The organism is Sorangium aterium, from assembly GCF_028368935.1.
Taxonomy (GTDB): Bacteria; Myxococcota_A; Polyangia; order Polyangiales; family Polyangiaceae; genus Sorangium; species Sorangium atrum.
Genome location: NZ_JAQNDK010000001.1, coordinates 2,821,218 through 2,936,560 on the forward strand (window position 1 = coordinate 2,821,218; position 115,343 = coordinate 2,936,560).

The 115,343-nt window shown below is 71.4% G+C and carries 85 protein-coding genes (2 of these 85 cut by a window edge); 51 read left to right on the plus strand and 34 right to left on the minus strand.

Going from position 1 to position 115,343, the window contains the following annotated elements; translation table 11 throughout:
* On the minus strand, positions 1 to 63 hold the 5' end (the start) of the coding sequence (locus POL72_RS10295; protein WP_272094891.1) for a serine/threonine-protein kinase. 1,320 nt of this gene lie to the left of the window's left edge; 63 of the gene's 1,383 nt are visible here — the first part of the coding sequence; the start codon lies at positions 61 to 63; its stop codon lies beyond the left edge, outside the window.
* 293 nt (positions 64 to 356) lie between these two features.
* On the opposite strand from POL72_RS10295, the gene recA reads away from it, so the two are divergent.
* From recA to POL72_RS10315, 4 genes are all read left to right on the plus strand, one after another.
* Entirely contained in the window at positions 357 to 1,535 is a 1,179-nt protein-coding gene (gene recA / locus POL72_RS10300) for a recombinase RecA (protein ID WP_272094893.1), read from the plus strand.
* A 20-nt stretch (positions 1,536 to 1,555) separates the two neighbouring features.
* Complete coding sequence (locus POL72_RS10305) at positions 1,556 to 2,065, plus strand: SixA phosphatase family protein (RefSeq protein ID WP_272094894.1); 510 nt, start codon at positions 1,556 to 1,558, stop codon at positions 2,063 to 2,065.
* A gap of 296 nt (positions 2,066 to 2,361) precedes the next feature.
* Positions 2,362 to 3,222 carry a hypothetical protein gene (locus POL72_RS10310; RefSeq protein WP_272094895.1) on the plus strand — a complete coding sequence of 287 codons (861 nt, stop codon included), beginning with the start codon at positions 2,362 to 2,364 and terminating at the stop codon, positions 3,220 to 3,222.
* A gap of 176 nt (positions 3,223 to 3,398) precedes the next feature.
* Positions 3,399 to 4,367 (plus strand): HDIG domain-containing metalloprotein, encoded by a 969-nt coding sequence (locus POL72_RS10315; RefSeq protein ID WP_272094896.1) that lies wholly within the window; start codon positions 3,399 to 3,401, stop codon positions 4,365 to 4,367.
* Between the two features lie 63 nt (positions 4,368 to 4,430).
* On the opposite strand, the gene POL72_RS10320 is transcribed toward POL72_RS10315, so the two are convergent.
* A complete protein-coding gene (locus tag POL72_RS10320; RefSeq protein WP_272094897.1) occupies positions 4,431 to 5,165 on the minus strand; it encodes a hypothetical protein in 735 nt (244 codons plus the stop codon).
* A gap of 140 nt (positions 5,166 to 5,305) precedes the next feature.
* On the opposite strand from POL72_RS10320, the gene POL72_RS10325 reads away from it, so the two are divergent.
* The 5 genes from POL72_RS10325 to POL72_RS10345 all read left to right on the plus strand — a co-directional run bounded on the left by POL72_RS10325 (position 5,306) and on the right by POL72_RS10345 (position 9,721).
* Positions 5,306 to 6,727 (plus strand): hypothetical protein, encoded by a 1,422-nt coding sequence (locus POL72_RS10325; RefSeq protein WP_272094899.1) that lies wholly within the window; start codon positions 5,306 to 5,308, stop codon positions 6,725 to 6,727.
* 101 nt (positions 6,728 to 6,828) lie between these two features.
* Positions 6,829 to 8,037, plus strand: coding sequence for a serine/threonine-protein kinase (locus POL72_RS10330; RefSeq protein ID WP_272094900.1), 1,209 nt, complete (start codon positions 6,829 to 6,831; stop codon positions 8,035 to 8,037).
* 115 nt (positions 8,038 to 8,152) lie between these two features.
* Complete coding sequence (locus POL72_RS10335) at positions 8,153 to 8,620, plus strand: peroxiredoxin (RefSeq protein WP_272094901.1); 468 nt, start codon at positions 8,153 to 8,155, stop codon at positions 8,618 to 8,620.
* A gap of 275 nt (positions 8,621 to 8,895) precedes the next feature.
* A complete protein-coding gene (locus tag POL72_RS10340) occupies positions 8,896 to 9,276 on the plus strand; it encodes a hypothetical protein (protein WP_272094902.1) in 381 nt (126 codons plus the stop codon).
* Between the two features lie 73 nt (positions 9,277 to 9,349).
* Positions 9,350 to 9,721, plus strand: a complete 372-nt coding sequence (locus tag POL72_RS10345; protein ID WP_272094903.1) for a hypothetical protein — start codon at positions 9,350 to 9,352, stop codon at positions 9,719 to 9,721.
* Positions 9,722 to 9,921: 200 nt separating this feature from the next.
* On the opposite strand, the gene POL72_RS10350 is transcribed toward POL72_RS10345, so the two are convergent.
* A complete protein-coding gene (locus tag POL72_RS10350; protein WP_272094905.1) occupies positions 9,922 to 10,509 on the minus strand; it encodes an RpnC/YadD family protein in 588 nt (195 codons plus the stop codon).
* A gap of 74 nt (positions 10,510 to 10,583) precedes the next feature.
* Here POL72_RS10350 and POL72_RS10355 point away from each other — a divergent pair, with 74 nt between their 5' ends.
* Both POL72_RS10355 and POL72_RS10360 read left to right on the plus strand, forming a co-directional pair.
* Positions 10,584 to 11,399, plus strand: coding sequence for a metallophosphoesterase family protein (locus POL72_RS10355; RefSeq protein ID WP_272094906.1), 816 nt, complete (start codon positions 10,584 to 10,586; stop codon positions 11,397 to 11,399).
* Between the two features lie 135 nt (positions 11,400 to 11,534).
* Positions 11,535 to 12,356 carry an alpha/beta hydrolase gene (locus POL72_RS10360; protein ID WP_272094907.1) on the plus strand — a complete coding sequence of 274 codons (822 nt, stop codon included), beginning with the start codon at positions 11,535 to 11,537 and terminating at the stop codon, positions 12,354 to 12,356.
* 28 nt (positions 12,357 to 12,384) lie between these two features.
* Here POL72_RS10360 and POL72_RS10365 read toward each other — a convergent pair whose 3' ends face one another.
* Both POL72_RS10365 and POL72_RS10370 read right to left on the minus strand, forming a co-directional pair.
* A complete protein-coding gene (locus POL72_RS10365) occupies positions 12,385 to 13,134 on the minus strand; it encodes a metallophosphoesterase family protein (RefSeq protein ID WP_272094908.1) in 750 nt (249 codons plus the stop codon).
* A complete protein-coding gene (locus tag POL72_RS10370) occupies positions 13,131 to 14,162 on the minus strand; it encodes a nucleotidyltransferase family protein (RefSeq protein WP_272094910.1) in 1,032 nt (343 codons plus the stop codon). Before POL72_RS10370 ends, POL72_RS10365 begins: the two co-directional genes overlap by 4 nt.
* A 263-nt stretch (positions 14,163 to 14,425) precedes the next feature.
* On the opposite strand from POL72_RS10370, the gene POL72_RS10375 reads away from it, so the two are divergent.
* From POL72_RS10375 to POL72_RS10385, 3 genes are all read left to right on the plus strand, one after another.
* Positions 14,426 to 15,832, plus strand: a complete 1,407-nt coding sequence (locus tag POL72_RS10375) for an NAD-dependent succinate-semialdehyde dehydrogenase (protein ID WP_272094911.1) — start codon at positions 14,426 to 14,428, stop codon at positions 15,830 to 15,832.
* Between the two features lie 131 nt (positions 15,833 to 15,963).
* On the plus strand, positions 15,964 to 16,746 hold the full coding sequence (locus tag POL72_RS10380; RefSeq protein WP_272094912.1) for a dienelactone hydrolase family protein: 783 nt from the start codon (positions 15,964 to 15,966) through the stop codon (positions 16,744 to 16,746).
* A 131-nt stretch (positions 16,747 to 16,877) separates the two neighbouring features.
* Positions 16,878 to 17,231, plus strand: coding sequence for a DUF1801 domain-containing protein (locus tag POL72_RS10385; RefSeq protein WP_272094913.1), 354 nt, complete (start codon positions 16,878 to 16,880; stop codon positions 17,229 to 17,231).
* A 46-nt stretch (positions 17,232 to 17,277) separates the two neighbouring features.
* Here POL72_RS10385 and POL72_RS10390 read toward each other — a convergent pair whose 3' ends face one another.
* On the minus strand, positions 17,278 to 19,743 hold the full coding sequence (locus POL72_RS10390; RefSeq protein WP_272094914.1) for a substrate-binding domain-containing protein: 2,466 nt from the start codon (positions 19,741 to 19,743) through the stop codon (positions 17,278 to 17,280).
* Between the two features lie 137 nt (positions 19,744 to 19,880).
* Here POL72_RS10390 and POL72_RS10395 point away from each other — a divergent pair, with 137 nt between their 5' ends.
* From POL72_RS10395 to POL72_RS10410, 4 genes are read left to right on the plus strand one after another with little or no spacing between them, the layout of a single operon-like run.
* Positions 19,881 to 20,858, plus strand: a complete 978-nt coding sequence (locus POL72_RS10395) for a fumarylacetoacetate hydrolase family protein (RefSeq protein ID WP_272094915.1) — start codon at positions 19,881 to 19,883, stop codon at positions 20,856 to 20,858.
* Complete coding sequence (maiA, locus tag POL72_RS10400; protein WP_272094916.1) at positions 20,855 to 21,520, plus strand: maleylacetoacetate isomerase; 666 nt, start codon at positions 20,855 to 20,857, stop codon at positions 21,518 to 21,520. The genes POL72_RS10395 and maiA overlap by 4 nt, the downstream gene beginning before the upstream one ends.
* A gap of 36 nt (positions 21,521 to 21,556) precedes the next feature.
* Positions 21,557 to 22,705, plus strand: a complete 1,149-nt coding sequence (locus POL72_RS10405) for a 4-hydroxyphenylpyruvate dioxygenase family protein (protein WP_272094917.1) — start codon at positions 21,557 to 21,559, stop codon at positions 22,703 to 22,705.
* Positions 22,705 to 23,865 (plus strand): homogentisate 1,2-dioxygenase, encoded by a 1,161-nt coding sequence (locus POL72_RS10410; protein WP_272094918.1) that lies wholly within the window; start codon positions 22,705 to 22,707, stop codon positions 23,863 to 23,865. Before POL72_RS10405 ends, POL72_RS10410 begins: the two co-directional genes overlap by 1 nt.
* Positions 23,866 to 23,890: 25 nt before the next feature.
* On the opposite strand, the gene POL72_RS10415 is transcribed toward POL72_RS10410, so the two are convergent.
* The 6 genes from POL72_RS10415 to POL72_RS10440 form a co-directional block, all read right to left on the minus strand.
* Positions 23,891 to 24,472: a hypothetical protein gene (locus POL72_RS10415; RefSeq protein ID WP_272094919.1), complete on the minus strand. Its 582-nt coding sequence runs from the start codon at positions 24,470 to 24,472 to the stop codon at positions 23,891 to 23,893.
* A 25-nt stretch (positions 24,473 to 24,497) separates the two neighbouring features.
* Positions 24,498 to 25,601, minus strand: a complete 1,104-nt coding sequence (locus tag POL72_RS10420; protein WP_272094920.1) for a deoxyhypusine synthase family protein — start codon at positions 25,599 to 25,601, stop codon at positions 24,498 to 24,500.
* A 69-nt stretch (positions 25,602 to 25,670) separates the two neighbouring features.
* A complete protein-coding gene (locus POL72_RS10425; protein ID WP_272094921.1) occupies positions 25,671 to 28,865 on the minus strand; it encodes a hypothetical protein in 3,195 nt (1,064 codons plus the stop codon).
* Positions 28,866 to 28,913: 48 nt separating this feature from the next.
* Positions 28,914 to 29,993 (minus strand): DUF72 domain-containing protein, encoded by a 1,080-nt coding sequence (locus POL72_RS10430; RefSeq protein WP_272094922.1) that lies wholly within the window; start codon positions 29,991 to 29,993, stop codon positions 28,914 to 28,916.
* A 68-nt stretch (positions 29,994 to 30,061) separates the two neighbouring features.
* On the minus strand, positions 30,062 to 30,742 hold the full coding sequence (locus POL72_RS10435; RefSeq protein ID WP_272094923.1) for an RNA polymerase sigma factor: 681 nt from the start codon (positions 30,740 to 30,742) through the stop codon (positions 30,062 to 30,064).
* Between the two features lie 460 nt (positions 30,743 to 31,202).
* A complete protein-coding gene (locus POL72_RS10440) occupies positions 31,203 to 32,654 on the minus strand; it encodes an RNA polymerase sigma factor (RefSeq protein WP_272094924.1) in 1,452 nt (483 codons plus the stop codon).
* Positions 32,655 to 33,095: 441 nt separating this feature from the next.
* Between POL72_RS10440 and POL72_RS10445 the strand changes: the two genes are divergently transcribed.
* Positions 33,096 to 34,358 (plus strand): hypothetical protein, encoded by a 1,263-nt coding sequence (locus POL72_RS10445; RefSeq protein ID WP_272094926.1) that lies wholly within the window; start codon positions 33,096 to 33,098, stop codon positions 34,356 to 34,358.
* A 115-nt stretch (positions 34,359 to 34,473) separates the two neighbouring features.
* Here POL72_RS10445 and POL72_RS10450 read toward each other — a convergent pair whose 3' ends face one another.
* Complete coding sequence (locus POL72_RS10450) at positions 34,474 to 35,505, minus strand: hypothetical protein (RefSeq protein WP_272094927.1); 1,032 nt, start codon at positions 35,503 to 35,505, stop codon at positions 34,474 to 34,476.
* Between the two features lie 656 nt (positions 35,506 to 36,161).
* On the opposite strand from POL72_RS10450, the gene POL72_RS10455 reads away from it, so the two are divergent.
* Both POL72_RS10455 and POL72_RS10460 read left to right on the plus strand, forming a co-directional pair.
* Positions 36,162 to 36,980 (plus strand): hypothetical protein, encoded by an 819-nt coding sequence (locus tag POL72_RS10455; protein WP_272094928.1) that lies wholly within the window; start codon positions 36,162 to 36,164, stop codon positions 36,978 to 36,980.
* Positions 36,981 to 37,625: 645 nt separating this feature from the next.
* Positions 37,626 to 37,982, plus strand: coding sequence for a hypothetical protein (locus tag POL72_RS10460; protein ID WP_272094929.1), 357 nt, complete (start codon positions 37,626 to 37,628; stop codon positions 37,980 to 37,982).
* Positions 37,983 to 38,064: 82 nt separating this feature from the next.
* Here the strand turns inward: POL72_RS10460 and POL72_RS10465 are convergent, their stop codons facing one another.
* Both POL72_RS10465 and POL72_RS10470 read right to left on the minus strand, forming a co-directional pair.
* Positions 38,065 to 38,250: a hypothetical protein gene (locus POL72_RS10465; RefSeq protein ID WP_272094930.1), complete on the minus strand. Its 186-nt coding sequence runs from the start codon at positions 38,248 to 38,250 to the stop codon at positions 38,065 to 38,067.
* Between the two features lie 106 nt (positions 38,251 to 38,356).
* Positions 38,357 to 38,779 (minus strand): RNA recognition motif domain-containing protein, encoded by a 423-nt coding sequence (locus POL72_RS10470; protein WP_272094931.1) that lies wholly within the window; start codon positions 38,777 to 38,779, stop codon positions 38,357 to 38,359.
* A gap of 397 nt (positions 38,780 to 39,176) precedes the next feature.
* On the opposite strand from POL72_RS10470, the gene POL72_RS10475 reads away from it, so the two are divergent.
* Positions 39,177 to 39,461, plus strand: coding sequence for a cupin domain-containing protein (locus POL72_RS10475; RefSeq protein ID WP_272094932.1), 285 nt, complete (start codon positions 39,177 to 39,179; stop codon positions 39,459 to 39,461).
* On the opposite strand, the gene POL72_RS10480 is transcribed toward POL72_RS10475, so the two are convergent.
* Positions 39,443 to 40,366 (minus strand): undecaprenyl-diphosphate phosphatase, encoded by a 924-nt coding sequence (locus POL72_RS10480; protein ID WP_272094933.1) that lies wholly within the window; start codon positions 40,364 to 40,366, stop codon positions 39,443 to 39,445. The genes POL72_RS10475 and POL72_RS10480 overlap by 19 nt on opposite strands.
* A gap of 1,189 nt (positions 40,367 to 41,555) precedes the next feature.
* Between POL72_RS10480 and POL72_RS10485 the strand changes: the two genes are divergently transcribed.
* Complete coding sequence (locus POL72_RS10485; protein ID WP_272095929.1) at positions 41,556 to 42,098, plus strand: response regulator; 543 nt, start codon at positions 41,556 to 41,558, stop codon at positions 42,096 to 42,098.
* Between the two features lie 87 nt (positions 42,099 to 42,185).
* Here the strand turns inward: POL72_RS10485 and POL72_RS10490 are convergent, their stop codons facing one another.
* Positions 42,186 to 42,680, minus strand: coding sequence for a VOC family protein (locus tag POL72_RS10490; protein ID WP_272094934.1), 495 nt, complete (start codon positions 42,678 to 42,680; stop codon positions 42,186 to 42,188).
* A 99-nt stretch (positions 42,681 to 42,779) separates the two neighbouring features.
* The gene (locus POL72_RS10495) at positions 42,780 to 43,631 is read right to left on the minus strand and encodes a helix-turn-helix domain-containing protein (RefSeq protein ID WP_272094935.1); all 852 of its coding nucleotides are present in this window, start codon (positions 43,629 to 43,631) and stop codon (positions 42,780 to 42,782) included.
* Positions 43,632 to 43,750: 119 nt separating this feature from the next.
* On the opposite strand from POL72_RS10495, the gene POL72_RS10500 reads away from it, so the two are divergent.
* Positions 43,751 to 46,171: an NACHT domain-containing protein gene (locus POL72_RS10500; protein WP_272094936.1), complete on the plus strand. Its 2,421-nt coding sequence runs from the start codon at positions 43,751 to 43,753 to the stop codon at positions 46,169 to 46,171.
* Here POL72_RS10500 and POL72_RS10505 read toward each other — a convergent pair.
* From POL72_RS10505 to POL72_RS10530, 6 genes are all read right to left on the minus strand, one after another.
* The gene (locus POL72_RS10505; RefSeq protein ID WP_272094938.1) at positions 46,092 to 46,829 is read right to left on the minus strand and encodes an HNH endonuclease family protein; all 738 of its coding nucleotides are present in this window, start codon (positions 46,827 to 46,829) and stop codon (positions 46,092 to 46,094) included. The genes POL72_RS10500 and POL72_RS10505 overlap by 80 nt on opposite strands.
* 10 nt (positions 46,830 to 46,839) lie before the next feature.
* Entirely contained in the window at positions 46,840 to 48,255 is a 1,416-nt protein-coding gene (locus POL72_RS10510; protein ID WP_272094939.1) for an AAA family ATPase, read from the minus strand.
* Between the two features lie 133 nt (positions 48,256 to 48,388).
* Entirely contained in the window at positions 48,389 to 49,510 is a 1,122-nt protein-coding gene (locus POL72_RS10515; protein WP_272094940.1) for an ADP-ribosylglycohydrolase family protein, read from the minus strand.
* A gap of 196 nt (positions 49,511 to 49,706) precedes the next feature.
* Positions 49,707 to 51,374 (minus strand): MYXO-CTERM sorting domain-containing protein, encoded by a 1,668-nt coding sequence (locus POL72_RS10520; protein WP_272094942.1) that lies wholly within the window; start codon positions 51,372 to 51,374, stop codon positions 49,707 to 49,709.
* 433 nt (positions 51,375 to 51,807) lie between these two features.
* Positions 51,808 to 52,509: a hypothetical protein gene (locus tag POL72_RS10525; protein WP_272094943.1), complete on the minus strand. Its 702-nt coding sequence runs from the start codon at positions 52,507 to 52,509 to the stop codon at positions 51,808 to 51,810.
* Positions 52,510 to 52,893: 384 nt separating this feature from the next.
* Positions 52,894 to 54,375, minus strand: a complete 1,482-nt coding sequence (locus POL72_RS10530; protein WP_272094944.1) for an amidase — start codon at positions 54,373 to 54,375, stop codon at positions 52,894 to 52,896.
* A 1,493-nt stretch (positions 54,376 to 55,868) separates the two neighbouring features.
* On the opposite strand from POL72_RS10530, the gene POL72_RS10535 reads away from it, so the two are divergent.
* Positions 55,869 to 59,819, plus strand: coding sequence for a serine/threonine-protein kinase (locus POL72_RS10535; protein ID WP_272094945.1), 3,951 nt, complete (start codon positions 55,869 to 55,871; stop codon positions 59,817 to 59,819).
* Here the strand turns inward: POL72_RS10535 and POL72_RS10540 are convergent.
* Positions 59,766 to 60,896, minus strand: a complete 1,131-nt coding sequence (locus tag POL72_RS10540) for a sterol desaturase family protein (protein ID WP_272094946.1) — start codon at positions 60,894 to 60,896, stop codon at positions 59,766 to 59,768. The genes POL72_RS10535 and POL72_RS10540 overlap by 54 nt on opposite strands.
* Before the next feature lie 364 nt (positions 60,897 to 61,260).
* Here POL72_RS10540 and POL72_RS10545 point away from each other — a divergent pair, with 364 nt between their 5' ends.
* From POL72_RS10545 to POL72_RS10585, 9 genes are all read left to right on the plus strand, one after another.
* On the plus strand, positions 61,261 to 62,925 hold the full coding sequence (locus POL72_RS10545; protein ID WP_272094947.1) for a glycoside hydrolase 5 family protein: 1,665 nt from the start codon (positions 61,261 to 61,263) through the stop codon (positions 62,923 to 62,925).
* A 77-nt stretch (positions 62,926 to 63,002) separates the two neighbouring features.
* Positions 63,003 to 64,094: a D-xylose ABC transporter substrate-binding protein gene (gene xylF / locus POL72_RS10550; RefSeq protein ID WP_272094948.1), complete on the plus strand. Its 1,092-nt coding sequence runs from the start codon at positions 63,003 to 63,005 to the stop codon at positions 64,092 to 64,094.
* A 374-nt stretch (positions 64,095 to 64,468) separates the two neighbouring features.
* Entirely contained in the window at positions 64,469 to 66,436 is a 1,968-nt protein-coding gene (locus POL72_RS10555; RefSeq protein WP_276596415.1) for a multicopper oxidase family protein, read from the plus strand.
* Positions 66,437 to 66,698: 262 nt separating this feature from the next.
* Positions 66,699 to 68,690, plus strand: a complete 1,992-nt coding sequence (locus POL72_RS10560; RefSeq protein ID WP_272094949.1) for a multicopper oxidase family protein — start codon at positions 66,699 to 66,701, stop codon at positions 68,688 to 68,690.
* A gap of 245 nt (positions 68,691 to 68,935) precedes the next feature.
* Positions 68,936 to 70,051, plus strand: a complete 1,116-nt coding sequence (locus tag POL72_RS10565) for a phosphotransferase (RefSeq protein WP_272094950.1) — start codon at positions 68,936 to 68,938, stop codon at positions 70,049 to 70,051.
* Positions 70,048 to 70,578 carry an adenylyl-sulfate kinase gene (locus tag POL72_RS10570; protein ID WP_272094951.1) on the plus strand — a complete coding sequence of 177 codons (531 nt, stop codon included), beginning with the start codon at positions 70,048 to 70,050 and terminating at the stop codon, positions 70,576 to 70,578. The genes POL72_RS10565 and POL72_RS10570 overlap by 4 nt, the downstream gene beginning before the upstream one ends.
* On the plus strand, positions 70,575 to 72,194 hold the full coding sequence (locus tag POL72_RS10575) for a protoglobin domain-containing protein (RefSeq protein WP_272094953.1): 1,620 nt from the start codon (positions 70,575 to 70,577) through the stop codon (positions 72,192 to 72,194). Before POL72_RS10570 ends, POL72_RS10575 begins: the two co-directional genes overlap by 4 nt.
* 74 nt (positions 72,195 to 72,268) lie before the next feature.
* Positions 72,269 to 72,700, plus strand: coding sequence for a response regulator (locus POL72_RS10580; RefSeq protein WP_272094955.1), 432 nt, complete (start codon positions 72,269 to 72,271; stop codon positions 72,698 to 72,700).
* A 204-nt stretch (positions 72,701 to 72,904) separates the two neighbouring features.
* A complete protein-coding gene (locus POL72_RS10585) occupies positions 72,905 to 74,299 on the plus strand; it encodes a sigma-54-dependent transcriptional regulator (protein WP_272094956.1) in 1,395 nt (464 codons plus the stop codon).
* A gap of 160 nt (positions 74,300 to 74,459) precedes the next feature.
* On the opposite strand, the gene POL72_RS10590 is transcribed toward POL72_RS10585, so the two are convergent.
* From POL72_RS10590 to POL72_RS10600, 3 genes are all read right to left on the minus strand, one after another.
* The gene (locus POL72_RS10590; RefSeq protein ID WP_272094958.1) at positions 74,460 to 75,578 is read right to left on the minus strand and encodes a branched-chain amino acid aminotransferase; all 1,119 of its coding nucleotides are present in this window, start codon (positions 75,576 to 75,578) and stop codon (positions 74,460 to 74,462) included.
* A 165-nt stretch (positions 75,579 to 75,743) separates the two neighbouring features.
* Positions 75,744 to 76,397 carry an MBL fold metallo-hydrolase gene (locus POL72_RS10595; RefSeq protein ID WP_272094960.1) on the minus strand — a complete coding sequence of 218 codons (654 nt, stop codon included), beginning with the start codon at positions 76,395 to 76,397 and terminating at the stop codon, positions 75,744 to 75,746.
* 168 nt (positions 76,398 to 76,565) lie between these two features.
* Positions 76,566 to 77,855, minus strand: coding sequence for an NHL repeat-containing protein (locus POL72_RS10600; RefSeq protein WP_272094961.1), 1,290 nt, complete (start codon positions 77,853 to 77,855; stop codon positions 76,566 to 76,568).
* An 828-nt stretch (positions 77,856 to 78,683) separates the two neighbouring features.
* On the opposite strand from POL72_RS10600, the gene POL72_RS10605 reads away from it, so the two are divergent.
* Positions 78,684 to 79,772: a serine/threonine-protein kinase gene (locus POL72_RS10605; protein WP_272094962.1), complete on the plus strand. Its 1,089-nt coding sequence runs from the start codon at positions 78,684 to 78,686 to the stop codon at positions 79,770 to 79,772.
* Positions 79,773 to 79,851: 79 nt separating this feature from the next.
* Here the strand turns inward: POL72_RS10605 and POL72_RS10610 are convergent, their stop codons facing one another.
* Positions 79,852 to 81,729, minus strand: coding sequence for an amidohydrolase family protein (locus tag POL72_RS10610; RefSeq protein ID WP_272094963.1), 1,878 nt, complete (start codon positions 81,727 to 81,729; stop codon positions 79,852 to 79,854).
* A 1,084-nt stretch (positions 81,730 to 82,813) separates the two neighbouring features.
* Here POL72_RS10610 and POL72_RS10615 point away from each other — a divergent pair.
* The 5 genes from POL72_RS10615 (at position 82,814) to POL72_RS10635 (ending at position 89,678) form a co-directional block, all read left to right on the plus strand.
* Positions 82,814 to 84,961, plus strand: a complete 2,148-nt coding sequence (locus POL72_RS10615; protein WP_272094964.1) for a TOMM precursor leader peptide-binding protein — start codon at positions 82,814 to 82,816, stop codon at positions 84,959 to 84,961.
* Between the two features lie 11 nt (positions 84,962 to 84,972).
* Positions 84,973 to 85,746 carry a SagB/ThcOx family dehydrogenase gene (locus POL72_RS10620; protein WP_272094965.1) on the plus strand — a complete coding sequence of 258 codons (774 nt, stop codon included), beginning with the start codon at positions 84,973 to 84,975 and terminating at the stop codon, positions 85,744 to 85,746.
* 31 nt (positions 85,747 to 85,777) lie between these two features.
* Positions 85,778 to 86,815 carry a TOMM precursor leader peptide-binding protein gene (locus tag POL72_RS10625; RefSeq protein ID WP_272094966.1) on the plus strand — a complete coding sequence of 346 codons (1,038 nt, stop codon included), beginning with the start codon at positions 85,778 to 85,780 and terminating at the stop codon, positions 86,813 to 86,815.
* 192 nt (positions 86,816 to 87,007) lie between these two features.
* Positions 87,008 to 88,660 carry a protein kinase domain-containing protein gene (locus POL72_RS10630; RefSeq protein WP_272094968.1) on the plus strand — a complete coding sequence of 551 codons (1,653 nt, stop codon included), beginning with the start codon at positions 87,008 to 87,010 and terminating at the stop codon, positions 88,658 to 88,660.
* Positions 88,638 to 89,678, plus strand: a complete 1,041-nt coding sequence (locus POL72_RS10635) for a tetratricopeptide repeat protein (protein WP_272094970.1) — start codon at positions 88,638 to 88,640, stop codon at positions 89,676 to 89,678. The genes POL72_RS10630 and POL72_RS10635 overlap by 23 nt, the downstream gene beginning before the upstream one ends.
* A gap of 123 nt (positions 89,679 to 89,801) precedes the next feature.
* Here POL72_RS10635 and POL72_RS10640 read toward each other — a convergent pair whose 3' ends face one another.
* Positions 89,802 to 91,268 (minus strand): OmpA family protein, encoded by a 1,467-nt coding sequence (locus tag POL72_RS10640; protein WP_272094971.1) that lies wholly within the window; start codon positions 91,266 to 91,268, stop codon positions 89,802 to 89,804.
* Positions 91,269 to 91,288: 20 nt separating this feature from the next.
* Positions 91,289 to 92,557 carry an MYXO-CTERM sorting domain-containing protein gene (locus tag POL72_RS10645; RefSeq protein WP_272094972.1) on the minus strand — a complete coding sequence of 423 codons (1,269 nt, stop codon included), beginning with the start codon at positions 92,555 to 92,557 and terminating at the stop codon, positions 91,289 to 91,291.
* 509 nt (positions 92,558 to 93,066) lie between these two features.
* On the opposite strand from POL72_RS10645, the gene POL72_RS10650 reads away from it, so the two are divergent.
* The 3 genes from POL72_RS10650 to POL72_RS10660 all read left to right on the plus strand — a co-directional run bounded on the left by POL72_RS10650 (position 93,067) and on the right by POL72_RS10660 (position 96,653).
* Entirely contained in the window at positions 93,067 to 95,460 is a 2,394-nt protein-coding gene (locus POL72_RS10650) for a M1 family metallopeptidase (protein ID WP_272094973.1), read from the plus strand.
* 207 nt (positions 95,461 to 95,667) lie between these two features.
* Positions 95,668 to 96,282, plus strand: coding sequence for a hypothetical protein (locus POL72_RS10655; protein ID WP_272094975.1), 615 nt, complete (start codon positions 95,668 to 95,670; stop codon positions 96,280 to 96,282).
* Positions 96,283 to 96,527: 245 nt separating this feature from the next.
* Positions 96,528 to 96,653, plus strand: a complete 126-nt coding sequence (locus POL72_RS10660) for a hypothetical protein (RefSeq protein ID WP_272094977.1) — start codon at positions 96,528 to 96,530, stop codon at positions 96,651 to 96,653.
* Between the two features lie 39 nt (positions 96,654 to 96,692).
* Here the strand turns inward: POL72_RS10660 and POL72_RS10665 are convergent, their stop codons facing one another.
* Positions 96,693 to 97,355 (minus strand): hypothetical protein, encoded by a 663-nt coding sequence (locus tag POL72_RS10665; RefSeq protein WP_272094979.1) that lies wholly within the window; start codon positions 97,353 to 97,355, stop codon positions 96,693 to 96,695.
* A 129-nt stretch (positions 97,356 to 97,484) separates the two neighbouring features.
* Between POL72_RS10665 and POL72_RS10670 the strand changes: the two genes are divergently transcribed.
* The 3 genes from POL72_RS10670 to POL72_RS10680 all read left to right on the plus strand — a co-directional run bounded on the left by POL72_RS10670 (position 97,485) and on the right by POL72_RS10680 (position 100,789).
* Positions 97,485 to 98,645 carry a hypothetical protein gene (locus POL72_RS10670; RefSeq protein ID WP_272094980.1) on the plus strand — a complete coding sequence of 387 codons (1,161 nt, stop codon included), beginning with the start codon at positions 97,485 to 97,487 and terminating at the stop codon, positions 98,643 to 98,645.
* A gap of 136 nt (positions 98,646 to 98,781) precedes the next feature.
* Positions 98,782 to 99,924, plus strand: coding sequence for a hexokinase family protein (locus POL72_RS10675; RefSeq protein ID WP_272094981.1), 1,143 nt, complete (start codon positions 98,782 to 98,784; stop codon positions 99,922 to 99,924).
* Positions 99,925 to 100,321: 397 nt separating this feature from the next.
* Entirely contained in the window at positions 100,322 to 100,789 is a 468-nt protein-coding gene (locus POL72_RS10680; RefSeq protein WP_272094982.1) for a hypothetical protein, read from the plus strand.
* Positions 100,790 to 101,928: 1,139 nt separating this feature from the next.
* Here the strand turns inward: POL72_RS10680 and POL72_RS10685 are convergent.
* Together POL72_RS10685 and POL72_RS10690 are read right to left on the minus strand one after the other, a co-directional pair.
* On the minus strand, positions 101,929 to 102,915 hold the full coding sequence (locus tag POL72_RS10685) for a right-handed parallel beta-helix repeat-containing protein (RefSeq protein WP_272094983.1): 987 nt from the start codon (positions 102,913 to 102,915) through the stop codon (positions 101,929 to 101,931).
* Between the two features lie 127 nt (positions 102,916 to 103,042).
* Complete coding sequence (locus tag POL72_RS10690; RefSeq protein ID WP_272094985.1) at positions 103,043 to 108,124, minus strand: AAA family ATPase; 5,082 nt, start codon at positions 108,122 to 108,124, stop codon at positions 103,043 to 103,045.
* A 407-nt stretch (positions 108,125 to 108,531) separates the two neighbouring features.
* On the opposite strand from POL72_RS10690, the gene POL72_RS10695 reads away from it, so the two are divergent.
* The 5 genes from POL72_RS10695 to POL72_RS10715 form a co-directional block, all read left to right on the plus strand.
* Entirely contained in the window at positions 108,532 to 110,595 is a 2,064-nt protein-coding gene (locus POL72_RS10695) for a hydantoinase/oxoprolinase family protein (protein WP_272094986.1), read from the plus strand.
* A gap of 35 nt (positions 110,596 to 110,630) precedes the next feature.
* Positions 110,631 to 112,352: a hydantoinase B/oxoprolinase family protein gene (locus POL72_RS10700; RefSeq protein WP_272094987.1), complete on the plus strand. Its 1,722-nt coding sequence runs from the start codon at positions 110,631 to 110,633 to the stop codon at positions 112,350 to 112,352.
* A 30-nt stretch (positions 112,353 to 112,382) separates the two neighbouring features.
* Complete coding sequence (locus tag POL72_RS10705) at positions 112,383 to 113,924, plus strand: hydantoinase/oxoprolinase N-terminal domain-containing protein (protein ID WP_272094988.1); 1,542 nt, start codon at positions 112,383 to 112,385, stop codon at positions 113,922 to 113,924.
* A gap of 10 nt (positions 113,925 to 113,934) precedes the next feature.
* Positions 113,935 to 115,032 (plus strand): S-methyl thiohydantoin desulfurase family protein, encoded by a 1,098-nt coding sequence (locus tag POL72_RS10710; RefSeq protein ID WP_272094989.1) that lies wholly within the window; start codon positions 113,935 to 113,937, stop codon positions 115,030 to 115,032.
* 89 nt (positions 115,033 to 115,121) lie between these two features.
* A protein-coding gene (locus POL72_RS10715) for a purine-cytosine permease family protein (RefSeq protein WP_272094991.1) crosses the window boundary here: on the plus strand, positions 115,122 to 115,343 show its start. Its footprint extends 1,164 nt past the window's final position; the window shows 222 of its 1,386 coding nt (coding positions 1–222); the start codon lies at positions 115,122 to 115,124; its stop codon lies off the right edge, out of view.

Sequence of the window (115,343 nt, forward strand, 5' to 3'; positions counted from 1 at the left end):
CCGGCCCAGGGAAAACCCCGGGAAATAGCGCCCCCCGCCCCCCACGCGGAAGATGTGGCCCACGGTTGAAGAGCCCGCCAGTGCTCCCTGTGTGCGACGATCACGATTGTTGCCCTGGTTGTGAGACTCGACCTCAACCAGGAACTACTTCCGACCGCGACATCACCGCGCTCCGGAGCGCCTGCCGGGCCGACGCGTCGCGCGGACATTTTCGGTCCTATCCGGGATGCGGGGGTCTTGATTCCTGAACAGCCGGACAGTAAAGCTGCCGGAAACTGTTGCCCCGCGCGGCGTGGGTCCACCTCCGCGGTCCCCCCGTCGTCGCCCCCCTCCCATCGCTCCCTCCCGAGGTACGCATGAGTGACGAGAAGAACACCAAGCAGAAGTCTGCCGCCCTCGAGCTCGCGATCGCCAGCGTCGAGAAGGAGTACGGCAAGGGGGCGATCATGCGCCTCAAGGACGGGCAGACGCTGCACGACGAGGTCGCGGCCGTGCCGAGCGGCTCGCTCGGCCTGGACATCGCCCTCGGCATCGGCGGCTACCCGCGCGGCCGCATCGTCGAGATCTACGGGCCGGAGTCGAGCGGCAAGACGACCCTCACCCTCCACGCCATCGCGGCCATCCAGCGGGCGGGCGGGACGGCGGCGTTCATCGACGCCGAGCACGCCCTCGACGTGAACTACGCCAAGAAGCTCGGCGTGAAGACCGACGAGCTGCTCATCTCCCAGCCCGACTACGGCGAGCAGGCGCTCGAGATCGCCGACATGCTGGTCCGCTCGAACGCCGTCGACATCATCGTCGTCGACTCCGTCGCCGCGCTCGTCCCCAAGGCCGAGATCGAGGGCGACATGGGCGACAGCCACGTCGGCCTCCAGGCCCGGCTGATGAGCCAGGCGCTCCGCAAGCTGACCGGCACGGTCTCGCGCTCGCAGTGCCTGCTGATGTTCATCAACCAGATCCGGATGAAGATCGGCGTCATGTTCGGCAGCCCCGAGACGACGAGCGGCGGCAACGCCCTCAAGTTCTACGCCTCGGTCCGGCTCGACATCCGCCGCATCGGCGCCATCAAGGAGGCCGCCGCGGGCGGCAAGGAGCCGGCGGTCGTCGGCAACCGGACCCGCGTCAAGGTCGTGAAGAACAAGATGGCTCCCCCGTTCCGCGAGGTGGAGTTCGACATCCTGTACGGCCAGGGCATCAGCCACAGCGGCGACGTCATCGACCTCGCGACCGAGGCGAGCATCATCGAGAAGAGCGGCTCCTGGTTCTCGTTCCAGGGCGAGCGCATCGGTCAGGGCCGGGAGAACGCCCGCACCTACCTCGAGCAGCACCCGGCGATCCTCGACAAGATCGAGTCGATGGTCCTCGCGAAGCAGGGCATCTCGCGCGTCGGCGGGGCCGCCCCGACGAACGGCGCCGCGAGCCCCGGCCCGAAGGGCGGAGCGGCAGCGGCCGAGGCCCCCGCGCAGGCAAAGGGTCGCGGCGAGGCAGCCTCGTCCGGCCAGGACGCCCGCCGTCCCCCGGGCAAGACGAACTGACGCCGGCCGCCACCGACGCCATGCACCTCTACGTGATGCGGCACGGCCCGGCGGAGGAGCGGGCGACCAGCGGGCGCGACGCGGACCGGAGGCTCACCCCCGAGGGCCGCGAGCGCGTGGCGCGGGTCTCGCGCGAGCTCCACCGCCTCCGGGGAGGCGCCCCGCTGCCGCTGGTGCTCGCGAGCCCCCTCGCGCGCGCGAGGGAGACCGCCGAGATCGCGGCGCCGATCTGCGGCGCGCCGGAGGTCGAGCTCCGGGACGAGCTCGCGCTCGACGCCGGGCTCCCGACATCGCTGGTCGCCGCGCTCGCCCGAGGCGGCGCCGATGCGCTGCTCGTCGGGCACCAGCCGAACGTGGAGCACCTCGTCCGTACGCTCCTCGACACGCCCGGCCGGGGCGCGACAGCGCTGCTCCCCGCCGGCTTCTGTACTGCCCTGGTCGTCGCCCTCGAGCCGGAGCCTTCCCAGCGCGCGCAGGGCCGCTGGCGCATGGCGCAGATCCTCGATCCCCGGGCGCTCACCTCGCGATGAGGGAGGCGCTGCGCACGCGCCGTCTCATGGCGGGAGAGAGAGCAGGAGCAGAAGACGCGCGTCCGAGGCGGAAGGCGGACCGACTGGAGCATGCGCTCGTGGCCTTCACTACAAACACATGAATTTGCAGAGGAAATCCAGATCACCGGCGAGCGGCGGCCGGGGCGCCCTCCCTCTCCCTCCGGAGGGGCCGGCCACCCGCTTACATAGTCACAAATCCGAATGATTTCGATGTTCTCGGCCGCTCGCTTGACAAGGATCCCACCCGAGAATACGCCCAAATAAGGAGGATTGAGATGGCGGGACAGATGGCCTTCCCCTTCGCTCAACCCCCTCCAGGCCGTCTGTCGCGCAGCGGTGGGAAGGGCGCGGCGCGTACTTCCCTGCTGCCACGTGTCTCCCGGGCGGTCGTCCGGGTGCCGGACCCACGCCATCATCCGATCGACATCGATCTGCCGCCGGGGCAGCCGCACATCTACGTGCACGAGGGGGCGCGCCAGGCGCTCATCCGGCGGCTGGAGCTGGCCCAGAAGCGGCCGGTCCTCCTCTCGGTGACCGACAACTACCGGCAGATGATCTCCTCCTCCCTGCGGGAGGGCATCCTGCAGGCGCGCGTCCACCACATGTTCCTGGATGCGCCGGCGCTCGTTCAGGAGGCGCTCGTCCGGTACGTCGTGACGCAGGACCGGGCCGCCTCGCTCGTGGTCGGCCAGTACATCGACGAGAACGGCCATCGCATCCGGGCGAGCCGGCCGGTGAGCACGCCGCTCTCGACGCAGGGGCGGACGCACGACCTGCTGCTCCTGTTCCAGAAGCTGAACCACGGCTACTTCGGCGGCGGGGTCGACGCGCTGATCACCTGGGGCAAGCGGACCAAGGCGCGGAAGCCGCGGCGCACCATCAAGCTCGGGAGCTACTCGGCGGTCGAGCGGCTGATCCGCATCCACCCGGTGCTCGACCGGCCCTGGGTCCCCCGCTACTTCATCTGTTACGTCATCTACCACGAGATGATCCACCACGTGATGCCGGCGAGCCACGGCAACGGGCGCCGGATGCTCCATCCGCCCCATTTCCTCGCCCGCGAGCGGCTCTTCCGCGACTACGAGCGCGCCCTCGCGTGGGAGAAGGACCACGTGGGGCGGCTCCTCCGCACCTGACGCATCCATCGCCTGCGGACGCACGGCATCCGGCGGCGCCGAGCGACGAGCGCGACGAACGCGAGGAACCATTGCGCGAAGGTGCGGCTGGCTCTAAACCGGCGAACCCCCGTGCGGGCCGCGCCAGCTGGCGCCCCGTGGGCGACCCCGTAACCTCGAAAGTGTGGAAGGCCAGCGTGCAGGAGATTCTCACCCAGGAAGCGAGCCCGAAGCGGGCGATGGAGGCCCTCGAGTGGGCCGTCCAGCGAGCAGAAAAGGCGGAGGCCGAGCAGCCCGAGGCGGCCGAGCCACGCGCCTCGTCCAGGGTGATCTCCGGGCGGCCCGCCGACTTCAAGGCCGCGACCGCCGCCTACCTGCCCGATGTCCGCAAGATGCTCGACCGGGTCATGATGAGCGACGACGCCGAGGCCGGGCTCGACGCCCTGCTCGAGTCGGGCGCCCTCGCCGCGATGCTGCCCGAGGTCGAGGCGATGGTGGGCTTCGGCGACGGGGAATGGCGCCACAAGGACGTGTGGAAGCACACGAAGCAGGTGGTGCGTCAGGCCGTCCCGAGGCTCGAGGTCCGCTGGGCGGCCCTGCTCCACGACATCGGCAAGACGAGGACGCGCTCCATCTCGCCGACGGGCGAGGTCCACTTCTTCGGTCACGCCGAGGTCGGCGCGCGCATGTTCGACAAGATCGATCGGCGGCTGCCGCTCTTCACGAAGGAAGAGGCGCTGAAGAACAGCATCCGCTTCCTGATCCTGCACCACCTCCGGGCGAGCCAGTACGACGCGTCGTGGACCGACAGCGCGGTGCGCCGGTTCGCCAAGGAGATGGGCGGCTGCCTGAAGGACGTGCTCGACCTGTCGCGGGCGGACATCACCACGAAGCGGCCCGAGAAGAAGCGGAAGGGGCTGAAGCAGATCAGCGAGCTCGCCGAGCGGGTGCTCCAGGTCCAGACGGAGGACGCGGTGGTGCCGCCGTTGCCGAGCGGGATCGGCGACGCCATCATGCGCGCGTTCGGGCTGCCGCCGTCGCGGCGGATCGGCGAGATCAAGCGCGCGCTGGAGGAGGCGGTCGAGGCGGGCGAGGTGGCGTCGCACCAGGAGGCGGACGTCTACATCGCGTTCCTCCGGGAGCACGCGGGGCGGTTCGGGATCTGAGGGCGTAACGCAGAGCAGGGGCGCGTGGGGGGGGGCCGACTGCCCGGCCCCCCGGGGGAGCGCTCAGCGCAATGGGGCTTCGCAGGTGAGGCAGCGCTGGGGGACGCCTTCCTTGTGGTAGTGCTCGCCGCAACGGCCGCAGAGACGGGCGTCGGCCTCGAAGGCGATCAGCTTGTCGGTCGCCTTGCAGCGAAGGCCGGCGACCTGCGGCGGCTCCAGCGAGCGCACCTCGCCGGCGGCATCGTCGGGCGGAGGCAGCGCGCCTTCCTTGATGTCGGCCGCGCGGGCGGGGATACGCACCCTCGCCTCGGCCAGCACGCGCGCGGCCGCCGGGAGGTGCGATCGCAGCGGGATGGCGATCGCCGTGCCGCTGCCCTGGACCGTGAGCGCAGTCTCCGTGAGCAACAGGCCCGTGACATCGTGCCAGCCGATGCGCTCGATCTCACCAGGTCCGCTCTCGATCCCCACCCCGGCATCACCGACACGAAGCGACTTCATCGACCACTGACCGAAGAGCCCCACCGCCGCCCCGAGGAGCAAGGCGCCGAGGAGCAGGTACGTGGCCGCCGGGTGCGCGCCCGCGTCCTCGCCCCGGAACCACTGGCCATAGACACCCGCCCCGGCCAGCAGCGCCGCGACGGACATGCCGAGCATCGTGAGGCCGAGCTCGAGCGATGCCTTCGGCTCGAAACGTCGCTCGCTCCGCGGATCGGTCCGCTGTCGCAACACGACCTCACCGCCCTGCCCCGTGGTCCCTGAACCCTTGCGCCTGCGCTTCCCCGGTCTGTCGGCTGCCATCGGCGGCTTCCTATCGGAGGAGACGCCCGGACGCAAAGGGGCTCAGCCCAGACCACCGCTCCGCACGAGCAGCCAGACGGGAGCCGCACCCCGCCCGCGCCGCAAGGACGGAGAGGTATGCTGGGAGCGCGATGCCCTCGATGCCCAACGCAGCGACGTACGTCCTGCCAGCGCTGGGCATCGGGCTCGCAGCCCTCGCGATCCTGGGGCCAGGCTCGCCACGCATGGCCACCGGCGTGCGGGTGTGGGGGACGCCCGTCGCCGGAAGCGAGGCGCTGGCGCTCCGCATCGAAGGGGTGCGCCGCCTCCACGGCGCCGACGATCCGGCGGCAATCCCGCAGATCGAGGTGAGCGCCACCTCCGCAGGGGAGCCGCTCGAGCGATGGACCGGCTCGCTCGACAAGGACGGCACCGGCGAGGCGCTGCTGCGCGCGCCGGCAGGGCTGCAGGAGCCGGTGACTGCGCGGATCGCGCTGGGCAGCGTCACGCTCCTGGAGCGGCAGCTCCCGCTGTTGCCTCCGCTCCCAGCGGCGGAGACGACCGCCCTGCCAGGCGCGGCGAACGCGACCGCGCTGCCAGGCGCGGCGCACGGGGAGCTCCGCCTGCAGGTCACGGTGGCGCGGGGAGCCCTGGCAGCGCCGTTTCCGGAGCGGGTGCGGGTCGCGATCGAGGCGCAGGACGGAACGCCCGCGGCAGGGGCGCGCCTCGAGGTGAGCACCGTCGGGGCGGAGCTCGTGGAGCACGGCAGCGGTCCGGCGCAGATCAAGGCCGATGCGCGCGGCGCCGCGGAGCTCACGCTCAAGCCGCTGGCGCACACGGTCGAGCTCACGCTCCGCGCGACCCACCCGGGGAGCACACCGCCGGGGACACGGAGCGCGAGTGGCACGTGGGAAGGGAAGCTGCCCGTGATCCCGGGAGCCGTCTGGCTCGATCCGGGCGGACTCGATGGCGAACGGCCCGAGCTCCGGTTGATCTCCCCGGCGCCGAGGCCGCGCGCCTACGTCTCGATCGGAGGTGCGCGCGGCCGTGCGCTCGGGGCGATCGTCCCCCTCGCGGCCGATGGGGCGGGCTTCTTCTCGGGGAGGGTGACGCTCCCGGACAGCCTCGCGCCCGGGGAGGCGGACTGGGCGGTGGTCGCGAGCGACCCCTACGAGCAGGGCGCGGGCACGGTGGCCTGGCCGATCGCGTCAGCGGCGGCGTCCGCCTCGCCGCGGCGCGTGGAGCTGCTCGCGGACGGGATGCCGGCGGCCGAGGCGCGCGAGCGGGCGCGCGCCTCGCATGCGCGGCGCGCTGGCCTCCTGGTCCTCGCCGCGTCCGCTGTGGTCCAGGTGCTCCTGCTCGCGCTGCGATCCCGGACCGCGCGGCGCCGCCTGGAGGCGCACGTCGCCGACGCCTCGGGCGACGAGGGCAAGGACGGAACGCATGGCGCGCCGCTGTCGAGGGAAGATCGCGACCGGCTGCTCGCCGCCGTGCGGGCGGAGCCGCTGCTGTCGGTGCTCGCCCTCGCCGCGCTCGTCGGGCTCTCCTTCGCGGCGGTCGCGGCGCTCGCCACCTTCCGATGACCCGCGGGGGCGCGCCGCCTCGTGGATTTGATCCGCGGCGGGCCCCGAGCCGCTAGACTGGACGGCCAGGCGGCACGGGGCGGGAGGACGACAGACAGGGCATGTCCGAGCAGCAGCGGTACCGGGTCATCAAGCGCCTCGCCTCCGGAGGCATGGCGGAGGTCTTCGTCGCCGAGAGCGCGGGGATCGAAGGGTTCAAGAAGCAGGTCGCGATCAAGCGCGTCCTGCCGCAGCTCAGCAAGAAGGAGCAGTTCATCGCGATGTTCCTCGACGAGGCGCGCCTCTCGGCGCACCTCTCGCACTCGAACGTCGTGTCGGTGTTCGACATCGGCGTCGGCGACGGCACCTACTTCATCGTCATGGAGTACGTGGACGGCGCCGACCTGAGAGCGCTCCTCGATCACCAGAAGAAGGTGGGCCGGCCGATGACCGTCGAGGTCGCCGCCTTCATGGCCGCGAAGATGTGCCAGGGCCTCGCCTACGCGCACGATCTTGCGACCGCGGACGGAAAGCCGCTCCAGATCGTGCACCGGGACATCACCCCGGCCAACGTGCTCATCACCCGCTACGGCGAGGTGAAGATCGTGGACTTCGGGCTCGCGAAGGCGTCGAGCCAGCTCGCCGAGAGCGACGCGGGCATCATCAAGGGGAAGTTCGGCTACCTCGCGCCCGAGACGGTGCTCGAGCAGGGCGTCGACCAGCGCGTCGACATCTTCGCGCTCGGGATCATCCTCTGGGAGATGCTCGCCGGGCGCCGGCTGTTCCTCGGCGACTCCGACTACATCACGGTGCGGCTCGTGCGCGACGCGGTGATCCCGTCGCTCCAGCAGATCAACAGCGATGTGCCGCGCGAGCTGGAGCAGATCATCCGCCGCGCGCTCGCCCGCGACCCGGCGGCCCGCTACCTGTCGGCGCGCGAGCTCGGCCGCGACCTGACCCGCTTCCTCTACCGCTACGGCCGCCCGGTGAGCGAGGACGACGTCGCCTCGCTCGTGGAGCGCGCCAAGGGCGGGCCGGCGCGGGCGGTCGACGGGACGCAGAAGATCGCCGAGCTCATCGACATGATGCTCCTCGAGTTCAAATCGCTCACGAAGGAGCCGACCGCCGGCGGCAGCGGCCTGAGCCTGCTGCCCACCCTGGAGGGCGCCCCGATCCTGATGCACGGGGAGGAGCACCCGAGCTCGCCGCCCCCGCGCAGCGAGGGGCCGCTCGGGGGGCTCGCCGACGAGCTGGAAGGCCCCGACTCGCTCCACCAGGACGAGTCCTCTTCCTCGGTGACGGCCTGGTTCCGAGGGCTCATCCCGCGCTAGATCCCGCACCGGGAGGCCAGCGACGTGACGTCCGCGCCGCTGCGCCGTCCCCTCCCATGACCCGTCACCGGCCAGGGGGAGCCTTCCTCCGGCCCACAGCAAAGGCAAAGAGAAGATGAGCCTCGAGATTGGAAAGCCGTTTCCGCGCTTCGCGCTGCCGAACCAGGACGGCAAGACCGTGAAGCTCGAGGATTTCGCGGGCCAATGGCTCGTGCTCTACGTCTATCCGAAGGACGACACGCCGGGTTGCACGATCCAGGGCAAGTCGTTCACGGCCTCCAAGGCAGATTTCGACGAGGCCAACATCGCCGTGGTCGGCGTCAGCGCGGACGACGTCGCGTCGCACAAGAGCTTCTGCGACAAGTTCTCGTTCACCATCGACCTGCTCGCCGACACGGGCCACGAGCTGCTCAAGGCCGCGGGCGTCGGGCAGAGCGAGTGGAAAGGCACCCTGTACTGGGACCGGACGACATTCGTCATCGATCCGTCGGGCGTGCTGCGAAGGACCTACCTGAAGGTGAAGCCGGACGGGCACGAGCAGGCCCTCCTCAACGACATCGCGGAGCTCAAGGCCCAGGCCTGAAAGCCGCGACCGCCTGCGGCGGGCAGAGCGCAGGGAAGAGGACACTCCACCTGCGCAAAAACTTGCTCACGCTGGATTTGCTGGCATGTCGCCCCTACCCTGTCGCCCTTGTGGCACCACGCCTTCCTTTTGCTCCCGGTCGAATCGTATCGCTCACGGCCTTCACGGCGATCACCGCGGTGGCGCTCGCGACCGCTGCCGCGGTGGGCGCCTGTAAAGGCTCGGGGGGCGGCGGATCCGTCGGATCGAGTACGGGCGATGCCAGCGGCTGTCCGATGGGGCCGAGACAGGCGCTGTTCACCATCACCGTGCGCGCGAGAGGCGCCACCGTCCCGCCGGACACCACCGTTCACATCGCGTGGAGCGCCGCGGACGAGCCGATCTTCGTCCTGAGCGATCCGACCACCTGGAAGACGCTCGACGAGGCCAACCTTGTGTGCGCCGTCGATCGCGCTCAGCCTCCTCCCGAAGCGCTGGAGGCGCTCGTCTGCGAGCTGTGGACGGCCGGGGTGACGTGGGTGAAGATCTCGGGGACAGGCTACGACGACTTCGAGCAGACGCTCGCGCCCGTCATGAACGACGAGTGCGAGACCTTCCTGCCTCAGAACGTCGATATCGAGCTCGTCCCGGCGGTCGACGCGGGCACGGGCGAGTAACCGGTAGCCGGAGGGCGCACCAGGGCGAGGTGATCGCTGCCAAGCCCGGGCGCCCTCTCCTGTCGAAGGCAGCATGCGCCCCCAGCTCCTCTTTCCCCTGCTCGTTCCAGCCTTCCTCTCCGCCTGCAGCTCAGCTCCCGAGGCGAAGGCCCCGGCCCCCGGCGGGCAGACGTTCCCCGAGGCGGTCGCGATGATGTGCGATGTCGACAGGAGAGCCGGGCTCGACCCGGAGGCCGATCCGATCAGCGTCGGGCAGATGCGGTCGGCGTGGATCGCAGAGCACGTGGAGAGCCCCGATGGAATCGAGCTCCGCACGATGCTCAGCGTGAAAGGGGCCGCGGAGCAGGGCGTGATGCTGCGCGAGGAGGCCAAGAAGGCAGGGATCGCGCGCTGCGCGCTCGCGGACTCGCTGGAGGCGGACGGGACAGGGGGGCTATCGCCATGACGCCGTGAATGCACAGGATCGGCAGCGACGCACAGCCATCGGCGACCGGGCGCAGCTGGCCGGAACGTGCGACGGGGGATGAGAGAGGTGGAGGGAGATGGCCGAAGCGGAAAAGAGGAGCCGAAGAGAGAGGACGAGAGGGCGGCCCCTTTGAAGCCAGGTTGACGTGGGTGACGAAGCTCTGGATTTGTACCTCTCCGTCAGGAGAGCACTTCCGTGGCATCCTTCGCCCCGAGAACGTTGTCGATCCAGCGGTCGAGGGTCGTGATGTCCGTGCATGCCTGGATGCGCGCGCTATCGCACTCGGCGAGCACGATCCCTGCGCGCGCGAGCAGCCGGAGCAGCGTCCCCCTCTTGGCCTTGAGCTCGCCCTCACGCAAGCCCTCGAGCTTGCCGCGATCGATGAGCTTCTGCGCGAACGGGGGGAAAGCTGCCTCGCCTTTGATCTGCCGTTCCATGACCAACGCCTCCAGCGCCCGCCGCATGGGCTCACGCAACCCGTTCCAGATGACTTGAAAATAGACCGCCGCGTGCTCCTGGTCGAGCCGACCGAGGGCGGCGAGCGCGGCCTGGACCACGGTGAGCCCGTTCGGCCCGTTGCCGTGCACCACGGCCGAGAGCACCGCGAGCTCGAGCTCTTTCTCAGCTTGGTCAGGGTCGGTGATCTCGGGGACGACCGCTGGACCGAGCACCAGCGGCTCGATGTGGCCCAGCCCCAGACCGAGGTCGATGTTCTCCGCCGCCCAGGTGGCCACGCCCTCGCCGCCGCCGACAAGGAGCACCCTCACTTCGCCGCGTGGCGCGCTTCCTGCTCTCGCGCCACCTCGCAGGCGCCCTCTCCCCTTCCCCCTATCCTGACCTCATGGCCGCGCCGACCGCGCTCCGCCTCGCCTGGGCGACCGACGTCCACCTCAACTTCCTCTCCCGCGAAGAACTCGCCGCCTTCTGCTCCACCCTCGCCGCAACCGCCTCCGATGCGGTCCTCTTCACCGGCGACATCGCCGAAGCCGAGAGCCTCCGCCCCCTCCTCGAGACCGTCGCCGAGGCCATCGAGCGCCCGCTCTACTTCGTCCTCGGCAACCACGATTTCTACCGCGGGAGCATCGCCGCCGTACGCGCGATGGCCGCCGAGCTCTCGGCCACCTCCCCCTGGCTCAGGTGGCTCCCGTCGATCCCCCACGTCGAGCTCGGCCCGGACACCGCCCTCGTCGGCCACGACGGCTGGGCCGACGCCCGCTTCGGCGACTACGAGAGATCGCCCGTCATGCTCAACGATTACGTGCTCATCCAGGAGCTCGCCTCCCTCGACCGGCGCGGCCGGAGAGAGGCCTTGCACCGCCTCGGCGACGAGGCCGCGGAATACCTGCGCCGCGTCTTGCCACAGGCCCTCGAGCGGTACCGGCGCGTCATCGTCGCCACGCACGTCCCCCCGTTCAAGGAGGCCTGCTGGCACGAAGGCCAGATCTCCAACGACGATTGGCTCCCCCATTTCACCTGCAAGGCCACAGGCGAGGCGATCCGCGAGGCCGCCGTGCGGCACCCGGACCGGCGGGTCGAGGTGCTCTGCGGCCACACCCACGGCGCCGGCGTGGCGGAGATCCTCCCGAACCTCGTCGTGCAGACCGGCGGCGCCGAGTACGGCGAGCCCGCGGTGCAAGGCGTCATCGGGACCGCGTAGGCCACCATCGCGCCGCGCGCCCCGGCTCGCCGCCGCCCACCGCCCTCGCGGGCGTCCATCCCACGGACCTTCCGGCCCCGACACGATGTATCCTGCGCGCCACGACCTCCGCCGACCTCGGCAGAACGGTGAGCCATGCCGACGAACGACCCCGACAGCCAGCTCGACGAGCTCCTTCGCGCGCTCGACGCAAACCCTCGCGCCACCGACGTCTTCTATCCCAGGCAAGTGAACACGAGCCCCCCCGCCGGCGCGACGGACTACGACATCCCCGTGGCCCCCGGGGTGACGCTCGGCGCGCGCTGGCACCTGTCCGATCCGGGCAATCCGACCGTGCTCGCGTTCCACGGCAATGGTGAGACCGTCCCCGACTACGACGACATCGCCGAGGGCTGGCACGACATCGGGCTCAACCTCTTCATGGTCGATTACCGCGGCTATGGCTGGAGCCGCGGACAGCCGACGATGCGCTCGCTCCATGAAGATCCCTTGAAGGTCTCCGACTTCTTCCAGCGCGAGCTCGCCGAGAAGAGCCGCGCTTCAGGCCTCGACCGGCCGCCGGTGCCGGTGCTCTTCGGCCGCTCGCTCGGCAGCTCCCCGGCGTCGCGCATCGCCGCGCACCGCGGCGACGCGTACCGCGCGCTCCTCCTCGAGAGCGGGTTCAGCGACGTTCGGCACCTGCTCGCCCTCTTCGAGATCGACCTCGGCGATCTGCGCGACGAGGCGCACCGCAGCTTCTCGAACCCGGAGCTCCTGAGGAACGTCGAGATCCCGGTCCTCGTCCTGCACGGCGCGCGCGACACGCTGCTCCCGCCGGACCACGCCCGCGAGAACCATGCCGCCGTCCGCCACGAGAGGAAGGCCCTGCACCTCATCGACGGCGCCGGGCACAACGATATCCTCCTCTTCGCGTCCGCCTATTTCGGAGCGATACGGGCCTTCCTGCAGAAGCACTGAGCGAAGGCGCCGAGCGGCGCTCGCCCGCTCACACCTCGAACAGCAGAAACGACTTCCCCGTCAGCTTCCTGAGCAGCGGCATCGCCACATTGTAAACCGGAGTCCCGTTCGACATGCGCCCCTCGAGCGCCCCGTGGTGCGCGTGGCCGTGGAAGACCACGTCGGCGCCGTACAGATCGATCGGCGCGGCCAGGCGGCTCGTCCCAAGGAAGGGCCTTATCTCCACGTTCTCGCCGACGGTCGTCTCGAGGATCGGCGTGTAATGCATGATCACGATCTTCTTCTCGCTGTCGAGCTGGGACAGCGCCGCCTCGAGCTTCAGCGCCTCGGTCACGGCCTCCTGCACGAAAGCCTTGAGCGGGCCCTCGCCGAACGCCTGGAGCGTCGCGCTCCCGAAGCCGCCCATGAAGCCCTTCACGCCGGCAACCCCGATGTCGTCGCGCAAGATCAGGTGATCCCCGTCGAGCACCTCGACGCCCGCGTCGCCCAGGAGCTTCGCGATCTCGGCGCCCGCCCCCCGGTCGAGATCGTGGTTGCCGAACACGGCGGCGCACGGCACGGAGAGCCCGGCGAGCGCGTCCGCCAGCACCTTCGCCTCCTCGGGATGGCCGCGATCGGTGAGATCGCCGCACAGCACGAGCAGCTCCGCCTCGGCGTTCACCGCCTTCACGATCTCGCGCATCCTGGCGCCGTGCTCCGGCCGGCAGTGCAGATCCGAGGACGCCGCGACGCGGCGCTTGCGCGGCTCCCCGTTCCCTCCGGCGACGGCGGCGCTCATGATCCCGGCTTGCGGACCCGCGCCGCCTCGACCTCCACACCCGGCTCCTCCGCGTCGCCCGGAGCCCCGTCGCGGCCCGGCCTCTCCTTGCCAAGATTGCCGAGATTGCCGAGATTGCCGAGGCGAGGCCGCCCCGCCGCAGACCGCCGGCGCTTCCGGCCCAGCGCCCCCCGCGCCGCCTCGGGCGCGGCCCCAGGGGGCCCCGCCACGAGCCCGAGCTTCTCGTAATCGTGCGCGTACTGCCGCCTGCTGATCAGGTTCCCCCGGCAGACCCGGAGCGGCGCGTCGCCGGCCCGCATCTGCTCCAGCGTGCGCCGGCAGAGCTCGTCGATGAGCCACCCGGGCACCCGGCTCCGCGCGCCCGGATAGACGAAGCGGTACAGCGTCAGGTGCGCGAACAGGACCTCCCAGTAGGGGCCGAACCGGGCGAGGAGCCTCTCCCAGTCCATCTCGTCTCCGCACGCGTAGATGAGGTGGTTCACGTCGGCGCCGTCGTACCGCTCCCGCTCGTCCACGAACGCCTTCGTGAAGATGATCTCCTCCACCGGCGCGATCAGGCAAGAGTGCCCCAGGATCGTGGCCGGACGCGCGTGCTCGAACCAGCCGCCATCCACCACGGCCAGGCCGTTGCTCGACGAGAAGATGAGATCGATGAAGCGATCGCCCGCGTAGGCCTTCCCGATCCACAGCGGATCGATGAGCTCCGTCGCGAAGCCGGCCCGCTCCAGCGCCCTGAACGCCGCCGGCACCTCGCGCTCGTCCAGCATCACGTCGAGATCCTTCGTGTCCCGGAAAATGCCCGTGTACGCGAAGAAGGCATACGCCCCCGCCACCATGAACGGCACGCCGGCGCAGAGGAGGGCTTCCATCGCCCTCACCCTCACCTCCAGCTCGCCCGCGCGGGAGAGCTGGCCGGCGGGGTCGTCGAAGGCCGGAGGAGCGAGCGCCGCGCGCTCGCCTGCGCGTGTCGCCCGGGCTGAAAGCGCGTGCTCCGCGTCGCCTGCGACAGGGGATCCGCTGCGGACCATCCCCCTCTGCGTAATGAACAGGACGTGCGATGGCGACCCCCCTCCCCCCTCACGCGCCCGGAACATGCGTGGAGACGTGGACACGTGGACGCGTGGTCCACGCCGGAACGACGCGAACGAGGGAAGAGAAGCGGGCTCGTCCTCGCTGACCATTGCACGACGAGGCGGGTCTGGCTCAAGCTCGCCTGCCGGGGCCGCTCGGCGCGCCCCGAGCTGGCAGGCGACGAGCCGCGGCCCCCGACGCTCGAAGAGGAGGCACATCCGTGAACACCGCCATCGCGACGATCAATCCAGCGACCGGAGAGACGATCGAGACGTTCGAACCCCTCTCGTCAGCGGCGCTGGAGCAGAAGGTGGCGCGCGCGCACGCCGCGTTCCGCAGCTTCCGGCAGACCCCGATCGCCGAGCGGGCCCAGAAGCTGCGCCGGGCAGCCGACATCCTCGACGGCGAGAAGGAGCAGCTCGGGCAGCTCATGACGCTCGAGATGGGGAAGACCATCGGCTCCGCCATCGCCGAGGCCCAGAAGTGCGCGACCGCGTGCCGCTACTACGCCGACAACGCCGAGCGCCTGCTCGCCCCCGAAGAGGTCGCCACCGACGCGGGCAGGAGCTACGTGGCCTTCCATCCGCTCGGCGTGGTGCTCGCGATCATGCCGTGGAACTTCCCGTTCTGGCAGGTCTTCCGCTTCGCCGCGCCGGCGCTCGTCGCAGGCAACGTCGGCCTCCTCAAGCACGCCTCGAACGTCCCCCGCTGCGCGCTCGCCATCGAGGACATCCTCCGCCGGGCCGGCTTTCCGGAGGGGGTCTTCCAGGCGCTGCTCGCGGGGACCGACGTCGTGCCGCGCCTCCTCGCCGACCCGCGCGTCGCGGCCGCGACGCTCACCGGCAGCGAGAACGCGGGGCGCAGCGTCGGCGCCCACGCCGGAAAGCACCTCAAGAAGGTGGTGCTCGAGCTCGGCGGCAGCGATCCGTTCATCGTCCTGCCGAGCGCCGACCTCAACGCCGCCGTGGGGACCGCGATCCGCGCGCGCATCATCAACAACGGCCAGTCCTGCATCGCGGCGAAGCGCTTCATCGTGCACGAGTCGATCGCGCCCGAGTTCGAGCAGCGCTTCGTCGCGACCATGCGGCGCCTGCGGGTCGGCGACCCGATGGATCCGTCGGTCGACGTCGGGCCGCTCGCCACCCCGCAGATCGCCGCGGAGCTCGAGGAGCAGGTGCGGGCGTCGGTGGCCGCGGGCGCGCTCCTCCTCACCGGAGGCAAGCGGCTGAAGGGGCCGGGCAACTACTTCCCGCCGACCGTGCTCACCGACGTCCAGCGCCCCTCCCCCGCCGCCGACGACGAGCTCTTCGGCCCGGTCGCGGCGGTCTTCCGCGTCACCGACCTCGACGAGGCCATCCACATGGCGAACTCCACCCGGTTCGGCCTCGGGGCGAGCGTCTGGACCCGCGACGCCGACGAGCGCGAGCGCCTCATCAACGAGCTCGACGCCGGCCAGGTGTTCGTCAACGGGATGGTCGTGTCCGATCCCCGGCTGCCGTTCGGCGGCGTCAAGATGTCCGGCTACGGCCGCGAGCTCTCCTCGTACGGCCTGCGCGAGTTCGTGAACGTCAAGACCGTCTGGATCGCCAAGGACGAGCGGCCGAGGGGCCTGCCTGCGTCCGAGTGATCCGAGGAACGGAGCGGCCGAAGGACGGCGAGCTCGAGCGATCGAGCGGCCGAGCGATCGCCGGGTGAGCCGCTCGGCCGCCGTCCGGCCGCCGCTTCCCCGGCGTCCTGCGAAGGGCGATGATGGTGGCCATGTCGCTCCCCGGCTTCGCGGAAACGCAGTTCTCGCACGGCGGCGTGGCGCGGGTGGTCTACCGCCGCGGCGCGGGCCCGGGTGTCGTCGTCATGCACGAGATCCCGGGCATCACCCCGTCGGTCGCGGCGTTCGCCGAGCGCGTGGCGGACGCCGGCTTCACCGTCTTCGTGCCGCACCTCTTCGGGACGCCCGGCAAGCCGGACACGCCCCCCTACATCGTCGAGCAGGTGGCCCGCGCCTGCATCAGCCGCGAGTTCCACGTGCTCGCGTCCAGGCAGGCGAGCCCGATCACCGACTGGCTGCGCGCGCTCTGCCGCGACGTCCACGCGGAGCTCGGGGGCAAGGGCGTCGGCGCGATCGGCATGTGCCTGACCGGCAACTTCGCGCTGGCGCTGATGGTCGACCCTGCCATCGCGGCGCCCGTGCTGAGCCAGCCGTCGCTGCCCTTCCCGCTCTCGCGCGAGCGCCGGGCCGGGCTCCACCTCTCCGACGACGCCCTCCGCACCGTCAAGGAGCGCGTCGCCGCCGGCACCCCGGTGCTCGGGCTCCGCTTCACCCACGATCCGATGTGCCCGAAGGAGCGGTTCGACCGGCTCCGGGCCGAGCTCGGCGACGGCTTCGAGGGGATCGAGATCGACTCGTCCGCAGGCAACCCCCACGGGATCCGGCGCACCGCCCATTCGGTCCTGACCCGCGATCTGGTCGACCGCGAGGGCCACCCGACGCGCGAGGCGCTCACGCGCGTCCTCGCCTTCTTCCGCGAGCGACTCCACCCCTGACCGCCCGGCGCGAACGCGCGAACGCGAGAACGCGAGAGCGCCCAAGCCGGAACGTCACGGGACGATGCACGGCCGGTTGCGTCTCCGTGAACGTCGACTTACCGTCATTGATTGTGTCGGACGATCCGGCCGTGGCCGCACTGCTGAGCGAGTATCCTCCTTCAGCGCAACAGCTGACCTTGCGCGTGCGCAAGCTGCTCCTCCGCATCATTCCCGACGTCCACGAGCACGTCTATCCAAGCTGGCGGCTCATCAGCTTCCGAATGGGCAGCGGCGACCAACACAAGATCTGCTGGCTCGCCCCGCAGCGCTTCGGCGTGACCCTCGGCTTCGAGCGCGGGGCCGAGCTGCCGGATCCGAACGGCCTGCTCACCGGCGAGGCCAAGCAGGCCAGGAACGTCCATGTCCGCTCCGCCAAGGACGTGGACGTCCCCGCGATCGCCGCGCTGGTCGCGGCCGCCGTCGCGCTCCACCGGGACCGGTGACGATCGCGCGGAGCCCCGGCGCGAGGGCCTCGGGCTCCGCGGCGGCTCAGCGGCGCCCCTGGACGACCCGCCCGCCCGTCTTGCCGAGCGCGTACGAGAACCCGAGCTCCAGCGTGGAGCGGGTGACGATCGCCCCGAGATCGAGCCCCTGCTCCACCATGAGCCGCGCCGTCTCGGGCGCGATCCCGACGAGCACAACCTCGGCCCCGAGCAGCCCGGCGGCGCGCGCCGCCTGAGCGAGGTGGTTCGCCGCGCTCGCGTCGACCACCGCCATGCCGGTGACGTCGATGATCACGACGCGCGCCTGGTGCTCGGAGATCTCCTTCAGCATCGCCTCGATGAAGCGGCCGGAGCGGTGCGTGTCCAGCGCGCCCACGATCGGCATGACGAGGACGCCGCGCGCGATCGGCACCACCGGGCTCGACATCGCGGCGATCGTCTCGAGGAGCGCCTCCTGGCGGCTGCTCAGCGACTCGAGCGCCCTCGTCCGCTCCTTGATCCGCGACAAGAGCCGCGCGTTCTCGATGGCGACGGCGGCCACCGCGGCCACGCGCTCGATGAGCGCCAGGTCGGTCGCCGAGCACGCGTCGGGCTGCGGGCTGGCCAGGACGAGGACCCCGAGGACCGCCTCGCGGGAGAGCAGCGGCACGCCGACCAGCGTGCGCGCGCCGCTCCGGCGCGCCTCGGCGACGTCGCGGAAGCGCTGGTGCTCGCTCGACGCGGTGTCGATGACGAGCGAGCTGCACGAGCGCATCACCCGGCCCACCAGCGAGTCGTCCGTGACGGGCGCGCGCTCGTCGTCGACGAGGCTCTCGCGCTGGGCCATGCCGATCACCAGGAACTCGAGCGCGCGCTCGCGCCCCCCCGCGCCCAGCCTGCGGTTCGCGATCCTGCGGGCGGAGCTCAAGGCGAGGTGATCCGAGAGGGCGCTCGAGAAGGGCGTGCGCTCGAGGGTCACGAGGTCGACCCCCGTGTCGATGCAGCGCGACGCCGGCAGATCCGCGAGGGCCTCCGGGACGCCGCGCGTGGCCATCTCGTAGAGCGCCTGCACGCCGCGGTACCCCATGTCGTACTCGCGCTGCACGATCGCCGCGTGGATCACGCCGTCCTGGAGCATCGCGACCGTCGAGGTGACGAGATCGAAGGCGACCACCTTGAGATCGCCGGCTCGCCCGAGCCGCATCGAGGCAAGCCCCAGGCTGGGGCCGTTCTCGCTGCACACCCCCAGGGCGCCGGCGAGGCCGGGGTTCGACCGCACCACGTCGACGGCGAGCGCGATCGCGCTCTCCACATTGAACAGGTTCTCCGAGAGCGACGCCACGCGGACCGACGAGCCGGCGATCGCCTCGCGGAGCCCCTCGATGCGCCCCTGGGCGTTCGGCACGGCGAAGGACTCCGCCTGGACGGTGATCTCGCCTCCCTGCGGCATGAGCCGCAGCATCGCCTCGCCCGCGATCCTCCCGGCGGCCCGGTTGTCGGTCCCGACGTAGAGCAACGACCGGCTGCCTGGGGCGGCCGGCGTGTCGATCGTGATGACCGGGATACCCGCCGCCATCGCGCGGTCGATGGCCGGCTCGAGCGCCACGGGGTCGATGGGCGCGATCGCGATCCCGTCCACCCGCCGGCGGATCCCTTCCTCGAGGAGCGCCTCCTGAGCCGCGGCGGCGGCGGACATGACGCTCCTGAACTCGACCCCGACCCGGAGATCGCGCCCCGCCGCCAGCGCGCCGTCCCGCAGGTTGTTCCAGTACGCCGTCAACGGCCGGCGGGGAGCCTTGTAGACGCGGATCATCGGCTGGCCTCGCGCGCCGCCCGCGTCGTGGGATCCGCGCCATCCATCGGCGACGCGCCCCTCGCCCCCGGCATCCTCCAGGATGACGAGGTCGATCGCGCTCCAGCGCGGGCCGGTCTGCACGCTCCGGATCCCGTCCGCGAGCGTCTCGATGAGCTGGAGGAGATCGACCGACTCGGCGACGGAGCTCAGCACCTCCTCGAGCAGGCGCAGCTCCTGGGCGCTCTGCGCCTTCTCCTTGAAGAGGCCGCGCCGCTCGAGCACGACGCCCACGCTCACCGCGATCGACTCCACGAGCGCGCGCCACGGGCCCGAGAGCGGCGCCGCGTCCGGCTGCTCCAGGGCGAGGTAAGCGCCAGGCGCGCCGAACATGGGCACCGGTACGACGTGGACGTGGACGCCGTCGAGCGGCCAGCCAGGCGCTTCCGCGAGCTCGGGAAGGTGCGCCCGGTACCACGCGGCCGCGGGGACGAGGCACGGGCCGTGCGCCGCCTCGGGCGCCGCGGCGGGGCCGAACGGAGCCGATTCGCTGAGCACCCCGCCGTCGGACGGCATGTTCCCCTGGCCCGCCAGGAGGCCGTCGAGCCCGACGATCGCTCTGTAGGAGAGTCGTCGGCCTGTGCGAATCAGCAGGCTCCCGCGCCGCGCGCCGGGGAGGCCCTCCATGGCTCGTCGCACGAGGTCGTGGAGGGTCGAGAAAACGTCCAGTCCGGTGGTCATGCAGATCCGTTCAGCCGCTCGCTCGCTCGCTGCCAAGGGCGCACGCGAGCACATGCTGGTAGCAGGCGTGAGCGGGCTCGTGCTTGTCAAGCAGAGACGATGAGACCACCGTAGGACCACGAGGAGCTCGCACCCGCATGAAGCTCGCCTCTCTCCGCGGCCCCGGCCGTGACGGCACGCTCGTCGTCGTCCGCCGCGACGGCCTCGCCTACGCGCCCGCCGGCGCGGCCTTCCCCACGCTCCAGGCCGCGCTGGACGACTGGGAGCGCGCCGAGCCCGCGCTCCGCCGCATCGCGGCCGACGTCGAGCTCGGCGAGGCGGCCGTGGCGCCGCTGGTCACGGAAGAGCTCGCTGCGCCGCTTCCGCGCGCCTACGAGTGGATCGACGGCTCGGCGTACATCCACCACATCGTGCTCGTGCGCAAGGCGCGCGGCGCCGAGCCCCCCGAGACGCTGACGACCGATCCGCTTGTGTACCAGGGCGGCTCCGGCGTCCTCCTCGGCCCGACCGACGACATCGTCCTGCGCGACGAGGCGTGGGGCCTGGATTTCGAGGCCGAGGTCTGCGTCGTCCTCGGCGACACGCCGCAGGGCACGCGCCGCGAAGAGGCCCACCGGCACGTCCGCCTGTTCCTGCTGGCCAACGACGTGACGCTGCGCAACCTCGTGCCCGCCGAGCTCGCGAAGGGGTTCGGGTTCTTCTGCTCCAAGCCCGCCACCGCGTTCTCGCCGTTCGCGATCACGCCCGACGAGCTCGGGGACGCGCTCCGCGACGGGCGCGTCCACCTGCGGCTCCGCTCGATTTACAACGGCGCGCTCATCGGCGATCCCGAGGCCGGCCCGGAGATGCACTTCTCGTTCTTCGATCTGATCGCGCACGTCACCAGGACCCGCAGCCTCACGGCGGGGACCCTCCTCGGCAGCGGCACCGTCTCCAACGAGGACCCGGCGCGCGGCGTGTCTTGCCTCGCCGAGCGGCGCATGCTCGAGATCCTCTCGGACGGGGCGGCCAGGACGCCGTTCATGAAGCCAGGAGACACGATCATGATCGAGATGCTGAATCACGCGGGAGAGAGCCTGTTCGGGCGCATCGCGCAGCGGGTGGTGGCCGGATGAGCGCCGCAGTCCAGGGGCTCACGCTCTACGGTTACTGGCGCAGCTCGTGCAGCTGGCGCGTGCGCATCGCCCTGGCCCACAAGGGCATCGAGCACGCGTACCGGCCGGTGAGCCTCGTCCGGGACGGCGGCGAGCAGCTCCGCGACGACTACCGGGCCAAGAACCCGATGGCGCAGGTGCCCCTGCTCGAGTTCGAGCAGGGCGGCGCCGTCCGGCGTGTGTCCCAGTCGGTGGCCATCATCGAGCTGCTCGAGGACCTCTTCCCCGCGCCGCCGCTCCTGCCCGCGGATCCGTACCTGCGCGCCAGGGCGCGGCAGCTCGTGGAGATGATCAACTCCGGCACGCAGCCGATGCAGAACACCGCCACGCTGAAGTACGTGAGGGACGAGCTCGGCGGCGACGAGAAGGCCTTCGGGCGGCGCTTCATCGCCGCGGGCCTCGCCGCGTTCCAGGCGGCGGCGGGCGAGCTCTCCGGGCGGTTCTGCGTCGGCGACCACGTCACGGTTGCGGACGTGTTCCTCGTGCCCCAGCTCTACAACGCGCGGCGCTACGAGGTCGACCTCGCGCCGCTCTCGACCCTCACGCGGATCGAGGCCGCGTGCATGGAGCTGCCTGTGTTCCAGGCGGCCCACGCCGACCGCCAGGTCGACGCGGTCGCCTAGCTCGCCCTGCGTTACCCCTCGCGACGGAGGACCCGGATGGCCAAGGTGGAGTCGATCGGCATCAAGCGGGTGGAGGCGCTGCACTACTACGTGCACGACCTCGAGCGGAGCCGTAGGTTCTACACGGAGCGGCTCGACTTCGCGGAGATCGCCGCGAGCTCGCCGGAGCTCACGGCGGCGGCGGCGCAGCGCTCGGTCGTCTTCCAGGCCGGCGAGTGCGTCGTCGTCTGCTCGCAGCCCGCCGGCGAGGGCGGGCGGGCGTGGCGCTACCTGCGCAAGCACCCGGACGGCGTGGGCACGGTCATCTTCGAGGTGGAGGACATCGACCGCGCCTTCCGGCTGCTCGACGGCCGCGGGGGCACGCCGATCGACGAGATCCATCGGGTGACCGAGGCCGGCGGCACCTTCGCCTCGTTCTCGATCACGACCCCGTTCGGCGACACCACCTTCCGCTTCGTGGAGCGGCGCGGCTACCCCGCGCTGTTCCCCGGCTGCGCGGCCTACGACGCGCCGCGCGGCGGCGCGAACCGCTTCGGGATCACCCGGTTCGATCACATCACCTCGAACTTCCAGACGATGGCGCCCGCGCTGCTCTGGATGGAGCACGTGCTCGGGCTCGAGCCCTTCTGGCAGATCGCGTTCCACACGAACGACGTCGCGAAGGACGCGGACCACGGCTCGGGCCTGCGCTCGGCCGTGATGTGGGACCCGGCCTCGGGCGTGAAGTTCGCGAACAACGAGCCCTACCGGCCGCACTTCAAGAGCTCGCAGATCAACGTCTTCAACGAGGAGCACCGCGGCGACGGCGTGCAGCACGTGGCGCTCGCCGTGGAGGACATCCTCACCGCCGTGCGCGCGATGCGCGGCCGGGGCGTGGAGTTCATGCCGACCCCGGCCGCCTATTACGACATGCTGCCCGAGCGCCTGCAGCGGCTCGGCATCGGGCAGATCGACGAGGACGTGGCGGAGCTGCGCGATCTCGAGGTGCTCGTCGACGGCGACGGCGCGCGGTCCTACCTCCTCCAGATCTTTCTGAAGGAGTCGTCGGGCACGCACCGCGATCCCGAGGCCGGGCCGTTCTTCTTCGAGCTCATCCAGCGCAAGGGGGACCGCGGCTTCGGCGCCGGCAATTTCCGGGCGCTGTTCGAGAGCATCGAGCGGCAGCAGAAGGCGGGGCACGGCTGATGCTCGATCGCGTCGTCGCCGGGATCGTCCCGCCGAAGCACCACATCGCTCTCCGGAGCGAGGCGGGGGATCTCCGCTACGAGGAGTGCCTGACGCGGGCGGGCTTCGACGGCCCCTACACGATCGCCTACCACGAGCGCCGGCCGCACGAGCACCGGGTCGCGGAGGCCGCGCACGGCTTCACGCTGCCGGTCGCCGCGGCGGCGCGCCCGCTCGCCAAGCGGCACTACCGGTCGCAGGATCTGCCGCGGCGGGGCGGGCCCGCTGTCGATTGCCGCGTGCCGCTGCTCTTCAACGACGACGTGGTGATCGGGCTCGTCCAGCCGGACGCGGCCGATCCTGTGTACTTCGCGAACGCCGACGCCGACGAGCTGTTCTTCATCTTCCACGGGGGCGGCGTCCTGCGCACGATGCTCGGCGATCTGCGCTTCGAGCAGGACGACTACGTCGTCATCCCGAAGGGGCTCTTCTACCGCTTCCTCCCGGACGCCGCGCCCCAGCGCTGGCTCTCGATCGAGGCCGAGGACATCCACCTCCCGCGCAAGTGGCGCAACGAGGTCGGCCAGCTGCGGATGGACGCGCCGTACTCGCACCGCGATTTCCGGCGGCCCACGTTCGTCGGCCCTCTCGACGAGGGCATCCGCGCGCTCGTCGTGAAGCGCGGCGGCGCCTTCCACGGCTTCACCCTCGAGCGCTCGCCGCTCGACGTCGTCGGCTGGGACGGGACGGTGTACCCGTTCGCGTTCCCGATCCTGCGCTTCCAGGCGCGCGTCGGGCTCGTGCACCTGCCTCCGGACTGGCACGGGACGTTCGCCGCGCGGGGCGCCCTGATCTGCAGCTTCGTGCCGCGCCCGACCGACTTCCACCCGGAGGCGATCCCGTGCCCGTACCCGCACGCGTCGGTCGATTGCGACGAGTTCCTGTTCTACTGCCGCGGCAACTTCACCTCACGCCGCGGCGTCGGCCCCGGCAGCATCTCGCACCACCCCGCCGGCGTCCCGCACGGGCCGCACCCCGGCGCGTACGAGGCGAGCCTCGGGGCCCGCGAGACGAGCGAGCTCGCGGTCATGCTCGACACGATCCGCCCGCTCTCGGCCACCGCGGCCGCGCTCGCGGTGGAGGACCCGGGCTACCAGGACAGCTTCATCGCGGGCCCATAGCGGGGTCGAACGAGGGGGGCTTCCCTCAGGGCCCTCCGGGCTGGGGCTCAGAGCCCGCGGGCTGGGGCTTGTTGAAGCAGGCGCTCGTGCACTCGTTGAAGCGCTGCGACTCCTCGAAATCGATCCCGTTCAGCCCATTGCAGGACATGCCGATGATGCAGCGGGCGTTGCACACGATCGACCCGATGCAGTCGTCGGGGTTGGTCGAGAACGGGAATCCCAGCCCGCACGCCACGAAGACGTCGTTGGCGTCCTCGCAGACGGTGCGGAAGATCGAGATGCCGCAGCCACGGAGGCTGTCTCGCTGGCCGTCGCAGGCGTCGAACAGGTAATTCTCGTCCTTGCATTCGAGCTCCTCCTCGACGCAGGTCACGTACTCGTCGAAGGAGGCGGTGCAGCTCGCCTCCACCGCGGCCGCCCGCGCGGTCTCCGCCTTGTCGACGCACTCGAGGTACCTCGCCTCGCTGCAGCCGGAGCAGTCGCAGATGCGGTCGCAGGCGCGCTCCTCGGGCGAGGGGCAGCCAGCGGACACGAGCGCGCCGGCGGCGGCGGCCAGGGAGAGGAGCAGCCGGTGGGTGAGCGGCGGACGGCGCTTGGGGGCGAGCACGGTGACCTCCTCCCCCTACTTTATTTTATTTCGGCATCTTGCCGAGCCGCTCGAGCAGCGCGCGCACGAGGAGCGGCCACGCGACCGTGGCGTCCGCGTACACCTCGGCGAAGCGCCCGCCCTCCTGCGGCGGGGTGAACTTCCCCCAGCTCACGCCCTCGGAGTACGTGCAGCCGGACAGGCCGCCCCAGTGGACGGGCTCGGGGCAGATGCGGACGCCGTACTGGAACCGCGGGTGATCGACCTCGATGTCCAGGCGATCGCCGACGATGTCGTAGAACGGCGCGACCTGCTGGGCCCAGTTGCGCGGCACGCCGCCGCCGATGGTGAAGATGCCGAGGCGCTTCTTCTTGCGGACGAGGCGGGCGTAGCTCAGCAGATCGAGGAACGGGTTGTACGGCGGCGGCACGGCCTCGCGCCACACGTCGAACCCCGGCTTGTCGCCGTGCTGCGCCTTCACCTTGCGCAGCATCCACGTCGCCACGTCGAGGCCCATCTCGCTGTCGGTGAAGGCCGGCACGTAGACGGGCACGTCGCGGAGGTACGCGCTCCGGAGCACGCCCGGCGAGTCGCCCATGTCCGCCAGCGCCTTGCCGAGCTGGCGGCAGATGATCTCGCTCGACCAGGGAGAGCCGGGGTCCAGCTTGTCGAGCTCCTTCCGGACGAAGACCTCGATCGCGTTGAGGTTCTTCTCCATCTCGAGCGTGTCGTAGACGCGGTTGTACCCCTTCTCGAAGTACGTCTCGTCGGAGATGCCCGGGTTCGCCTTGTAGTGGGTCAGGCCGACCGCCTCGCTCAGCCCGTGCGCCATGAGCGCTCCCGTGCTGATGATGCAGTCGATCATGCCGGCCTCGATCATCCGGACGATGACGACGCCCATCTTGGCGACCGTCATCGCGCCGGAGAACGTCGCCACGACGAGGCAGTCCTCGTCGCGCACCATCGCCTCGAGCACGTCGCACGCCTCGCCGAGCGCACGGCCGCTGAACGCGGTCCTGCTCATCGCGCGGAGCAGATCGTCGAAAGAGTCAATCTTCAGCGGGTCGAGCGCGGCGAGCGGGACGAGCTGGTCTTCGACGCCGTCGCCGAGCTGGCGGTGCGAGGGACGAGGATGCTTCGGAGAGGACATAGGGCGCGAACATATACCCGCGCGGGGGGTGGGCCGTCGAGCGCGAAGCTCGCCGCGAGAGCGGCAAACTCAGGGCCGGACGGCCAGCGAGCACGCGAGGCGGCGCGCGGGTCTGCCCGCTGGTTTGCCCGCTGCTTTACCCTCCGTTGCCTCCGTTGCCGCGGGCTTCCCGGCGCCTTGGCCGATCCCACGATCGCCGCCTTCGGCGCGGCGGGCCGCGAGATCGGCGCGAACGAACGCGAGCGGGCTCGCGCCGGGCTGGCCGTCGGTCCGCCGCTCCAGATCCATCAGCGCGGCGATCTTCGCCACGCAAACGTCACGACCTGACACACGGACGTCATAGACAGCCGTGCTCGCGGGCGCGCGGTGGCCATCGACCGTCGCGAACGCGCTCGCGCGATCGAGCAGGAAGCGCGCGCCGGGCGGGCGCGCGGCGCACGCCGGCATGCGGGTGAGCTCTGTGCGGACATTCGGGACGATCGCCCAGCCGTCGAGCGGCAGGAGCGGCGGGGCCTTCGCGGTCGCTCCTTGCCCCGTCGTCGCCGCAGGCGGGATCGGCACCGTCCGGCCGAGCGTCAGGCCGTGGAAGCTGAGCAAGAGCGGCACGCCGGCGCTCGTCGGCTCCCCCAGCGCGGGCTCGCCGAGGTTCGCGAGCGAGGCGATCGGCCGCGGGGCCTCGCCGGACGACCACACGACGAGCGACGCGCCGCGGAGCCACGCGACGGGCCCATCCGGCGCCTCGCTGAAGGCGACCTCCGCCTCGGGCATCAGCTCTTGCGGCACCTCGGCGACCTCGGCGCCGCGGCCCGGCCTCACCTGGATCAGCACGTCGCGCCCCGAGGCGCGCACCCCGAACAGGATCCGGCCGCCGGACGCCGCGAACCGGGCGAGGATCGCGTCCCGGCCGACGCCCTCGGGCGCCGGGCCCGTCCACGAGCGGACCCTGGCCTGGAGCTCGGTCGGGTCGAGCCAGCGCAGCGTCCAGGTCGCCCGCGGCGCAGCGGAGGCGCCGCGCGGCTGGAGACCGGCGCCGGCGCCCTTGGCAGCAGCGCCGGCGGGCGAGCGCACCTCGAGCGCGGCGACGGTGGAGAGCTGGCCCCAGCGCCTGGCGCTCACGGACGAGACGCGCCGCTGGTCGTCCGGTCCGGGCTTCGCGTCGCGGGCGAGCAGCGCGAGCGCCTCCTGGGCGCTGCGCGGCGGCGGCACGCCCGCCGGCGAGGGCGGCGGCCCCGGCTGTGTCGTGCAGGCGAGCGCGCGCTCCGGCAGCGCCGGGGCCGGCGGCGGGCGGACCGGCAGGAGCGGCGCGGCCCCGAGCGCAGCACCGCCGGACGGCGCTCCCTGCGCGGGCAGCGGCGGCCCCCAGCCCACGCGGAGGTGGGTCGCGATCCTCAGGCCGACCTCGTTCACGGCCAGCATCCCGGGCTCGGCGAGCAGATCGCCGCTCTGGGCGATCTCCTCGGCGGCCTGGGGTGGGACCTCGATGGGCGACCACGTGCGGCCGGCGTCATCCGAAGCGAGCACCTTCCCTTCCCCGACGGCGATCCCGCGGCCGGCGTGGACCACGGCGTGCGCGGCGCCGGCGAGGCGAGCCCGCGAGGCCTGGCCGCCGGGGGAGAGGACGACGGCGGTGAGGTCTCCGGCCTCGTCGGCCACAACGAACGACAGCGCGCCGTCCTGCCCCTCCTCGATGGGGCTGACCACGTTGACGTCGTCGCCCCCGCCGCGCAGCCAGCCGAGCGGGAGCAGCGGAGCCTCCCTGCCGCCGGCGTCGATCACCGCGACCTGGGCGCCGGGCGCGGCGCCCTCGCGGCCGTCGCCGCCGCGCGGCGCGGGCTCGTCGCGGGGCGCGACGTCGCTGTCCCAGAGCCCGCGCAGGATCGCGATCCGCCCGTCGGCGAGCGCGCCGGCGCCGCGCCAGCGGACGTCCGTGCCCGGGCGGACCGTGCTCCACCGGCCGCTCGGCTGCCGCACGCACACGCTGCCCTCGTCGTCCGCGTCGCACGGCGCGAGCAGCAGGGCGCCGCCGCTCGGGGACACGCGGAGCTCGGCCTCGCCGCTCCGCACGAGGACGGGCGGTTCGCTGCCGAGCGGGCGGCCGGGCTTGACCTGGAGCACGCCGAACGGATCGTGGCGGCCGTCCGGCCCGCCCTCGCCGAGCGCGCAGGCCACCCACGCCGCTCGCCCCGCCCGGCCGACGCCGCAGGCGTTCAGCCAGTCTCCGCGGCCGAAGGGGGCGACCTCCTGGAGCGCGCCGGTGGCGAGATCCAAGCGGGCGAGGACGCCGTGGCTCGCCGTGATCGCGGTGGACGACCACGCCGCGCCGCTCGAGATCGCCGCCTCGAGCGGGTGACGCCCCGTCGCGCGGATCCAGCGGAGCAGCGGCGCGCCTGGGCCGGGCTCCGGCGCGTCGTCCGCGGGGGCGGGCCCGAGCCGCGCCTCGGCGACCAGGATCCGCGCCTCGCGCTGCCCGGACGACGAGGCCCTGCCCTGCGTCACGGCGATCAGCTCGCCGTCGCGCAGACGGACGTCGGCGAGGCGGAGCAGGGCGGCGGGGTCGGCGTCCTCCCCGTCGCCGCCCGGCGACGGCGCCACGGGGCGCCACGACGCGCCGCCGTCCGCCGTGACCGCGAGCCCTGCCGCCTCGAAGAGCCCGGCGCCGTGCCGCGCGTCGCGGAACGCGAGGGCGCGCAGCGGCAGGGCGGGCAAGCCCGGCAGCGTGCGCGGCTGTCCGGTCTCGATGTCGAGGAAGATCGGAACGTCGGAGATGGCGTCCCAGACGGCGACGACGGCGGGACCGCCGCCGATGCGCTGGAGGTCCGTCTCGGAGCGGGCGAGGACCGCCGGCGCGCCGAGCGGGTCATCGAACCGGTAGACACCGCGGACTCCGCGCCCGACGAGCCGCGGGCCGGTTCCGGACGGAACCAGCACGAGCTCGATCAGGGGCTCGGGGCACGCCGCGGTCTCCTGCCGTGCCACGCCGTCGGCCCCGACGAGGACGCGCTGGCCGCCGACCAGCGCGATCGTGCCGCCGGCGACCCGGGGCCCTATCGCGGTCGCGCCGCTCGCGTCGACCCAGCGGGCGGGCACGGGCGCAGGAGGCGGGGGGAGCGCCGCCGCGGGCGCGCCGCGCTCTTGCGGCGCGGGTCGGGGCGGCGCGCCGCCGCAGCGGGCGAGCGCGAGCGCAGCGAGGAGCGCGGCCGCGCGCCGCGACCGGCGCGGTGGCGCTGCGAGGCGGGGAGCGCCCGCCGCTCTGGACTGCATCATCGCGGCTGAGACTACCGTGATTCGCAGGCCGCCGCGGCGCCGAGAGGCTCAGTGGACGGCCGAGCTCACCGGGACCGGGGCGGCCTCGTCCGCCAGCGCGGCCGACCTGCGGGCGAGGAGAGCCATGAGCCCTCTGGCGCCGACCACGGCATGGTCGGACACGCAGTTGTTGAAGATCGCGTGGACCTGCTCCGCCTCCTGGGAGATCCGCGCGACGGTCTCCGCCCACGGAGCGAGCTCCACGGGATCGTAAACGTACCTGAACTTCTCGTTCACGCCGACGGGCGCATCCCAGGTCTCCTCGCGCCGGCCGTGGAAGCGCACAACGGCGAGGCGAGGATCGGCGACGAGGGCCGTGGGAGGCATGCTGTTCTGCTTGCCCTGCGGCTCATCGACGATGACGTAGAATGCGCCGAGGTCCCGGAGGAGATCCACGACGCGCTCGATGCGGCCGGGCATACCCCAGGATCCGTGCCTGAGCTCGACGGCGAACGGGAGCCCTTCCATGCGCCTCCGGCACTCCTCGATGACACGCACGTTGCCGCGCGTCGCCGTGAACCACGGAGGGAACTGGAAGAGCACGTACCCGAGCTTGCCCGCCTGGCGCAGCGGATCGACCGCCATCCGGAAGCGCTCCCAGAGCGCGTCTCGGGTCTCGGCCGGCAGGTCTGCCGGGTAGAGGCGCCGCCGGTCGAAGAGCGAGGCCGGCAGCGCGCCCTGGACGTCCGGGGGGAGGCGGGCGGGCTCCACGGGGTGCTGGGTGAGCGGCGCGAACGCCTTCACGTTGAACACGAAATCAGGCGGAGTCCGCTCGATCCACTGCGCCACCATCCCCGGACGCGGGAGGGCGTAATAGCTCGAGTTGACCTCGACCACGGGGAACTGGGACGCGTAGAACTTCAGCCGTTCTGCCGGGCTCGACACGCCCTTCGGGTAGAATCTATGGCTCTTCACCAGGGTCGGGTCCGTCCACCCGGCGGTCCCGGCGAGGGCGTTGCCGATGCGGGCGGGCACAGGCGCGCACGCCGCGAGGGCCGCGGCGCGCGCGAGACGCTGCTCCTCCTGGTCCTGGTGTGGAGTCTCCTCTGAAGGCGACCGCGGCGGATCGCGCAGGGCTTCTTCGTGCATATCGGGAGCAACCTAAGATCTCTTTGCGGCGATGGAAGCGCTCGCCCGAGAGATACGGCGACAGTGGCTCATTGCCTCTCACGAAGGTCCGCTCTCCCGTCGTGCGCATATGCTCCTGCTCGCGTCGTGCGCATACGCTCCAGCTCGTTCGCCGCGCTCCTCGACGAATCCCCGGATTGGCAGACCGGCCGCGCGATCCGCTCGGCGAGCGCCTTTCGGGCGACCTGAAGCCTGCCGGCGGCCGTGGCCGGGTTCAGCCCGTGCGCCCTGGCGTAGGACGTCAAGGGATGGGGACCTGCCGCGGCGAGGAGAAGATCGCGATGGTGCGCAGGCAGCTCGACGAGCCTGCGGAGCGCTGCGCGGGCAAGCAGCCTGCCGTCCAGATCGACGCTGCCTTCGTCGACAAGCGCGCGCGGATCGTCGACCGGGACCTCGCGGCGGACGTGGGCGCGCCCCAGGTGATGGCCTGCCTGCCGCCACGTGATGCCATGGAGCCAGCCCCGGAGCGCGCGGCGCGGCGCGCTCCGAGGATCAGGGCGGTACCTGCCAGCCTGGATGGCCTTCCAGGCGGCGATGAGCACGTCCTGGAGCACGTCCTCGCAGTCGCGCGCGTGGACGCCGCACGCGATGAGCCTGGACAGGATCAGGCGCCGCTCCGCGACGAGAGCGTCGAGGGGCGGCGATACCTCGGGGCGCAGCGACATCGAGAGTCCCGGAGCAGGCGGCGCGCCGCGCTTGCGACGGCTCATCGGGTTCTCCGGCGCACCGCGCCTCGGCAGACCGGCGCCAGGCAGCAGGGAGAGTGTTCGCGACGGTGGGTGGGTGTTCCGACGGCACGCCGCAGCACGCTGGTGTTGCGTTCTACGGTGAGCCGTCGCTCGTCGAATGACGCGTCCATGCGCGCGAGTTCTCCAGCGCACCCGCGCTTCGCTGCGAAATCGAGCGAGCACGCTCGTTTGCACGCCCGTGATATCGAGCGAGCACGCTCGTTTGCACGCCCGTGATACCGACACCGCGCTCGCGCCGGCGTGGTGATGGGTCGAGCGCGCTCTCCGGCTGAAGGGGCCGGAGAGCGCTCGATGGGCTCAGGGCGCGATGGACGCCGACCGGAGGACGCCGACCGGAGGAGCAGAGCTCCTGGTGCTCATGGCACCTCGACGGCACTCTGTTCCGGCCGAGGGGAGCGGGCTGGGGCTGGGCTTCACGGATTCACGGAGAGCCGTTCAACGCGTCCTCGATGGCGGGCAGGTATGCGCTGCCGGGGAACGCCTCGCGGAACCGGGCGGCTCGCGCCGCGGCCTCGACGCGCCGACCGGTCTGCTCGAGGGCCTGTATCGCCAGGGTCTCGCGTTGCTGGGCTCTCGGGCTGCGCGGGTAGCTCCGCGCATGGCGGTCGAGCGCGCCGAGCGCCTCGCCCGCTCTTCCCGATCCAAGCGCGGCGATCGCGCGCTGGATCAGGGTCAAGTCGGCATCCATCGGTGGGACGGCCGCCCCCGCGCCGACTGCGGCGGGCGGTGCCGGCGCGGGCGCCGCCGAGGACACCGCCGCCGGGACATCGGCGAGCGCGGCCGGCGCGTCCGAGCCGACCGGGACCGCCGCGAGCGTGTCGCCGCGAGCGAGGCCGATCTCCGGCGGCGCTGTGCGTGGCAGCGCCGCGTAGAGCGTGCCGGCGCCGGCGCCGGCCCCGCCCAGGAACAGGGCTGCGCCTGCCGCGACGAGCTTCGCCCGCATGACCTCGATACCACCCCTCGCGAAGCTCGCCGGGGCGCGGCGCGCGTCCCACGCGGGGACAGCCTCCGCTGCGCCCTCGCCGGGCGGGAGGACTCGCGCAGCCAGGTCGGCTGACGCGCCCCCGTCGCCCTCCCCGGGGGCGAGCAGCGCCCGGAGCCGCGCCCAGAGCACCTCGCCGAGGTCTTCCGGCAGGTCGAGCCGGGCGTCCCCGAGCTCGAGCAGCCGCAGCCCGTGGACCAAGGCGAGCGGCGCCAGAGCCGAACGCGCGCCGTACAGGCCGAGCGCGTCGCGCTCCCGCGCGCCCAGCCGCTTGACCGCGGCCGCGAACTCCTTGCGGGCCCGCCGCAGCCGGTCCCACGCGGTGTTCTCCGATATCTGGAGCGCCGCGGCGATCTCGCGCATCTCGATGTCCTCGAGCTCGTAGAGGAGGAACACGACGCGCCGGTCGCCCTCGATGCGCTGGACGAGCCCGCGGACGATCCTCTGCGTCTCGGCCTGCGCGAACCGCTGCTCCGCGTCGTACCCCGGGTCCGCGACGTCGACGCGCTCGCCGTCGGAGCGCGCGAGCAGCTCCCGCCGGTTCCTGGCGAGCCGCACGTGCCGCAGGGCGAGGTTCGACGCGATGCCCGCCACCCACGCCTTCATGGAGAAGCGGGGGTCGTACTCTCCGAAGCGGCAGTGGACGACCAGGAACACCTCCTGGGCCACGTCGCGCAGGTGCCGCGCCGGCACCCCCATCCGCCAGAGCACCCGGAGGACGTACCGGAGCAGGCCCGTGTACACCTCCTCGAAGGTGGGCCGCGGGGGCGGCTCGGCCGCCGTCCCGGGGGCGGCGTCGGCCGTCAGCCCGGGGTCGGCATCAGATGCCGATCCGGGGTCGGTGTCATGGGCGGGGGCCGGCGGAGGCCGGGGGGGTTGAGACGCCGTCATCTCTACGTGTTCCGGCGAGATGGGCCGGATTGTGGCGAAATCGTACGCGGGTCAGAAAAAGATCGGGCCCCGGTGGCCCCACGTGCGGGGGCGCCCGTGGCCGCCTCGATGACCACCGCCGTTCTGTGTCATTACATGATGTTTCCGCATACCGTTGCGAAATCAACCAGGTGCATCGGCGAGCGGCCATCGACGAGCCTGTCAGCATCTCTCGGCACGATCTGAGCGCCGTACGACGAGGTTCGCTCGGCGGGCACGCGATGGATGCGAACTTTTTGCGCAGATCATTCCGAGAAGAACCTGATGGCGGACGCAACGGGGACCCGCGAGCGTCCATGAGGAGGGGGCTTCTCGCGCCATTCTTCCCGTGCTTCCCTCCGGAGGCGTTCGCGCGGTAGCACTGCGCTCTCGGCAGCTGCACCCGCGGAGTGAAGAGGTGAGATGATGAGGCGATGGGCTCGACGGGTGAAGAGCGCGATGGTGATGGCGTCGTGCACCACCATCGTGCTGGGCACCTGGGCTGGTGGCTGCGCAACCCCGGAGGCCTGGTATTGCCCCTGGGATCCCGAGCCTGGATTCAAGAAGAGTCCTTGTCTTGTGATGGAGGAGCCCGCGGAGGGTGGCGACGGCGCCGACGCGTGCGGCGATGCCGGCCCTGACGCAGGCGACGCCTGCGCGGATGGGGGTGCTGGCGCCGATTTCGACAGCGCAACGGTCCCCGGGTTCGATCCCACCCTGCGGGAGACCTGCACCGGGCAGTGCGTGCCGAGGGAACCGCTCGGCTGGTCCGAGCCGTCGCTGGTCTGGATCGGCCCGCCGGATCGCGCGCCCGAGTGCCCCGCTGCAGCGCCGAGCGTCGGCTACGAGGGCCATGCGGACTTCACGGCGCCGGCGCCGCGCCCATGCCCGGCATGCCTGTGCGACCCGCCGGACGCCTCGTGCGAGCTACCGGCGGTGTGGAGCGCCTACACGAGCTTTCCCTGCGACGTCCCCGGCGCCACCGAGACACCGTTCGCTGCTCCCGGAGGTTGGGACGGAGCCTGCACCTCGGCCGGCGCGATCGCCGCCGGGGAGATGTGCGATGGCGCCCTGTGCGCGCAGTCGCTCGAGATCCCGGCTCCCCGCGTGCTTCCGGGAAGCTGCGCGCCCAGGATCGCGGAGAGCCTCGAGGAGCCGGAGGAGCCCGAAAGCGCCGGGAGCTTCGCGCTCTTCGCACGGGCGTGCACCGGCACGGCGTTCGCGCCGTGCTCCGATCCCGGGATGATCTGCACCCCGGCGCCGCCAACCGGCGATGCCGCGCCGCCCGAGGCGTTCCTGACGTGCATCTATCATGAGGGAGAGCAGGACTGCCCGGCGACCTACCCGGACCGGCACGTCTTCTATGCCGGCGCCGAAGACACACGCGGCTGCGCCCCCTGCGGCTGCGCCGATCCTGCGGGCGGCAGCTGCAGCGTCCTGGCCTCAGCGTTCAGCGATGGTGCATGCTCACACTTTGCCGTCGGCGTGGTGGTGAGCTCCGAGGCTCCCTTCTGTGGTACGATCTCCCCTGGAACGGCGCTTGGGAGCAAATCCGCGAGCGTTGTCAGCCTCGATCCAGGCGCCTGCGAGCCGACGGGTGGCGAGCCGAACGGCAGCGTCGCGTTGCTCGGCGCAGCGACATTCTGCTGCCGCCCCGAGCCGATCCCTGATCCGGTACCTGCATGAGATAGGTGGACCTGGGCCCTCGCGGCAGCATCTACGCAGAGCCTCATCCACATCCTTCCAGCAGGCGTGATGCGCCAGGCTCGCGCGCTCCGAGCGGCGAACCATCGAGCCCAGATCAGAACGAAGCGAGGAGTTGCAAGGCTCCCACCTTGGAAGAGCCGGCTACCGACCAATTCTCGCTGCCACGGAGATGAAACGTTGGACGTACGAGGTTGGCCACGAGCTCGCCAGAGAGCCGCGCGGCAAGGGAGTAGGAGAGCGGCACCTCCACGCCACCGCGCACCCCGAGCCCCGCGTAGGGCAACGACGCCTCCCCGACAGCGTTGACCATACCGAAGTACCGCACGCGCCCTGCCGTGACGAGGCCACAGCCGAAAAACCAGGCCATCTGACTGCATGGGACGATCGAGCCCCCGAGCCAGGACACCCCGAAGATCCCACCCCGATACGGCTCGGTAGCGACCGGCAGGTCCATCCGTCCCTCCAGTGAGAGCGAGAACGCCTCCCACCGGGCTCCCACGAACGCCGAGAACCCGACCGCCCGCGCGGGCGCGAGCCCCTCGGTGATCAGCGCCCCGGCCCCGGCCTGAAGCCGCGGCCAGGCCAGCGAGGGGCCGCGGCGCTCCGCGGACCGCGCCGGCGCGGCGGGCTGGCACGGCGGCAACGGCGCCGCGGCCGGCGCGCGCGGGGACCCCGCCGGCGCTCCTCCCGGGGAGACCGTCTCCGGCGGCGAAGGCGCGGAGGCCCTCTCCGCCGGCGCCGGAGCTGACGGCGGAGAGGGCGCCGGTTCCCGCGCTGATCGCACCGGGCGCAGCATGATCGCAAGGGCGGTGCCGACGTCCTCCACCAGCGCCCCGCAGGTCGCGCTCGTGACCTCCTGGCCGCCGAGCCGCCGGCCGTCGCTGTCGTACAGCGCGATCTCCCCCAGGAAATGCCGCCTTTTGCGCGCAACGACCACCTCGACCCGCCGGCCGCCGCTGCCGCCGTCCACGAACGGGTCGATCCCGCCGAGCTGCGCGGCGACGACGTCCCGGAGCGCCTGCTCCTCGGGACACCCGTCCGCGCCCGAGCCGCGTGTATAGGACAGCCGCGCGCCGCCCGGCGGGACCTGACCGAAGGCCGGCAGCACGGCCAGCATCAGGGACACGGCAAGATTCCACCCGATGGCGTTCAGACGTGGATGGCGCAAGGGACTCCGCTCGATCGTCAGGCAAGGGGTGCAGGGCAGCGCCGATAGGCCACGACCGGTCGCGACATGCACAGAATGGAATTACGGACCACGACCGATCCCTCGCAACGGATTTTTCCGGACCGCTGCGGCCCGCCACGCCCGCGCGGGCGGGCGGGCGCTGGAGGCCTCGAGGTCTGCCGAACGGGTGGCTCACCCGTTCTGGGAGGCCTCCGGGCCTGTCCCACAGGTCGACGACCTCTGGAAAGAGCCCGATCGGTCTGCGCAAGCACGACGGCGACCCGTTCCGGGAAGCCCCGCGGTATCTCCGAGCATGCCGGCGACCCGTCGGCGAACCCCATCGGTATCTCCGAGCATGCCGGCGACCCGTCGGCGAACCCCATCGGTATCTCCGAGCACGCCGGTGACCCATCGACGATCCCCGCGGGCGTGTCACCCGCCTCGGCTACCCCCTCGCCGCGCTCCGGGATGCAACCGCCCTATCCCGCCCGCGTCAGGCCCGCGCTCCAGCACCTCTGAAGATGTTCGCTGAGCTGCGCACCAGCACGATTCATAGCACGTTAACGGCGACAGGAGCGCTCGACGAAGGACAGAGCCCTGCTTAGCGTGCCACGATGGACCAAACGTTCGATGCTTCGATCTACGTTCGCGCTCCCATCATCAACATTGCCAATGGCGTGACCCTCGCCAACGCGCTGGTCGCAGCCTGTCCCGAGACGGCGCCGGAGAACGTCGCCAAGGCGTGTACGAAGCTGAAGGCCGCCGCGGAGGCAGGCCAGAAGGCGCTCACCGCGCGCCGTCGTGTCAACGGGGCCCTGTCCGAGGACGACGTACGGGTGCTCGACAGGGAGGCCGATGCGAGCTTCGGGGCGCTGCGCATGCGCCTCATCGCGACCTCGATGCTGCCCGAGGGGCGCTTCCCGCAGGCGCGGCGCGCCGGAGAGCTGGTCAAAGAGCTCTTCGGCGACGACGGCCTCTCGTTCCTCATCGCCGAGTACCCCGTGCAGAACACGGTGATGGCCTCCATCGCCGCGCACATCGAGGAAGCGGGCCTGAAGCCGGAGATCGACGCGGTCGCAGGGCCCGAGTTCCTCGAGCAGATCGGCAATGTCCTGCCGCGCTACGACGCGATGGTGCGGGACAAGCTACAGAAAGAGGCCGCCGCGACATCGAACCTCGCGACGTACGTGCGCGCCATCCAGTCCGCCATCGTCAACTACGCGACCAAGGTCGCCGGCATGGTCGACGAGGACGAGCCGGAGACCGTCGAGGCCGTCCGGAAGGCCCTCCGCCCGCTCGACGCGCACCGCGAGGCCAGCGCCCGGAGGGCCCAGGGCGGCGCCAAGGGCGAAGCGACGAGCGGCGCCCCGGCCGCCTCCCCGGCGCCCGGCGCGGGAGCCGACGGAGCCGGCGAGCTGACCGCGCCGGTCTGACACGGTCCCGGCGTCACCCTGTTGACGCTCACGATGGCTGCTGCTCGGTCGTGCAGGCCGGTCGCTGGCCCTCGCGAGGAGGAGCGGTCCCACTCGCGGCCCGTGATGGTCGGCCCAAGGCCGAGGCTGCCGCGGCCGGGTCACGCAGAGCTGCTCTCTGCAACTCTTCAGGTACGCCACAACGCCGTCCTCCGGCAGCGGAAGCGCTCTCTGGCCATTCAACTGCCCCCGAGCGACGTCTCTCTGGAGCACCGCACTCCTGTCGTGCGCACCAACCCGTGCTCGCTCATCGCGATCGCCACAGTCCGCTCGACATCGGGCGATGTTCACGCGTCCTGCGAGCGCCCTGGTCGTCACGGGCAACCGTCATGACCGACATGACCGATGTGACCGATGTGACCGGTGTGACCGATGTAACGCATGTCGTTCCTGATCCAGGCGGTCTTCCGTCACGCTCTTCGCCGTGGATGAGGCTGCGAATGCAGAGCGCCGACTGCGAGGAGAGCCCAGATTGTGCATGCGCCGACCGGTCGCCTGCGCTATACTGAACAGGGGCTAGGGGGATTGATATATTCCTGCCCGGCAGGACAGAGGTGATCGATGTATTCAGCGAATCGTCGCCGGAATATCGAGCGGGAGGAGCGCATGCTGCTCCGCGAGAGGCGGGAGCAGGCGGCCGGCAAGCTCCTTCAGAAGGTGCCGCAGCTCACGAGCCTGAACCTGGAAATTCGCGAGACCCGGCCCAATTCGGCCATGAATGAGACGCAGTACATCCGCCGCGTCGTCGTCGAGCATGCGCATGCGCTGTTCGAAATGCCGTGCTCGTACTCTTCCTGTGACAACGGCGGCTACGACGTGACGCAGGAGATCCTGAGGAGCCTCGCTTCGCGCACAGCGCGGTTCGAGGGTGAATGCGCCTGTCGAGGGAGCTGTGGCGGCGAGTGCTGCTCCCGGGTCCTCCGCTACGTCGCCACGGCCACGTACCGTAGCCCGGAAGCGTAGGGCGAGAGCTTATCGCCCGGGACGGCGTACGTCTCGAGCGGCGGCCGGGGCGCTGTCCGCGCCTCGGCCCGCGCTGCGCGTTTCACTCGGTAACGGGAGGCTGTGGCCCCGGGACGATCCCTGCGATGTCCGGATCCTCCCCTGGTGTTCCACCTTCACCGGGGCCCTTTTCCTTGCGGCGCGCGAGGCGGTTCGCGTCTTTCTCGCGCTGCTTTTCCTGCCGAGCGCGTTCTTTTTGCCGCTTCATTGCTGCCTGTTTCTGCTGCATGGGGAGCCAGGCCTTTCAGCGCCTCCGGGCGCGTTCTTCAGCACCTCGCGGTGCGTCCTGAAGGCGCAGGCGCGGCGCACGAGCGGCGCCGCGCCGCGCCCGCGAGTCAGTACCGGTCGCCGCGACCGCCGCGGCCGCCGGAGCCGCCGCGACCGCCGCGGCCACCACCACCGCCGCCGAAGCCGCCGCCGCCGCCGCCGAAGCCCCCACCACCGCCGCCGAAGCCACCACCGCCGCCGCCGCCGCCGAAGCCGCCACCACCGCCGCCGAAGCCGCGGGCCGGGCGCTCCTGCGCCTCGTTGACCTTGAGCGCGCGACCATCGAGGACGGCGCCGTTCAGCTGCGAGATCGCGCTGTTCGCGGCCTGGGCCGAGCCCATGGTCACGAACGCGAAGCCACGCGGCTGCCCCGTCTCGCGGTCGGTCGGCATCGCGATCTCACGGACCTCGCCGGCTGCGGCGAACGCGGACTCGAGGGTCTCGCGGGTGGTGCTGAACGAAAGGTTTCCTACGTAGAGACGATTTCCCATGCCATCCTGCTTTTTTACGGCTTTCTGGTGCGCCACTGCGGCGCTCTCGGCCTGCCATCCGACGAAGCCGTAACGGATCGAACGGAGACGTGCCGCGCGGAACTCCCGCGCGGTCACACGGTGCGTCGTCCAGTCGTCCGAGCGAGCTGCAGGCTCCCTCACGCGAGGGAAGCGGGAAAGCGTCGTATCGAGGGCCAGGGACGTTCGTGAGAAGAAGCATCCTAGCCCGATGCGCCGTCGTTCGCAAGCGGGCCGTCCGCGGTGCAGGCGTGCAGGCCCCCGCGCGAGCGCGGACGCGCGGCGCCGGCCTCGACGAGGGCGGGGGCGCCTTGGTTCGGGCCCTGCCGCTCCGGCGCTGACGTGGAAGATGTCCTGCGCCTCGGGCAAGATGGCGCGGATGGATACGGCGACTCGCGACGAGGTGCTGAAGCGCTGGCGCGCGCGCGGCTTCCACGGCGGGCTCTGGACCGATCCGCCCGGCCGCGTGTGGAGGGACTACGTTCACGACGAGGACGAGCTCTTGATGGTCCTCGAAGGCGAGCTCGAGCTCACGCTCGCGGGCACGACGATCGTGCCCCGCATCGGCGAGGAGATCGAGATCCGCGCCGGCGTGGTGCACACCGTCCGCAACCGGGGCGAGACGACGGCCCGCTGGCTCTACGCCTACGGGCGGCTCGGGTGATCGCCGGTACGGGCGAGGCCGTCCGCTGCGGCCGCGACGTCCCCCCGCGGCGCGGGTGAGGCCGCGGCGGCGCCGGCCTCGGCGGGGGCGGAGCGGCTCGCGAGCCAGAGCCAGAGGACCAGCGCGCCGAGCGCGACGCGGTACCAGCCGAACGGCGCGAGGCCATAACGCTTGAGGTAACGCAGGAAGACCGCGATCACGAGCAGGGCGACGGCGAACGAGACGGCGAGCCCGACCACGAGCGCCACGATCCCGCCGGGGGCGTCGAGCAAGGCGCGGCCGTTCTTGACGAGATCGAAGACGGTCGCGGCGCCGAGCGTCGGGATGGCGAGGAGGAACGAGAACTCGGCGGCCGCGGCGGTGCTGAGGCCCGAGAGCTGCCCGCCGACGATGGTGGTCATCGAGCGGGACGCGCCGGGCCAGAGCGAGAAGCACTGCGCGAAGCCGATCGCGAGCGCGCGCTGGAGCGTGACGTCCTCGACGCGCGGAGCGCCCTGATCCGGCCGGCGGCGGCGGACCGACTCGACGCCGATCATCAGGAGACCGCCGGCGATGAGCGCGGCCGCGACGGGCCCCGGGCCGAACAGGTACGCCTTGATGGCCTTGTGGAAGAGCAGGCCGACCACGGCGGCGGGGAGAAACGCGAACGCGAGGGCGAGCGCGAGGCGGAGGCTGTCCGGATCCCGCCGGACCATGCCGCGCACGGTGGTCGAGAGGCGCTCGCGGAAATAGACGACGACCGCGAGGACCGCGCCGAGCTGGATCACGATATCGAGCGTCTTCGCCGCCTCGCTCTGGTGACCGAGCCACGCGCCGAGCAGGATGAGATGACCGGTGGACGAGACGGGAAGGAACTCGGTCAGGCCCTCGAGGACCCCGAGCAGGACGGCATCGAACCAGAACATTGCGCCGAGTCTACCCTCACGCGGGCCAGAGGTGCGCGGGAGCGCGCACGGGATCGCGCCGCGCGGCGGGATCGCGGCGCGGCGGCGGCGGCGCGATGGAGAGCGCCGGCCGTCGGCGCGAGATCCCGTGGGAGCAGGGCCCCCGAGCGCCGCGCCGCCAGCCACGCGGGCGAGCGGCGCCGGCGGCAGGGCGCGCCAGCGGGGGCACGCTCGACAGCGCGGCGCGCGTCGTCCTCGCGGTGACGATCTCGCCGTCGACGGCCGCGCAAAGCGCGGAGAGCCGCGCGCCGCCGTGTTCGCGGCCGCGCGTGGAGGACGCGGAAGAAAGCGTCGTAGTCGGCGCTCGCCTGGGCCAAGGCGCGGAGAGGGCGCCGGCACAGCGGCAATCGCCGCAAACACCGCCCGCATCGAGCAGGAGCCGTTTCACGAGCCATCGCTTGGCGGGCTCAACAGGAGTGTTCGAGCCACCTGCCGGTCGCTGCCGCAGTTCGCCCCATGGCTCGACGCGGGCGATCGCACGGGCTGACGCAAGCTGCAGAGCACGAAAACGCCAGCTCCACACGAACAGGGCACCTGAGACAGGGGAAGCCCCGACAGAAACAGGGAAGTCCCGATCAGCACGTAAGTGCCAGCCGTGCGAAACCGCGTGAAAGCGTGCGAAGAAGAGAAGAAGGGCATCGCGAGTGCAGTACCTCACACGATACCCATGTGAAGATTCGAACAAGTTGGATTTGTTTCCGCCGTGCATCGCGACCGTGCCCCGAGGCGCGCGCCCGCAGCCGCACTGAACTGGGCCGTTCGCGTTGCATCTTCGACGTCCCGAGTGCCTCCACGACACCGTCCAAGCAGGTCGAACGGAACTCGAGATCTTCGCGCCGGCCTGTCGAGAGAGCATGTTGCGCGGTTGACTCGAACAAACATCGTCGTGTACACCTCGATAGAAGAGGCCGTCGGCGCCGGGGGGTGCCGTGCAGGCCCTCGACACCACGCAAGCGCGCTCGCGCAACTCCGCGGCACAGCGGCAGAGATGCGGGCCCGCCATCGTCGCAGGGAGGCAGCCACCGTGTCATCGACCGTAAGAGTCCATCGCACCTCTTCGCAGGGTCAGCACAGGGACGCCACGATCTCGTCTTCCCGACGAAAGTATTGCGTCCTCGTCGTCGACGACGACGAAAGGGCGCTGAGGTCCATCTCCGCAGTCCTCTCCGGGGACGTCGACGTCGTGGAATGTACGTCGGCGGAGCAGGCGCTCGTATTGCTCGAAGCCAGGGAGTTTCACCTGGTCTGCTCCGACGTGGTGATGCCTGGGATGAAAGGGGACGAGCTGCTCCGGAGGGTGGCGAACATGCCCGTGTACACGAGCTGTCTCCTCATCACCGGCGCCGAGGAGTACACGCGCTCGAAGGAGGCCGTGTATCACCACGTCCTGCTCAAGCCGTTCAATCCGGCCCGGCTCACGGCGCTCGTCCTTCAGCTGGCGCGCCTCACCGAGATGAAGCGCTCGGTCCACTCGATGGCGGACTCGCTCACGCCGACGGACGCCGGGAGCGAGCTCGTGTCGTGCGGCTGGCCCGACGCCGGCATGGCGCCGGAGTCGTCGCACGCGCCGAGATCCACGAAGCTGGAGGCCTGCGTGACGTGCGGCGCCACGCCGCACGAGCTGCCGCACGAGCCGGAGCCGGCGAGGGCCGCCGCGTCCACGCTCCGGGCCCGGAAGCGATGGGCCCGGTGAGCCTGCAGCCGCGCCGCCCCGCAGCCGGCGCGGGCGGCGGCGCGGCGGCGTAGCGGCGCGCGGCCGACGCGGCCGACGCGGCGCGGGTCAGGCGCCGCTCGGGCCCTGGTCCTCCCACCACCTCGCCATGCGCACCTGCATCTCCTCGACCGAGACGTCCTCGATGAAGGCCGACAGGATCCACTGGTGCCCGAACGGGTCCTCGATCCTGCCCTCCCGCCGGCCGTAGAACTGGTCCGCGATCGGGTAGATGATCTTGGCCCCCGCCTCGACGGCGCGCGCGGCGACCGCGTCGGGGTCCTCGACGTTCAGCGTGAGGACGATCGGCGAGCCGCCGAGCGCCTTCGGGCCGCGCGCGTTCCACTGGGGGGCCTCGTCGGCGACGCTGACGATGGAGTCGCCGATCACGAGCTCGGCGCAGACGATGGCGCCGCCGAGCTTCGGGTCGGCGAGGCGCAGCTTCTCGGTCGCGCCGAACACCTTCTTGTAGAACGCGATGGCGTCGGGCGCGCCGGCGACGACGAGGTGCGGCACGACGGCGTGGTACGGGGGCGGGGCGATGGGGTGTGGTCGCTGGGTCATGCGCGAAGGATGCCCACGCGGCCGGAGCGGGTATTGTAAAAACATGCCGGCCGGCTGAGCCGGCCGAGCTGGGAGCGCCGGCTCGGCCAGCGCCGGTGGTCAGCCGTCGAGCGGGACATGGTTCCGCTCGCGGCGCCTTGTCACGTACTCGGTGGGCGTGAGGCCGGCGAACGCGCGGAAGTCGTGGATGAAGTGCGCCTGGTCGTAATAGCCGCACGCGGCCGCGACGCCCGCCCAGGGGACGCGCTCGCCGCGCTCGATCGCGGAGACCGCCTGCTGGAAGCGCTGCACACGGCAATAACGCTTCGGGGTGAGGCCGACGCGCTCGGTGAAGCTCCGGATGAACCGCTTCGAGCTCATCCCGAGCTGCCCTGTCACGTCGGCCACGGTCCACGCGCGGGACGGGTCCGCGAACGCGGCGAGCGCGAAATCGACCGAGCGATCGCGCTCGAGCGGCGCGCGCGGCCGGAGAAGGCGCGCTGCGAGGGCGGACTCGAGCGCGCGGAGCCTTTCCTCGGGGGTCTTCGCCTCGAGCACGCGCTCGCGGACGAGGGCGGCCTCGCGCCCCCACAGCGCGTCGAGCGAGACGTGGGCGCCGCCGAGCTCCCCGGCGTCCAGGCCGAAGAACGGGGCCGCGCCGCCCGGGGAGAGCTCCGCGCCCACGATCGCGCGCTGCTCCGCCGAGTCGATCGCGAAGTGCTCGGCGTGGGCGCCGCAGACCGCGATGCCGGAGAGGCGGTGGCAGCGAGCGGCGCCGCCGTCGTACCAGCGCAGCTCGTCCTCGGCGAGGTTGATGAGGAGGCTCATGGCGCCGCTGGGGAGCACGCGCTCCAGCAGGTCGGGGAGCTCGGGGGCGGCGTAGTACCAGAGCAGGCGGACGAAACGGCCGAGTGGCGGAGGCGGGGTGTACGTGACGAAGCGCATGGGCGGCCCGGGGGAGAAGCATGCCATGGGCAGAGGCGTGAGGAAGCCGTTCCAGACGCGTGGTGTAGCCTGGGAGGCGCGGCCCGGAAGGAGCGCGGCGCTCGGCGGCTGGACGGTGAGGAGGCCGATCTCTAGGATGCCGGCTCGTGACGACGGCCGTACGAGAGGCGAAGACCCGGGCGGGGCGAGGCAAGACCGTCGGGGCGAAGCGCCGCTCCAAGATGGAACACACGGCGACGGAGTCCAAGGAAGCGGTGCTCGACACGGTCTTCGCCGACGCGCCGGAGGTCCCTCGGGCGAGCGGCGACCTGCCCGACATGGTCCGCAAGAACCGGCGTGAGCGGGCAAGGCGGCGGCTGCGCGATGCGCTCGAGGCGCGGGGGCCTTATCCCGTCCCGGAGGGGCTGCGCGGGGAGCTACGCGCGCTGGTGGAGCGGTGGGGGCAAAAGGGCTTCGAGGACGCCTTTCCGGATGCAGACGTGTTCGAGATCCGGTGCGCTGAAGAGCGCGCGGTGCTCGAGGCGGCAGCCAGGGGCGACGAAGAGGCGCGCTTCGCTGCCGCGGAGCGGGCGTACCGGCGGGAGATCGAGGCGAGGCACGGGCAGATCGAGATCCGCGGACTCCAGCTCAGCGCGCGCGTCCGGCAGGATCTCGAGATCGCCTATGTGCCGCTGCACGTCGAGGAGCCGTCCGAGGAGCCGCGCGCGGCGAAACCCAGGAAAGGAGCGGGCAAGAGACCCAAGGGCGGCGTAACGGCGTCCGAAGCGAAGGCAGCGAGCGCCATGCTGCACGCCCTCGAGCGGCCGCGGGTGCTCGCCACGGACGCGCTCGTGAACCACCCACGGCTCCTGATCATCGGTGAGCCGGGGAGCGGCAAGTCGACGCTCCTCGCCTACCTGGCCACGCGCGCCGCTCGGGGCGAGCTGACCACCTCGACCCAAGGAGGCGATCGGGCATCGATTCCGTTCGTCGTGCCGGTGCGGGCACTTCAAGAGGCCGCGGCGACCCCGGAGGAGATCGCTCGCGCCGCCGGTGCCGAGGCCTGGTTCGTGGAAGCAGCGCTGCAGCGCGGCCGTGCGCTGCTCCTCGTCGATGGCCTGGATGAAGCCCGGACGCACGTGGCAGGGAAGGTGCTCCCGGCCCTCACGGCGATGCTCGATGCGTATCCGGGGATCCCGGTCGTCGTCACGACGAGGCCGGCCGCCACGCCCGGTAAGGACGAGGCCGCGCCCAGGGGCTTTGCGCGCGCGCGGCTCGTGCCGATGACGCGCGACGAGGTCGCCGTCTTCATCGATCGCTGGTGTCTGGCCGCCGAGCTGAGCCTCAACAAGCCACGCGGACAGGCCGAGATCGACGCGCGCGCCGCCGCAGACGACCTGAAAGAGCGGGTGAGGGCGAGCCGGGCGATCGAGAAGCTCGCGCAGACTCCCCTCCTCTGCTCGGTCATCTGCGTCGTCCACCGCTTCCTGGGTCAGCGGATCCCGGAGCGACGGGTCGCCCTGTACGAGGCGATCACCAACGTGCTGCTCTATGAGTGGGACCGGGCCAAGTTCGCGGACGGCGCCGCCATCGGCAAGCTCGACGCCCACGCGAAGCGCGCCCTGCTCGCCCGGCTCGCGCTCTCGATGCACAAGGCGCGCGTGGCGGAGTTGCCCGCGGAGGAGGTCGTCAAGAGGCTCGCGGCGCACCTGCCGGATCTCGGCCGTCCGGAGGAGGAGGCGGAGGCGATCGTGGCCGAGATCCGCGACCGCAACGGCGTGCTCGTGGAGCGGGCCCCGGGCTCGTTTGCGTTCTCGCACCTGACGTTCCAGGAGTACCTCGCCGCGATGGAGCTGGTAAATGCGCACGCTTACAACGAGCTGCTGCGCAATTACAAGCACAAGTGGTGGCATGAGGTCATCGTCCTCTCGGCCGGCTTTCCAGGGGCTCACGCGGACCGGATCATCCGCGGGCTGCTCGACAAGGACGGCGAGGACGTGGCTGTAGGGACGATGCTCGCGGCGCAATGCGCCGAGACCGCCATCGAGGTTAGGCAGCCGCTGCGGAAGGAGATCGAGAAACGCGTGGCGCGGCTGGTTCCGCCGGCGAGCCACACGGAGTTCGAGACGCTTTACTTTCTGGGAGAGTTGGCTGGACCGGTGCTTGTTCGCTCGCTCGACAAGGCGAGCACGGAAGGGAAGGCATCGATCATCAGGTTGCTTGCATTCATCGAATACGAGCCGGCGACGAGGGCAATCCTCAAGTTCCTAAAAGACCCAAGCCAGACGAAGCATCCGTTCGCCAGCATCTCCCAAATGCAAAATCGGCCCACCACCCTCGCCGAGTGCGCCGCCATTTTCGTGGCATATCTAACTAACGTCTCGGAGACGGCGTACTCCATCTTTCTCGACGCCATCCCCTCGGCTGATCCAAGCGCCGTTCAGGCGCTAAAAATTTGGAAGAGAATCGAGAAAGATCCCCAGCAGCAAGACAAACTCGAGACGCTCATCACGCGCGCCGAGGCCGCACACGCGAGGGCTTCTTCTTCCGTCGCCCGTTCGCCCAAACGCGCCACACGTTCTGGTTGATCGCCTCGGAGAACGCCACAGGACGCGTTATCAACATGTCCTGAAGCTGAATGCCGGGACGTCCCATCAGCCTCCGCACGAAGTCGAGATGGCTCTGGATCGCCTGCCCCCGGTGCTTGGTGAGCCAATGGCGGTCCAGACCGAAGTCCTCGACCGTGCACCTCGCCTGCTCATCGCCTTCACGAGCCTTGATCTCGCCGTTCTCCGCGAAGACGAAACGGCTGCCCGGCTTGCCCTCATCAGGCCGAACATACCCTTCGGCCGGCCACTTGTCGTGCTTTGTGCCGTTGCACCCCATGCACCCCAGGAAGTAGTTGTCCCACGCGTAAACCTGTGCAGGAAAACGCGCCTTGGGCCGGAAGTGCTCGACCTGCCCCGGCGGCCTGTCCTCTCCACCCTTCCCAGGGTGCGTCGAACTGACGGGAGACTGGCAGTACGCGCAGAAGCCGTGCGACATCCGGGCGATCGCCTGTCGGACCCGCGCATCGGTGCGCCAGACCGGCGGGAAATCCGGCTTTCCGTCCTCGTCGGCCGGTAACACCTCCGGCGCATAGCGTGCAAACCCCTTCTTCCGTTTCGCCCCCTGCTCGGCGAGCTTCTCGAAGGCCCTCGCCTTCCTCCAGAACGCCGCCGCGTCCGGGAACGCCGCGTCGACCACCTCTTGCCAGTCAGCGGGCGCTGCGACGCCCTTTCGCCGGAGCCGGATCACGCCGTCCCCCTCCCTTCGCGGTAAGCTGTGAATCCAGCACCCTGAGCAGCGCGATCTGCGTCCGCGCGATCTCGGACAGCAGCGGGCCCTTGCCCTCCCGCTCCTCCTCCCGCGCGAGCACGCCTTGAAGCTCGTCCAGCACCTTCAGCAATCTTTGCCGGTCGCGCGCCGTCGCCGTGCCGCCCTCGATCTTCTGCCGGAGCTCGGCAGCCTCCACTTCCAGCGCCTCGTACGTCGGTGAGAGGCGCGAGGGCACATCGAAGACGGCTCCATCGACCATCACCGAGTCGACCTCGGCACCGTCGAGCCGCTCCAGGTCCCCCTCGGTCAACCGCCGCACCGTCGTGCCCTCGCCCGGCTTCTCGTCCAGCACGAGGACCGCGATCGCGCGCTCCTTGTCGTCGATGGCGGCCTGCACCACCGCGGGCGAGTGCGTGGTCAGCACGAAGCGCGTGCCCGGAAACAAGCTCGTGAGCCGGTCGATGATCCGCCGCTGCCAGCGAGGGTGGAGGTTGAGGTCGACCTCGTCGATGGCCACCAAGGCCTCGCCAGCGAGCGGATCGTCGAGCGCAGAGAAGGTCTGCGCATAGCGGATCGCGAGATCCAGCACGACGGAGAGCATGGCGCGGTACCCGTCGGAGAGCTCGATGATCGAGAGCGAGACGCCCGAGCGACGGAACGCCGCCACCCGGCGCCCTTCCCGCTCGACGATCTCCACGTCTTCGATGCGCCTGTCGAGCCCCACGAGCCACCCGTGGAGCCGCGTCCAGACCGCCCGCGCAGCGGGATCGTACTCGCCCCGCTCCTCCAGGATCGCGACGTAGGCGGCGAGGTCCCGGAAGAGGTACTCGTCGAAATCGACGAGCGTGCGCGTGGCCGGCCGGCGCAGCGCGTCTTCCAGGTGAGCGGGGAGCGCCCGGGCCAGCGCCTGCTCCCACTCTGGACCGAGGAGCGCAGGCCCGGTCGCCTGGCGCGGCCTGACCGGCGGGCGCAGGGCGCGATACTGCCCATAACCGAAGACGTGGTGCCCACGCGGGAGCCGCGCGCGCTCGGAGCGCGCTGCCCCATCGGTCCAGCGCGCGATCGGCTCGGGGCCAGCGCCGTAGAGCGAGATCGATCCGACCGACCCGCCGTGGCGCAGCGGAAACCGGTCGAGCCCCTCGCCCTCGCCGGGCGCGAGCGAGGCGATCGCCTCGACGATGCTCGTCTTGCCGGAGCCGTTCTGCCCGATGATGACCGTGACCTGCGCCCCGAGCGGCACCTCGCTGCGCACGAAGCAGCGGACGTTCTCGAGGACGAGCCGTGCTCCACCGGCGGTGCTCGCTCCCACCGGGGGCGCGGGCGGCGACTTGCTCTGCTTGCGACGCGTCGTCACCCGCCGACTATAGCCAGAAGCACCGCAGAGAGCGCGCTTCCCGACGCAGCTTCGATAAGCCAGAGCACCAGCTCAGCCGCGCATCTCGGAAGGCGCGCCGAGCGCGCAATGCCGGCACCGCCTTCCTCCCGCTTCAGTAAGGCGGCAGCATCCTCCGGAAGCCGTGCCCCAGCGCCAGCGCCAGGAAGACCCAATTGCGCAGCGGCAACACGGGCCAGAAGAGGCCGAGAGGCCCCTCCGCTCGGGCGTCTCGCTCCTCCCCTGCCACAGCGCCCTCCCCCTGCTCGCCCCGGAACACCCGCGCGAGCCGCGCGCCGAGCCGCCGCATCCACGCGATCGATCGCGGGAAATCGGCGATGCCGTCGAGCCACGCTCCCGGGATCCCGCGCGCCCCCAGCGTCGCGCCCGCGAGGCCGCCGACGATCGCGCCCGTGCTGTCCGCGTCGCCCCCGAGCAGGATCACGTCCTCCACCGCGCGCCGGAAATCGCCCGGGTGCGCGAGCCAGCAGAACAGGGCCGCTGGCGCGGTGTCCACGATGAAGCCGCTCACGCCCTCATGGAGGCCGATCGCCCGGGCGAAGTCCTCCGCAGAGGCGCGCCGGCCGAGCAGCTCCGCCGCGCAGTCGAGCCGGCGGCGGAGCTCCTCGTCCTCGACGCGCTCGCGGAGCATCAAAAGGAGCTCGGCCGGATTCACCTGCTCCGGCGTGCGCACCGCCGCATACGCGGCGGCAAGGGCGATGATCCGCGCGCCCTCCTCGGCGCGCGGATCTGTGTGCGTGAGGCGGGTGGACGCGCGCACCATCGAATCGATTCGCGACGGCGTGAGCGCGAGGGCCGCGCCCAGGATCGGCGCGCGCATCGCGGCGCCGTTGCCGGCCGAGAAGACGCCGCTCCTCTCTGGAGAGAACCCGAGCCACAGCTTGAGGATCGCCCGCAAGGTGGCGTAACCGACGCCCGCCGGCAGCGAGGCGAGCCAGCCGCGGAGCTGCCACGCGAGCGCGCGCGCGAACCGCGCCGCGTCCCCCGGCGCGGCCAGGAGGGCCTGGGCCGTCATGCACGCGTGCTCGGCGTCGTCGCTGATCATCCCGCGGCCGAGCACGAAGCGGTGCTCGATCGGCGACGCGCCGAAAAGGCGGGCGGCGCGGCGGCGCGACAGGCCCTCTCTGGGCAGGCCGAGCGCGTCGCCGACCGCCGTCCCAAGGAGGACGCCGGCAAGGCGGTCCTCGCGATCGATGGGTATCGTCTCGATGGCCATGCGAGAGCGCCCTTCACGTTCCGTGCCCGGAGAGCGCAGCGGAGATCAGCGCCGCCACGCACCGTGGCCAGGCGCCTGGCCTGCCAGGATGGCAGTCCCTCGACAGGATGCTCGACACCGTGTCGCCAGAGCCGCGGTCACCCGCTCCGGAACCAGGCCCTCCACGGCGCCTTCGGCGCTCCGCGCGCGTGGCTTGCTACGCCCGCCGGCGCCGCCGCGCGAGCGCGAGGCCCGCGAGCGCGGCGAACGCAGCGGCGCCGCCGCCGCCCGGGCCCGCCGAGCCGCCGGCGCTGCACCCGGCCGCCGCCTGCGCACCGTCGGGCGCGTCGCCGGCGAGACCGGTCGCCTCTTCGAGGTCCGACAGAGCCGGCAAAGCGTCGGACCCGTGGCGCCTCAGCAGCGCCGGCTCCTCCTCCAGCGCCTCGTCGGCGATCGGCCGGACGACGACCTCCTTGTAGTCGCCCTCCAGGCCCTTCGAGCCGGCTCGCAGCGCAGCGACCGGCGGCGCTGCGGCGCCGGCCGCCTCGACCCGGAACAGCGTGTTGCCGAGCGTCACATACCAGCTCCCGTCGAACCAGCGCGCGTGGCCGAGCGCGCTGCTGATCTCCTCGGGCGGGGCGCCCGGGCGGCCGATGTAACGCTTTCCCTCGTTGAGAAACACCACCTCGCCAGAATCGCTGATGCCGTCGTGGCCGATCCGGAGCTTCTGCTGATCGAACTGGCTCGAGGTCTCGAAGGAGCTGAGCTGGTGCAGCTCGCCGTCCGGGGTCCGCAGCCACACCTGGTTCACATCGCCGTCGCTCCTCAGGAACCCGGCGTGCCCCGCGTGCAGGAGCAGCCCCGCGGGGTCGCCAGCGATCGAGTCGCCGAGCGCCACCTCTTCGCCATCCGCCGTGTACAGGAAGCTCGAGCTCGTGCTCCCGTCCGACCACCGGCCGGCGACGTTCGTCCCGTCGGTGATGGGCCGCTCCAGGTTGCCCGGGTGATCTCCGAGGGTGCCCACGAGCAGGTGGCGGATGAACGGCTCTTCGTACGTTGCGTAAAAGATGTCGCCGGAGGCCGCGATGTCGGCCTGGAACGGCGAGTCGCTGCCCGTCCGGCTCCAGATGCCCCGGCTGCGCCCGGTCGATAGCGTGTGCGCGTACGCCCCGCCCCCGTCCTCCGTGACCCACACCAGCGAGTCGCCGTTCACCGCGTCCAGCCGGCCTGAAGTGATCCTGGTCCACACGCCGTTGACCGACGTGAAGATGCGACCGTACCCGGACTGGATCGCGGCTCCCGACGGCGTGAGCGCGCCGTAGGTGGGGGTGCTCCCGGGCGGATCCTGCGGTAGCGTCGCGAGCCAGCTCACCTGCTGCGAGGCGCGGTCGAGGATGCCGAGCGGCTGGAGCTGATTCAGGAACAGGACACGATCGGCGTCGAAATCGAGGATCGCGCCCTGGACGCGATGCACCGCGACGAGCTTCGGGCTGCGCTCGATGTAGAGAGGTCCGTAGGTCGCCGAGAACGAGGTGCTGCCGGCGCTCACACCGCCGGAGATCGTGAGCGTGAGCTCTTCCCCCGATTCGAACGCCGGGAAGGGGCGTGTGAGGAGCATCAACGTCCCCGGCGGCGTGCTCGGCGTGCGGTCGACGCAAGCGCTCGCCGTCTGCGTCCGGCCTCGGACCTCCACGCAAAGGCGCTGGCACTCCTGGGTCGATGTCGCGAAACACCTCACGTCGAGCGGCACGTTCCCGGAAATGACGGTGTGCGGGCGCGGGCTCGAGAGGTAAAGAAGCGGCGTCTCCTGGGCCAGCGCAGCCGCGGCCGTGAGCGACAGGAGCGATGCGGCGGCGAAGCTGATCAGCGTACGAGAATCGCGCATGGGACCTCCAGTTGATGAACACTTGGATGCTACCCCGTGGAGCCGTGTTCATGGCATCCTCGTCAGGGGCAGCGCGCGCGGCTCCTTGGAGCAACGCGAGCGCGAACGGAAGCGGCTTCGCCCCCCCGCTCGCACGCTGTCATCAGGTCATCCCGGTCACCCGAGCGCTCGAGCCTGCCAGCTCCGATGTGCTCCGAGCACCGACGGCGAGCTCAGCGAAGCCGCCATCGCCGAGCCCGCCCCCCACCGGCTCAGCCGCGAGCGCGCACGGCCTCGAGGACAACGTGACGCGCCTGACGCACTCGGCTCGATGGTTCACCGGAATGGCCCTGTCTCGGTCCGACTGGCCATCCCGCACATGGACGGTCCCCTCGCCACGTTCGGCGGAAAACCGGAAGAGACCCACACTGGACCGACCGAGGACGCCTGCGCCTCAGGGGCAACGCGGAGCTGTGTACTCGCCGCTGGGATCGGTGTCCCAGAGCGAGCCTACGGTGAGACGGAAGCGCACTTCGGCGTTGTCGATGGAGAGGATCTCGAGCGTGCCCGGCCCGAACGACCCGCCTCCCCACGGGCAGTCGTCCGGCCGCGGAGAGTAGGGCTCGCCCGTCTCGCTCATGTGGCTATAGCTGATGAGCGCTGGATCCTCGAGATCGTAGACGCCGACCTGCTGGTAGGCGCTGGGCAGCACGATGCTCAATTGCCAGTGCCCGCCGCAGCGGAGTTGCGTGGTCGGGGAGCCGCACGAGACCCCCAGATCCGAGGCACGAAGGAAGAGGTCGTCGGGATCGAGCGCCGGGCCGTCGCCGCCGCCCGACCCGCTGCTGCCTCCGACGTCACCCTGGCTCTCCCAGTACCGGTCCCAGAGCACGTCCATCTGAGCGCGCGTCAAGGCGACGGCCGGCAACGCATCACCTGGCTCCGCGTCGCCCCCGGAGCTGCCGCTGCCCGCCGTGTCGATCGAGCCGCTCTCGACCGGCGGAGCGGCGGGGTCGTTCGAACCGCTCTCGACCGGCAGCTCGGCGGGGTCGTTCGCGCCGCCGTCGTCCGTCGCGCCTTCGATGAAGCTCACGTTACAGGCGGCCAGCAGGAGGGGCGCCAGGACAACCAGCATGGAAGCGTTCTTTGTCTTCATGGCGTCCACCACTGCATGACCAGCGCCAACGTGACGGCCAACAGAAATCACGGCAAATGGCGGTGTGACACGCAATGTGTGCCGCGGATGTGCCAGCATGCGCCTTGACGCCCTGGCATCATGCCCCCGGGTGTGCCGCCGGCTTCCTGGCGTCTCACGGCACATCGTCAACGATGAGGGCTGAGCCACCCCACGCGCCTCGATCGTCGCGGGGTCGAAGCCCGGTCGACCTCGAGCCGCCCGCCGGGCCGCGTTCACTCCAGGGCCCGCGGGTACGACGCTCTCGCCCTCGGGCATGAGCCGGCCGGCTGCGGCCCGTGAGGGCCGTGCCGCCCACGCTCGTCCCTCGCACCCCCGGCAGCGCCGGAGGTGCGAGGCGCGAGCTCACCACGACGTCAGCTGAGCTTCGATCCTGTGTTCAGTCGCCTGCTCGTAATCGTAGGCGAACCCCAGCAGCTCAGCCTCGCTCCAGCGGGGGCCGACGAAGATCAGGCTGAAGGGAGCCCCGTCGCTGTATTGACCAGCGGGCACGACCACCCCAGGCAAGCCCGCGATGTTGATCGCGGACTCCGTCGTCGCGGGATAGGTGTCCGAGCCAGACAGCTCCGGCAGCGTGTCGTAGGTCTGCGGAAACGCGAGGCCGTCCAGATCGTTCACCGTCATCACGGAGTCGAAGACGTTCACGTACTGGTCGCGCAGGGCCCAGAAGCCCGACAGATCGGGCGCGGCCTCGGGGAAGAGCAGCGAGGAGGCCAGCACGGGGAGCTTGTCGATATACCAGGACAGCGGACCGTCGACCGGATCGAACGGAGATATCCCCGTGAAGGCCGCCAGTCCGTCGATCGAGCCGACGATGGTGCCGCCGACCTTCACCCCCTTGAGGTAGCGCTGGAAGTCGTAGGCCACAGACTCCGTCCCTCGCATGTCATAGGGCTCATCGGGCAAGGCCAGATCGGCGAAGCCGCTGCCGGCGAAGGGATCTTCGACGACGATCGCGCCCTGGTCCTCCAGCTCCTCGATCGCTTGCTCGTAGAGCGCCTGCGTCTCAGGAGACAGGCCGCCGTGGCGCCACCCCGGGCCATACAGGCCGATTCGCTTTCCGCAGAGGGCGGTCTTGCTCAGCCGGCTCGTGTAGCCGCCCACGGGCAGGTGTCCATTGGAGAGGCTCGTCTTGGGGTCCTCCGGGGAGTAGCCCGCGAGGACATCCATCACCACGGCCGCGTCGCGGACAGTCCGCGCGATCGGGCCCACCACGTCCCTCGTGCTGGCGGCCAGGGGCACGACGCCGGTCGTGGGGACGAGGGCGAACGTCGGCTTGATGCCGACGAGGCTCTGCGCGGCCGCAGGGTTCTGGATCGATCCGCCCGTCTCCTCCGCGAGGCCAAGCACGGCGAAGTTGCCGGCCACCGCCGTGGCCGTACCGCTGCTGCTCGCCCCCGGCACCAGGGTCGGATCCACGGCGTTGTAGGTGGGCCCCGCCCAGCTGCTGTTCGCTCGGGTGCCGTCGTCGCTGAAGGCCGGGATGTTCGTCTTCCCGAGGATGATGGCCCCGGCGGCGATCAACCGATCGACGACGACGGAGTTCTTGATGGGCAACAGATCGACACCGCCGGCGACCTGCGCGCTGAGCGGAGCCCAGCCCGCCGTCGACGGCAAGCCGACGTGATCCATCGACTCCTTGATGACGACGGGGATCCCGGCCAGGGGGCCGAGGGCCACGCCGCTCCTCCGCTTCCTGTCGATCTCGCGCGCCTGGGCGACGGCGTTCGGGTTGAACGAGGTGAACGCGTTGTAGGAGGACTCGTACTGCGAGATCCTCGAGAGGTAGGCGTTCGTCAGAGCCTCCGCCGTGTAATGGCGCATCATGTACGCCCACTGCACCTTCGCGATCGTGAGCTCTGATACGTCGATAGCGGGAACGCCAACGGAGGTCGTCGCACCGTAGGTGGTGCTGGGAGCCCCTGCGGCAATACCAACGAAAATGGCTGCTACCAAGGCAGCGCCAGATAGAATGTTCTTGTTCACGATGGACTGCTCCCTCTCACTTCAGGACATCGACCCTATGCCGAATGAATCTCCGCCGTCGGGCGCCGATTCGGGACCTCGAGCCCAAATCACACGAGCGCAGCGGACCAGAGCTCGACGAGGCATGGAATCGTCAGGCTCCGCCCGATCAAGGCCATGGGGTGGCGCTCGTCGCTCAGGACGAATCGCCAACTCGTGACAATGACAATACCAACCAGTCCAGCGAACCCATTGATTCGCGCCATCTCGACGGTTCGTCGAGAGCCAATTCAGCTAGGATGTGCAGCGGCCTTGAGCAGGAAATTCTTCGCGGCTTTCTACCAGCCAAGCAGGTGACACAGAGACAGAAGACGCGCGCCTCGAATGCGGTTGCTCTGCTACAAAGATGAAGAATATCCGAGAGCTAGGCGCATCATACTTCATGTAAGATATAGCAAGTCGGGGTTCGGTGGCAAGTTGATGTTCGAATTTTTTGAATTGTTTGGGATTGTCGCTGCCGCCCTGGTGCTCCACGTCAGGCGGCTCTACCGGCTCTAGCCCCTCTGGCCCCTCTGGCCGCTGCTGCGCGGCTTGCTGGCACGCACCGTGCACCGCGCTCCGACGGGACGGGGCCGCGCCGGCAGCGACGGAGCAGCCTTGTGACCGGTTGTCATCGCCAGGGCGCAAATCGCTCGCGGTGCGAGCCGGAGCCGGGGGCGGGGCGGCCTCGGTCCTGTCCATCTGGCAAGGGGCGTTGCCTGTTGCCCAGCGGGCCAGCGATGCGCGGAGGGACACGCTCGTCGAGGCAGCCGCTGCCCGGGGCGGGCCCGCGTCGTTCACGGCGCATCGACCATCCGACAGTCAGCAGCGGTCTGCCCCCAGGTCGCAGAACGTTCTTTGAATCATGCAATCCGCTCTCCCTGGAAAGCGACGCCCGATCAACGGCTTACCCACCCATCGAAGGGGCCTCCTTATACATGCTCCACAGCCTGCGAGCGCTCGTCCACGTCGACCCGGCTCCGCCCCCGGCGGGGCGATGGAGCAGAGCCAGGCGCGGCGCGGCGCCGGCGCACGCCGCCCCCGCCGCGTCAGAGAGGTTGTCCCCCGATCCGAGCTGCTCACGGAGGATCAGAACACCGGTCTCGGGGAACAGCGACAGGCTTTGAGGGGACAGACGACTCAGGATCCTTCACAAGAAATCGTCCGATGGGCCATCGCCCCTGCTGGACGGACGGCGGCGGCGCTGTCCGTTGAGAAGGGGGCGACGCTCCGCACCTCCGCGCCGGTCGGCCTCGGCGGCGAGCCCTGGCGCTCGCCGTGGACTTTCACGGTCGAGGGCGCCGATACTCGAGGTGATGCAACCAGGGGAAGTGCTCGGAGACCGCTTCGAGATCGTGAGCCAGGCGTGCGCCGGCGGCATGGGGGCGGTCTTCCAAGCGATCGATCGGCGCTCGGGCGTGCTCGTGGCCATCAAAGTGTGCCTCGATGAACAGAGGACCGGCGACGAATCGCGCCTCTCTCGCGAGTCCAGGGTGCTCGCAGAGCTGTCGTGCCCAGGTATCGTGCGCTACGTCGCGCACGGGCTCGGCGCCTCGGGCGCGCCGTGGCTCGCCATGGAGTGGCTCGATGGCGAGGATCTCGAGCAGCGGCTCCAGCGCCAGGTGCTCACCGTGGACGAGGCGCTCGCGCTCGCGGTGGGCGCCGCCGCCGCGCTCGCGGCGGTCCACGCGCGCGGCATCGTCCACCGCGATCTCAAGCCGAGCAACCTGTTCCTGGTGAACGGCGACGCCGCGCGCGTGAAGCTGCTCGACTTCGGCATCGCCGGGCTCCCCGAGGCCACGCGGCTCACGCGGACAGGCGCCTTCGTCGGGACCCCCGCGTACATGGCGCCAGAGCAGGCCCGGAGCGGGCAGGACGTCGACACGCGCGCCGACGTCTTCGCGCTCGGCTGCGTGCTGTTCGAGTGCCTCACGGGCCAGCCGGCCTTCTGCGGCGCTCACCTGATGGCCGTCCTCGCGAAGATCCTCCTCGACGAGGTGCCGCGGGTGAGCTCCCTCTGCCCCGACGTCCCCCCCGCCCTCGACGCGCTCTGCGCCCGGATGCTCGCCAAGGACCCGGACGATCGCCCCCGCGACGGCGCGGAGATCGCCGCGGCGCTCGAGGCCATGGGCGTCTCGCCGCTGTCGAGCGCGCCGTCGACGCCGCGCTCGAACCCGACCCGCCAGTCCTCGCTGACCCGCAAGGAGCGGCGGGTGCTCTCGGTGGTGATGATGGGGCCGGCGCCGCGGGTCGCCGCCTGCCCGGCGAGGGCCGACTCGGAGACCCTGGTCGCTGTCGTGTCGCCGGAGCTGCGCCGGGAGATCGAGGCGCTCGGCGCGTGCCTGGAGCTCCTGGCGGACGGGTCGATCCTGGTGATCCTCCTGGGAGCAGGCGTGGCGACGGATCAGGCCACGCAGGCAGCTCGCTGCGCGCTCCTGCTCCGCGCCGCCAGCGGGGACCGTCCGGTGGTCCTCACGACCGGCCGCGTGGAGGTCACGGGCGGCCGGCCCGTCGGCGACGTGATCGACCGCGCCGTCCGGATGCTGGCGCAGCCCGCGGCGGCGCTCCCGGGCGCGCCGGCGGCTGGCCGCGGGGCGCCCATCGCGCCCATCGCCATCGACGAGGTGACCGCCGCGCTGCTCGACGCCCGCTTCGAGGTCGTCGAGACGGAGGCGGGCCTGTGGCTCCGAGGCGAGGAGCCGCTCGCCCGCGGCGCGCGCATGCTGCTCGGCAGGCCCACGGCCTGCGTCGGGCGCGACTGGGAGATGGCCACCCTCGAGGCCCTCCTCGCCGGGAGCATCGAGGAGTCGCGGGCGCGCGCCGTGCTCGTCACCGCGCCGGCGGGGATAGGCAAGTCGCGCCTCGCCTACGAGATCATCCGCCGCGTCCGGCAGCGCGACGAGCCCGTCGCGGTCTGGATCGGCCGCGGCGACCCGCTCCGCAAGGGCGCCCCGTTCGGGATGCTGCGGCAGGCCCTCCAGGGCGCGTGCGGGATCCGCGACCGAGAGCCGATCGAGGCGCGCCGGGAGAAGCTGCTCGCGCGGGTGACCGAGCGCGTCCGCGCGGCCGACGCGCAGCGCGTTGCGGAGTTCCTCGGCGAGCTCCTGGGCACGCCGTTCCCCGACGAGGACAGCGCGCCGCTCCGCGCCGCCCGCAAGGACGCCCCGCTGATGGGCGATCAGATGCGCAGGGCCTGGCTCGATTTCGCCTCCGCCGCGTGCGCCGCGCAGCCGCTCCTCCTCGTGCTGGAGGACCTGCACTGGGGCGACCTGCCCACGGTCCAGTTCATCAACGACGCGCTGCGCCGGCTCGTGGACCAGCCCCTCCTGGTGCTCGCCCTGGCGCGCCCCGAGGTGTACACGCTGTTCCCCGGGCTCTGGGCCCACAGGGATCTCCAGGAGCTGCGGCTCAAGGAGCTGAGCCCCCGGGCGGGCGCGCGGCTCGTGCGGCAGGTCCTCGGCGATAGGGTGAGCGCCGAGACCGTGACGCAGCTCGTGGCGCAGGCCGACGGCAACGCGTTTTACCTGGAGGAGCTCATCCGGGCGACCTCCGAGGGGAGCCAGGACGCGCTTCCGGAGACCGTGCTGGCGATGGTGCAATCCCGGCTGGAGCGCCTCGACAGCGCGGCGCGGCAGGTGCTGCGCGCGGCGAGCATCTTCGGGCGGGTGTTCTGGCGCGGCGCGGTGGAGGCGCTGCTCGGAGGCCCCGGCGGCGTCTCCGGGCTCGCGGATCACCTCGATCGCCTCGAGCGGCTGGAATGGATCGGCGCGCGCGACGAGGCGAGGTTCGAGGGGGAGCGGGAGCTCGTCTTCCGCCACGCGCTCGTGCGCGAGGCGGCTTACGGGATGCTCACCGACCAGGATCGCGCGCTCGGCCACCGGCTCGCCGGCGAGTGGCTCCAGCGCGCGGCCGAGCCCTCGGCCGCGGTGATCGCCGAGCACTTCGATCGGGGCGGCGAGCCGCTGCGCGCCGCCGCGTTCTACCATCAGGCCGCGGCGCAGGCGCTCGCCGCGAACGACCTCGTCGTGGTGCTCTCGTGGACCGGGCGCGCCATCGAGCTCGGGATCAGCGGCGAGGCGCGGGGCGAGGTCCTCCTGCACCGGGCCGAGGCGCACCACTGGCGCGGCGAGCTCGTCGAGGCCGCGCGCTGGGCGACCATGGCGGTGGAGGAGCTGCCCCGGCGCAGCGCGCCCTGGTACGCCGCCGTGCGCGAGGCCGCGATCGTGCTGGCCCGGCTGGGGCAGCACGATCGCCTCGCAAGCCTCAGCGGCGATCTCGCGGACGCCTGGACCGGAGAGGGCGCGACGGGCCCGCTCCTGGCGGCGTCCGCGGGGACGGCGCTCTACCTGACGATCAGCGGCCTCTACGCGCACGCCACGCCGCTCCAGGCGCTCATCGACGCCGCGGCCGAGCGCTTCTGCGACGATCCGGCCGTGAGCGGGCTCGTCCTCCGCGAGCGCGGCTGGCGCGAGCTGTACGCGGGCCGATACGGCTCGGGCCGGGCGCTGTTCGCGAGCTCGGTCGCCTCCCACGAGCGCGCGGGGAACCTGCGCCTGGCCTGCTTCTGCCGGCTCGATCTCGGCTTCCAGGAGCACCAGCTCGGCGCGTACGCCGAGGCGGAGGCCATCCTCCGCGCCGCGCTCGCGGACGCCGAGCGCATGGGCCTCGACGGCTGCATGGCGGTCGCGTGGAGCACCCTCGGCGCGCCCCTCTGCCGTCAGGGCGCGCTCGACGAGGCGCGCGAGGCCCTGAGGAAGGCCATCGCGTTCCTGGAGGCGCAGGGGGATCGCCGGCTCGCGGGCGCGTCGCGCACCTACCTCGCCGGGTGTCTGCTGCGCGCGGGCGATCTCGCCGGCGCCGAGGCCGAGGCCCGGGGCGCCGTGGCTCAGCTGGAGAGGATAGGTCCGCTCGTCGTGCTGGCGCGGGCGACGCTGGCGGCCGTGCTGCTCGCGCGCGGCGAGACCTCCGAGGCGCTCGCCGAGGCGCGCGCGGCGGTCGCGTTGCTCGATCGGCTGGGCATGGTCGAGGAGGGCGCGGCGTTCACCCGCCTTGTCCACGCCGAGGCGCTGTATGCGGCGGGCGACCTCCCGGCGGCGCGGACCGCCATCGCGCACGCCCGGACGAGGCTCCTCGACGTCGCCGCCCAGCTCGACGATGCCGCGCGGCGCGACCAGTTCCTCCAGCGCGTCGAGGAGAACGCACGCACGCTCGAGCTAGCGCGCGCGTGGGTCGACGAGGGGGGCGCCGCAGGACGACGAGGGCTCTAGCGCCGCCCCGCCCTGCGCCGCCAGGCTCGTCGGCCCGTCGAGCAGCGCTCCGACCGCCGCGAGCGCCGCGAGGAGGACGGCCGCCCCTGCCCACAGCGGGCCCGCGGCCATGTGCGGCGACGCGTAGAGGTACGCGATCGCGCCGAGCAGCGCCGCGAGGAAGAGCGCCGCGGCGAGCGCGCGCGCCCGGCCGGGGCGCGCCACGTCGTGAAGGACGTAATCCGGGTCGGTGCGCAGCGGGCCCTCGTCGGGCGAAGTCGCCGTGGACCGCCACTCCGGCGGCCGGAACCAGACGAGCAGCTTGCCGGAGAGGCGCGGCTCCGCCGCCGCCATGCGCGCGAGCCTCCGCCACGGGTCGACGTTGGCGCGCAGCGCGCTGAAGCTGGCGAGCGGCTGGACCACGCCGTACCGCGGGGGCGCCCCCTCGGCGCAGAAGGTGCCGAACAGCCGATCCCAGACGATGAGCACGCCGCCGTGGTTCCTGTCGAGATACGCGGAGTCGACGCCGTGGTGCACGCGGTGATGAGATGGCGTGTTCAGCACCCACTCCAGCGGACCGAGGCGGCCGACGAGCTGCGTGTGAATCCAGAACTGATAGAGGATGTTCAGCGTATACGTCGTGACGACCATCCCCGGCGGGAAGCCGAGCACGGCGAGCGGCCAGAAGAATGGCCAGTAGAGGGCCCGCTGAAGCCAGCTCTGGCGCAGCGCGACCGAGAGGTTGTAGTCCTCGCTCTGGTGATGGACCGCGTGCGCGGCCCACATGAAGTTCACCCGATGGCTCGCGCGGTGCGCCCAGTAGTAGCAGAAGTCGACCGCGACGAAGCAGGCCGCCCAGCTCCACGGCGCGCCCTCCGGCAGCCGCGCGAGCGCGGCGCGCTCGAACAGGAACAGATAGACGAGCACGCCGCCGCTCACGACGGAGACGATGACCTGCTGCCCGACCCCGCACGAGAGGTTGGCGAGCGCGTCGGAGAAGCGGTAGTCGGGGCGCCCGCGGCGGCGGCAGAGCCAGAGCTCGACGCCGATGAGCGCGAAGAAGGCCGGCACAGCGAACAGGATCAAGCTCGGCGACATCCCCCGTCCTCCACGGAGCCGCCGCCCGGCGGATCGGCTCACACCCGCCCAGTCTAGCCTGGAATCCCCCCGGCGCGCCCGGAGACGCACCCTGCGAAAGGCGCCACACCGGCCGACCTGTTCCCTGTTGACGCTGAACCGTTTAAGTGGTCTGCCACGAGCCACGCCGGCGCGCGAGCGACCACCCGGAGCGGAGATTTGTATCGTCGCGGAATCCGCGGGAGCTCACCGGTGCCGCCGGCGATGCCACCCCGCGACGGTGGCGCAGCAGCTCGGCAGATCCCTGCGAACCGGACGGGCGCTCCGGGCTGCAAGGCTCAGCGATCCGTGAGGAACGACACTCGAACCACATGAGGAACCGACCATGAAGAAGACCTTCTTGCTCGCTTTGGGTTTGCTCTCCCTCGCCGCATGCTCCTCCTCCGACCCGGCGGACCCCACGCCCTCCGGCGGCACGGGCGGGTCCGGCAGCACCGGCGGCGGCGGAAGCGGCGCCACCGGCGGGAGCGACGCCACAGGCGGCGGCGGAAGCGGCGCCACCGGCGGAAACGACGCCACGGGCGGCGGCGGGGACGGAACCGGCGGCGGCCAGGAGCTCGACTGCGCTCAGCAACCGGAAAAGTGCTACGTCCGCGCCGAAGGTAGTAAGCTGCGCCTCGACGGGAAACCGTACAGGTATATGGGCACGAACTTCTGGTCGGCTCCCTACATCAGCCGCGAGCGCCTGCGCACCGAGCTCGACATCCTCGAGGCCCACGGCGCCCTGAACCTCAGGATCATGGCGCTCAGCGAGGGCGACATCCCTGCGGCGCAGCAGAACGATCAGCAGTACGGCCCACAACGGATCTTTCCGGCATCATCCGACAAGCCGTGCGCCGATGCGCAGCTCGAGGCGTTCGCCGACAACCTGGTGACGGTGCTCGACGAGATGCACAGCCGCGGGATGAAGGCGGTGATGACGCTGAACGACTTCTGGCACTGGTCCGGCGGTATGCCCCAGTACATGAAGTGGGCTCACGAGCAGCCGACCCTCTCCTGCGGAGAGGACTTCAGCGCGTACCAGGTCGGCCTGACCCACCCCACGACGGGCGCTGCCCTGCTCGCGGCGGACCACCACGTGCCGTTCGCCGGCTCGATCCGGTTCCAGCAGGGCACAGGCCAGGACTGCCAGGCCGTGGCCATCGGCGAGTGGGCCATCCCTCACTCGGGCACGCTCGATCCGAACACGAACCCCTGGCCCGACCAGATGGATCTCTCGTCGCTGTTCTTCTGCAACAAGAAGGCCCAGGAGTTCTACTTCAGCCGGGCCAAGGTCCTGATCGAGAAGCTCAAGGACCATCCGGGGATCATGGCGTGGCAGCTCGGGAACGAGCCGCGATCGTTCAAGGGCTGGGGCCCGCTCTTCAAGCTCTGGGTCGAGAGGAACGCGAAGTTCATCAAGGACATCGACCCGAACCACCTCGTCTCCATCGGCTCGGAGGGCGACCTGTCCTATAACTGGGGCGACTACGCCAACAGCGATTACAAGGCGTTCCACGACGTGCCCGGCATCGATTACCTCACCTTCCACGTGTGGCCCGAGAACTGGGAGTGGTACGACCCGTCGCTGCCGATGGACAGCGCCGCCGACAAGGGGCTCCTGGCCGCCATCACCGAGAGCAACGGGTACATCGACGCGCAGCTCGCGCACGCGAGGGCGCTGAACAAGCCGATCGTCGTGGAGGAGTTCGGGCTCGCCCGGGACGACAAGTCCGAGCCGGTCTCGTCGACGGTCGCCAAGCGGAACGAGTATTACGCCTCGATGTTCGACGCCGTCGTCGAGAACCCGGAGCTCGCGGGCGTCAACTTCTGGGCCTGGGCCGGGACCGGGAGGCCGTCGGACGACGGCAACGACTACTGGCTCCTCGGCAACGACTACATCGGCGATCCGCCCCATGAGCTCCAGGGGTGGTACTCGGTGTACGATGACGACACGGAAACCCTGAATCTTATCATGAGCTACGCCGACCAGCTCAACTCGACGCAGTAGCGCCGGCGGCCATAACACAGACCCTTTCCCATTCATCTCACGCGGAGGTCACCTTGATTCGTCGCTCCACCTTTCTCATGGCGTTGTTCTCCCTCGCGTTCTCGGCCGGCTGCTCGAAGCCGGAGTCTGAAGGCGGCGCGAGCGCGAACAAGCCCGAGGCAACAGCCGCCAAGAGCGCGGAGGCCAAGGGTCCGGAGAAGAAGAAAGAGAAGCTCACGATCGGCTTCTCCATGGATACCCTCAAGGAAGAGCGGTGGCAGCGCGACCGCGACCTGTTCAAGGCGAAGGCCGAGACGCTCGGCGCCCAGGTGCTCGTGCAGTCCGCGAACGGCGACGACGCCCTCCAGAACTCGCAGGCGGAGAACCTGCTCACGCAGGGCGTCGACGTGCTCGTGGTCGTGCCCCACAACGCCAAGACGACGGCCACCATCGTCGAGTCGGCGCACAAGCAGAACGTGCCCGTCATCGCGTACGACCGGCTGATCCTCGACTCCGACGTGGACCTCTACGTGTCCTTCGACAACGTCAAGGTCGGCGAGCTCCAGGCCGAGGCGCTCGTGAAGAAGTTCCCGAAGGGGAACTACATCCTCATCGGCGGCTCCCCGACCGACAACAACGCGAAGCTCTTCCGCGAAGGGCAGATGAACATCCTGAAGCCGCTCATCGACAAGGGCGACGTCAAGACGGTGGCGGACCAGTGGGCCAAGGACTGGCAGCCGGTCGAGGGGCTCAAGATCACCGAGAACGCCCTCACCAAGAACAACAACAACGTCGCGGCGGTCGTGGCGTCGAACGACGGGCTCGCGGGCGCGGCGGTCCAGGCCCTCGGCGAGCAGAAGCTCGCCGGCAAGGTCGGCGTCTCGGGCCAGGACGCCGAGCTCGCCGCCTGCCAGCGGATCGCGGCAGGCACCCAGAGCATGACCGTCTACAAGCCGCTCAAGCTGCTCGCCGAGAAGGCCGCCGAGCTCGCCGTCAAGCTGGCGAAGAAGGAGCCCGTCGGCGAGAAGACGCAGACGGTCAACAACGGCAAGAAGGACGTCCAGAGCGTGCTCATCACGCCGGTCGCCGTGGACAAGGAAAACCTTGCCTCGACGGTGATCGCGGACGGCTTCCACAAGGTCGAGGACGTCTACAAGGACCTCCCCAAGGACCAGTGGCCGGCCAAGTAGGCCCCTAGCTGGACATCCCAGGCCCGGCGAGCGCCCCGGCCGCCGCGAGGCGGCCAGGGGAGCCGGGTCGGGTCCGCCCCTCCCCGCCTGCGCCCGTCTCGACGGCCGCGATCTTCAATGAGGCTCTTCGCCCGGAGGGCCACCGGCACACCACATCCCCTCTCGATCACGGCCCGTGGGCGGCGCATCGTCCGAGGCGACCCCGCTCCGCACGGCTGAACGCCGCGCGTCGCCGGGGCCTTGCGATCACGGCGATCCTCCGTGATCCAGGGGCTCCTCGAATCCGGAGCTTCCTGCGTGGACCGGCGCCGTGCGCCCGTCATGATGCTGCGCCCTCGCGGCGCCGCGCGAGGCGAGGAGACGCGATGTCCTCGATGAAGCGACGACGGCCACGGAAGCAAGGTCCGGCCGAGACGGGGCTCACGGCGCTCCGGCGAGGTGGCGTGGTGAATGCGGCCATGGGGGTGTGTCCGGCCGTCCCGGGCTCGGCCCCGACCCTCTCCGGCGCCGCGATCCCCAGGTACACGCGCCCGTTGCTCATCCCGCAGGTCATGCCCCTGGCCAGGGGGCTCGGCGCGGGCAACGCGGGCCGCGATGCCTACGAGATCGCCGTCCGGCAGATCGAGCAGCGCCTCCTGCCACCCGAGCTGGGTTTGCCCCCGACGACCGTCTGGAGCTACGGCTCCGTCCATCACCCGGAGACGTTCGCCTATCCAGCGTTCACCATCGAGGCGACGTACCGCAGGCCGGTGCGCGTGAAGTGGATCAACGATCTCAGGGACCCAGCGACCGGCCGCTTCCTCCCTCATTTGCTCCCCGTCGACCCCACCCTGCACTGGGCCAACCCGCCCGGCGGGGCGCAGGGCCGCGACAGCCGGCCCGCGTTCCCTGGCGACTGCCCGCCGGGACCGTACCGGGGCCCGGTGCCGATCGTCACGCACCTCCACGGGATGGCCAGGATGGGGCAAGAGAGCGACGGTTATCCCGAGGCCTGGTATCTCCCCGCGGCGACCGACATCCCCGAGGGGTACGCGGCGACCGGCACCTTCTACGACTACTACCAGCGCACGTCGCCGCTCGGGGACCTGTGGGAGCCGGGCGCGGCGGTGTTCCAGTACCCGAACGATCAGCGGGCCACGACGCTCTGGTACCACGACCACACGCTCGGCATCACCCGGCTCAACGTCTACGCGGGGCCGGCCGGCTTCTACCTGCTCCGCGGCGGGCCGGACGATCTGCCGCAGGGCGTCCTGCCCGGACCAGCCCCGCGACCGGGAGACCGCCCAGGAGCGAGGGTGTACGAGATCCCGCTCTTGATCCAGGACCGCTCCTTCAACGACGACGGGTCGCTTTTCTATCCAGCGTCGCGCGGCCTCGCCCCCGAGCTCGCGGACGTGTACATCCCGAAGGGCGATATCCCGCCGATCTGGGTCCCGGAGTTCTTCGGCGACGTCATCGTCGTCAACGGACGGCCGTGGCCCTATCTCGAGGTCGAGCAGCGGCGGTACCGCTTCCGCATCCTGAACGGCAGCGCCTCGCGGTTCCTGATCCTGAAGATGGATAACGGTCTCCCGCTCTGGCAGATCGGCTCGGACGGCGGATTCCTCCCTTCCCCTGTGGAGCGCGGAACCCTCCTGCTCGCTCCGGCCGAGCGCGCGGACGTGATCGTGGATTTCAGCGGCGTCCGCGCCGGCGCCGAGCTCGTCCTCCTCAACCTCGGTCCGGACGCGCCGTTCACCGGCGGCCCGCAGACCGCCGCCGATCCGGCGACGACAGGGCAGGTGATGCAGTTCCGCGTCGTGCCGGCGACCGGCGCGGACGCGAGCACGCCACCGCACCGGATCGAGCTGCCGCGGCTCGCCCCCCTCGGAGATGCGGCGCTCGTGCGCCAGGTGTCGCTGAACGACCTGAGCTCCGCGCTCCGGCCCGACGCCGGCCTGAGCGTGGCCGCGCTGGGCACGCTGGAGCCTCCTCCGCGCTCCCGCGCCGCGAGGCCGCTCTTCTGGCACGATCCCATCACCGAGAACCCGGCCCTGGGATCGACCGAGGTGTGGGAGATCTACAACTTCACCGTGGACGCGCACCCGATCCACGTCCACGAGGTCCACTTCGCGATCGTCGATCGCCAGCCGTTCGACGGCGCCCCGCGCCCGCCGGAGGCCGGGGAGGAGGGCCGAAAGGACACCGTCGTCGCGCTGCCGTTCGAGATCACGCGCATCAAGATGGTGTTCGAGAGCCCTGGCCGGTTCGTGTGGCACTGCCACATCCTCGAGCATGAAGACAACGAGATGATGCGGCCTTACCAGATCGGCTCGACGCCGGACGACATCCCGGGACGGTAGCCGCGCCGCGCGCCCCGCCGATCCACGCTCCCTCTCAAGAACAAGCGAGGACGCAAGCCGCGCGCACGGCGCGTCGCCCAGGACGGGCCCAGATCCATGCCGGTACGCGCGCCTCGCGGGAGGGCTGGTAATTCCGGAGCACCTGTCGTGATCGTGCGCGACGACGAATCCGGAGCTTCCTGGATTGCTCGAATCTCTTCGCCCGTCATGATGCCCCGCGCTCACGGCGCTGGCTGCGATCCAGGGAGATGGGGTGTCCTCCATGAAACGACGAGAGCTCCTGAAACATGGTTTGGCCGCGACAGGCGGGCTCCTGGTGCTCCGGCGCGGCGTTCTGGCGAGGGCGTCCCTCGACACGTGCACGGTCCTCCCGCCCGAGGAACCGACCCTCGCCGGCACCGTCATCGCCCAGTACCAGTACCGCCGCCCGCTGCTCGTGCCGCCCGTCATGCCCAAGGCCGGCAGGCGCCACGACGCCTGCGCCCGATTCGACTACTACGAGATCGCCGTCCGGCAGTTCGAGCAACAGGTCCTGCCGCCCGAGCTGGGCCTGTCGCCGACGAAGGTGTGGGGCTACGGCTCGATTCACCACCCGGAGACGTTCAGCTACCCCGCGTTCACCATCGAAGCGAGGTACCGAAGGCCGGTGCGCGTGAAGTGGATCAACGAGCTCAAGGACCCGGCCACCGGCCGCTTCCTCCCTCACCTGCTCCCGGTCGACCCCACCCTCCACTGGGCCAACCCGCCCGGCGGCGTGGAAGGCCGCGACAGCCGGCCCACGTTCCCTGGCGATTGCCCGCCCGGCCCCTACCCGGGCCCGGTGCCGATCGTCACGCACCTCCATGGGATGGCCGGGGTGGCGCAGGAGAGCGACGGCTACCCGGAAGCCTGGTTCCTCCCCGCGGCGAGCGACATCCCCGAGGGATATGCGGAGACCGGCACCTTCTACGACTATTACCAGGGCACGTCGCCGCTCGGGGACCTGTGGGAGCGGGGCGCGGCCGTGTTCGAGTACCCGAACGACCAGCGGGCCGCGACGCTCTGGTACCACGACCACACGCTCGGCATCACCCGGCTCAACGTCTATGCGGGGCCGGCCGGCTTCTACCTGCTCCGCGGCGGCCCAGGCGATCTCCCGCCCGGCGTGCTCCCCGGCTCCGCGCCGCCGCCGGGCCACAACCATGGATGCGGGCCGTACGAGATCCCGATCGTGATCCAGGACCGCTCCTTCAACGACGATGGGTCGCTCTTCTACCCGAAGACACGCGGGCTCCCCCCCGAGCTCGCGAACCTGTACGTCCCGAATGGCCCCTTCCCGCCGATCTGGGTCCCGGAGTTCTTCGGCGAGGTCATCGTCGTCAACGGCCGGCCGTGGCCTTACCTCGAGGTCGAGCAGCGGCGTTACCGCTTCCGCATCTTGAACGGCAGCGACTCGCGGTTCTTGATCCTGAAGATGGATGATGGTCGCTCGTTCTGGCAGATAGGCTCGGACAGCGGGTTCCTCCCCCGCCCGGTGGAGCGAGCTACCCTGTTGCTCGCCCCTGCCGAGCGCGCGGACGTGATCGTGGATTTCAGCGATGCCCGCGCGGGCACCGAGATCATCCTCCTCAACCGCGGTCCGGACGTGCCCTTCAACGGCGGCGCGCAGCCCCCGGCCGACCCGGCGACGACAGGACAGGTGATGCAGTTCCGCGTCGTGCGGGCGACGGGCAGGGACACGAGCACGCCCCCTTCTCGGCTCAGGCTACCGCGGTTCGAGCCGCTCGGAGACGAGGACGCGGTGCGGCGGGTGTCCCTCAACGAGCTGAGCCTCGCGAGCGCCCCCGAGGCCGGCCCGCTCGCGGTCGTGCTGGGCACGTTCTCGCCGCCGGGCTCCAACACGCCGAAGGCGCTCTTCTGGGACGATCCCATCACGGAGAACCCGGCCCCTGGATCGACCGAGATCTGGGAGATCTACAACTTCACCATGGATGCGCACCCGATCCACATCCACGAGGTCCTGTTCCAGGTCGTCGAACGCCAGCCGTTCGCCACCCCGCCGCTCCCGCAGCCCCCGCCGCGTCCGCCCGAGGCGGGCGAGGAGGGCTTCAAGGACACCGTCGTCGCGCTGCCGCTCGAGATCACGCGCATCAAAGCGAAGTTCGAGAAGCCTGGCCGGTTCGTGTGGCACTGCCACATCCTCGAGCATGAAGACAACGAGATGATGCGGCCTTACCAGATCGGCCACCCGCCGCCCGGGATCCCGACTCGCTGATCCCGCCCCGCCTCACGCCGCGCGACGTCGCGCGGCCCCGCGCACGCCTCGCGCGGCGGCGCAGGTCCTGCGAGCGCCCGGCCGGTCCCGGTGCCGTGCCCGCGCTCATCAGCCCGCCGCAGGCCCCGCGAGCTCCAGGATCCGACCGCTCCCCGAGGTGCTGCCGGAGCAGGCTCGTCAGCTATGCGGTCTGCTTCTTGCTGCGCGCAGGGGCACGCGAGCACGTCGCCACATCCGAGGAGACCATGAGCGCCCCGTCGGTCCTGCCTGAATCCGATCCCGCACGCCCGGTCCGCCAGCTCATCGATGCAGCGTGTCCCGAGGCGCGCGTCGAGGAGATCACCCCCCTCGGACCCGACGACCGCTCGGGCCACGACCAGACCGAGAAGGCCGCCGGCTACGGCGTACCCCGCCGGATCACGGTGGTGAGGCCCGATGGCTCCCGGCAGAAGCTGGTCCTGCACACGTCGACCGCGGACGCGTTCGGCCACGACAGGCGCGCGGATCGCGCGGCGGAGGCGCTGCTCGCCTTCGACACCTTCGGATCGATCCCGGCGCATGTCGAGGTCGTGGACGTCGGCTCGCTGACGCGCGACGGTCGCTTCCTGTCCCTGCGGGATGCGGGCGAGTTCTATCTCCTGACCACGTACGCGGAGGGAGACGTCTACGCCGCGGATCTGCGCCGGATCGCGAAGGAGCGGCGCGCGGGCCCCGAGGATCTCGCGCGCTGCGAGGCGCTCGCCAGGTACCTCATCGCCCTCCACGGCGCGAAGGGCGCGCAGCCAGGCAGCTACCGCCGCGCGGTGCGCGATCTGGTGGGCCACGGTGAAGGCATCTTCGGCATCATCGACGGCTATCCGGACGACGTGCCCGGCGCGCCGCCCGAGCGGCTCCAGGCGATCGAGCGGCGCTGCGTGGCGTGGCGATGGAAGCTCCGCGGCCGAGATCAGCGGCTGGCCCGCACGCACGGCGATTTCCACCCGTTCAACATCGTGTTCGACGAGGCGTCGCGGCTCACGCTGCTCGACACGAGCCGCGGGTCCCAGGGCGATCCCGCGGACGACGTCACCTGCCTCGCCCTCAATTACGTCTTCTTCGCGCTGGACGCGCCCGGCGCGTGGGAGGGCGGCCTCCGCGCGCTGTGGCGGCGGCTCTGGGAGGTCTACCTCGGCTGGAGCGGCGCCGCGGGGCTGCTCGACGTGGCGGCGCCGTTCCTCGCGTGGCGCGCGCTCGTGCTGGCCAACCCCGGGTGGTACCCCGCGGTCACGGCGCGGGCGAGGGACACGCTGCTCTCCTTCGTGGAGCGCGCCCTCGACGCCCCGCGCTTCGATCCGGACGACGCCGAGAGGCTCTTCGCGTGAGCGGCGGGGTCGTCTGGATCACGGGGCTCCCGTCGTCGGGCAAATCCACGCTGGCCGCGCGGGCGCACCGGGCGCTGCTCGGCGAGGGCCGCGCGAGCTGCGTCCTCGACGGGGACGAGGTGCGCGACGCCCTGGTCCCGCGGCCCGGCTACGACCCGCGCGCTCGCGACGATTTCTACGAGACGCTCGCGCGCCTCGCGGCGCTGCTCGCGCGCCAGGGGTTGATCGTGATCGTGGCGGCGACGGCGCACCGCCGCGCCTACCGGGAGCGCGCCCGCGCGCTCGCGCCGCGGCTCATCGAGGTCTACGTGGACGTCGCGGCGGCGACCTGCAGGGAGCGCGACCCGAAGGGGCTCTACCACGCGGCCGGCGCCGGGGAGCTCGGCGCGCTCCCGGGCGCGGGCGTCGACTACGAGGCGCCGCTCGCGCCGGAGCTCGTCGCGCGCGGCGGCGAGGACGAGGCGGCGCTCGCGGCGCTGATCGAGCGCGCGCGATCCTGGTCCGCCTCGGCGGGAGCGGGGCCGTGATAGACACGGTCGCCGTGCCCGCGCAGGAGACGCTCTTCGACGAGATCAAGCGGTACGTCCGCTTCAGCGAGCAGGACGAGCGCTGGCTCGCCGCGCTCCGCGCGCACGCGGAGCCGCACTTCCCCCGCATCGCCGACGAGTTCTACGATCGCATCCGCGAGCACGAGGGCGCGCACGACGTCTTCACCGGCGAGGACCAGGTGGAGCGGCTCAAGCGATCGCTCGTCCGCTGGATGACGCGCATCTGCACGGGGCCCTACGACGGCGCGTACTTCGACGAGAGCGCGAAGATCGGGCGGATCCACGTCCGGGTGGGCCTCCCCCAGCGGTACATGTTCACGGCGATGACGCTCATCCGGCTCGCGTTCGACGAGATCGCCGAGAGCGCGCTCGGCGCGGAGGTGATCCCGGTCAGGGCGGCGGTGAGCAAGGTGCTCGATCTCGAGCTCGCCATCATGCTCGAGACGTACCGCGACGACTTCCTCGCGCGCGCGCAGCGCGCCGAGCGCCTGGACCGCGAGGAGGTCGGCCGCACGCTCGCGCGCACGGAGCACCGGTACAAGAGCGCGGTCGAGCTGGCCCGCGTCCTCGTGGTGGGCCTCGACGCGCACGCGATCGTGCGGCTCTTCAACCGGGAAGCCGAACGGATCACGGGGCTCGGGCGCGAGGACATCCTCGGGATGCCGTTCGCCGAGGCGCTCCTCCCCGAGGAGATCCGCGCGGATCACGGCGCGCTCGTGGAGGACGTCGCCGCGGGCCGCCGCGCCAGCGTCGATCTGCTGGAGAGCATCGTCCGCACGCGCGCCGGCAAGATCCGCGAGGTGCGCTGGCAGCTCGCGTACGCCCCTTCCGCGGCCGACGACGAGGTGGTGCTGTTCGCGATCGGGCAGGACACGACCGACGAGAACGCGCTCGCCGCGCGCGTGCGCCAGAGCGAGAAGCTCGCCGCCGTGGGGACCCTCGCGGCCGGCCTCGCGCACGAGATCAGGAACCCGCTGAACGGCGCGCAGCTCCACGTGACCTTCCTCGAGCGGGGGCTCGCGCGCGCCGGCCTGAAAGATCCGGACACGCAGGAGGCGATCCATGTCGTCCGCGACGAGATCCGCCGCCTGTCCGCGCTCGTCAGCGAGTTCCTGGACTTCGCCCGGCCGCAGCCGCTGTACCTCCGGCCGACGCCCGTCGTCCCGCTCTGCGAGCGGGCGGCGCGCGTCGCGGCATCGTCGGACGGCGCCGGCGCGCAGGCCGTCGTGAAGGTGGATCTGCCCTCGACCGACGTCGTGCTCGACCTCGATCCCGCGAAGATCGAGCAGGTCCTGCTGAACCTGCTCCGCAACGCGATCGAGGCGGCGGACGCGGCCGGAGGCGGCACGGTCACCCTCCGCGCGCGGCGGCAGCCGCGCCACGCCGTCCTCGAGGTGGAGGACGACGGCCCCGGGATCGCGAGCCCGGACGCGCCGATCTTCGATCCGTTCTTCTCGACGAAGCCGAACGGCACCGGGCTCGGGCTGGCGATCGCCCACCGCATCGTCACCGATCACGAGGGGACCATCGAGTTCCAGAGCCGCCCGGGGAAGACGCTGTTCCGCGTGACGCTGCCGCTGCGCCGCTCCGGCTGACCTCCGCCGCTCTGCTCGGCGCGCGCGGCCCGCCGCCCTCACGGGCTGGCACGCAACTTGGTAGAGATCCGGGCGTGGAACCGCGCAACACCGAACAGCCGCTGATCCTGCTCGTGGACGACGACGCTCGGAGCGCTCGCCTCCTCGAGCGTCTGCTCGAAGAGGACGGCTTCCGGGTGGAGCTGGCCACCGACGGCGCGCTCGCCATCGCGCGGCTGGCCCGCCATCCGATCCCGGACATCCTGGTGACCGATTTCCGGATGCCCCACGCCGACGGCATCGCGGTCGCGCGCTACGCGAGGTCGCTCCGGCCGGCGCTCCCGCTGTTCTTGCTCACCGGGTATCCTGAGCTCGTGGCGCGGCTCGGGCGGGGGCTCGATCCCGCGGCGGTGGTGCACACCAAGCCGGTCGACTACATGGCCCTGAGCGCCGAGCTCCGCGCCAGCGTCGACGCGGCGCTGACCGGCTCCGCGCAGCCGAGCTCCCCCTCCCCTTCCCCGGCCTGAACAGGGGGGCGCGCCCGACGCTGCGAACGGCTTGCGTCCGCGTGCAACGGCTGCGGCCCGGGCCCGTGTACAGTGCTCGCGGCGCGCGTCGCCCCGCCCGCGGCGCGGCCCCTCCCGCCGGCGTCCTCGGGACGCGCGCGGCCGCGCCGCGGCCGAACGAGGGTCGCGGCGCCTCGCGGACACAGTATCTTCGGAAGGAACGATATGAACGCTGAGAAGAAGCAGAGCTCGAGGGTGCTCGTCGTGGACGACGAGGCGAGCGCGCGCTCGGGGCTGGAGAAGCTCTTGCGCCAGGAGGGTTATACCGTCGACGCGGCGGCGGACGGCGTCGAGGCGGTCGAGGTCGCGGCGGAGCGGCCGCCGGACGTCGTCATCACGGATCTGAAGATGCCGAGGATGGATGGGGTGGCGCTGCTCGGGAAGCTGCGCGAGCAGGATCCGGCGCTGCCGGTGATCGTCGTCACCGCGTTCGGGGACGTGACCTCGGCGGTGCTGGCGATGCGGGCGGGGGCCGAGGATTACCTGACGAAGCCGGTCGACTTCGACGCGCTCCTCCTCACGCTGGAGCGCGCCCTCGAGCGGAGCGCGCTCCGGGTCGAGGCGGAGAACCTCCGACGGCAGCTGCGAGAGCGCCAGGGCGAGGGCGTGGAGGGGCTCATCGGGACGAGCCCGGCGATGCAGAAGGTCTACCGGATGGCCCGGCAGGTGGCGGGCGCGCGGGCGACGGTGCTCATCACCGGCGAGAGCGGCACGGGCAAGGGCGAGCTCGCGCGCGCGATCCACGCGAAGGGCCCGCGCGCCAAGGGGCCCTTCGTGACCCTGCACTGCGCGGCGCTCGCGGAGTCCCTGCTCGAGAGCGAGCTGTTCGGCCACGAGCGCGGCGCGTTCACCGGCGCCGACAAGCGGCGCATCGGGCGCTTCGAGCAGGCGCACGGCGGGACGCTCTTCCTCGACGAGGTCGGCGAGATCGCCCCCTCGACGCAGGTGAAGCTGCTCCGCGTCCTCCAGGAGAGGACGTTCGAGCGCGTCGGCGGGAACGACTCCGTGACGGTCGACGTGCGGCTCATCGCGGCCACGAACCGCGATCTCGCGGCCGCGGTGCAGGAGGGCCGCTTCCGGGAGGACCTCTACTACCGGCTCAACGTCGTCCACATCGACATGCCGCCGCTGCGCATCCGCGACACCGACGTGCTGCTCCTGGCGAATCACTTCCTGCGCCGGTTCGCGTCGGAGAACCACCGCAAGATCGAGGGGTTCACCGACGAGGCCCGGGCGAAGCTCATCGCGCACCGGTGGCCGGGGAACGTGCGGGAGCTAGAGAACGCGATCGAGCGGGCGGTCGTCCTGTGCGATGACGCGCGCATCGACGCGGAGCACCTCCCCATCGACGCGGCGCCCGTCGCCAAGGGGGCCCTGCGGATCCCGGGCGCCACCATGGCTGAGATAGAGCGTTATGCCATCCTGTCGACGCTCGAGGCGACGAACGGCTCGACGACGCGCGCGGCCGAGCTCCTGGACATCAGCATACGCACCATCCAGTACCGCCTGCACGAATACGGCCTGACGGCGAAGTCCAAGCGCCCCCCGGCGGCGGAGTAGAGCGGCCTCCGCCCAGCTCTGCACCATGCAGAGCAGAGCGGACGGTCACCCGCACAGGAGACGGGCCCAGATCGGCGTTTTCGGCGCGCAAGCGCACTCCGGTGCGCTGAGCACCGAAAACGCCGAGGTGGGCCCGTATCCGAAGCGGGTGACCGTCCGCTCAGACCACGTCGTGCATCCAGCCGTGGCGATCGGGGGCGAGGCCGTGCTGGATGTCGAGCAGCGCGTCGCGGAAGCGCGCCGCCACGGGGCCCGTCTCGTTGTCGTGGATGGAGAAGGTCCCCTCGCGGGACTTCACGGCGCCGATGGGCGTGATGACCGCGGCGGTGCCGCACGCGAACGCCTCGGTCATGCGGCCCTCGCGCACCGCCGCGCGCCACTCGTCGAAGGTGACCCTGCGCTCCTCCGCGGCATAACCGAAATCCCGGGCGAGCTGGATGATGCTGTCGCGGGTGATGCCCGGCAGGAGCGTGCCTGTCAGCTCGGGGGTCACGATCACGGGGCGCCCCCGCTCCTCGTAGACGAAGAAGATGTTCATTCCCCCCATCTCCTCGACGACGCTGCGCTGGACGGCATCGAGCCAGACCACCTGCGCGCAGCCCTCGGCCGCGGCGTTCATCTGCGCGAGCAGGCTCGCGGCGTAGTTGCCCGCAAACTTGGCTGCGCCCGTGCCGCCCGGCGCTGCCCGGACGAAATCCTCCGAGATCCACACCGTCACCGGCTTCACGCCCTGAGGGAAATACGCGCCTGCAGGCGACGCGATCACCAGGAAATCGTAGTCGCGCGACGCCCTCACCCCGAGCGCCACCTCGGTGGCGAACATCAGCGGTCGGACATACAGGCTCTCGCCGACCGGCGAGGGGACCCATGCGCGATCCTGGCGGATCAGGGCGTCGACCGCGCCGACGAACAGGTCCACCGGCATCTCCGGCATCGCCAGCCGGCGGGCAGAGCTATTGAAGCGGCGCGCGTTCGCCTCCGGCCGGAACGTCTTGATGCGCCCGTCCGGCTGCCGATAGGCCTTGAAGCCCTCGAAGATCGCCTGACCGTAATGCAGCACCATCGCCGCGGGATCGAGCGTGATCGGCGCGTACGGCCTGAGCTGCCCGCGGAGCCAGCCCCTGTCCGCCGCGTACGGGATCACGACCATGTGCTCCGTGAACACGCGCCCGAAGCCAGGGTTCTGCATGCGCTGCGCGCGCTCCGCGTCGCCGAGGGGATGCGGCGTGGCTAGGATCTCGAGATCGACCTTCGTGGCAGGCGCGCTTTCAGTGCTCATCGTGCTCGACTTCCGCGGCGGACAGCGGTCGACCCGGCTCGGGTGGGCCGATGCGCGTCATCGTCGCGCGGCATTTTTCGAAAGAATTCTGGCGGGATGCAAGCACTTTCTCGCGAGAAAGCACCACGGCGACGCGCATAAGCGGGCGCGCGAGCGGGCGGCGCGTCACGACCGCAAAAAGGGATTTCTGTCGCGCTCCTCGCCGATCGTGGTGGAGGGGCCGTGTCCGGTGACGACCCGGGTCGATGGATCGAGCGTGAGCAGCTTGCCCCGGATGGATGAGACGATCGCCCGCGAGTCGCCTCCCCACAGATCGGTCCGGCCGATGCTGCGCCGGAACAGGGTGTCCCCCGTGAACGCGACGGCGCCCGTCTCCGCGATCACGAGGAACGAGACGCTGCCCGGCGTGTGCCCCGGCGTGTGGAGCACGTGCAGATCGAGCCCGCCCGCCTTCACGACCGCGCCGTCGTTCAGGTCGCCGTCGACCTCGCACCGCTCCGGCAGCGCAATGCCGAGCATCGCCGCCTGGACGGGGAGCATGTCGTAGAGGAAGCGATCGGCCTCGTGGATGCGGGCCGCGGCGCCGGACCAGCGCTGGAGTGGCGCCGTGGCGCCCACGTGATCGATATGGGTGTGCGTGTGCACGATGGCCGCGACCTTCGCCCCGGCCTGCTCGACGCGCGCGCGGATCTTGTCGAAATCGCCCCCGGGGTCGATGACCACGGCGCCCTTGCTCACAGGGTCGACGAGGATCGAGCAGTTGCACCCCAGCGGACCTACGGAGAACGTCTCGAGCAGCACAGGGCGAGCTTGTAGCACGCTGCGCCCCGACCTCCACGCGCGACATCGTCGGCGAAGGCGGCGCCGAGAGCCCCGATCGACCACCGCCCGGAGCGCGCGGCGTCGCGGCGCGGATGGACGCGCCGAGAGCTCGCATCCTCGGGACCTCGGATGCTCGATCCCGCGCGCGCTGGCCGCCCGCGGCCGCTACTTCGGGGCGCTCACGATGGTGCCGTTCGTGCCGAGTCCGTTGGTCCAGTAGACGCGGGTCGCGTCGAGAGCGATGCCATAGGGCGACGGCTCCCCGGCCGCCAGGGCCCCGATGATGCCGTTCGGCAGCATCCTCATGACGTTCGGTGACGTGGGATCTGCCCAGTAAACGCCCGTCGCGTCGGCGGCGATGCCCCTCGGGTTCCCCTGCCCGCGCGCGATCACCGTGGGCTCTCCGCCGGTCTTGGCCACGCGCATCACGTTGCCGGTCCTGCTGGTCGTCCAGTAGACGTACGTCGCGTCGACGGCGATCTCGCGCACCTGGCCTTGATCGGCCGCCAGCGTGGTGAACGGGCCTTGGCCCGTGGAGTCCTTGGGAGCGGACATCACCATGCCGCGCTCGTCGCGCACGGTCCAGTAGACGCGCGTCTCGTCGACCGCGAGGGCGTGGGTCGTCCCGCCCCCGTCCGAGATGACGGTGAACGGCCCGTTGCCGTTCGAGTCCTTCGGCGCGCGGACCACGGAGCCGCCGCCCTCGCGGTTCGTCCAGTAAACGAACTCCTCGTCGATCGCCACGCCGAACGGCGCGGCCTGCCCTGCGGCGATCGCCACCGGCGCCTCCTCGCCGCCGACCCGCGCCCTCATCACCCGGCCGTCGTTCTCGCCGGCCACGCCTTGGTTGGCCCAGAAGACGTGGGTGGCGTCGGCCTTGATATCGGCCGGCTGGACCTGCCCGGTAGCGATGTTGATCGCGACAGCTTCGCCCTGCGTCCACTGCCTGACCACGCCCTGCTCCCCGTTGGTCCAGAACACGACGCCGTTCGCGACAGCGAGGTACAGCGGATCCTGCTGGCCCGAGATGTGGATCGAGGTGCGGATGCACGCACCGTCGCGGCAGGTGCCATCGCACTCGACGGGGCAGGTGCCGCAATGGAGGGCGTCGTTGGTCACGTTGACCTCACAGCTGTTCTCGGCATCCGCGTCGCAATCGACGTAAACGTCCCCGCAGACCGGCGGCTCGTCGACGATGGGCCCCACGCCCCCGCTACCGCCGCTCCCCGCGGTCGCTCCTCCCACGCCCGGCTCGCCCCCGGTGCCCTGGCCGCCCACGCCCGCCGCGCCCCCATCGCCCGGCGCGCCGCCCTCGCCTCCTCCCGCGGAAGCCGTGCTCCCTGGACCGGACCCACCGGAAGCGAAGAGGTTCGACGCCTCAGGCGTGGAGCAAGCTGCTACGGCGAGTCCGGAAACGAGCCCGAGGAGAACGGTGCGACGCATTGTGCTGTGCATGGAAACCTCCACCCATATAGGCTACACGAGCCTGTCGAAAAAACGCATCTGTGAACTTGATGTGTTTTCAAACCTAATTCGTCCGCGCACGACCGGGCACGCCTCGTGCGGATCCGGAGGAGGATGACGGCGATGCGGCGGGCGAAGGCGCTCGTGGCAGGACAGCAGGCTCGACCCCGGCGCTCGTTCGGCCGCCCCGCGGGCGCGCGCGGCTGGAGCTCCGGCGATGTCGCTGGATCTACCGACAAGTGGTCGCGCTCCGCCGTCGACGGGCGAGCGCCGCCCGGCGCGCAACGGGCTCTCGCCACGTCCGGGGCGCGCGCGACTCCGCATCTCGTGCGGCCGGCGCTCGCCCATCGCGCGGCCGCGCGGCCGTGAGGCACAGGTGATGAGCCGTCTCCGCGCGCCCCGGCCGGAGACACGATGAGGCCGCGCCATCAGAGCAGGAGACGGCGCAGCCAGGCGACTCACGATCACGGCGCAGCGGTGGAATCTCGAGAGAGCGCGCGGCCGCGGCGGCGAGCGCGATCTCCCGAGGGCCCCTCGGGAGGCCTGGCTCACGCGTGCTCCGTGAGCTCCAGCTTCAGCGCCGCCCGCCCGCTCCCGAGCGCGCATCGTCCCCGCGCCCAACCGGGAAGATGGCGCTGGGCGCGGAGGGGCGCTACCCTCCGGACGCCGCGTGTGTGAGCATACGATGTCATCCAGGGTGGATCCGCTGTTCCGCCGCGTGGCGCGAGGTCACGGGGGAGCGCGCGGCGCGGCTGTGCGTGCCCTGCGCTGCGGCCTCTTCGACGCCGCGCGCGGGGCTCGGCCTGGAGGCGCGGCCGCATGAGCGAGTCCGTGTTCATCGCGGGAGGCCAGGCGAGCTCCGCGGCGCGAGAGCGCGCGATGACGCTCGTCGGGCGCACGCTCGTCCACCGCTATCGCCTCGAGGAGCTCGTCGCGATGGGCGGCATCGCCGCCGTCTTCAGGGCAAAGAAGCTCGCGACCGGCGAGGACGTGGCCGTCAAGGTGCTCCACCCGGACGCCGAGGAGCTGCCGGAGCTCATCGAGCGCTTCGAGCGGGAGGCGCTCGCCGGTCGCCACATCTTCCACCCGAACGTCGCGGCGGTCTACGAGATCAACCAGCTCGAAGACGGCGCGTGGTTCATGGTGATGGAGTTCATCCGCGGCACCACGCTGCGGAAGCTCATCGACCAGGGCCCCGTCCGGCCGGCGCGCGCGGCGAACATCGCGCGCCAGCTCGCGAGCGCGCTCAACGCGGCGCACGACTTCGGGATCGTGCACAGGGACGTGAAGCCGCTCAACGTCATGGTCCTCGACGGGCCGGAGGAGCGCGTCCTGCTCATCGACTTTGGCCTCGCCAAGGTGCCGATCGAGCAGTTCTCCATCACCGACGACGGCTCGCGCCGCTCGCTCACGAACGCCGGGGTGCTGCTCGGCACGGTGGCGTACATGGCGCCCGAGGCGGCGCTCGGCATGCGCTCCGTCGACCGGCGGGCCGACCTCTACGCGCTCGGGGTCATCCTCTACGAGATGCTCGCGGGCAAGCACCCCTTCACGGCGGTCGAGCCGTCGGCGCTGTTCGCGCAGCACCGGTCGGCCGTGCCGCCGCCGATCGCCGAGCGCTCCCCGGGCGTCGTCGTCCCGCCCGCGCTGGAGGCGGTCGTGATGCGCCTGCTCGCCAAGGATCCGGACGACCGCTTCCCCCACGCGCGCGCCGTGCTCGTGGCGCTCGACGCCGCCCTCCAGAAGATGAGCGCGCCGGACAGCGGCATCGCCATCGCCGCCCCGGCCAGCCTCCGGGCCGCGGCCAGCTTCATCGAGCGGCGGACCTCGCGGGCCGTGATCGCCGGCGCGGGCATCCTGTTCTTCGCGATCGGGAGCGTGATCGCCTGGCTGCTCGCGTCGCGCTGAGCGCGCGCGGCGTCGTCGTCGCGCGCCCGGCATCGTCGCGCGCGTCCGGCGTCGTCGCGCGACCGGCGTCATCGCGCGCTCAGCGGCGCCCGGCCTGCTCGCAGGTTCCCACGGAGAGCCCTGCGAGCGCGGTGTGATCGACGCACCGCTCGCCGCCCGGGCACGGCGCGCCGCGCTCGCCGCGCGGATCGCAGAGCGCTCTGCAGGTGTTCGAGGGGTCGCAGACGCTGCCGGGCGCGCACGCAAACGACGCGTCGCACGGCTGCCCGTCCGAGCCCGCGCCCGCGTTCCAGCACGACGTCGAGCCGTTGCCCCAGAACACGCAGGCAGCGCCGTTGGCGCAATCCTGCGCGAAGAGATCGCAGCCGTCGCCGTCGATGCAGGCCCCCCCCGTGAACGAGCCGCTGTCGAGGAAGCACGCGCTCCCGGGCGCGCAGTCCGAGGCGGCGCGGCAGGTCGCGGCGCAGACCTGGGCCGGGTTGCACGACTGCGCCGGCGCGCACTCCGACGCGGCGAGGCACGCCTCGCCGGGGCCGGCGCCCGTCCTGGGCTCCCGCGCGAGGCTGGTCTTGCGCGGCAACGCGAGCGCCTCGCGATCGAGGAGGACGCCCGACTTGTAGACGCGCGACACGCGCTCGAGCGCGCGGACGTCGGCGAGCGGATCGCCGTCGACCACGAGCACGTCCGCGAGCGCCCCTCGCTCGATGCGCCCGAGATCGGGCCGCCCGAGCACGTCCGCGGCGCGGCGCGTGGCGGCGGCGAGCGCCTCGAGCGGCGGCATCCCGACCTCGACGAGGAGCGCGACCTCGCGGCGCAGGCTCAGCCCGTGAAAGACGCCCGGGTTGCCGGCGTCGGTGCCGGCGGCGATGGTGACGCCGGCCTGGTAGCAGGTGACGAGGTTCGCGATCGCATGGTCGCGCCGCCGCTCCACGAGCTCCAGGAAATGCGCCGTCCTGAGCTCCGCGAGCAAGGAGGGATCGCGCAGGGCCGCGATCACGCCGATCGGCACGTCGTCGACGAGGGCGGGGTCGTCGAGCTCGGTCAGCGCTCCGTGGGCCGTGCGGTACAGGCCATCCGCCACCGCGAGCGTGGGGACGACGACGGCCCCGGCAGCGGCCATCCTCCGCGCGAGCTCCGGTGAGATTCGGTCCTCGTCCGGGATGTGCGCGAAGAGCGTCACGCCGCCGTCGAGCGCGGCCTCGACGTCCGCGGCCGCCGTCGCGTGGGCGATCACCCGGACGTGCGCGGCCGCGGCGGCCGCCTGGATCGCCGCCACGGACGGGCGCGTCAGGCGCGGGAGCTGCATCGATCCGCCCGCCTCGATCACGATCTTGATGAAATCGGGCGCCCTCGGGAGGAGCGCCTCGAAGGCCCCATCGACGTCGGCGGGCGAGTCGATGAAGACGCAGTAGTCGCCGGGCGGGCTGCCCTGATAGCAGGGATGCCCTCCGGTCGGCGTGAGCAGCGGCCCGGCGGCGAAGAGCTGCGGCGCGAGGATGTCGCCGGCGTCGATGCGCGCTCGCTGCTCGAAGATGACGTGCTGGGATGAGCCGAGGTCGAGGTACGAGGTCACGCCCGCGCGGAGCATCGCCTTCGTGTGGTCCTCGAGGTGGAGGTCGGCGTCGGAGTACGCATAGGGCCCGGCGACGCTCAGCGAGTGGACGTGGAGATCGATGAGCCCTGGGAGGACCGTCTTGCCGGCGACGTCAACGACCTCACCGCCCCCGGCCTCGACGCCGGGCTCTGCGTCGCCGAAGGCGACCTGCTTCACCCTGTCGCCCTCGATCACGACCGTCGCCCTGGCCGCGCGCGTGCCGTCGAACACCATGCCTCCCCTCAGCACGGTGCAGCCCGCACACCCCACGTCGGACGCGCTGGGCGTCGAGGGGCGCTCCGCGACGCCGCAGCCTGCGAGCCAGTGTGACGCGGCGACGACAGACAAAGCGAGGCGACCCATCGCCGATCCGAGCGAAGTACGACGCATGACACTCCGTTGTTGATGGGCGCCTCTGGCACCCGAGGAGAGGCGGACCGGGTACCGGAGGCAGCGACGAAAAGCAATCGAATGAGGTGGAGTGCACTGAGCAGTGCGCGCGCCCGCAGCGTGCCGCGTTATCCAGGATCGTTCGCGCCGACGAGGGCGGCGCGAGCGAGGCGCTCCGTCCCCGACGCTGCTCTCGGCTCTCCGGCCCGAGCGGGAGACCGCACCGGATCGCAAGCGAGCTTGACAAATAGGCCTATCTCGGAGGGACCGATGTCCGAGCCCACGGAGGGAGCGCAGGGTTGAACTCTCGATGTTGTTCCGGCCTTCTCTGCTGCTCCGGCGGCGATCCGGGCCACCCGGGAGAGCCGCCGGTGTGGGGCGAGCGAGAGAGAGGAGCCCGCGGACAACCCCCTTTGGCGGCGGCATCTCTCGCGCTGTCCACGGATCGGGGCGCCCCTGGAATGATAGGGAGTTCAACCGAACTTCCGTCGCCCGGCGACGAGCCACCGTATTGACGAAGACCCTTTGCGTGCCTCACCTACTCGTGGGAGGCTCTGCGATGAGTGATCCGAAAAACGAAACCAATTCTCCGAAAGATCTGGACGTGACGGTGAAGGAGCTGCGCAACGCCATCAACGATTTGTCGGCCAGGCTGGACGACATGGCAATAGCGACTCCGGCCAGCTACAACTGCGGCTGCGGCGGCTGCGGCCACTGCGGCGGCTGCGGCTGCGGCGGATGCCGGTGCGGCTGCGGTGGATGCCGGTGCGGCGGGTGCAGGTGCGGCCACTGTAGCTAGCCCTGAGGCCGCCCGGGCCCAGCGATAGAGCTCTGGAGGGGGACGAGGAGCGCGAAGTTCGAGAAAGGCACCTTCCCGTCTTCCCCGGCTCACCACGACCGCACGACGTCGCGCGGTCGTGGTGAGCTTTCGAGTTTCTTCTCTCCTTCGCTTGTCGGGGCGCGACTCCCCGAGCAACAGAGTTGAACCTCTTTACCGAAGGTGCAGGGCGGCCGCTCGTCGAGGCGCCGCCGCGCTGCGCTTTCCTGGAGATCTCGCGTGGCTACTCAACTGCCCAGCTCAGCGACCACCGCTCCCTCGCTCGACGGGACCGTCCCGCCTGCGCCGGCCGAGGTGCGCGAGAAGCTCTCGCGATCGCGCGTCCTCGTGGTCGGGCTCGAACCGTGGGGCGCCATCGCGGCCACCGAGCTCGCGTGTCTGGGCGTAGGCGCGCTCCACGTCCTCGACGACAGGGAGGTCACGGCCGACGATCTCGGCCCCTTCGCGGAGGCGGATCTCGGGAAGGATCGCGCGCGCTCGCTCTCCACGGCGCTGTCGCGGCTCGCCCCCGGCTGCGCGGTCACGCCCGGGACGCTGCTCGCCGCCGCGGATCGCCCGATCGTCCAGGAGGACACCGGCTGGGACCTGATCCTCGCCTGCGTCCCTGGCGATGATCTCCTCGTCCTTCAGGGCGTCGCCCGCTTCGCTCACGCGGCGTCCGTCCCGTCGCTCAGCGCGCACCTCGAGGGGCTCGACGCGGTGATCGGACCGGCCGTCGTTCCGGGCGAGACCGCGTGCTGGGACTGCTGCCGCCTGCGGAGGCTCGCGATGAGCAACCAGCGAGAGGCGGATCACGCGCTCCACGCGTCGCTCCTCGCCGCGCGCCCGGAGCGCCGCGCGCGCACCTACCTCGCGCCGATGCCGGCGTTCCTGGGCCACGCCGTCGCGCTCGCGGCCCTCGATCTGCTGATGAACCGCGCCGCGTCGCGGCTCGCGGGCCGCTTCATGGTCCAGGGCCTGGTCGACCCGGAGGCGTCGCTCCACGCTTTCCTGCAGATGCCCTGGTGCGCGGTCTGCGGCGGCGCCGCCGAGGCCCTCCGCACCGGGAGCGCGCGTCGGGGCGGGGGCGCGCACCTGCGCGACGCACCCGACCCCGCGGCGCTCCGGCGGATGCTCGCCGGCGTCGTCGACGCGCGGGCGGGCATCGTCCACCGCCTCACGCTGGACGCGGCGAGCCCGGCGCTCGCCCCCGAGGCGTGCGTCACGGCCACGGCACTCCTCGGCGACTACACCGACGGCTCGCCGCACGCCCACCGCTCGCGCGAGCCGCAGGCCGGCATCGGAAAGGGCGTCACAGCCGTCGAGGCCCTGATCGGAGCGACCGGCGAGGCGGTCGAGCGCTACTCTGCCGAGCTCGTCGACCGAAAGCAGCTCCTTCGCTCCTCGGTCGCCGGAATGAAGGGCGACTTCATCGCACCGGAGCAGCTCTGTCTCTATAGCGAGGAGCAGTATGCAAAGCCCGGATTCCCGTACACGCGGGTCGATCCGGCCGCGCCCATCGACTGGGCCCTCGGGCGCTGGATGGACACGGGCGCGCCCGTGTTTGTGCCGGCGCTCCCGACCTACTACGGCTACTGCGGAGGACACGACGCGCACTTCTGCCAGGTGACCTCGAACGGGCTCGCGGCGGGCGCGACGCTCGAGGGCGCGGCGATGGGGGCCGCGCTCGAGCTCATCGAGCGCGACGCCTTCATGATCTCGTGGCTCGCTCGCCGGCCCGGGCGGCGGATCTTGCCCGATGACTCGCTCGACCCCGAGCTGCACGAGATCGCCCGGCAGATCGAGGAGCACGGCGCCCGGATCGAGCTGTATCTGCTCGACGCGGGCGTCTCGGTCCCCGTGGTGATGTGCGTCGGTTACGGCGACGGCAAGCGGTGGCCCGGCGCGGTGGTCTCGATCTCCGCCCACCTGAGCCCCCTCACCGCGATCCGGAAAGCCATCCTCGAGCAGGGCCAGATAGGCAATTACGCCTTCCGCCTGATGACGGGCGAACACGTCGCCATCCCCGAGCGGCCGGAGGACGTGCTCACGCTCGAGGATCACGCGGTCTACTACCTCCCCCCGAGCCGCGCCGCGGCCTTCGCCTTCCTCCGCGAAGGAGGCACGGTGACCGCCGCCGAGCTCGAGGAGCCCGAGGAGGTTTCGCTGCCCGAGCTCACCCGGCGTGTGCAGGCCGCGGGACTGCGCATCGCGATCGTGGACGTGACGTCGCCCGACCTCGCGGTGACCCCGTTCCGCGTCGCCCGGGCGCTCGGGCCCGCTTTCCAGCAGATCCATTTCGGCCACCAGCTCGCTCAGCTCGGTAATCCGCGTCTCCGTTCGATGACCCCCCACGGCATCAACCCTGACCCTCACCCGATGGCCTGAGAGAGGACACCATGGCAAGGAGCAAAGAGACGGACATTGCGCGGCTCTATCATCTCCAGTCCTCCCACGTGAGGTCGCGGCCGCTGGAGCCGCCGTTCGACGGGGATCTCCAGCCGCTCAACTTCCGCACCTACGTCGGCTCGGCGCGCACGCCGCTGCCCGGGCGCGATTTCGCGATCGACGCCCCGCTCGGCGCGGTGCTGGAGCAGCGGCGGTCGCAGCGCGAGTTCGCCCTCAGGCCGATGTCCATCGAGGCGCTCGGGCGGCTCCTCCACGCGAGCTACGGCGTCCGTGGCACGCGGAATGTCGAAGGGGCGTGGACCTGCGATCGCCCCGCGCCCTCGGCCGGCGGCCGGTATCCGCTCGAGATCTACGTCGCGACGCAGGCCGTCGAGGGGGTCCCGGACGGCCTGCACCACTACGACCCCCGTGCGCACGAGCTCGAGCTCCGCCGGGAAGGCCTCGCGCACCCCACGCTCGTGGATCTCACGGCGGGTCAGGACATGATCCTGAACACCAATGTCGTGGTCATCATCACGGCAGTGCCGTTCCGCACGATGTGGAAATACGGCCAGCGCGGATATCGCTTCCTGTGGCTGGACGCCGGGCACCTGGGCCAGAACCTCTATCTCGTCGCGACGGCCATGGGCCTCGGCCCGGTGGCGATCGGCGGATTTTACGACGAGGAGCTCAAGGCCTTCCTGGCGCTCCCGGCCGAGGAAGACACGATGTACATCGTCTGCGTCGGTCAGCCCGCGCCGGCCGGGGGCCGGAAGGGGCCTTAGCGTGCCTGAACCAGAAGCGTCGGAGAGCACCATGCCCAGCATTCGACTCAGCCGCTCGGCCAGCATCACGCCCACCGACGTGGGCGTCATCCTCCGCTCCGATCTCGGCGCCTTCCAGCTCACCGGCCTGGACGTGAGCGCGTTCGTCGAGCGGATGGTGCCGCTGCTCGACGGGTCGCGCGACCGGGAGGCGCTCGTCGAGGCGCTCGCGGACTACTCGCGGCAGAGCGTGACGGCGTTCCTCGACCTGCTCGAGGCGCGCGGGCTGGTCGAGCCGGCGGCCGCAGAGGCGCCGTCCGGCGACGGGGAGCGCCTCCGCGGGCAGCGCGAGTTCCTCCGCAAGTGGTCGTCGGCCCCGGAGCAGGCTGCGCAGCGGATCGCGAGCGCGCGCGTGCTCGTGGTGGGCCTCGAGCCCTGGGGGGCCTCGGCCGCCATGGCGCTCGCGGGGGCGGGCGTCTCCGCGCTCCGCCTGATCGACGGCGGCGCCGTCGGCCCGCGCGACGTCGCGGTGGTCCGCGCGCGGGGGGCGGCGGCGCTCGGCGCGCCCCGCCGCAGCGCCGTGGCCGCGCTGATCCGTCAGCACGCGCCGCTCTGCCGGGTGGACGAGAGCGCCTCCGGCGCGCTGGAGGGGGACGACCTCCTCTCGCCGGAGGGGCTCCCTCACCTCCTCGTCGCGGCGGTGCGCAGCGACGACGCGGAGCTCCTGGAGCGCGTCGCGCGGTTCGGCCATCGCGCAGGGATCGCCTCGCTCTTCTCGCACCTCGCGGGGACGACGGCCGTCCTCGGGCCCCTCGTCTTCCCGGGGAGGACGGCGTGCCGGGTCTGCGCGGCGACCGAGGCGCTCAACCCCTCGCCCGCGGCGCGCTCCCTGGCCGAGCCCGCGCCGCACGCCGGCACGATGGGTCAGCTGCTCGGCCACCTCGTGGCAATGGAGGCCCTCAAGGTGCTCTCGGCGTACACGCCCTCCAGGCTCGGGGGCAGGTTCCTGATCCAGGACCTCGCGACGCTCGAGACATCGCACCATACGCTCGTGAGGCTGCCCTGGTGCAAGGTCTGCGGCGAGGGATGACGCGGGGCCGGAGGTGCTCTAGCCTGCGGCCGTGAAGAGGCCTCCCCTTCCAGCCGCCTCCCGCGTGGACGACGCGCTCGCCGCCGGCGTGCCCCGGCAGCCAGACCGCCGGGCGGCCCGCGACCGGACGGACGTCTCGCGCGCGCGGTCGACGCGATCGACGCCGCGCGCCCATGGCCCGGGCCTCGCGCCATGATCGGTCGAACCCTCGACGACCGCTACACGATGATCCGGCTGCTCGGCCAGGGCGGGATGGGGGCCGTCTACGAGGCCCGGCACGCGGGCACCGGCCGCCGCGTCGCGGTGAAGGTCATCCTCGGCCAGGCCGCGGACGACGAGCTCGTCCGCCGCTTCCAGCGCGAGGCGCGCGCGGTCGGCGCGGTCGAGTCGGAGCACATCGCGCAGGTGTTCGACACCGGGCGCGACCGCGAGACCGGCGCGCCGTACATCGCGATGGAGTTCCTCGAGGGCGAGGACGTGCAGGCCCTCATCGAGCGGCTCGGCCCGCTCCCGGTCGATCTCGCGCTCCGCATCGGGCTGCAGGCGTCCCTCGGCCTCGAGCGCGCGCACGAGGCCGGCATCGTCCACCGCGACATCAAGCCGGCGAACCTGTTCCTCGCGAGGAAGCAGGGCGGCCAGCGCGTGATCAAGGTGCTCGACTTCGGCGTCGCCAAGGTGACGGACAACAGCCTCGGCAACGGCGGGATGACGAAGAGCGGCGCGCTCCTCGGCTCTCCCCTCTACATGTCGCCCGAGCAGGCGCGCGGCAGCGGCGCCATCGACGCGCGCTCGGACGTCTGGTCGCTCGGCATCAGCCTGTACCACGCCCTCTCGGGGCATCGGCCCAACGAGCACCTGACCGGCCTCGGAGAGCTCGTCCTGGCCATCTGCACGACCCCGGTGCGCTGGATCCAGGAGATCGCGCCCTGGGTGCCGCCGGAGGTCGCCCACGTGGTGCACCGGGCGCTGGTCATCGATCCGGCGGGCCGCACCGCGAGCGCCGGCGAGCTCGCGGCGACGCTGCGCGCGTTCCTGCCGGGCGGCGAGGCGATCGTCGAGGCGATGCTCGTGCCGCTCGACGCCGCCACGCGCGCCTCGCGCGCGTCGTTCGGCGCCATCTCGGCCCCCCCGCACGGGTCGAGCGCTCCGTTCGGCGCTGCGCTGACCCCGCCGCGCACGTCGAGCCCGTCGTTCGGCGCCGCCTTGACCCCGCCGCACGCGTCGAACCCGCCGTTCGGCGCCGCCTTGACGCCGCCGCGCGCGTCGGCCGCGCCATTCGACGCCGCCTTGACCCCGCCGCGCGCGTCGGCCGCGCCGCCCGACGCGGCGGGGCGCCCGTCGGGCGGGCAATCCGGACCGTATGCGCTGTCGGCCACGGCGCCCGCCACGAGCGTGCGGCTGTCGAACCGCCCCGAGCGTCCGGCGTCGCGCCCGCCCGTCGCCCTGATCGCCGGCGGCGTGCTGGCCGCTGCGCTCGCGGGCGGGGCGGGTGTCTACCTCGCGGTGCGCAGCGCGCCGCCGGCCACGCCCGCGCCCTCGGCCGAACCGGCGCCGCCTGCGCGCACCGAAGCCGAGCCGCCGCCCCCGTCCGCCGGCGTCGAGGCCAGGCCAACGCCGACGCCGACGCCGTCCGCCAGCGCCGAGCCGCCGCCCGCCGACGCGCCCGTGGATCCGCCGGCAGCGGCCTCGTCGACGCCCGCGGCGCTGCCCTCTGCTGCGGCGACCTCGCGCGCCGCCGCGTCGGCGACCGTCGTCGCTCGCCCGCCCACGCCGAGGCCGTCTGCGCCCAGGCCGCCGCCCACCAGGCCCCCGAGGAATGACGATGACGAGACATCGAGGAAATAGCCGCGTCACGTGGTGCGTCGCCGCGCTCCTGTCGCTCTCCGCGGGCGTCGTGCGCGCGGAGCCGTCGGCAGACCAGGCGGCCGCGGCGGAGGCGCTCTTCCGCGAGGGTCGCGATCTCGTCGCGCAGGGCAAGCTCGCCGAGGCGTGCCCCAAGTTCGCGGCGAGCCAGCGGCTGGACCCGGGCTACGGCACCCAGTGGAACCTGGCGGACTGCCTCGAGCGGGTCGGCCGCACCGCGAGCGCCTGGGCGGCGTTCCGCGAGGCGGCGGACATGGCGAGCCGGGCCGGCCAGGCGGACCGCGAGGCGAAGGCGACCCGCCGCGCGGCCGATCTGGAGAAGAAGCTCGAGCGCCTCGCCATCACGGTGACCACGCCGGCGGACGGGCTCGTCGTGAGGCGCAACGGCGCGGTCCTCGACGCCGGCGCGTGGGGCGCGCCGCTCCCTGTCGATCCGGGCAAGCACCGCGTCGAGGCGACCGCGCCCGGCAAGAAGCCGTTCTCGGTCGAGGCGCAGACCGCCGGCCCCGGTCAGGTCGTCACCGTGGAGGTCCCGCCCCTCGAGGACGACCCCGCGGCGACCGCAGCGGCCCCGCCGCCGCCCGGCGAAGCGCCCGGGTCGCCCGCTGCGCCGCTCCGGCCGGGCGCGGGCGGCGACGGAGATGGCGGGGCGGGCACCCGCCGCACCCTCTCCTTCGTGGCAGGCGGCGTCGGCGTCGCCGGCGTCGTGACCGGCTCGATCTTCGGGCTCCTCGCCAGCTCGCGGTGGAACCGGGCCCAGGACGAGCACTGCCGGACCGAGACGCTCTGCGACGCCCGCGGCGTGGCGCTGGTCGAAGACGCCAAGAGCGCCGCGAAGCTGTCCACCGCCGGCTTCATCGTCGGCGGGGTCGGGCTCGCGGCCGGCGTCGCGCTGTTCGTGACGTCGCTCGGCGACACGGAGCCCGCGGCGGCGCGGATCGTGGTCGCGCCTGCCGTCGGTACGACCGGCGGCGGGCTGGCGATCCACGGCCGCTTCTGACGCACAGCCCTGCGGCTGCCGCCACGGCGCGCCGCGGCGGCGGCCGGCCCCGCTGCAGGCCAGCCGCCGTGACCGCCACCGTGCCCGGGAGAGCGCGACGCGCCGCTCCCGGGCGAGCGCGCCTCACTCGTCGATCACGAACTCCACGCGGCGGTTCTTCGCCAGGCTCGCCGGATCGGTGCCCTCGGCCACCGGCCTGTCCGACCCGAAGCCCTCGGCCGTGAGCCGACCCGGGCTGACGCCCTTCCGGATCAGGTACTTCCGGACCGTCTCGGCCCGCTGCTCGCTCAGCTCCTGGTTCAGCTCGGGCGTGCCGGTCTCGTCGGTGTGCCCCTCCACCCGCAACCGCTCGATCTCGGGGTTCGCCTTCATGACGAGCGCCACCTGATCGAGCGTCCTGTACGACTCCGGCTCGAGCTCGGCCGAACCGGTCCGGAAGCGGATGGTGTCGCGTATCACGAACTCACCCTGCTCGTACGCGACCCGCGGCTCGCCCTTGTCGGGGCAGCCGTCGTCGTCCTCGACGCCGTTGATCGTCTCTTTCTCGTCCGGGCACTCGTCGTCCGCGTTCGGCACGCCGTCGTGATCGTCGTCGGCGTCCTCCTCGGGGCAGCCGTCGCTGTCGTAATCGCCGTCGCGATCCTCCGCGACGTCGGGGCACTGGTCGCGCTCGTCGTCGACGCCGTCGTGGTCCCTGTCGTGCGAGGTCGGCGTGTACTTCACGCCCGCGAACACGCGGAAGATCGGCACGCCGTAGCCGGCCAGCGCGCCGATCCCCGGGCCCGCGGTGATCTCCCACTCCTCGCTCGGGTTGATCTTCACGTAGCCGAGCGCCTCGAGCGGCGTCTCCTCCTCGTTCAGGTCGTCCGCGGCGATGCCGATGCCGCCGTTCGCCTCGGCGCCGATCTCGACCTTCCCGTCGATGCCGCCGAAGCGGTAGCCGAGCGCCGCGGCGTACGTCAGCTCGCTCGCCGCCTCGACGTTCGCGTACGTCGTCCCCTCGCGGATCGCGACGCCCGCGTTGACGCCGAACCGGAGGCCGGGCGCGAACCGGTGGTCGAGCACGATGCGCGGCCAGAACACGACGTTGCGCGCGCCGCCCGCGAAATCGCCGGTGTGCGTCGGGACGCGCAGCTCGGCCACGAGGCCGAGGCCGATGGAGTCGCGGTCGTCGAGCAGGCGCAGCTTCGGCACGAGCCGGATGTCGCCGAGGCCCGCGAACGACGGAGAGCCCTCGCCCGACTGCGCGAGGAAGAACGGGACGTCGAGGCCGAGCGCGAACGGCTCGGCGATCGTGACCGACGCCATGAGATCGGCGCCCAGACGGCCGCTCACGATCTGGCTCCGCACCTCGCCGTCGCCCGTCGCGACGATCAGCGGGTTGCGCGCGTAGTTCAGGAACAGCCCGAACTCCCATGGATCGCCGGGCTCGCGGACGCCGGAGCCCTCCGTGACGACGAAGGCGTCGTGGGTGACGGCCGGCTTGAAGCGCTCGACGTCGATGTCCGTGCTCTGCGCCGACGCGGGCGTCGCGGCGGCGAGGACCGCGCAGGCAGCGCAGGCGGTGGCGGCGAGGATCGGTGCGCGCATGGATCTCCTCTTCATCGGCTTCATCGGCCGGCTCCGGGCCCGCGGCGCGGGCGCCTCCGCAACCGGAGCGCGAGCCCGCCGGCGGCGAGCAGCGACAGGGCTCCCCCTCCGTACGGCGCGGGCCCCACCGCGCAGGCGCAGGCGCCGCCCTGGACCGCATCACCCGGCAGGAGATCCGGTTCGCCCGGACCGCCCGCGCCGCTCGACGCCGCGCCGTCGACGCAGCGCCCGGTCGGCGCGCAGCGCAGGTCCGCGCCGCACTCGGACGAGGCCGGCGAGCACGGGCCGCACTGCCCGCCGACGCACACGAGATCGCCGCACGCGGCGTTCGACGTGCAGGTGTCCCCGGGCGTGGGGACGCACCGGTGGTCCGGGGAGCAGTCCTCGTCCGCGTCGCAGTCGACATCGTCGACGCACGACACCGGCAGGATGCAGTCGCCGTCCACGCAGATGCCCCCGCCGGCGCAGTCCGCGTCGCGCGTGCAGCCGGAGGGCGGGACGATCACGTCGGGCACGCGGTCGCCGTCCGCGTCGCCGGCGACGCACGGGGCCGAGATGCCGATGTCGAGATCGCCCGGCCCGAGCGCCGCCGCGTCGTTCACCGACCGGAAGTACAGGTTCGCCTCGCACGACACGCCGACGCCCAGGAGGAGATCGAGCGCGATGGATGCCTGCGCGTACCCCCGCGTCGCGTCGTTGATCAGCAGGGGGTCGACGTCCGTCCCTGCCTCGGTCGCGATCTGCGCGTCCGTCACGTCGACGGGCTCGTACTGCCCCGACGCCCCCGAGAAGGACCAGACCCCCGCGCGCGTGCCGTCGCCCTTCACGCCCAGCACGATCTCGTAGCCGCCCGGCGACTCGTCGTTCGTGAACCGTTCATCGATCCCCGCCGTCGCGGCCGTGCCGCCGGTCCCTCGGTTCCTGTCGGTGTCGATGAACACGAAGAGCGTCGCCTCCCCGCTGATCGAGGCCGTCTCCGACACATACCCGCGCACCCAGAACCGCCCATCGGCGGCGACCGCGTACGCGGAGCGGAAGTCGATCGATCGCTCCGGCGTGTCGAAGGTCGCCTCGCCGTCGCCCGCGACGTCCTCCTTGCCGTAAGGCCACCGGGGCTCCCCGGTCCTGTCGATCGCGACGATCTCGTCGAGCACCGGCGTCGTCCGCCCGCCCGTCCACGTCTGAGCGGACGAGCTCCTCGGAACGAGCGCGACGCCGAGCGCCGCGCCTACAGCCAGCGGCGCGACCCACGAGCGCCCCCGCGCGCACCCATCTCTGTGTTGTGCCATGGCGGGGAGCATCCTCGCACAGGTCGCTGCAACCCTTACAAATGAAAGGCGATTCGCGCCCAGAGTGCGCAAGGGTGCGCGCCTGCAATACCATGCATCCACACAATCGTCCTACCCACGCGCACGGGATAAGCCCTCACCGTCGATACCCTGTCGACGCGCTCACCTTCCTTGACGATTGAGCCGCTGATCATCGCTCCTCCCCGCGTACACGAGCGAAGCGCGGAGAGCACGGTGGAGGGCGATCGCGCGCGCAGGAGGCGCGGTCTCCACGCGCGGCGGCCCGGAGCGCCGAGCGACCGTGACGCGGGCGACCGAGCGCCCCTTCTTTTCATCACCGAGCGGTTCGCCGCGGCCTCAGCCGTGCGCAGCTGGCTTGGCCACGCGCCCGTGTTCTGTAACTGTCCCGCGGTCAGTTACGCGTCGCTGCGCCGCCGTGGGCTCGGGGGGTCCGAGCGCTGGCGCCTGGCCTCGCGAGGTGAATCCCTCTTCCGATCGAAGGAACCGCGATGCATTGCACACTCCAGAAACACCGCCCCGGAGCGTTCCGGGTGGCTTGCCTGCTGCTTGGGTCGCTCGCTGCCGCGTGCTCGGACGAGGGTCCGGCGCCGCTCCAGGGGAGCGCGTTCGACGTCGAGCGTTACGACCTCCAGGGCGAGTTCGACTGGGAGCGGAGCCGCCTCGTGGCGACGCTGGGCCTCACGCTGTCGCTCACCGGAGACGGCCCGAGGACGGTCGTCCTCGACAGCGCCGTCACCGAGGTGAAGGAGGTCCGGCGCAAGGGCGGCGGGGCGCTCCCGCACGCGCTCGATCCGCAGCGCCAGGAGCTCGCGATCGATCTCTCGAGCGAGCCCGAGGCGATGAGCGGCGCGCCCATCGCGCTCGAGATCGACTACGAGGCGCTCTCCGGCGACGCCCTCCGCGCGGTGCCGGCGCGGATGGGCGATCCGGTCGCCGTGCGCGCCGTCTACACGGTGTCGGAGCCGCTCGGCGCGTCGCGGTGGATGCCGTGCCACAACGCCCCCTCGGACCGGGCCATCTTCTCGATCGCCATGCGCGTCGACGGCAGCGAGGCGATGATCGCCAACGGCGATCTCGTCGGCGACGAAGACCTCGGGGCGCCCGGCCACCTCGTCCGGTACGAGACCGCCTACCCGCTGCCGACCTACCTCATGGCGTTCGCGATCAGCGACTTCGAGGTCGAGCGCGGGACGAAGGGCGATCTGCCCATCGCGGTCTGGCACCGCCGCGGGTTGCCGGGCGATCACGGCGGGATGGTGGACGAGCTCGCGCGCGCCATCGGCCGCTACGAGGAGCTGCTCGTGCCGTACCCCTTCGAGAAGTACGCGCTCGTGCTCCTGCCGGACTTCTCCGTGGGCGGGGTCGAGCACGCGAGCATCACCTTCCAGCGCGAGGAGCGGAGCACGCAGCCCGCGCTCTCCTCGGATCTCCTGCTCACGACGCACGAGCTCGCGCACCAGTGGTTCGGCGACCTCGTCACGGTGGAGACCTGGGACGACCTCTGGATCAAGGAGGGCATGGCGACGCTGCTCGAGCAGGAGGCCGTCCGCGTCTACACGGACGAGAGCGGCGCGGGGACGCTGAACGGCGACGAGCTCGGCCCGCATGACGGCGACGCCGTCCGCGATCCGTCGCTCGCGCCGGGCGAGAAGTACACGAGCGGCCCCTACGGCCGCGCCGCCTGGCTGCTCACCCAGATCCGCAGCCTCGCCGGCGAGGAGGCGTTCTGGTCGGCGCTCCGCGGGGTGCTCGAGGAGCGCCGGTTCGGGACCATCGGCACGGACGATTTCCTCGACGCCTTCGCGCCGGCGCTCGGCCCGGAGGCGGCTGCGCGCGCGCGGCGCGCGGTCGTCGCCAAGGCGCTCCCGTGGCTCACGGTCGACCCCGCGCCCTCCGGCGGGGCGTTCGTGACGGTGCACGATCCGGAGGGCGCGCTCGTCGCCCCGCTGGAGCTCGCGTGGGTGGCCGGCGACGGCCCGACCCGCGTGCAGACGCTCACGCCCGGCGAGCGCGTCGAGGTCGCGCCCGCGCGCCCGGGCGAGCTCCTCGTCGTCGATCCGCAGGACCGCCACCCCGAGTGGGCCTTCCTGAGCACCGAGCACGATCTCGAGGCCTACGCCGCGACGCTCGCCCCGCGCCGCGTCCCCGCGGACCCCGAGGGCGTCTCGTGCTTCCTCGACGTGGGCGGCGCGCACCAGCTCGCCGCGCTCCAGGACGGCTTGCCGAAGGGGCTCGCGCCCGAGGAGCTCGAGGCGTTCGTCGAAGGCCTCGACGGCGAGCGGCCCGGGCGGTCTCGCTCGCCGCGGCGTGCGACGCCGCGTGCGCGGCGGGCCTCGACGCCGACGTCCGCGGCGCGTGGTCGAGCGTGCTCACCGGCATCTTCGCTGGAGCGCCGTACAGCTACGGCCTCGACTACGTCGCAAGCTACGCGTCGTGCAGCGCCGTCGTGTCCCCTGAAGAGCTGTTCGCCGAGGACTGGTCCGCGCTCGAGACCGGGCTCGCCTCGGGCGGCGTCTCCGACGCGCGGCTCCAGTACCTGTCCAAGTTCAAGCTGCCGCCCGAGGCGGCGCTCCGCACGTGGGGCAGGGTCGCGCAGATGGCGAGCTCGGTGCGCGCGCGCGTGCTCGCGATCCGGCACCTCGCGACGTACCTGGACGGGCTCGACCCGGCTGCCCTCTCGGTCTTTCGTGCCTTCTTCGCCGGCGTGCTCGGCGCGACCGATGTGTCCGATGTCCTCGCCGCGGATCTCCGCGCCGTGGTGGCCTCCGCCGCGCCCGCGGCGGCCGGCAACCAGGGCGCGCTGGACGGCCTCGCTCGGGTGCTCCGCTCGCCCGCGGCCCGCTCGGCCCACCCCGCCGCCGTCTGCGCGGCGTTCGCGTTGACGGGCGGTGACGAGCAGGCTTTCCGCCGCTTCGCCGCGGGGCTCGAGGGCGCCGACTTGACGGCCACCACCGCCGAGCTGCTGCGCTCTCCCGTCGATTGCCTCTGACGCTCGCTCGCCGCGACATCGCATCTCCCCCCGCCGGCCTCGCTGCAGGGCGAGGCCGGCCCTCTGCGCGGCGACCGAACGCTGCTATGCTCCGCTGCCCATGTCGGAGCTCGTCCAACTTCTTCGCCAGAACGCCCCGATAGCTCGCATCGCCGAGCACCTCGACGGCCTTACGCACGAGGAGCGCCGCAGCGCCCTGTCGACCACGACGCGCGCGGAGCAGCGGGCGCTCTATGCCGCCGCGAGCCAAGCCCCCCCGCTCACGCTCGACTTCTTCGTCCCGGACGGCACACCGCGCCGCGTGGCGGTTCATCATGAAGGCAGGAACAGCCTTCCTCTCCCGTCCACATTCCGCTCCTTCGAGAAGCGTTTTGCCTTGCCCGAGGACGGCAGCGCTCGGCTCTTCGGTTACAACGAGGGACTCACGCGTCCCTGGATTGGCCCGGGCTTCTTCGTCGCGGTCCCGACGGCCGGCAACCCTGCGTGGCAGGAGCGTGGCGCCATCGTGATCGACTACTTCCAGGTCCCTGACGGCCCCGTACCTGACGGTTGGCCCCGGGTCGTCCCCAACAGCAAAGGACTCCAGTTCTTCGTCTACAACGGAACCCGTGATTTCATGCGTCGGGTCTCGAAGGACGTGTCCATCGGCGCCGCGTTCAAGGGCGAGCGTTCGCTCGACCATTACTTCACGCTCTGCCGCTCGCCGTCTGCCTAGCCGATCCCTGTCAGATCGTATTCCCCCGTCCCCCATCGACACGGCGATAGGCCCCGCCCCCTCATGGGCGTTAACCACGCTCGTTCGGTCACGCTCACGGCTCGAAGCCGGCCCCCCCCTCCACCGGTCACCAACGTTTACGTTGTCGTGAGCGTGAACGTGAACGTGAACGTGAACGTTTACGTGGTCGTGGTCGTGGTCGTGGTCGTGGTCGTGGTCGTGGTCGTGGTCGTCAACGATAGGTCGTGAACGACCACGACCACGACCACGTAAACGACCACGACCACGTAAACGACCACGACCACGACCACGTAAACGACCACGACCACGACCACGACCACGTAAACGACGACGTAAACGTTCGGATGTAGGAGAACGCGGCGCGAAGCTTCGTGAACGCCTATGCCCCCCTAGTTTGGCGGGGTCCCCCCAGCCAGCCGCGACAGCATCCCCTTTCGCAGGAGCCCCACCTTGTTCCTCATCGCGGTCACCTGTTGCCGCATCCCGTCCGCCTGCTCAGCCAAGTCGACGATCCCCGCGGCCGTCGCCACCTGAGCCAGCGCGCGCGCCTCGTCGGCGAGGCGCCCCATTCGCCCTTCCACCTCGTCCATCGCTGCCACCACCTCGTGGATCTGCTCCGGCGTCGTCGCCTCCCGCTGGCGCGCCGCGGTCTCCTGCACCAGCTGGTTGATGCTCCGCCCTTCCTCCCCGAGCGCCGCGAAGCGCTGGAACAGCTCCCCAAGCTGCTCCGCCCGCCGCTTGATCTCCTCGCCGCGCGCCGCGAGCGCCGTGGCGGTCGCCTCGTGGCGATCCCGCGCCGCTGCGATCGCCGCGATGAGCGACCCGAGCGCCATGCTCACGCGCTGCTGCGCCTCGGCGGCCTCGGTCGTCGACTTCGCCGCGCGCTCGATTCCCTTGCGTGTATCGAGGGAAAGCCGCCGCGCCGACTCCGCGAGCTCCTCGAAGCGGACGAGCTCACGCTCGAGCGCGCACGCCGCTTCTGCGAGCTCGCCCCCGCCCTTGCCGTGATCGTCCTTCCCACCCCCGCGGCCGTTCTTCTCGCGCTTGTTCACATCGCACTCTCCCTGCGCTGCCTGTCCCACCTCCCGGGAGGCCCCGCCGTTTCGCCCGCAGGCGATGTCCGGACCGGTATACTGTATCAAAACGGCGGCTCGTACGTCGAACGCACCTCGGAGGAACGGATGCGAAGCGCGTGGCTCGTCCTCGTCGGAGTTCATGCCCTGCTGGCCTGCGGGGCGGCGCCGCAGAGAGAGCCCGCCGCCGATGCCGACCCCACGCACGTCGGGGTCACCGCCCCCCGCGCCGTCCCGGAGGGCTCGACCCGTGAAGCGCGCGCCGCCCTGCGCTCGCCCGAGGAGAAGGAGCGCGCCGCCCTGCGCCCGTCCAGGAGCACGCGCGCCCGCGACGCCGCGCCCGAGGCCCCCAAGCCGCGCGCCCCGATCCCGCTGTCCAACAAGGCGAGCACGCCTGCCCGCTCCGCCGGGAACGCCCCTCCGCCCGCCCGCTCGCCCGTGAAAGAGCGCGCCCCGATCCCGCTCCCCGGGAAAGGCAGCGCCGCGCGCTCGATCGAGACCGATTGCAAGGCGCTCGGCCCGGAGGTCCAGAAAGCCTCGAGGATGATCGAGGTGCTCCGGCAATCCGACCTGAACACGCCGCCCGACGTGCTCGGGAGGATCGCGGATCGGCTCGACCTCTGGGCCCGCGCGGCCGCGGTCCACACCTCCGATCCTGAGCTCGACCAGGGCGCCAAGGACATCCGGGAGAGCTACGCCCGGACCGGCGCCGCGACCCGCAAGCTCCAGGCGTCGCTCGACACACACGACCGCAAGAAGGCGGGTGTCGCCCGCGCCGGCCTGGAGAGGGAGCTCGACCAGGATGCCAAGGTCGTGAGGGGCATCGCCGCCCGTTGCAAGAGCAACCCCTATGAGCCGAGCAAGGGCAAAGCCCACATCCCGCCTCACATCGTGCGGAGCGTCGTCCAGGAGCGCTTCGGCGAGATGCGCGCTTGCTTTGAAAAGGGCCTTCGCCAGAACCCCAAGCTCCAAGGGCGCCTGCCCGTGCACCTCGTCGTCGACGGAGAAGGGAAGGTCACCTACGCGGGTGACGCCGACCGCCCGCCTGAGGACGCGCCGCTCCTCATCGCGCTGCCCTCGCCCGGCGCGACGCCGCCGTCGTCTCCCGCTCCCCCGCTCCGTGATGCCAAGGTCGTCGGCTGCGTGCTCGACGTCTTCCGCGGCCTCCGATTCCCCTCCGCCGCAGACCGCAAGAGCGTTGCGACGGTGGTCTATCCCGTCGTCTTCGGTGTGGACGACAACCGCTCTCCAGCGACCTCCTCCAGGTGACGCACAGCGCAATCGCGGCAGCGGGGCGCTGGCCCCTTGCCGTCCGAGCGAGGCCGACGCCAAGCACGCTCAGCCTCACTTGCACCACTTGCAAAGTTATTTCCTTCTCAGGGGCCTGGGGGTAAGCATTCCGCCGATGAAGCTCTCGCTCACCGAGCTCCAGGACATCCGCCGCACGCTCGCGGCGCGCATCGTCTTCGGCCTCTCCACGCCCGGCACCGAGATCGCCGCGCTCCCTGCCTACCTCGCGCCGCCGCCGGGAGGGATGATGGGCCGCGCCGTGGTGGTCGACGCTGGGGGCACGAACCTGCGCGCCGCCATCGTGGAGCTCTTGCCGGGCGGCGAGTCGCGCATCGTCGCCGGGCCCGTGCCTGCGAAGTTCCCGGGCGGGCCGGAGATCGCGGGCGACGCCTTCTTCGATGTGCAGGCGGAGCTGGTCGAGCGCCTGGGCGCCGTGCATGGCCTGCCGGTGGGGTACTGCTTCTCGTATCCGTCGGAGACGCTGCCGTCGCTCGACGCGCGGCTGCTCCGCTGGACCAAGGGCGTCCAGATCGCTGGGGTCGAGGGCACCAGCGTGGGCGAGCGGCTCGGCCGGGCGCTCGGCGCGCGGAGGCTCCGGCCCGGTCCGGTCCGGGTGCTGAACGACACGGTGGCGAGCCTGCTCGGGGGTGCCTTCGCGCACGGCGGGTCGCAGCCCGCGGCGTTCATCGGGCTCATCGTGGGGACGGGGACCAACATGGCCACGTTCCTCCCGGCCGGCCGGATCCCGAAGCTCAAGACGGGTCACTTCGTCGCGCCGATGGCGGTCAACCTCGAGAACGGAAACTTCAACCCTCCGCACCTCCAGCCGTTCGACGCGGAGCTCGACGCGACCTCGGAGAACCCCGGAGCACAGCGGTTCGAGAAGGCGGTGTCCGGGGCCTACCTGCCCCGACTCTTCGGGCGGCTGTTCCCCGAACATGCCCCGCTGACGAGCGCCGCGGATCTCGTGCGGCTCCGCGATGAGGGCGCCGAGGAGACGCGGCAGGTGGCCGGCGACCTGCTCCAGCGCTCGGCCGATCTCGTGGCGGCGGGGCTCGCGGCCGTCACCGACGTGCTCGACAGCCCTCCTGGGGTCGGCATCCTCGCGGAGGGCAGCCTCTTCTGGGGCGATCCTCGCTATGCGCCGCGGGTGCAAGAGACGCTGCGCGCCCTCGTCGGCTCGCGGGTCGAGCCCCGGATCGCCCGTCTCGAGCACGTCAACCTCATCGGGTCGGCCTGCGCCGCGCTGTTCGCCTGATCGGCCGCGCGCCGCTGCCCCTCGCCGCTCGCTGCGCGGCGCGGGAGGCGTCGGACCTCTCGGCGCGCAGGCTGCTCGGCCAGGCGGGAGCACAGGGATGCCCGGAAATCTTCGCCCGATCCGGCCTTCGCGGGACCGGTCCAGCACGGCAACGCCCGCGCCCGCCTGGCTGCGCGACGTCCCCGTGGGCGGTTCGGGGCGGCAGGATCACACATTTCTGGCCGAATCCGTTTTTTGCGACCACCATGACGCAGCGTTGACCCCCTGGGAGGAGTTCGGCCGGTGATGTGTGAAACAACAGCGCGCTTCGCCTCGACCGGACCGGTCGGGCGGGTGGGGCGCTTCCGGTCGTCGCGGGCGGGCCCCGGTAGCCGGAATAGCTATTGTCTTTAGAGAGATGCTCCCGTCGAACCGCAGACTCGCGTTCCGCAGGCAGCCGCACCTGCTCGATGACACCGGGAGCGTCGGCGTGTGGATCACGCAGCCGGCGGGCATGGTCGTGCAGCTCCTGCGGGAGACGGTGGCGACCGGTGAGGCGGCGCGGTTCATCTCGGTCGACGCGTACCAGAAGCTCGTGGGCGTCATGCGCCCGGGGGAGCGGGCGTTCTTCATCTACGACATGGCGCTCATGGTGCGGTACGAGAGCGAGGCGCGCGTGATCCTGACCCAGTGGGGGCTCAACGTGCGCGACAAGATCGAGCACATCGTCGTCCGCCCGCCCCCGGAGATGAACAAGCTCGGGCGCATGGGGATCCAGACGATCGGGGCGGCGATGAGCCTGGCGGGGGTGCAGCTCGACATCGTCGACGACCTGGAGCCGTTCCTGCGCGAGCAGAACCTGCGGCCGCGGATCAGCCTCACCTGAGGTCGGGTCGTAGCTCGGGGAGGCGAGGCCCTCGGCGCGCTCGCCTCGGCGTCGCCCCTCGGGGCCGCGCCGACGCGGAGTTGCGAGGTCGCTCCCTCGTCGGGTCGGATCTCGTCTTGACCGGGGCCACCGAGTCGACCGGGCCATCGAGACACGACTGTACCGTCTCGATGGCGGCACGACAGGCGCTCTCGCCGCCGTGGCCGTCAGTCGCCGCGAGGCACCCTTCTACGTGGTCAACTGGGTTGTTCGGATCGCCTCCCGGGGGCTTTTGCGATGTCGTCCGCGGCCTCATCTCGGGCGGCTCGCTCCGCTCTGCAGTCCTCGCAGTAGCGCTCAGCGTCCCAGTTGACGTCCTCGAGGCCCAGCCTCCGCACCCACGCGAGCTCCCACCTCTCCCTCGCGCTCAGACGGCTCACGTTCCCCGAGCGGGGCATATCGCTGGTGTTGTTCCGTCGGTGGTTGGACATGGGCGGGCGCTCCTCCCGAGCTGCGGCCGCCCATTCTGCCGTCAACGACGCTGCTCGCCAAGGGTCCTCTCGCCTGGATCACCCACGAAAACGATAACTTACGTTGGCCGTCTGAAACTGTCACCGCATCAGATGATTTCTTTTCACTGCTTGCGGCGCTCGCCTGTCGCTGGAATCCGGAGACCAGAAGGAACAGCAACAGAACGATCGATGCCCACCCCCGGTCCGTGCTCGGCGCTTCGCGCCTGCGCGCGGCCCGCCCCTCCCAGGTCCCGCGCTCCGCGCGTGACGGGAGGGGTGCGTCGGTCGACCGCCGCGCGGTCGTCATGGTCACCCGCCTCCGAGGCGCGCCAGCACGCACGTCACGTTGTCCGGACCCCCGTACTCGTTGGCGATGTCCACGAGCAGGCTCGCCGCGAGGCTCAGGTCCCGGTGCCTCGCCAGCACACCCGCGATTCGCGCTTCCGGCCCCCCGGCACCGCGCAGCACGAAAGCGGCGGCGCCGGGAGGCGTGCGCGCCCGCGCGGCGGGCGGCAAAGATCCTGCGGGAGAGCCGGGGAAAACGGGACGCCGACGGGTGTGGTGGGGGAGATCACGGCCTGCGCTGGCGGTCAGTTGCCGCCGCCCTGTGGGCGCCCCGCTGCTTCCGCCCGCGAGGTCCAGCTGCGCTCATTGCCCGGGCAGTGGCTCGCCGGTCTCATGGTACACGTTGCCGCGCACCTCGGCCTCGTCCTCGCAGTCGGTCCAGGGCCCATAGGCGCCGACCGTGGGGTAGAACAACGTGCTGAAGTGGTTGTCGACAACTCGGCAGTTGGTGCCCTGCCCGTTCTGCTGGCAGTAAAGGGTGTAGGCCCCACCGGCCATCAGGTTCTTTTCGATGATGACGTTCGAGAGAACGCCCGCCGAGACGTCTGGACTAATGATCGCCGAGGTGCCGTCGTTCGCATAGATCGTGTTGTGCCGCAGCGTCACGTCGTGCCCGACATGCGTGATTTGCGCGCCGTCGGTGTGGGCCTCGGCGCTTTGGTAGAGGTCGTGGACGAAGCTGTCTTCGATCAACACGTCCCCGTCGAGGTCGAACCCGTTCTCGCAGCCGTGAATGTCGACCCGACGAACGGTGAAATTCGTATCCGCCACGGCCGTGCCGCTGGTGCCCTGACAGTCGATCTCGGAATCCTCGATCAAGAGCCCCGTCCCCGTGTACGCGCCGCCGAAGCTGCTGACGACAACGAAGCTCGGGCAGCTCACCCTCGAGTTCCGGATGACGACCCCCGGGGCGTTGACGCTGACGCAACCACGAATGTCTTTGCCGTCGATCACGGTGTTTGCATCCGTGATGTTCAAGTCGCCCTCCATGACGGTCAGCGACGTGCCAGCGGGGACGCCGGTGCAGTCCGCATCGGGATAGGCGGGGAGCGGACAGGCGGTGTGTCCGCCGCCTCCGCCCGCCGCACCGCCTCCCGGGTCGCCGCCCCCCGCTGCCCCCACGGCGCCCGTGCCGGACTCGCCGGCGCCTGAACCGCTGACAGCCTCGGTCCCGGCGCCGCTTGCGCCGGAACCGCCCGGTCCGGCGCCGCCGGTAGCGCCGTCGCCTTGCGAGGAACACCCGGCCGCCAAGACAACCACGAGGGCTGCTTGCAGGATTTGATAGCGCATGAAAGATCGTTTCGCCTGAATCCATCTTCGACGGCCAGCGAATCCTCGGACGGCGGGCGAGCAGACCTGCCGCCGCGAAGCCGTGGGCTCCGGCTGCCTCGTGCTGCACGCGGACGTGTGAGTGATCTCAGCGCGCGGGCCGGAGCCCCTCGCCCCTCCTTGGAATCGCCGAGCCCGAAAGTGCGCGCGCGATACCCGCCCGAAGCGTCGACAGCGTCGTCATCGCTTGGAGATCCACGCCGAGCTCCACCATCGTCCGCGCCACATCGGGTCGTATGCCGGTGAACAGCGGCTCGGTGCCGAGCAGACGCAGCGCGTTCGCCACCGACACGAGCGCGGCCACGACGTTCGTGTCCACGTACCGCATCCCGGTGATGTCCAGGATCAGCACCCGCGCGCCGGTCTGCTGCGCCCCCGCGAGCGCCACCTCCATGATCTGCGCCGCCCGCTCCGCCTCCACCGTGCCGATGATCGGCATCACCAGCACGTCCTCGCTGATCGGCATCAGCGGCGCCATGAGCTCCAGGAGTCGGGCCTTCTGCGCCTCCACCACCTGCTCCCGGAGCGCGGCGCGCTCCGTCTCGGCGCGCAGCCGGTCTTCGAGCTCGCGCGCGAGCTCGGCATTCGAGCGCTCGAGCTCGCGTGTCCGCTGCTCGACTTCCCGCTCGAGCCGGGCGTTCGCCAGGTGGGCTTCCTCGTTTGCCGCTTGGATTCCTTCAAGAAGCAGCGCGTTCTCGATGGCGATCGATGCCTGCGACGAGAGGAGCCCGAGGAGCTCCACCCGCACTGCAGTGAACACCCCCGCGGTCGCGTTGTTCTCGAGATACAGCATCCCTGCCGTGCGCCCCTGACTGCTCACCGGCATGCAGAGGATCGAGCGCGTCCTCCGCTCCGCGAGGTACGGGTCCGACGCGAAGCGCGAGTCGCCCGGCGCGTCGTCGAGCACCAGCGCCTCGCGCGTGCGCCACGCGTAGAGCACCGCCTGCTGCGCGAGCTCCGGGTCGTCCTCGAGCGGCCGCCTCTGCCCCACCTCGATCGACTCGGGCGAGGCCCGGAAGGCCGCTTCGACGAAGAGCCGGTCGTCACGCGAGAGGAGCAGGATGCCTCGCTCCGCCCCCGAGTTCTCGAGCACGATCTGCATGAGGCGGCTCACCACCTGGGAGAGCACGACCTCGCTCGCGATCATCTGCACCGCGCGCAGCACGAGCGCGGCGTCGCGCAGGCTCCCCATCGTGGCCCGACCGAGGAGCGTCGTCTGGGACGTCGCCGACTCCGACGTGCTGCTCTGCGAGCTGGCGTCGCGCGTGCTGAGACGCGCGGAGAGGCTGGGGAACTCGAAGAGAAGCGCCTCGGCCTTGGCCGTCGCGCCCCAGTGCAAGTAACCACGGAAGGCGTCGGAGAGGTACCCCTGGGCGGCGCGTTCGCGGCCGAGGGAGAGCAGGTACCGGCCGCACCGCTCGTTCGCGATCGCCTCCTCCTGCGCGTACTCGTTCTCGCGCGCCAGCTCGACGGCGTGGTCGTACTGCTCCATCGCCTCCCAGCGCTCGCCCCGCAGCACGCAGAGCTCCGCGTCGAGGAGCGCGACCTTGTGCTGGAAGTTGCTCGGACAGCTCCGGGCGAGCGCCTCGAGCTGGACCCTCAGCGGCATGATGGCGGCCTCGTGCTCCTTCCGCGCCTCGCGATCCGCGGCCTCGCGCGCGAGCCCAGCCCGCGCCAAGGCCTCGAGGAAGGCCGCGTTCACCGGCCAGTAGATGCCCTTCACGTCCTCGGCGAACCGCGCCGCGTCCGCAGCCGCCTCGAGCGCGGCTTCGTGCTCGCCGTAGAGCACGTGCAGGAAGAGCAGGTACACATGCTTGTAATAGAAGACGATCGCGTGCTCCTTCTCGTTGAGCGTCGCGAGCTCCTCGCTGAGCACCACGCCGTCGCTGTCCAGGCTCGTCCGGCCCCGGGTCGGCCCGGTCAGACAGGCGACGAGCTGCCGCGACACGGTGACGGCCGCGATCGCGACCGGGTCCTTCGTTCGTCGCGCCAGGACGGCGGACCGGTCGGCCTCGGCCTTGACCTCCTCGAGCGGAACGCCCGCGCCGATGAGCCACTGCAGCAGGCAGTAGCCCAGGTTGATGGCGAGGTAGAGGTTGTCCCCGGCCTCCAGCGCGGCGTCTCGCGACCGTATCGCATGATCGACCGCGTTGCGGAGCGGCTCACACACGTAGAGCGCGGTGGCCCACGTGACGTGCACGCGCGCGGCGATGGTCGGGCTCTTCCATCGCTCACACAGCGAGACCGCGACCCGGCCGAACGCGTGCCCCTCGGCGTGCCGCCCCATCATCACGCATAGGATGAGGCTGTAGCCTGCGTACGGAAGCGCGCTGGTCTCGGACTGGCCACGCGCGAGCGAGCGGCGCACTTGCTCGACGATCACCAGCCCGAACAGCGCCTTGCTCACGAAGTACACGGGCAGCCAGATCTCCGCCATCAGCGTGAAGATCTGCCGATCCTCCGGATCCTCGGTCACCGGAGCGTGGGCGAGCGCCTCGATGGAGCGGCCCGCGAGCAATCGATCCACGTCCCCCACGCCTTCCATGAAGGCCGCCTGCTGCGCAGCCGGATCCTCGGGCATCGTCACGCCGAGCTCCGCGAGCCCTGAGAGCCCCGCGCGCACCGCCTCGGCAAACCGACCCCGCGTGGTCAGGGCCCGGGCTCGGACGCTGTGCACGCTCGCGCGCTCGGTCGCGCTCTCCGCCCGCGCGAGCGCGGTGGCCGTGAGCGCCTCCTCCTCCTCGAACGCGCCGATGAGGTATTCGGCCTCGGCCCCCTCCAGCCAGAGCGCGAAGCACGCCTTGTGATCGCGCGAAAACCCCTTCTCCGACGCGAGCGCCCGGCCCGCCGCGAAGAGGCTCGCCGCCGCCTCGAAGGCCGTGGCGGCCATGGCCCGCCGGCCGGCGCGCAGATCGAGCCGTGCGACGTCCATGCGCTCGGTCTCATCCGTGATTTCCCGCGCGCCCAGGTTCAGGTGGCGCACGACCTCGAGCAGGTCCTCGTCCGGCACCTGCCCGCTCACATCCGAGGCGCCGCCGGACAAGCCGGCTGTGCCCCGGGCACCGCCGCCCCGCGCCACGAGCAGCCGACCGATGGCGAGGTGCACCGCCGGCCGCTCCGCCTCGGGCACGAGCGCGTAGCAGGCCTCTTTCACCCGGTCGTGCAGGAAGCGGTACGGGACCGCGACGTCCATCGGCTCGAGCGCGTCCCCGGCCCCTTCGAGGAGCCGGTAGTTGCCGCCGAGCGGCTGGACCAGCCCCTCGCGCAGCGCCTCGCGCAGATCCGCGGCGACGGCCCCGGGCGATTTCTCGACGATCGTCGCGAGCGTGCGGAGCTCGAACGACGGGCCGATGCACGACGCGCACATCAGGGCGCGTCGCGTCGCGGGCGCGAGCCGCTCGACCTTGCGCGCCATCAGCGCGAGCACGTTGTCGGTGACTATCGCGCCCTTGACGCGCGTGAGGTCCCAGACGAACCCGCGCGCCTCGGGGTCGAAGCGGAGCTGCCCGTCGCTCTCGAGCTCACGCAAGAACTGGCCGAGGAAGAGCGGATTCGAGTGCGTCTTGTCCCGGATCAGGGCCGCGAGCGGCTCGGCTCGCTCGCGGTCCGCGTGCAGCGCCTCGGCCACGATCGCCGTCACCGCCGCGGGCGGCAGCGGCCCCAGCGTGAGCTTGATTGGCTCGATCCCCGCCTCGCGCAGCGTGCCTATCGTCGCGGTGAGCGGGTGCGCGGCGTCCACCTCCTCGTCGCGGTAGGCGCCGACCACGCACAGGTGGTGCGCATCCATATCCATGAGCAGGCGGCCGAGCAGGTCGAGCGACGCCAGGTCCGCCCACTGCAGGTCGTCGAAGAACACGACCAGCGGGGCGTCCTCACGCGAAAAGACGGACAGGAAGCGCCGGATCAGGAGCGCCAGGCGGTTCTTCGCCTCGCTCGCACTGGTCGTCGGCAGCTCCGGCTGCGGCCCGATCACGAGCTCGAGATCCGGGCAGAGGTCGGTCACGACCCGCCCGTACTGGCCGAGCGCGGCCTGGATGGCGTGCTTCTTCGCCAGGAGGGTGTCGGGCGGCTCGGCCAACGCTTGCCGCACGAGCGCGCGGATCACCTGCGAGAAGGCCGAGAGCGGCATGCTCCTCGCCATCGCGTCGAATTTGCCGGGGGCGAAGTACGCTTCGCGCGCCTGGGTCGCACAGAGCTCGCGCACGAGCGCCGACTTGCCGATGCCGGGCGGTCCCATCACGAGCGAAAGGGTGGCCGCGCCGGATCGCGCTCGATCGAGCGCGGCCTTGAGCGCGCCGAGCTCGGCCTCGCGACCCACGAGCCGATCGGGCAACACGACGTCCTCCACCAGGTCGTCCCGACCCAGCGGGAACGGCTCCACGGTCCCGCTCGCATCGAGCCGCCGCTGGCACTCTTCCAGATCCGAAAGGAGGCCCCTCGCGCTCTGGTAGCGATCTTCCGGGGCCTTCGCCAGCAGCCTCATCACGACGTCGGACAGGCCGCGCGGCACGTCCTTGACGACCGCGTGCGGCGGCGCCGGCACCCGCGTCAGGTGCGCGTGAATCGCCTCCGTCGCGTCCGCGGCCTGGAACGGCGTGGCCCCGGTCAGCATGTGGTAGATCGTCACGCCGAGCGCATACAGATCCGAGCGCCGGTCGACAGGTCGATTCATCCGACCCGTCTGCTCCGGCGCGATGTACGCAGGCGTCCCCTCCAGCCCCTCCATCGCCGAAGCCTCCTGCGTCTCCTGGGCCAGGCGGGCGGCGATGCCGAAATCGATCAGGCGCGGCGAGAGCGTCCCCTCGTCGATCATCACGTTGCGCGGCTTGATGTCCTTGTGGATGATATGACGCTGGTGGAGCGCGTCGAGCGTGCCCACGAGCGGCGCCACGATGCGCAGCGTCGTCTTCGCCTCGAGCCGCCCGCGCCTCGCGATCAAATCGGCGAGGCTTGTCGGGCCGAGGTCCTCGAGCACGAGCGCGAGACCGCGGCCATGCGGGAGGAGATCGAGCGCCTGCGGGACACCCGGCATGGCGAGATCGCGCAAGATCGCGTGCTCTCGCCGGAGCCGGGCGAGCTGGCGGAAGGTCGGGTAATCGCTTTGTGTGACCTTGACGGCGACGGGCGCGCCGTCTCCTCGACGACGGCCTCGATACAGAGCCGTTTCCATCCCTTGATGGACGAGCACATGCAGCGTGATCCCTGAAACCTCGATGGATTCTCCATTCCTTGAGGGCATGTCGAGGTCGTATCCGGGATTCGGAAGAAACGCCACGGCTCTGTTGGTGGACCATCCCACAGAACAACGACTCTCGGGAATACGGATTGCAATCCGTTTGCCGCGCAGGCAAGCAGCGCAGCGGGCTGAGGCGATGAATGCCCGGAGCCTCCACCGGCCGCGCCTGGCGGGCCTGCACGAGCCCCACTGTTGACAGGGGCGCGCCAGGAGCACAGGGATCCATCCGAGCCGGAACCGCTGCGTCGCCCCGGCGCCCCGGACCAGGCGATCTCATGAGACCGCGCTGCCTCTGGCTGCCCGGCCCCTGCCTTGGCCGGCCGGCCCAGGAAGGCGTGTACATGCGTGTTGCCAGCGACATCGGCGGAACGTTCACCGACCTCGTAGCCTTCGATGAGGACACAGGAGAGCTCTCGCTGGCCAAGGTCCCCACCACACCGGACGATCTCACGCGCGGTGTTCTGGAGACCCTCGATCCAGCACGGATCGAGGCCGCCCGGATAGGGGCTTTCATCCACGGCACCACCCTGATCATCAACGCCCTCACCGAGCGCGAAGGTGCGCGCACCGGGCTGCTCACGACGCGGGGCTTTCGCGACGTGCTGGAGATCGGCCGGGCCAACCGGCCGGACATCTACAACTTCTCCTTCCGCAAGCCCGAGCCCTTCGTCCCCCGAGATCTCCGCCTCGAGGTCACGGAGCGGATGGACCACAAGGGCGAGGTGCTCACGCCACTCGACGAGGACAGCGTCCGGCGCGGCGTCCGCGCGCTCCTCGACGGGGGCGCCCGCGCAATCGCCATCTGCTTCTTGCACGCCTATCGGAATCCGGCCCACGAGCGCCGCGCCGCCGAGATCGCACGGGCGGAGGCCCCCGCCACACCGGTGAGCGCGTCATCCGAGATCACGCGGGAGTGGCGCGAGTACGAACGCACGAGCACAGCAGTGCTGAACGCCTATGTCCAGCCGCTCGCCGCCGCCTACCTGAGCAGCTTGGAGAGCAGCCTGACTGGGCTCGGCGCGGCGGGCACATCGCTCCATGTCATGCAGTCGAGCGGCGGCATCACCACGTTTCCCGAGGCGCGTGCCGCGCCCATCCGCCTCGTCGAGTCCGGGCCTGCGGGCAGCGTCCTCGGCGCCATCGCCCTCGGGCAGCTCCTCGGGGAGCGCGACATCATCTCCCTCGACATCGGGGGCACGACCGCCAAGTGCGCTGTCCTCCAGGGCGGAGAGGCGCGCGTCACCACCGAGTACAAGGTGGAGTGGACCCCGACGTCCCCCGGATACCCCCTCATGATCCCGGTGGTCGATATCGCGGAGATCGGCGCTGGCGGCGGCTCCATCGCCCGCATCGACGACGCCGGACGGCTGGAGGTCGGCCCGCGGTCCGCAGGCGCCATGCCGGGGCCGGCCTGCTACGGTCGAGGAGGAGAGGAGCCGACCACCACCGACGCGAACCTCCTTTGCGGCCGCATCAACCCCGCGTACTTCCTCGGCGGCCGCATCCCGCTCGACGTGCAGGCCGCCCGCAGGGCGATCCGCCGCATCGCCGCGCCCTGCGGCGTCACTGAGCCCGAGGCCGCCCGCGGGATCCTCCGCCTCGCGAACGCGATCACGGAGAGCTTGCTCAGGCGCGTGACCCTCCGCCGTGGGCACGATCCGCGGGAGTTTGCGCTTGTCGCCTTCGGAGGCGGCGGATCCATGCACGCCTCGGCCCTGGCGCGCAGCCTCCGGATCCGGAGGGTCGTCATCCCTGTCGCGCCGGCGCATTTCTCGGCTTGGGGCATGCTCATGGCCGATGTGCGGGCCGACATCGTCCGCACCGCGATGGTGCGCGCCGAGCCGTCGCAGGCGACCGCGCTTGACGCGCTCCTCCGAGAGATCGAGCACGAGAGCAGCGCCCGCGTCTGCCGAGGAGGGCTCGACCCGGCCCGCGTCTCCACGCGCCGCTTCGCCGAGCTCCGTTATGCAGGCCAGGAGCATACGGTCAAGGTCCCCCTCCCCGCCGGCGCGCTGGACAGCACCGCCCTCGAAGAAACCCTCGAGCGCTTCCATGCGCTCCACGAGCAGCACTACACGTTCCGCCTGAACGCGGCCGTGGAGATCGTGAGCCTCCACGTCGCAGCCCTCGGCGCCGTGGACAGGCCGCGCCCGGCGCGGCTCGATCGCTCGCCGCCGGATCCCGCGCCCGCGCGCAAAGGCGCTCGCGCCGTCGACTTCGACGAGCTCGGCATCCTGCAGAGCCCTCTTTACGAGCGCGCTCGCCTGAGGCCCGGCATGCGCGTCGATGGACCGGCCGTCGTCGAGGAGCCGGCCGCGTCGACGATCCTGTTTCCAGGAGATCGCCTCACGGTGCACGAGCAGGGCAGCCTCCTCATCGACATCGACGCCCCCGCCGCCGGGTAAGGCGCGCCCCGAACCCATGAGACGACGGAGCGGTCATGAGCACGACAACGAAGATCGATCCCTTCACGCTCGAGATCATCAAGAACGAGCTCATCGCCGCAGGCGACGAGATGTTCCACGCGCTGCAGCGGGCCGCCATGAGCCCCATCATCTACGAGGTCCTCGACTACGCCGCCGGGCTGACCGACGCGCGCGGAGACCTCCTCACCCAGGGCAACGGGGTCGCCGACTTCATCGGCGCGCTGAGCTTCGCCGTGGGCCACGTCCTCGACAAGCTCGGCAGGGAGCGCCTGGCGAGCGGCGATATCATCATCCTGAACGATCCCTACGCGGGCGGCGGCACGCACCTCTCCGATGTCGCGCTGATCATGCCGATCTTCCACGAGGGAGAGCTCGTCGCATTCGCCGTGGACAAGGCGCACTGGACCGAGGTGGGCGGCAAGGACCCGGGCTCATGGACCACGGACGCGACCGACGTGTTCCAGGAAGGGCTCCAGTTCCCGGGCATCAAGCTCTTCGAGGCTGGCAAGCCCGACGAGGGGCTCCTCGAGCTCATCCGGGCCAACGTGCGCACGCCCGACGCGACGCTCGGCGACCTATACGCCTGCGTGGGCGCGCTGCGCGTGGGCGAGCGCGCGCTGCACCGCATCCTCCGCAAGTTCGGCAAGGGCACCGTCCTCCGCGCCATGCAGGAGCTCCTCGGCGAGGGAGAGCGCAGGGCTCGCCTGGAGCTGGTGAGGCTCCCCCGCGGGACGTACGAGGCGACCGACTTCATCGACGACGACGGCATCGGGAACGGCCCGTTCGAGGTGCGGGTGAAGGTGACGATCGACGACAGCTTCCTCTGCGATTTCACAGGGACGAGCGCGCAGGTACCGGGGCCGATCAACTGCGGCCGCACCGGCCTGCATTCGGCGGTACGCCAGGCCTGGAAGGCGATCACCGATCCTCTGCTCCCGACCAATGAAGGCGTGTTCCGACCGGTCCAGGTCGTGTGCCCTCCGGGGACGATCTTCACGGCGGAAAGGCCGGCCCCCGTCTCCACCTACTGGGAGACGATGCAGTACGCGACCGATCTCGTCTGGAAGGCCCTGGCGCACCTCGCCCCGCGTCGCCTGACCGCCGGACATTTCCTCTCCGTCTGTGGCACGATCATCCATGGCATCCACCCCGACGATGGAACTCCCTATCTCCTCGTCGAGCCGCAGGCGGGCGGCTGGGGGGCGGGCGCGGACAAGGACGGCGAGAATGGCCTCGTCTGCGCCGGCGACGGCGAGACCTACATGATCCCCGTCGAGATCTGCGAGGCCCGCTATGGGCTCCGCGTCGAGCAGTACGCGCTGGACATCGTGGACGGCGGGGCGGGCGAGCGCCGCGGCGGGCGGGGCCTCGTGCGCGATTACCGCATCACGTCGGCGTGGGCCACGGTGACCGCGACCTTCGGTCGGCATCGATTCCCGCCGTGGGGGCTGAACGGCGGCCACCAGGGCTCGCCCAACTACCTGGAGCTCGTGCACGAGGACGGCAGCCGGACATCGATGGGCAAGTGCGCCCGTCAGCTCCTCAAGCGGGGTGAGCTCTGCCGACTCCACACGGGCACGGGCGGCGGGTACGGCGATCCCGCGCGGAGGCGCCACGCGCGCGTGCTCGACGATCTGCGCTGCGGCTACATCACCGAAGAGCAGGCCAGGCGCGACTACGGCCTGCGCGACGCGGAGGAGCCGGCGCCTTCGCCCCTCCGCTCCGACAAAGCATGAACCCGCGGCTTCAGGTGGAGGTGACTGTTCATGCGCATGGGGATCGACGTCGGCGGGACCAACACCGACGCCGTCATGATGGACGGCGCGGAGGTCGTGGCAAAGGTCAAGGTGCCGACCACGGCCGACGTGAGCGGCGGTGTCCTCGGGGCTGTGAGCCGCCTCTTGGAACAAGCGCGGGTGCCGGTCGGCCAGATCCGCGGCGTCATGCTCGGCACCACCCATTTCACGAATGCGCTCGTGGAGTGCCGCCGGCTGCAGGAGGTCGCGGCGGTGCGGCTCGGGCTGCCGGCGACCGCGGCGCTGCCGCCGATGGTGGACTGGCCTTGCGATCTGCGCAGGGCGCTTGGCGACCACGGGTTTCTGGCCCATGGAGGTCACGAGTTCGATGGCCGCCGGCTGTCGCCCGTCGAGGCCGGCGAGCTGCGCCGCATCGCCCGGGAGATCGGCCGGAGAGGCCTCCGCTCCGTCGCGATCGCCAGCGTCTTTTCACCCGTCAACCCCGAGGCCGAGCTCGAGGCCGCGGCGATCCTGCGGGAGGTGCTGCCGGACGCCTCCCTCAGCCTGTCGCACGAGATCGGCCGGATGGGGCTCCTCGAGCGGGAGAACGCCGCCATCTTGAACGCCTGCCTCAAGGACGTTTCGACGACGACGATCCGAGCGTTCCACGACGCCTTGGCGCAGGCCGGCGTCTTGGCGCCGCTCTATCTCACCCAGAACGACGGCACCCTGATGAGCTCCGACCGGGCGGAGCGCTATCCGGCCTTCACCTTGTGCTCGGGCCCCACGAACTCGATGCGCGGCGCCGCTTTCCTCACGGGCCTCACGGACGCGATGGTGGTCGATATCGGCGGCACCACGACCGACGTGGGCGCGCTGCGCCGCGGGCTGCCGCGCGAAGCGTCGATGACGCTGCGGGTGGCTGGCGTGCGCTGCAACTTCCGCATGCCCGACGTCCTGTCCATCGGGCTCGGCGGCGGGAGCCATGTGCTCGACGGGCCTCTCCGGATCGGGCCGCGAAGCACCGGCCACGAGCTGACACAGCGAGCGCTGGTGTTCGGGGGCGACACGCTGACCGCCACGGACATCGCCGTGGCCGCTGGGTGCGCTGTCATTGGCGACCGCGCGAAAGTCGCGCACCTCCCAGACGAGCTCGTCGCACGCGCGGCGCTGCGGATCCACGAGATGGTCGAGGCCGCCATCGATCGGGGCAAGCCCGCGGCGGCGGACATTCCGGTCGTCCTGGTGGGCGGGGGCTCCTTGCTGATTTGCAGGCCGCTCCAGGGGACCTCCGAGATCGTCAGGCCTCGGCACGCCGAGGTCGCCAACGCAGTCGGCGCCGCCATCGCGCACGTGTCCGGCGAGGTGGACCGGGTCGTCAACCTGGAGAGCCGATCCCGGGACGACGCGCTGGCAGAGGCGCAGGCGGAGGCGATCGCGAAGGCCTCGGCCGCAGGCGCTGACCCGGCCAGCATCCACCTCCTCGACATCGAGGAGGTGCCGCTCGCCTACCTGCCGTCCAACGCGACCCGGATCCGGGTCAAGGCGATCGGCGATCTGCGGAACGGGTGAGGACGCTGGGATGGGATTCGTGCTGGAGCGCAAGGACCTGCCCGACCTGTCCCTCGGCGCCGCCTTCCTCGGCACGGGCGGCGGCGGAGATACCTATATCGGCCGGCTGATGCTCGAGCGCGTGATGGAGGAAGGGCGCCGCGTGGAGATCGTCCACCTCGCGGAGGTGGGAGACGGAGATTACGTGATCCCTACGGCGATGATGGGCGCTCCGACCTGCCTCATCGAGAAGATACCGCGCGGCGACGAGAACGCGCTCTCGCTGCGCCGGCTGGAGGCATTCCTCGGCGTCCGGGCGACATGCACCATGCCCGCCGAGGCGGGCGGGATGAACTCGACCGTGCCGCTCATCGTGGGAGCGCAGCTCGGGCTGCCGGTCGTGGACGCCGACGGAATGGGCCGCGCCTTTCCCAACATGTACCAGGTGACATTTCATGTCCACGGCGTCCCCGGAACGCCGATGGCCATCACGGACGAGCACGGCGACACGGTGATCCTCACGGCCTGCGACAACTTCAAGATGGAGTGGATCTCCCGCGGCATCACGATCCGCATGGGAGGCTGCGCGCACACCGCCGAGTACCCCATGGATGGGCCGACGGTGCGGCGAGCGGCCATCGGCGGCACCCTGGGCGTCTGCCTGGCGCTCGGGAAGGCGATCCGGGAGGCGAACGAGCAGCACAGAGATCCGTTCGATCGCCTCGTCGGTGCCCTCCGAGAGACGCCCTACCGTCACGGCCGCGTCCTCTGGACTGGCAAGGTGGTCGAGGTCTACCGCCGCACCACGGAGGGCTTCGCCACGGGCTGGGTGAAACTCCGGGACACCGAGGGCTCCGGGAAGACGCTGGAGGTGCTGATCCAGAACGAGAATCTGGTCGCCCGCGCCGGGACGCGCGTCCTGTGCAGCGTGCCTGATCTCGTATGCATCCTGGATCGCGAGACCGCGGAGCCGATCACCACGGAGGCGCTGCGCTACGGGCAGCAGGTGAAGGTCATCGGCGTGGCGGCGCCGCCGCTCCTGCGCACACCCGAGGCGCTGGAGGTCTTCGGGCCCCGCGCCTTCGCCATCGATCTCGATTTCGTCCCCCTCGAGGAGAGCGAGCCGTGAGCGCGCGCGACGGACGCGAGACACGCGAGACGCCGCGCGCGGGCCAGCACCACGGCCGCGGGACCACGGCGAAGGCGCGGCGCTAGGGCATGATCGGGCGCGACGACTTCCCCCTTGCCCGGGTGCCCGAGGCCGAGCGCTACCCGTGGTGGAGCGTCGCCGTCCAGCGGTTCGGCGAGCTCTCCGCGCTGTCGCAGCTCCTCCTCGGCGCCACGCTCGGCTTCCACATGACCTTCTGGGGCGCCTTCTGGGCGCTGACACTGGGTGTCGTCCTCCTGGAGATCGTCGCGGTGCTCATCGGAGTCGCTGGC

Coding starts and splice junctions, on each gene's coding strand:
- recA (WP_272094893.1), top strand. CDS start 357: ATGAGTGACGAGAAGAACACCAAGCAGAAGTCTGCCGCCCTCGAGCTC.
- POL72_RS10305 (WP_272094894.1), top strand. CDS start 1,556: ATGCACCTCTACGTGATGCGGCACGGCCCGGCGGAGGAGCGGGCGACC.
- POL72_RS10310 (WP_272094895.1), top strand. CDS start 2,362: ATGGCGGGACAGATGGCCTTCCCCTTCGCTCAACCCCCTCCAGGCCGT.
- POL72_RS10320 (WP_272094897.1), bottom strand. CDS start 5,165: ATGGCAGCCGACAGACCGGGGAAGCGCAGGCGCAAGGGTTCAGGGACC.
- POL72_RS10325 (WP_272094899.1), top strand. CDS start 5,306: ATGCCCAACGCAGCGACGTACGTCCTGCCAGCGCTGGGCATCGGGCTC.
- POL72_RS10330 (WP_272094900.1), top strand. CDS start 6,829: ATGTCCGAGCAGCAGCGGTACCGGGTCATCAAGCGCCTCGCCTCCGGA.
- POL72_RS10335 (WP_272094901.1), top strand. CDS start 8,153: ATGAGCCTCGAGATTGGAAAGCCGTTTCCGCGCTTCGCGCTGCCGAAC.
- POL72_RS10340 (WP_272094902.1), top strand. CDS start 8,896: ATGGGGCCGAGACAGGCGCTGTTCACCATCACCGTGCGCGCGAGAGGC.
- POL72_RS10345 (WP_272094903.1), top strand. CDS start 9,350: ATGCGCCCCCAGCTCCTCTTTCCCCTGCTCGTTCCAGCCTTCCTCTCC.
- POL72_RS10355 (WP_272094906.1), top strand. CDS start 10,584: ATGGCCGCGCCGACCGCGCTCCGCCTCGCCTGGGCGACCGACGTCCAC.
- POL72_RS10360 (WP_272094907.1), top strand. CDS start 11,535: ATGCCGACGAACGACCCCGACAGCCAGCTCGACGAGCTCCTTCGCGCG.
- POL72_RS10365 (WP_272094908.1), bottom strand. CDS start 13,134: ATGAGCGCCGCCGTCGCCGGAGGGAACGGGGAGCCGCGCAAGCGCCGC.
- POL72_RS10370 (WP_272094910.1), bottom strand. CDS start 14,162: ATGGTCCGCAGCGGATCCCCTGTCGCAGGCGACGCGGAGCACGCGCTT.
- POL72_RS10380 (WP_272094912.1), top strand. CDS start 15,964: ATGTCGCTCCCCGGCTTCGCGGAAACGCAGTTCTCGCACGGCGGCGTG.
- POL72_RS10390 (WP_272094914.1), bottom strand. CDS start 19,743: ATGACCACCGGACTGGACGTTTTCTCGACCCTCCACGACCTCGTGCGA.
- POL72_RS10395 (WP_272094915.1), top strand. CDS start 19,881: ATGAAGCTCGCCTCTCTCCGCGGCCCCGGCCGTGACGGCACGCTCGTC.
- maiA (WP_272094916.1), top strand. CDS start 20,855: ATGAGCGCCGCAGTCCAGGGGCTCACGCTCTACGGTTACTGGCGCAGC.
- POL72_RS10405 (WP_272094917.1), top strand. CDS start 21,557: ATGGCCAAGGTGGAGTCGATCGGCATCAAGCGGGTGGAGGCGCTGCAC.
- POL72_RS10410 (WP_272094918.1), top strand. CDS start 22,705: ATGCTCGATCGCGTCGTCGCCGGGATCGTCCCGCCGAAGCACCACATC.
- POL72_RS10420 (WP_272094920.1), bottom strand. CDS start 25,601: ATGTCCTCTCCGAAGCATCCTCGTCCCTCGCACCGCCAGCTCGGCGAC.
- POL72_RS10425 (WP_272094921.1), bottom strand. CDS start 28,865: ATGATGCAGTCCAGAGCGGCGGGCGCTCCCCGCCTCGCAGCGCCACCG.
- POL72_RS10430 (WP_272094922.1), bottom strand. CDS start 29,993: ATGCACGAAGAAGCCCTGCGCGATCCGCCGCGGTCGCCTTCAGAGGAG.
- POL72_RS10435 (WP_272094923.1), bottom strand. CDS start 30,742: ATGAGCCGTCGCAAGCGCGGCGCGCCGCCTGCTCCGGGACTCTCGATG.
- POL72_RS10440 (WP_272094924.1), bottom strand. CDS start 32,654: ATGACGGCGTCTCAACCCCCCCGGCCTCCGCCGGCCCCCGCCCATGAC.
- POL72_RS10445 (WP_272094926.1), top strand. CDS start 33,096: ATGATGAGGCGATGGGCTCGACGGGTGAAGAGCGCGATGGTGATGGCG.
- POL72_RS10455 (WP_272094928.1), top strand. CDS start 36,162: ATGGACCAAACGTTCGATGCTTCGATCTACGTTCGCGCTCCCATCATC.
- POL72_RS10460 (WP_272094929.1), top strand. CDS start 37,626: ATGCTGCTCCGCGAGAGGCGGGAGCAGGCGGCCGGCAAGCTCCTTCAG.
- POL72_RS10465 (WP_272094930.1), bottom strand. CDS start 38,250: ATGCAGCAGAAACAGGCAGCAATGAAGCGGCAAAAAGAACGCGCTCGG.
- POL72_RS10470 (WP_272094931.1), bottom strand. CDS start 38,779: ATGGGAAATCGTCTCTACGTAGGAAACCTTTCGTTCAGCACCACCCGC.
- POL72_RS10475 (WP_272094932.1), top strand. CDS start 39,177: ATGGATACGGCGACTCGCGACGAGGTGCTGAAGCGCTGGCGCGCGCGC.
- POL72_RS10480 (WP_272094933.1), bottom strand. CDS start 40,366: ATGTTCTGGTTCGATGCCGTCCTGCTCGGGGTCCTCGAGGGCCTGACC.
- POL72_RS10490 (WP_272094934.1), bottom strand. CDS start 42,680: ATGACCCAGCGACCACACCCCATCGCCCCGCCCCCGTACCACGCCGTC.
- POL72_RS10495 (WP_272094935.1), bottom strand. CDS start 43,631: ATGGCATGCTTCTCCCCCGGGCCGCCCATGCGCTTCGTCACGTACACC.
- POL72_RS10515 (WP_272094940.1), bottom strand. CDS start 49,510: ATGGCCATCGAGACGATACCCATCGATCGCGAGGACCGCCTTGCCGGC.
- POL72_RS10520 (WP_272094942.1), bottom strand. CDS start 51,374: ATGCGCGATTCTCGTACGCTGATCAGCTTCGCCGCCGCATCGCTCCTG.
- POL72_RS10525 (WP_272094943.1), bottom strand. CDS start 52,509: ATGAAGACAAAGAACGCTTCCATGCTGGTTGTCCTGGCGCCCCTCCTG.
- POL72_RS10530 (WP_272094944.1), bottom strand. CDS start 54,375: ATGATGCGCCATTACACGGCGGAGGCTCTGACGAACGCCTACCTCTCG.
- POL72_RS10535 (WP_272094945.1), top strand. CDS start 55,869: ATGCAACCAGGGGAAGTGCTCGGAGACCGCTTCGAGATCGTGAGCCAG.
- POL72_RS10540 (WP_272094946.1), bottom strand. CDS start 60,896: ATGTCGCCGAGCTTGATCCTGTTCGCTGTGCCGGCCTTCTTCGCGCTC.
- POL72_RS10545 (WP_272094947.1), top strand. CDS start 61,261: ATGAAGAAGACCTTCTTGCTCGCTTTGGGTTTGCTCTCCCTCGCCGCA.
- xylF (WP_272094948.1), top strand. CDS start 63,003: ATGGCGTTGTTCTCCCTCGCGTTCTCGGCCGGCTGCTCGAAGCCGGAG.
- POL72_RS10555 (WP_276596415.1), top strand. CDS start 64,469: ATGAAGCGACGACGGCCACGGAAGCAAGGTCCGGCCGAGACGGGGCTC.
- POL72_RS10560 (WP_272094949.1), top strand. CDS start 66,699: ATGAAACGACGAGAGCTCCTGAAACATGGTTTGGCCGCGACAGGCGGG.
- POL72_RS10565 (WP_272094950.1), top strand. CDS start 68,936: ATGAGCGCCCCGTCGGTCCTGCCTGAATCCGATCCCGCACGCCCGGTC.
- POL72_RS10585 (WP_272094956.1), top strand. CDS start 72,905: ATGAACGCTGAGAAGAAGCAGAGCTCGAGGGTGCTCGTCGTGGACGAC.
- POL72_RS10590 (WP_272094958.1), bottom strand. CDS start 75,578: ATGAGCACTGAAAGCGCGCCTGCCACGAAGGTCGATCTCGAGATCCTA.
- POL72_RS10600 (WP_272094961.1), bottom strand. CDS start 77,855: ATGCACAGCACAATGCGTCGCACCGTTCTCCTCGGGCTCGTTTCCGGA.
- POL72_RS10605 (WP_272094962.1), top strand. CDS start 78,684: ATGAGCGAGTCCGTGTTCATCGCGGGAGGCCAGGCGAGCTCCGCGGCG.
- POL72_RS10610 (WP_272094963.1), bottom strand. CDS start 81,729: ATGGGTCGCCTCGCTTTGTCTGTCGTCGCCGCGTCACACTGGCTCGCA.
- POL72_RS10620 (WP_272094965.1), top strand. CDS start 84,973: ATGGCAAGGAGCAAAGAGACGGACATTGCGCGGCTCTATCATCTCCAG.
- POL72_RS10625 (WP_272094966.1), top strand. CDS start 85,778: ATGCCCAGCATTCGACTCAGCCGCTCGGCCAGCATCACGCCCACCGAC.
- POL72_RS10630 (WP_272094968.1), top strand. CDS start 87,008: ATGATCGGTCGAACCCTCGACGACCGCTACACGATGATCCGGCTGCTC.
- POL72_RS10635 (WP_272094970.1), top strand. CDS start 88,638: ATGACGAGACATCGAGGAAATAGCCGCGTCACGTGGTGCGTCGCCGCG.
- POL72_RS10640 (WP_272094971.1), bottom strand. CDS start 91,268: ATGCGCGCACCGATCCTCGCCGCCACCGCCTGCGCTGCCTGCGCGGTC.
- POL72_RS10645 (WP_272094972.1), bottom strand. CDS start 92,557: ATGGCACAACACAGAGATGGGTGCGCGCGGGGGCGCTCGTGGGTCGCG.
- POL72_RS10650 (WP_272094973.1), top strand. CDS start 93,067: ATGCATTGCACACTCCAGAAACACCGCCCCGGAGCGTTCCGGGTGGCT.
- POL72_RS10655 (WP_272094975.1), top strand. CDS start 95,668: ATGTCGGAGCTCGTCCAACTTCTTCGCCAGAACGCCCCGATAGCTCGC.
- POL72_RS10670 (WP_272094980.1), top strand. CDS start 97,485: ATGCGAAGCGCGTGGCTCGTCCTCGTCGGAGTTCATGCCCTGCTGGCC.
- POL72_RS10675 (WP_272094981.1), top strand. CDS start 98,782: ATGAAGCTCTCGCTCACCGAGCTCCAGGACATCCGCCGCACGCTCGCG.
- POL72_RS10680 (WP_272094982.1), top strand. CDS start 100,322: ATGCTCCCGTCGAACCGCAGACTCGCGTTCCGCAGGCAGCCGCACCTG.
- POL72_RS10685 (WP_272094983.1), bottom strand. CDS start 102,915: ATGCGCTATCAAATCCTGCAAGCAGCCCTCGTGGTTGTCTTGGCGGCC.
- POL72_RS10690 (WP_272094985.1), bottom strand. CDS start 108,124: ATGGAAACGGCTCTGTATCGAGGCCGTCGTCGAGGAGACGGCGCGCCC.
- POL72_RS10695 (WP_272094986.1), top strand. CDS start 108,532: ATGCGTGTTGCCAGCGACATCGGCGGAACGTTCACCGACCTCGTAGCC.
- POL72_RS10700 (WP_272094987.1), top strand. CDS start 110,631: ATGAGCACGACAACGAAGATCGATCCCTTCACGCTCGAGATCATCAAG.
- POL72_RS10705 (WP_272094988.1), top strand. CDS start 112,383: ATGCGCATGGGGATCGACGTCGGCGGGACCAACACCGACGCCGTCATG.
- POL72_RS10710 (WP_272094989.1), top strand. CDS start 113,935: ATGGGATTCGTGCTGGAGCGCAAGGACCTGCCCGACCTGTCCCTCGGC.